Source organism: Salinicola lusitanus (genome assembly GCF_003206045.1).
In the GTDB taxonomy this organism is placed as follows: Bacteria; Pseudomonadota; Gammaproteobacteria; order Pseudomonadales; family Halomonadaceae; genus Salinicola; species Salinicola lusitanus.
On record NZ_PZJM01000004.1, the window covers coordinates 113,494 to 227,593 of the forward strand.

104 protein-coding genes and 6 tRNA genes (2 of these 110 running past the window's edge) are annotated in these 114,100 nt (G+C 63.3%); 79 read left to right on the forward strand and 31 right to left on the reverse strand.

The genetic code is table 11. From position 1 onward, the window contains the following. Together hda and dauA are read left to right on the forward strand one after the other, a co-directional pair. On the forward strand, window positions 1-436 hold the 3' portion of the coding sequence (gene hda, locus DOM45_RS07750) for a DnaA regulatory inactivator Hda (RefSeq protein WP_110599217.1). The gene continues 266 nt to the left of window position 1, outside the view; 436 of the gene's 702 nt are visible here — the last part of the coding sequence; the start codon falls outside the window, past its left edge; the stop codon is at window positions 434-436. Window positions 437-524: 88 nt separating this feature from the next. Next, window positions 525-2,300, forward strand: coding sequence for a C4-dicarboxylic acid transporter DauA (dauA, locus tag DOM45_RS07755; RefSeq protein WP_110599219.1), 1,776 nt, complete (start codon window positions 525-527; stop codon window positions 2,298-2,300). Here dauA and DOM45_RS07760 read toward each other — a convergent pair. After that, window positions 2,279-3,292, reverse strand: coding sequence for a LysR family transcriptional regulator (locus DOM45_RS07760; protein WP_110599221.1), 1,014 nt, complete (start codon window positions 3,290-3,292; stop codon window positions 2,279-2,281). The genes dauA and DOM45_RS07760 overlap by 22 nt on opposite strands. A gap of 177 nt (window positions 3,293-3,469) precedes the next feature. Here DOM45_RS07760 and DOM45_RS07765 point away from each other — a divergent pair, with 177 nt between their 5' ends. The 6 genes from DOM45_RS07765 (at window position 3,470) to DOM45_RS07790 (ending at window position 12,070) form a co-directional block, all read left to right on the forward strand. Beyond that, on the forward strand, window positions 3,470-4,705 hold the full coding sequence (locus tag DOM45_RS07765) for an aldose epimerase family protein (protein WP_110599223.1): 1,236 nt from the start codon (window positions 3,470-3,472) through the stop codon (window positions 4,703-4,705). Between the two features lie 316 nt (window positions 4,706-5,021). Continuing rightward, window positions 5,022-6,014 carry an arabinose ABC transporter substrate-binding protein gene (locus tag DOM45_RS07770; protein ID WP_110599225.1) on the forward strand — a complete coding sequence of 331 codons (993 nt, stop codon included), beginning with the start codon at window positions 5,022-5,024 and terminating at the stop codon, window positions 6,012-6,014. A gap of 42 nt (window positions 6,015-6,056) precedes the next feature. Beyond that, window positions 6,057-7,550 (forward strand): L-arabinose ABC transporter ATP-binding protein AraG, encoded by a 1,494-nt coding sequence (gene araG / locus DOM45_RS07775; RefSeq protein WP_110599227.1) that lies wholly within the window; start codon window positions 6,057-6,059, stop codon window positions 7,548-7,550. A gap of 52 nt (window positions 7,551-7,602) precedes the next feature. Beyond that, a complete protein-coding gene (gene araH / locus DOM45_RS07780; protein ID WP_110599229.1) occupies window positions 7,603-8,604 on the forward strand; it encodes an L-arabinose ABC transporter permease AraH in 1,002 nt (333 codons plus the stop codon). A gap of 221 nt (window positions 8,605-8,825) precedes the next feature. After that, on the forward strand, window positions 8,826-10,226 hold the full coding sequence (locus tag DOM45_RS07785) for a GntP family permease (protein WP_110599231.1): 1,401 nt from the start codon (window positions 8,826-8,828) through the stop codon (window positions 10,224-10,226). 80 nt (window positions 10,227-10,306) lie between these two features. Beyond that, window positions 10,307-12,070, forward strand: coding sequence for an IlvD/Edd family dehydratase (locus DOM45_RS07790; protein ID WP_110599233.1), 1,764 nt, complete (start codon window positions 10,307-10,309; stop codon window positions 12,068-12,070). A 98-nt stretch (window positions 12,071-12,168) separates the two neighbouring features. On the opposite strand, the gene DOM45_RS07795 is transcribed toward DOM45_RS07790, so the two are convergent. Further along, complete coding sequence (locus DOM45_RS07795; protein WP_110599235.1) at window positions 12,169-12,651, reverse strand: GNAT family N-acetyltransferase; 483 nt, start codon at window positions 12,649-12,651, stop codon at window positions 12,169-12,171. A 64-nt stretch (window positions 12,652-12,715) separates the two neighbouring features. Further along, window positions 12,716-13,135, reverse strand: coding sequence for a secondary thiamine-phosphate synthase enzyme YjbQ (locus tag DOM45_RS07800; RefSeq protein ID WP_110599238.1), 420 nt, complete (start codon window positions 13,133-13,135; stop codon window positions 12,716-12,718). 251 nt (window positions 13,136-13,386) lie between these two features. Between DOM45_RS07800 and attM the strand changes: the two genes are divergently transcribed. From attM to DOM45_RS07815, 3 genes are all read left to right on the forward strand, one after another. Continuing rightward, a complete protein-coding gene (gene attM / locus DOM45_RS07805; RefSeq protein ID WP_110599240.1) occupies window positions 13,387-14,172 on the forward strand; it encodes an AttM family quorum-quenching N-acyl homoserine lactonase in 786 nt (261 codons plus the stop codon). Between the two features lie 134 nt (window positions 14,173-14,306). Next, window positions 14,307-15,434, forward strand: a complete 1,128-nt coding sequence (locus DOM45_RS07810) for a zinc-dependent alcohol dehydrogenase family protein (RefSeq protein WP_110599242.1) — start codon at window positions 14,307-14,309, stop codon at window positions 15,432-15,434. A gap of 235 nt (window positions 15,435-15,669) precedes the next feature. Further along, window positions 15,670-17,049 carry a class II fumarate hydratase gene (locus tag DOM45_RS07815; protein WP_110599244.1) on the forward strand — a complete coding sequence of 460 codons (1,380 nt, stop codon included), beginning with the start codon at window positions 15,670-15,672 and terminating at the stop codon, window positions 17,047-17,049. Between the two features lie 131 nt (window positions 17,050-17,180). Here DOM45_RS07815 and DOM45_RS07820 read toward each other — a convergent pair whose 3' ends face one another. From DOM45_RS07820 to DOM45_RS07830, 3 genes are all read right to left on the reverse strand, one after another. Then, on the reverse strand, window positions 17,181-18,257 hold the full coding sequence (locus DOM45_RS07820) for an endonuclease/exonuclease/phosphatase family protein (protein WP_240612324.1): 1,077 nt from the start codon (window positions 18,255-18,257) through the stop codon (window positions 17,181-17,183). Between the two features lie 111 nt (window positions 18,258-18,368). Next, window positions 18,369-19,895: a glycerol-3-phosphate dehydrogenase gene (glpD, locus tag DOM45_RS07825; RefSeq protein ID WP_110599246.1), complete on the reverse strand. Its 1,527-nt coding sequence runs from the start codon at window positions 19,893-19,895 to the stop codon at window positions 18,369-18,371. A gap of 170 nt (window positions 19,896-20,065) precedes the next feature. Continuing rightward, the gene (locus tag DOM45_RS07830) at window positions 20,066-20,872 is read right to left on the reverse strand and encodes a DeoR/GlpR family transcriptional regulator (protein WP_110599248.1); all 807 of its coding nucleotides are present in this window, start codon (window positions 20,870-20,872) and stop codon (window positions 20,066-20,068) included. A gap of 270 nt (window positions 20,873-21,142) precedes the next feature. Here DOM45_RS07830 and DOM45_RS20395 point away from each other — a divergent pair, with 270 nt between their 5' ends. From DOM45_RS20395 to DOM45_RS07880, 10 genes are all read left to right on the forward strand, one after another. Beyond that, window positions 21,143-21,268: a hypothetical protein gene (locus DOM45_RS20395; RefSeq protein WP_280951662.1), complete on the forward strand. Its 126-nt coding sequence runs from the start codon at window positions 21,143-21,145 to the stop codon at window positions 21,266-21,268. Window positions 21,269-21,510: 242 nt separating this feature from the next. Beyond that, window positions 21,511-21,587 (forward strand) — tRNA-Val (locus tag DOM45_RS07840). Between the two features lie 31 nt (window positions 21,588-21,618). Further along, window positions 21,619-21,695 (forward strand) — tRNA-Val (locus tag DOM45_RS07845). Window positions 21,696-22,244: 549 nt separating this feature from the next. Then, window positions 22,245-23,354 (forward strand): ABC transporter ATP-binding protein, encoded by a 1,110-nt coding sequence (locus DOM45_RS07850; RefSeq protein WP_110599252.1) that lies wholly within the window; start codon window positions 22,245-22,247, stop codon window positions 23,352-23,354. Then, complete coding sequence (locus DOM45_RS07855) at window positions 23,355-24,467, forward strand: ABC transporter ATP-binding protein (protein ID WP_110599254.1); 1,113 nt, start codon at window positions 23,355-23,357, stop codon at window positions 24,465-24,467. After that, complete coding sequence (locus tag DOM45_RS07860; RefSeq protein WP_198655763.1) at window positions 24,451-25,317, forward strand: carbohydrate ABC transporter permease; 867 nt, start codon at window positions 24,451-24,453, stop codon at window positions 25,315-25,317. The genes DOM45_RS07855 and DOM45_RS07860 overlap by 17 nt, the downstream gene beginning before the upstream one ends. Before the next feature lie 7 nt (window positions 25,318-25,324). Beyond that, window positions 25,325-26,125, forward strand: a complete 801-nt coding sequence (locus DOM45_RS07865; RefSeq protein WP_110599257.1) for a carbohydrate ABC transporter permease — start codon at window positions 25,325-25,327, stop codon at window positions 26,123-26,125. A 30-nt stretch (window positions 26,126-26,155) separates the two neighbouring features. Continuing rightward, window positions 26,156-26,428, forward strand: a complete 273-nt coding sequence (locus tag DOM45_RS07870) for a DUF2160 domain-containing protein (protein WP_110599260.1) — start codon at window positions 26,156-26,158, stop codon at window positions 26,426-26,428. A 153-nt stretch (window positions 26,429-26,581) separates the two neighbouring features. Next, window positions 26,582-28,258 (forward strand): ABC transporter substrate-binding protein, encoded by a 1,677-nt coding sequence (locus tag DOM45_RS07875; RefSeq protein WP_198655764.1) that lies wholly within the window; start codon window positions 26,582-26,584, stop codon window positions 28,256-28,258. 174 nt (window positions 28,259-28,432) lie between these two features. After that, window positions 28,433-29,266: an HDOD domain-containing protein gene (locus DOM45_RS07880; protein WP_157958370.1), complete on the forward strand. Its 834-nt coding sequence runs from the start codon at window positions 28,433-28,435 to the stop codon at window positions 29,264-29,266. Window positions 29,267-29,305: 39 nt separating this feature from the next. On the opposite strand, the gene DOM45_RS07885 is transcribed toward DOM45_RS07880, so the two are convergent. The 4 genes from DOM45_RS07885 to DOM45_RS07900 all read right to left on the reverse strand — a co-directional run bounded on the left by DOM45_RS07885 (window position 29,306) and on the right by DOM45_RS07900 (window position 32,501). Then, complete coding sequence (locus DOM45_RS07885) at window positions 29,306-29,776, reverse strand: GAF domain-containing protein (protein WP_110599266.1); 471 nt, start codon at window positions 29,774-29,776, stop codon at window positions 29,306-29,308. A gap of 120 nt (window positions 29,777-29,896) precedes the next feature. After that, entirely contained in the window at window positions 29,897-30,697 is an 801-nt protein-coding gene (locus DOM45_RS07890; protein WP_110599268.1) for a MetQ/NlpA family ABC transporter substrate-binding protein, read from the reverse strand. Window positions 30,698-30,823: 126 nt separating this feature from the next. After that, complete coding sequence (locus DOM45_RS07895; protein ID WP_110599271.1) at window positions 30,824-31,477, reverse strand: methionine ABC transporter permease; 654 nt, start codon at window positions 31,475-31,477, stop codon at window positions 30,824-30,826. Next, window positions 31,458-32,501: a methionine ABC transporter ATP-binding protein gene (locus tag DOM45_RS07900; protein ID WP_110599273.1), complete on the reverse strand. Its 1,044-nt coding sequence runs from the start codon at window positions 32,499-32,501 to the stop codon at window positions 31,458-31,460. Before DOM45_RS07900 ends, DOM45_RS07895 begins: the two co-directional genes overlap by 20 nt. 359 nt (window positions 32,502-32,860) lie before the next feature. Here DOM45_RS07900 and DOM45_RS07905 point away from each other — a divergent pair, with 359 nt between their 5' ends. Then, on the forward strand, window positions 32,861-33,451 hold the full coding sequence (locus DOM45_RS07905; RefSeq protein WP_110599275.1) for a malonic semialdehyde reductase: 591 nt from the start codon (window positions 32,861-32,863) through the stop codon (window positions 33,449-33,451). A gap of 24 nt (window positions 33,452-33,475) precedes the next feature. On the opposite strand, the gene rutR is transcribed toward DOM45_RS07905, so the two are convergent. After that, on the reverse strand, window positions 33,476-34,132 hold the full coding sequence (gene rutR, locus DOM45_RS07910; protein ID WP_110599277.1) for an HTH-type transcriptional regulator RutR: 657 nt from the start codon (window positions 34,130-34,132) through the stop codon (window positions 33,476-33,478). Window positions 34,133-34,523: 391 nt separating this feature from the next. Between rutR and rutA the strand changes: the two genes are divergently transcribed. The 17 genes from rutA to DOM45_RS07995 all read left to right on the forward strand — a co-directional run bounded on the left by rutA (window position 34,524) and on the right by DOM45_RS07995 (window position 47,467). Next, window positions 34,524-35,627: a pyrimidine utilization protein A gene (gene rutA / locus DOM45_RS07915; protein ID WP_110599279.1), complete on the forward strand. Its 1,104-nt coding sequence runs from the start codon at window positions 34,524-34,526 to the stop codon at window positions 35,625-35,627. Continuing rightward, window positions 35,624-36,424: a pyrimidine utilization protein B gene (rutB, locus tag DOM45_RS07920; protein ID WP_110599281.1), complete on the forward strand. Its 801-nt coding sequence runs from the start codon at window positions 35,624-35,626 to the stop codon at window positions 36,422-36,424. The genes rutA and rutB overlap by 4 nt, the downstream gene beginning before the upstream one ends. Window positions 36,425-36,426: 2 nt before the next feature. Next, on the forward strand, window positions 36,427-36,813 hold the full coding sequence (gene rutC / locus DOM45_RS07925; RefSeq protein ID WP_110599283.1) for a pyrimidine utilization protein C: 387 nt from the start codon (window positions 36,427-36,429) through the stop codon (window positions 36,811-36,813). A 43-nt stretch (window positions 36,814-36,856) separates the two neighbouring features. Beyond that, on the forward strand, window positions 36,857-37,630 hold the full coding sequence (gene rutD / locus DOM45_RS07930) for a pyrimidine utilization protein D (protein ID WP_110599285.1): 774 nt from the start codon (window positions 36,857-36,859) through the stop codon (window positions 37,628-37,630). A 42-nt stretch (window positions 37,631-37,672) separates the two neighbouring features. Continuing rightward, the gene (locus DOM45_RS07935) at window positions 37,673-38,233 is read left to right on the forward strand and encodes a flavin reductase (protein ID WP_110599286.1); all 561 of its coding nucleotides are present in this window, start codon (window positions 37,673-37,675) and stop codon (window positions 38,231-38,233) included. Window positions 38,234-38,362: 129 nt separating this feature from the next. Continuing rightward, window positions 38,363-39,877 carry an NCS1 family nucleobase:cation symporter-1 gene (locus tag DOM45_RS07940; protein ID WP_110599288.1) on the forward strand — a complete coding sequence of 505 codons (1,515 nt, stop codon included), beginning with the start codon at window positions 38,363-38,365 and terminating at the stop codon, window positions 39,875-39,877. 284 nt (window positions 39,878-40,161) lie between these two features. Next, entirely contained in the window at window positions 40,162-40,770 is a 609-nt protein-coding gene (locus DOM45_RS07945; RefSeq protein WP_110599290.1) for a riboflavin synthase subunit alpha, read from the forward strand. A gap of 170 nt (window positions 40,771-40,940) precedes the next feature. Further along, window positions 40,941-41,492, forward strand: a complete 552-nt coding sequence (locus tag DOM45_RS07950; protein WP_110599292.1) for an adenine phosphoribosyltransferase — start codon at window positions 40,941-40,943, stop codon at window positions 41,490-41,492. Between the two features lie 74 nt (window positions 41,493-41,566). Further along, window positions 41,567-42,055, forward strand: coding sequence for a xanthine phosphoribosyltransferase (gene gpt / locus DOM45_RS07955; protein ID WP_110599294.1), 489 nt, complete (start codon window positions 41,567-41,569; stop codon window positions 42,053-42,055). Window positions 42,056-42,073: 18 nt separating this feature from the next. Next, window positions 42,074-42,763, forward strand: a complete 690-nt coding sequence (gene ung / locus DOM45_RS07960; RefSeq protein ID WP_110599296.1) for a uracil-DNA glycosylase — start codon at window positions 42,074-42,076, stop codon at window positions 42,761-42,763. 57 nt (window positions 42,764-42,820) lie between these two features. Continuing rightward, window positions 42,821-43,450 carry a uracil phosphoribosyltransferase gene (gene upp, locus DOM45_RS07965; RefSeq protein ID WP_110599299.1) on the forward strand — a complete coding sequence of 210 codons (630 nt, stop codon included), beginning with the start codon at window positions 42,821-42,823 and terminating at the stop codon, window positions 43,448-43,450. After that, window positions 43,447-44,067, forward strand: a complete 621-nt coding sequence (gene mobA / locus DOM45_RS07970; protein ID WP_205909422.1) for a molybdenum cofactor guanylyltransferase MobA — start codon at window positions 43,447-43,449, stop codon at window positions 44,065-44,067. The genes upp and mobA overlap by 4 nt, the downstream gene beginning before the upstream one ends. Next, on the forward strand, window positions 44,060-44,638 hold the full coding sequence (mobB, locus tag DOM45_RS07975) for a molybdopterin-guanine dinucleotide biosynthesis protein B (protein WP_110599301.1): 579 nt from the start codon (window positions 44,060-44,062) through the stop codon (window positions 44,636-44,638). Before mobA ends, mobB begins: the two co-directional genes overlap by 8 nt. 132 nt (window positions 44,639-44,770) lie before the next feature. Then, window positions 44,771-45,553, forward strand: coding sequence for a cyclic pyranopterin monophosphate synthase MoaC (moaC, locus tag DOM45_RS07980; RefSeq protein ID WP_110599303.1), 783 nt, complete (start codon window positions 44,771-44,773; stop codon window positions 45,551-45,553). Window positions 45,554-45,569: 16 nt separating this feature from the next. Continuing rightward, window positions 45,570-46,031, forward strand: a complete 462-nt coding sequence (gene moaE, locus DOM45_RS07985) for a molybdopterin synthase catalytic subunit MoaE (RefSeq protein WP_110599305.1) — start codon at window positions 45,570-45,572, stop codon at window positions 46,029-46,031. After that, window positions 46,028-47,017, forward strand: a complete 990-nt coding sequence (gene moaA, locus DOM45_RS07990; protein ID WP_110599307.1) for a GTP 3',8-cyclase MoaA — start codon at window positions 46,028-46,030, stop codon at window positions 47,015-47,017. The genes moaE and moaA overlap by 4 nt, the downstream gene beginning before the upstream one ends. 159 nt (window positions 47,018-47,176) lie before the next feature. Beyond that, window positions 47,177-47,467: an H-NS family histone-like protein gene (locus tag DOM45_RS07995; protein WP_110599309.1), complete on the forward strand. Its 291-nt coding sequence runs from the start codon at window positions 47,177-47,179 to the stop codon at window positions 47,465-47,467. A 196-nt stretch (window positions 47,468-47,663) separates the two neighbouring features. Here the strand turns inward: DOM45_RS07995 and DOM45_RS08000 are convergent, their stop codons facing one another. Then, window positions 47,664-49,346, reverse strand: coding sequence for a ribonuclease J (locus DOM45_RS08000; RefSeq protein WP_240612325.1), 1,683 nt, complete (start codon window positions 49,344-49,346; stop codon window positions 47,664-47,666). Between the two features lie 331 nt (window positions 49,347-49,677). Here DOM45_RS08000 and purU point away from each other — a divergent pair, with 331 nt between their 5' ends. Beyond that, window positions 49,678-50,526, forward strand: coding sequence for a formyltetrahydrofolate deformylase (purU, locus tag DOM45_RS08005; RefSeq protein WP_110599311.1), 849 nt, complete (start codon window positions 49,678-49,680; stop codon window positions 50,524-50,526). Between the two features lie 17 nt (window positions 50,527-50,543). Here purU and dinB read toward each other — a convergent pair whose 3' ends face one another. Both dinB and lexA read right to left on the reverse strand, forming a co-directional pair. Beyond that, window positions 50,544-51,611 (reverse strand): DNA polymerase IV, encoded by a 1,068-nt coding sequence (dinB, locus tag DOM45_RS08010; protein ID WP_110599313.1) that lies wholly within the window; start codon window positions 51,609-51,611, stop codon window positions 50,544-50,546. A 17-nt stretch (window positions 51,612-51,628) separates the two neighbouring features. Continuing rightward, entirely contained in the window at window positions 51,629-52,276 is a 648-nt protein-coding gene (gene lexA, locus DOM45_RS08015; RefSeq protein WP_110599315.1) for a transcriptional repressor LexA, read from the reverse strand. Between the two features lie 292 nt (window positions 52,277-52,568). Between lexA and DOM45_RS08020 the strand changes: the two genes are divergently transcribed. The 3 genes from DOM45_RS08020 (at window position 52,569) to DOM45_RS08030 (ending at window position 54,991) form a co-directional block, all read left to right on the forward strand. After that, window positions 52,569-53,237 (forward strand): TetR/AcrR family transcriptional regulator, encoded by a 669-nt coding sequence (locus DOM45_RS08020; RefSeq protein ID WP_110599317.1) that lies wholly within the window; start codon window positions 52,569-52,571, stop codon window positions 53,235-53,237. 86 nt (window positions 53,238-53,323) lie between these two features. Beyond that, the gene (gene nagZ / locus DOM45_RS08025; RefSeq protein WP_110599319.1) at window positions 53,324-54,340 is read left to right on the forward strand and encodes a beta-N-acetylhexosaminidase; all 1,017 of its coding nucleotides are present in this window, start codon (window positions 53,324-53,326) and stop codon (window positions 54,338-54,340) included. Between the two features lie 78 nt (window positions 54,341-54,418). Then, on the forward strand, window positions 54,419-54,991 hold the full coding sequence (locus tag DOM45_RS08030; protein ID WP_110599321.1) for a hypoxanthine-guanine phosphoribosyltransferase: 573 nt from the start codon (window positions 54,419-54,421) through the stop codon (window positions 54,989-54,991). Window positions 54,992-55,028: 37 nt separating this feature from the next. Here the strand turns inward: DOM45_RS08030 and ppsR are convergent, their stop codons facing one another. Next, window positions 55,029-55,862 carry a posphoenolpyruvate synthetase regulatory kinase/phosphorylase PpsR gene (gene ppsR / locus DOM45_RS08035; RefSeq protein WP_110600397.1) on the reverse strand — a complete coding sequence of 278 codons (834 nt, stop codon included), beginning with the start codon at window positions 55,860-55,862 and terminating at the stop codon, window positions 55,029-55,031. Between the two features lie 277 nt (window positions 55,863-56,139). Here ppsR and ppsA point away from each other — a divergent pair, with 277 nt between their 5' ends. Beyond that, window positions 56,140-58,512 carry a phosphoenolpyruvate synthase gene (ppsA, locus tag DOM45_RS08040; protein WP_110599323.1) on the forward strand — a complete coding sequence of 791 codons (2,373 nt, stop codon included), beginning with the start codon at window positions 56,140-56,142 and terminating at the stop codon, window positions 58,510-58,512. 102 nt (window positions 58,513-58,614) lie between these two features. Here ppsA and DOM45_RS08045 read toward each other — a convergent pair whose 3' ends face one another. The 3 genes from DOM45_RS08045 to acnB all read right to left on the reverse strand — a co-directional run bounded on the left by DOM45_RS08045 (window position 58,615) and on the right by acnB (window position 64,053). Beyond that, window positions 58,615-60,429: a glycerophosphodiester phosphodiesterase gene (locus tag DOM45_RS08045; protein ID WP_110599325.1), complete on the reverse strand. Its 1,815-nt coding sequence runs from the start codon at window positions 60,427-60,429 to the stop codon at window positions 58,615-58,617. A 172-nt stretch (window positions 60,430-60,601) separates the two neighbouring features. Further along, complete coding sequence (locus DOM45_RS08050; RefSeq protein ID WP_205909423.1) at window positions 60,602-61,192, reverse strand: outer membrane beta-barrel protein; 591 nt, start codon at window positions 61,190-61,192, stop codon at window positions 60,602-60,604. Between the two features lie 257 nt (window positions 61,193-61,449). After that, complete coding sequence (gene acnB / locus DOM45_RS08055) at window positions 61,450-64,053, reverse strand: bifunctional aconitate hydratase 2/2-methylisocitrate dehydratase (RefSeq protein WP_110600401.1); 2,604 nt, start codon at window positions 64,051-64,053, stop codon at window positions 61,450-61,452. 467 nt (window positions 64,054-64,520) lie between these two features. Between acnB and DOM45_RS08060 the strand changes: the two genes are divergently transcribed. Both DOM45_RS08060 and DOM45_RS08065 read left to right on the forward strand, forming a co-directional pair. Beyond that, window positions 64,521-65,183 (forward strand): MiaE family protein, encoded by a 663-nt coding sequence (locus DOM45_RS08060; protein ID WP_110599327.1) that lies wholly within the window; start codon window positions 64,521-64,523, stop codon window positions 65,181-65,183. A gap of 110 nt (window positions 65,184-65,293) precedes the next feature. Further along, window positions 65,294-69,196 carry an ATP-binding protein gene (locus DOM45_RS08065; protein ID WP_110599329.1) on the forward strand — a complete coding sequence of 1,301 codons (3,903 nt, stop codon included), beginning with the start codon at window positions 65,294-65,296 and terminating at the stop codon, window positions 69,194-69,196. A gap of 67 nt (window positions 69,197-69,263) precedes the next feature. Here the strand turns inward: DOM45_RS08065 and DOM45_RS08070 are convergent, their stop codons facing one another. Both DOM45_RS08070 and DOM45_RS08075 read right to left on the reverse strand, forming a co-directional pair. Further along, the gene (locus DOM45_RS08070) at window positions 69,264-69,986 is read right to left on the reverse strand and encodes a UDP-2,3-diacylglucosamine diphosphatase (RefSeq protein ID WP_110599331.1); all 723 of its coding nucleotides are present in this window, start codon (window positions 69,984-69,986) and stop codon (window positions 69,264-69,266) included. Between the two features lie 44 nt (window positions 69,987-70,030). Further along, on the reverse strand, window positions 70,031-70,525 hold the full coding sequence (locus DOM45_RS08075; protein ID WP_110599333.1) for a peptidylprolyl isomerase: 495 nt from the start codon (window positions 70,523-70,525) through the stop codon (window positions 70,031-70,033). Between the two features lie 183 nt (window positions 70,526-70,708). Here DOM45_RS08075 and DOM45_RS08080 point away from each other — a divergent pair, with 183 nt between their 5' ends. Beyond that, window positions 70,709-72,448: a glutamine--tRNA ligase/YqeY domain fusion protein gene (locus tag DOM45_RS08080; protein ID WP_110599335.1), complete on the forward strand. Its 1,740-nt coding sequence runs from the start codon at window positions 70,709-70,711 to the stop codon at window positions 72,446-72,448. A 21-nt stretch (window positions 72,449-72,469) separates the two neighbouring features. Then, window positions 72,470-73,861, forward strand: coding sequence for a cysteine--tRNA ligase (gene cysS / locus DOM45_RS08085; protein WP_205909435.1), 1,392 nt, complete (start codon window positions 72,470-72,472; stop codon window positions 73,859-73,861). A gap of 70 nt (window positions 73,862-73,931) precedes the next feature. On the opposite strand, the gene mtnN is transcribed toward cysS, so the two are convergent. Both mtnN and folD read right to left on the reverse strand, forming a co-directional pair. Beyond that, complete coding sequence (gene mtnN, locus DOM45_RS08090) at window positions 73,932-74,636, reverse strand: 5'-methylthioadenosine/S-adenosylhomocysteine nucleosidase (protein ID WP_110599339.1); 705 nt, start codon at window positions 74,634-74,636, stop codon at window positions 73,932-73,934. Between the two features lie 37 nt (window positions 74,637-74,673). Beyond that, window positions 74,674-75,531 carry a bifunctional methylenetetrahydrofolate dehydrogenase/methenyltetrahydrofolate cyclohydrolase FolD gene (folD, locus tag DOM45_RS08095; RefSeq protein WP_110599341.1) on the reverse strand — a complete coding sequence of 286 codons (858 nt, stop codon included), beginning with the start codon at window positions 75,529-75,531 and terminating at the stop codon, window positions 74,674-74,676. A 245-nt stretch (window positions 75,532-75,776) separates the two neighbouring features. On the opposite strand from folD, the gene DOM45_RS08100 reads away from it, so the two are divergent. The 10 genes from DOM45_RS08100 (at window position 75,777) to DOM45_RS08145 (ending at window position 84,983) form a co-directional block, all read left to right on the forward strand. Then, window positions 75,777-75,853, forward strand: a tRNA-Pro gene (locus DOM45_RS08100). A 47-nt stretch (window positions 75,854-75,900) separates the two neighbouring features. Further along, window positions 75,901-75,977 (forward strand) — tRNA-Arg (locus DOM45_RS08105). A 45-nt stretch (window positions 75,978-76,022) separates the two neighbouring features. After that, window positions 76,023-76,097: transfer RNA gene (locus tag DOM45_RS08110), tRNA-His, on the forward strand. Between the two features lie 24 nt (window positions 76,098-76,121). After that, window positions 76,122-76,196: transfer RNA gene (locus DOM45_RS08115), tRNA-His, on the forward strand. A 294-nt stretch (window positions 76,197-76,490) separates the two neighbouring features. Continuing rightward, on the forward strand, window positions 76,491-77,846 hold the full coding sequence (tig, locus tag DOM45_RS08120) for a trigger factor (RefSeq protein WP_110599343.1): 1,356 nt from the start codon (window positions 76,491-76,493) through the stop codon (window positions 77,844-77,846). Window positions 77,847-77,931: 85 nt separating this feature from the next. Further along, entirely contained in the window at window positions 77,932-78,552 is a 621-nt protein-coding gene (clpP, locus tag DOM45_RS08125) for an ATP-dependent Clp endopeptidase proteolytic subunit ClpP (RefSeq protein WP_110599345.1), read from the forward strand. 63 nt (window positions 78,553-78,615) lie between these two features. Next, a complete protein-coding gene (gene clpX, locus DOM45_RS08130; RefSeq protein WP_110599347.1) occupies window positions 78,616-79,899 on the forward strand; it encodes an ATP-dependent Clp protease ATP-binding subunit ClpX in 1,284 nt (427 codons plus the stop codon). Between the two features lie 172 nt (window positions 79,900-80,071). After that, on the forward strand, window positions 80,072-82,474 hold the full coding sequence (gene lon, locus DOM45_RS08135) for an endopeptidase La (RefSeq protein ID WP_110599349.1): 2,403 nt from the start codon (window positions 80,072-80,074) through the stop codon (window positions 82,472-82,474). A gap of 176 nt (window positions 82,475-82,650) precedes the next feature. After that, window positions 82,651-82,923 (forward strand): nucleoid-associated protein HU-beta, encoded by a 273-nt coding sequence (hupB, locus tag DOM45_RS08140; RefSeq protein ID WP_110599351.1) that lies wholly within the window; start codon window positions 82,651-82,653, stop codon window positions 82,921-82,923. Between the two features lie 236 nt (window positions 82,924-83,159). Next, window positions 83,160-84,983, forward strand: a complete 1,824-nt coding sequence (locus DOM45_RS08145; protein ID WP_110599353.1) for a SurA N-terminal domain-containing protein — start codon at window positions 83,160-83,162, stop codon at window positions 84,981-84,983. A 162-nt stretch (window positions 84,984-85,145) separates the two neighbouring features. On the opposite strand, the gene DOM45_RS08150 is transcribed toward DOM45_RS08145, so the two are convergent. From DOM45_RS08150 to DOM45_RS08180, 7 genes are all read right to left on the reverse strand, one after another. Continuing rightward, window positions 85,146-85,397 carry a YkgJ family cysteine cluster protein gene (locus DOM45_RS08150; RefSeq protein ID WP_110599355.1) on the reverse strand — a complete coding sequence of 84 codons (252 nt, stop codon included), beginning with the start codon at window positions 85,395-85,397 and terminating at the stop codon, window positions 85,146-85,148. Between the two features lie 6 nt (window positions 85,398-85,403). Further along, window positions 85,404-86,258 carry a 6-carboxytetrahydropterin synthase gene (locus DOM45_RS08155; RefSeq protein ID WP_110599357.1) on the reverse strand — a complete coding sequence of 285 codons (855 nt, stop codon included), beginning with the start codon at window positions 86,256-86,258 and terminating at the stop codon, window positions 85,404-85,406. After that, a complete protein-coding gene (gene queE / locus DOM45_RS08160) occupies window positions 86,258-86,911 on the reverse strand; it encodes a 7-carboxy-7-deazaguanine synthase (RefSeq protein WP_110599359.1) in 654 nt (217 codons plus the stop codon). The genes DOM45_RS08155 and queE overlap by 1 nt, the downstream gene beginning before the upstream one ends. 220 nt (window positions 86,912-87,131) lie before the next feature. Next, a complete protein-coding gene (gene queC, locus DOM45_RS08165) occupies window positions 87,132-87,830 on the reverse strand; it encodes a 7-cyano-7-deazaguanine synthase QueC (protein WP_110599361.1) in 699 nt (232 codons plus the stop codon). Between the two features lie 56 nt (window positions 87,831-87,886). Then, a complete protein-coding gene (locus DOM45_RS08170) occupies window positions 87,887-88,942 on the reverse strand; it encodes an asparaginase (protein WP_110599363.1) in 1,056 nt (351 codons plus the stop codon). A gap of 7 nt (window positions 88,943-88,949) precedes the next feature. Beyond that, window positions 88,950-89,573, reverse strand: coding sequence for a CBS domain-containing protein (locus DOM45_RS08175; RefSeq protein ID WP_110599365.1), 624 nt, complete (start codon window positions 89,571-89,573; stop codon window positions 88,950-88,952). A 68-nt stretch (window positions 89,574-89,641) separates the two neighbouring features. Further along, window positions 89,642-90,142, reverse strand: coding sequence for a hypothetical protein (locus DOM45_RS08180; RefSeq protein WP_110599367.1), 501 nt, complete (start codon window positions 90,140-90,142; stop codon window positions 89,642-89,644). 230 nt (window positions 90,143-90,372) lie between these two features. On the opposite strand from DOM45_RS08180, the gene fliD reads away from it, so the two are divergent. The 21 genes from fliD (at window position 90,373) to DOM45_RS08285 (ending at window position 112,286) form a co-directional block, all read left to right on the forward strand. Then, window positions 90,373-91,707 (forward strand): flagellar filament capping protein FliD, encoded by a 1,335-nt coding sequence (gene fliD, locus DOM45_RS08185; RefSeq protein WP_110599369.1) that lies wholly within the window; start codon window positions 90,373-90,375, stop codon window positions 91,705-91,707. A 15-nt stretch (window positions 91,708-91,722) separates the two neighbouring features. Beyond that, window positions 91,723-92,136, forward strand: coding sequence for a flagellar export chaperone FliS (fliS, locus tag DOM45_RS08190; RefSeq protein WP_110599371.1), 414 nt, complete (start codon window positions 91,723-91,725; stop codon window positions 92,134-92,136). A 4-nt stretch (window positions 92,137-92,140) separates the two neighbouring features. Further along, window positions 92,141-92,521 (forward strand): flagellar protein FliT, encoded by a 381-nt coding sequence (locus DOM45_RS08195; protein WP_110599373.1) that lies wholly within the window; start codon window positions 92,141-92,143, stop codon window positions 92,519-92,521. Beyond that, window positions 92,518-93,708, forward strand: a complete 1,191-nt coding sequence (locus tag DOM45_RS08200) for a flagellar hook-length control protein FliK (protein ID WP_110599375.1) — start codon at window positions 92,518-92,520, stop codon at window positions 93,706-93,708. Before DOM45_RS08195 ends, DOM45_RS08200 begins: the two co-directional genes overlap by 4 nt. After that, window positions 93,705-94,001: an EscU/YscU/HrcU family type III secretion system export apparatus switch protein gene (locus DOM45_RS08205; RefSeq protein WP_110599377.1), complete on the forward strand. Its 297-nt coding sequence runs from the start codon at window positions 93,705-93,707 to the stop codon at window positions 93,999-94,001. The genes DOM45_RS08200 and DOM45_RS08205 overlap by 4 nt, the downstream gene beginning before the upstream one ends. A gap of 319 nt (window positions 94,002-94,320) precedes the next feature. Then, on the forward strand, window positions 94,321-94,653 hold the full coding sequence (gene flhD / locus DOM45_RS08210) for a flagellar transcriptional regulator FlhD (RefSeq protein WP_110599379.1): 333 nt from the start codon (window positions 94,321-94,323) through the stop codon (window positions 94,651-94,653). A gap of 3 nt (window positions 94,654-94,656) precedes the next feature. After that, window positions 94,657-95,247, forward strand: coding sequence for a flagellar transcriptional regulator FlhC (gene flhC, locus DOM45_RS08215; RefSeq protein ID WP_110599381.1), 591 nt, complete (start codon window positions 94,657-94,659; stop codon window positions 95,245-95,247). A 186-nt stretch (window positions 95,248-95,433) separates the two neighbouring features. Further along, the gene (gene motA, locus DOM45_RS08220; protein ID WP_110599383.1) at window positions 95,434-96,321 is read left to right on the forward strand and encodes a flagellar motor stator protein MotA; all 888 of its coding nucleotides are present in this window, start codon (window positions 95,434-95,436) and stop codon (window positions 96,319-96,321) included. After that, complete coding sequence (motB, locus tag DOM45_RS08225) at window positions 96,318-97,238, forward strand: flagellar motor protein MotB (RefSeq protein ID WP_110599385.1); 921 nt, start codon at window positions 96,318-96,320, stop codon at window positions 97,236-97,238. The genes motA and motB overlap by 4 nt, the downstream gene beginning before the upstream one ends. Before the next feature lie 500 nt (window positions 97,239-97,738). Further along, window positions 97,739-99,871 carry a chemotaxis protein CheA gene (gene cheA, locus DOM45_RS08230; RefSeq protein ID WP_110599387.1) on the forward strand — a complete coding sequence of 711 codons (2,133 nt, stop codon included), beginning with the start codon at window positions 97,739-97,741 and terminating at the stop codon, window positions 99,869-99,871. After that, window positions 99,868-100,368 carry a chemotaxis protein CheW gene (locus DOM45_RS08235; RefSeq protein WP_110599389.1) on the forward strand — a complete coding sequence of 167 codons (501 nt, stop codon included), beginning with the start codon at window positions 99,868-99,870 and terminating at the stop codon, window positions 100,366-100,368. The genes cheA and DOM45_RS08235 overlap by 4 nt, the downstream gene beginning before the upstream one ends. Before the next feature lie 236 nt (window positions 100,369-100,604). After that, entirely contained in the window at window positions 100,605-102,215 is a 1,611-nt protein-coding gene (locus DOM45_RS08240; protein ID WP_162302608.1) for a methyl-accepting chemotaxis protein, read from the forward strand. Window positions 102,216-102,383: 168 nt separating this feature from the next. Further along, on the forward strand, window positions 102,384-104,516 hold the full coding sequence (locus DOM45_RS20400) for a methyl-accepting chemotaxis protein (protein ID WP_280951665.1): 2,133 nt from the start codon (window positions 102,384-102,386) through the stop codon (window positions 104,514-104,516). Window positions 104,517-104,530: 14 nt separating this feature from the next. Continuing rightward, entirely contained in the window at window positions 104,531-105,436 is a 906-nt protein-coding gene (locus DOM45_RS08250) for a CheR family methyltransferase (protein WP_110600403.1), read from the forward strand. Between the two features lie 5 nt (window positions 105,437-105,441). Then, complete coding sequence (locus DOM45_RS08255; RefSeq protein WP_110600405.1) at window positions 105,442-106,497, forward strand: protein-glutamate methylesterase/protein-glutamine glutaminase; 1,056 nt, start codon at window positions 105,442-105,444, stop codon at window positions 106,495-106,497. Window positions 106,498-106,561: 64 nt separating this feature from the next. After that, window positions 106,562-106,951: a chemotaxis response regulator CheY gene (gene cheY, locus DOM45_RS08260; protein ID WP_110599394.1), complete on the forward strand. Its 390-nt coding sequence runs from the start codon at window positions 106,562-106,564 to the stop codon at window positions 106,949-106,951. Window positions 106,952-106,970: 19 nt separating this feature from the next. Continuing rightward, window positions 106,971-107,639: a protein phosphatase CheZ gene (cheZ, locus tag DOM45_RS08265; RefSeq protein WP_110599396.1), complete on the forward strand. Its 669-nt coding sequence runs from the start codon at window positions 106,971-106,973 to the stop codon at window positions 107,637-107,639. 151 nt (window positions 107,640-107,790) lie between these two features. Beyond that, window positions 107,791-108,954, forward strand: a complete 1,164-nt coding sequence (flhB, locus tag DOM45_RS08270; protein WP_240612326.1) for a flagellar biosynthesis protein FlhB — start codon at window positions 107,791-107,793, stop codon at window positions 108,952-108,954. Next, entirely contained in the window at window positions 108,951-111,035 is a 2,085-nt protein-coding gene (gene flhA / locus DOM45_RS08275; RefSeq protein WP_110599400.1) for a flagellar biosynthesis protein FlhA, read from the forward strand. Before flhB ends, flhA begins: the two co-directional genes overlap by 4 nt. After that, complete coding sequence (locus tag DOM45_RS08280; RefSeq protein ID WP_110599402.1) at window positions 111,032-111,457, forward strand: flagellar protein FlhE; 426 nt, start codon at window positions 111,032-111,034, stop codon at window positions 111,455-111,457. The genes flhA and DOM45_RS08280 overlap by 4 nt, the downstream gene beginning before the upstream one ends. A gap of 130 nt (window positions 111,458-111,587) precedes the next feature. Further along, entirely contained in the window at window positions 111,588-112,286 is a 699-nt protein-coding gene (locus DOM45_RS08285) for an RNA polymerase sigma factor FliA (RefSeq protein ID WP_110599404.1), read from the forward strand. A gap of 140 nt (window positions 112,287-112,426) precedes the next feature. On the opposite strand, the gene DOM45_RS08290 is transcribed toward DOM45_RS08285, so the two are convergent. Together DOM45_RS08290 and pqiB are read right to left on the reverse strand one after the other, a co-directional pair. Next, window positions 112,427-113,047: a PqiC family protein gene (locus DOM45_RS08290; protein ID WP_240612327.1), complete on the reverse strand. Its 621-nt coding sequence runs from the start codon at window positions 113,045-113,047 to the stop codon at window positions 112,427-112,429. Beyond that, window positions 113,044-114,100, reverse strand: partial view of an intermembrane transport protein PqiB gene (gene pqiB / locus DOM45_RS08295; RefSeq protein ID WP_110599407.1) — the 3' portion only. 596 nt of this gene lie beyond the right edge of the window; 1,057 of the gene's 1,653 nt are visible here — the last part of the coding sequence; the start codon falls outside the window, past its right edge; it ends in the stop codon at window positions 113,044-113,046. Before pqiB ends, DOM45_RS08290 begins: the two co-directional genes overlap by 4 nt.

Consider the following 114,100-nt stretch of genomic DNA (forward strand, 5'->3'; position numbering starts at 1 on the left):
CATTCTCGAAGAGCCGGAACGGCTCGATCTGCTGGCCATCGATGACCTGCAACTGGTGGTGGGGCGCAAGCGCTGGGAAGAGGCGCTGTTCCACGGCTTCAACCGCTTGCGCGATGCCGGCAAGCGGCTGGTGATCGCTGCCGACCGCTCGCCGCGCCAACTCGAGGTCAAGCTGCCGGACCTGGCTTCCCGCCTGAGTTGGGGGATGGTGTTCCATGTCCAGCCGCTGGACGACGTCCAGCGGCTGGCCGCTCTCCAACTCCGGGCCCGGGTTCGCGGGATGGAACTGCCGGCGGAAGTGGGGCGGTATATCCTCCATCGCGGGCCGCGCCAGCTCGACCCGCTGTTCGAGATTCTCTCGCGGCTCGACCGCGCGTCGCTGTCTGCCAAGCGCAAGCTGACCATTCCTTTCGTCAAGCAGGCGCTGGAGTGGTGAGCCGGCCCGCGCGGCCGGCGTCCCGTAGCGCCCACCTCTGACACCAATACCGGGCCCCGGTAGCGGGTATTCGACTCAAGGATCCATCATGGCTCGTCGTCGTTTTGCGCTGGACCCACCCGGGATCGCCACCGCCATGCGCGCGGTCTGGCGTGAAGGCTACGGCATCGCCGACCTTCGCAAGGATGTGATGGCGGGAATCACTGTCGGCACGGTGGCCGTGCCATTGTCCATGGCGCTGGCGATCGCCACCGGCGTGGCTCCGCAGCACGGGCTCTACACGGCGATCGTCGCCGGTGCCGTCATTGCCCTGACCGGGGGCGCCCGTTTCAGCGTATCCGGACCCACCGCCGCTTTCGTCGCCATTCTGTTCCCGATCGTTCAGCAGCATGGCCTGGGCGGCCTGCTGATCGCCTCGATGATGGCGGGCATCATCCTGATGGTGCTGGGTGCGCTCCGCATGGGGCGGCTGATCGAATTCGTCCCCTATCCCGTGGTGCTGGGCTTCACGGCGGGCATCGCGGTGGTGATTGCGGTGTTGCAGATTCCCGACTTCCTGGGGCTCTCCGGTGCCGGGCTGGGTGAACATTTCCTCGAGAACGTGGGCAGAATTGCCCGCTCGATACCGAGTCTCGACCCGTTGGAGACAGGGATCGGCATCTTCACCCTGGCGGTCATGCTGCTGTGGCCACGCGCCAGGATCCCCGTTCCCGCGCCGTTGATCGGTCTCGTCGCCGGCGCGCTGGTGGCCTATTGCGCCAATCGTTGGGCGGGCGCCGACGTCGAGACCATCGCCTCACGCTTCAGCTGGTCAGCGAACGGCGCAAGCGGAAGCGGGATTCCGCCCATCGCGCCTTCGTTCGCGCTTCCCTGGCTGCTGCCGGGCGCCGATGGCGAACCCCTCGAACTGAGCTTCGACCTGATCCGCTCGCTGCTCGGACCGGCGCTCGCAATCGCCATGCTCGGCGCGATCGAGTCGCTGCTCTGCGCGGTGGTGGCGGATGGGCTGACCCGGAGCAAGCATGACCCCAATGCCGAGCTGATCGGGCAGGGGATGGGCAATATCGTGGCGCCGCTGTTCGGCGGAATCACGGCCACGGCCGCCATCGCGAGAACGGCCACCAACATCCGCAGCGGTGCGCGCTCCCCGATTGCCGCGCTGGTGCACGCCGGCGTGGTCCTGCTCGCGGTGATGGCACTGGCGGGGCTGCTCGGGCTGGTGCCGATGGCATCCCTGGCCGCGCTGCTGTTCGTCATCGCCTGGAACATGAGCGAGGCCCGACACGTCCTGCGGGTGCTGCGTTCGTCTCCCCCCGGCGACGTCGCCATCCTGATCACCTGTTTCGCGCTGACCGTCCTCTTCGACATGGTACTGGCGGTGGCGGTCGGCATCGGGCTGGCGGCGGCGCTGTTCATTCGCCGAATGGCGCTGCTGACGCATACCGATCGTGTCGATGTCGAGAACCATCCCGCGACCCTGGGGCTGCCGGCCGAGATCGCGGTCTATGACATCGATGGCCCGCTGTTCTTCGGGGTTGCCGAAAAGGCGCTGACCTCGTTGCATCGCGTCGATCCCAAGGTGCGCATCGTCATCATCGACATGGGGGGCGTTCCGAGCATGGATGGCACCGCCATCGTGGCATTTCAGGCTCTGGTCGAAGCGATGAGACGTCAGCAGGTCGCCATCATTCTGGTCGGCCTGCCTGCGCGCATCATCCTCAAGCTACGCCGCGCCGGCATCCGCAGAACCGGAACGTTGACGTACTGCCGGGATCTCCCGCGGGCCAGGAGCGTGGCGTTGCGCTGGCAACGACGGCTGACGGAGGCGAGTTCGGCCCCCGTTCAGAGCGTCACATCCCGGTAATGGGTCGGCGTCCTGGCCTGGCTCTCGCCATCAGCGGCCTTGCGCTCGCGGATCAACTGATGAAGCGTGCTCATCAGTTTCGCGGCACCGGGTGACATGCGTCGTTCGCGCAGGCTGATCAGGCCGAACGGCTGGACGCTGATGGCATCCGTCGACGGCAGGATTGCGAAACGGGGCTGAGTGCACAGCAGATCGGCGACCTCCCGGGTCGTGACGGTGACCGAATCCGACTTGTCGACCATGGCGAGCGCCATGTAGATATCCGGCGTATTGATGATTCGCTGGGGGGGAGCCACCTTGTGGTGCAGGAAGAGGTGCTCGACGCGCTGGCGCATCAGCGCCCCGGGGGGCTGGAGCACCCATGGATAGTCCAGCATCGACGCCAGATCGAAGGTCTCACGGGCGGTGAGCGGGTGATCCGCCCGGCACACGAAACACAGCGCTTCCTCCCCGATCTCCTCGAACACGAAGTCGCCGGCCGGCATTCCGCTGGGGATCCGGGCGATGGCGAAATCGAATTCGCCGTCGCGCAACCGCGGTACCAGGTTGCGGCTGACGTCGACATCGATATTGACCTCCAGGTGCGGGCTGTCGCGGTGGACGCGCTCCACCGCGCTGGCCAGCAGCGTCACGGCCGGCGCGAGAACCGTGCCGATGGAAACCGTCCCGGCGTTGCCGTCATTGAGCGCATTGATCTCTTCGCTGGCCTGGGCCAGCGAGGTCAACATGCCGCGGGCATGACGAATCAGGCTCTCCCCATACCAGTTGGGCGTCACCCCCCGTGAATGCCGGTCGAACAGCGAGACGCCGAGCAGGTGCTCGAGATCGCCCAGCAGCTTGGACGCCGCCGGTTGGCTCATGCCCAGCCGTTCGGCGGCACGATGCAGGTTGCGGCAGTCGTCGAGGGCGACGAACAGCTGGAGATGACGGAACTTGAGCCTGACGCGCAGGAACCAGTCCGGTGGCAGCAATTCGCTGGAGTGAGACTTCATGCCGCCATCCCGCGTATGGATTCGACGTTTTTATAAGGCATGTTGCGCTGTTCTCGCATAGTCAGATCGGGGCGCCCGGTCTAGGGTGTAAACGATCGTGTCGGCGGAAAGGAGCCGGCCGGAACGTCAGCAACGACAATCGGGACGTGAAGCTCAAATGGAAGACAGGAGTTCACTATGACTCGCCATCTCTCTGCTGTTCACCGATGTCTCGGCATCGGCCTGCTGGGCATGATGATCGGCCCGGCCTTTCTGCAAGCCCAGGCACAAACGGTGTCGACCACCTCGTCTTCGGCCATGCCGCCGGGGATCGAGCGCTCCTCGTTCGGCCAACTGCCGGATGGCCGCGAGGTCGACTGCTACCGCATCACCAACGACAACGGCATCGAGATGCGGGTCATCAACTACGGCGGCATCATCGTATCGCTGAAGACCCCCGACCGGGCCGGGCGGATGGATGACATCGTGCTGGGCTTCGATTCGATCGGTGATTATCTCTCCGACACCTATCGTCAGGCCAACCCCTACTTTGGTGCCTTGATCGGGCGCTACGGCAACCGCATCGCCAACGGTCGCTTCACGCTCGACGGGGAGACCTATCATCTGCCGACCAACGATGGACCGAATACGCTGCATGGCGGCGATGTCGGATTCAATCAGCGGCTGTGGCACGCCGAGCCTTTCTCTTCCGCCGAGGGGCGAGGCTTGGTGCTGACCTATACCAGCGCGGACGGCGAGCAGGGCTTTCCCGGACGGCTCTCGACGCGGGTCAGCTACACGTTGACCAACGACGACGAGCTGGCCATCGATTATCGCGCCAGGACGACACGCGCCACGCCGGTCAACCTGACCCAGCACAGCTATTTCAACCTGAAGGGCGAGGGCAGCCCCAGCATCCTGGACCACCAGCTGATGATCAACGCCAGCGCCTACACGCCGATCGATGAAACCCTGATCCCGACCGGCGAGATCGCCGACGTCAGCGGTACGCCCTTCGATTTTCGCGAGCCTACCGCCATCGGCGCACGTCTGGGTCAGAAGAATACCCAGTTGGCCTATGCCAAGGGTTACGATCACAACTTCGTGCTGAGCAAGAATCCCGGACAGGACGATCTGCCGACGCTGGCGGCCAGGGTCATCGAACCCCGCAGTGGCAGGGTGCTCGAAGTGGCCACCACCGAGCCTGGTCTCCAGTTCTACTCGGGCAATTTCCTCGACGGGAGCCTCACCGGCAAGAGTGGACGTCCCTACACCCACCGTTCCGGTCTGGCACTGGAGACGCAGCACTTTCCCGACTCCCCCAACCAGCCGAACTTTCCCTCGACGATCCTGAGACCCGACGAGACCTATCACTCCCAGACCATCTATCGCTTCTCGACGACTGCATCGGAAAACCGGCTCGCCACGGATTGAGTCCTGCCCGGAGAGTCGGCCGCGACTCTCCCATGGGTCCCGCCAGAGCCGCCGCCATGGCGGCTCTGTCGGACTAAAACGCCTGTTTTAACCAAAGTCGAAAAACGACTTTAGTCGGCCCGGCGGGTTCGTCCGCTGTGGTTCGCCCCGCCTGCCTGTTGTCCTCCCGGTTTGCTGATAGCAAATCATATATCGGTTTGCCGTTGGATCGTTATTAGCCGGTTATCGAACAACGGCTTAGTGTCACGACAGCCATGTCGTGGCAAACGTCATCCAACAACAAACCCGATGTCCCCCGAGGGGCTGGAGGCCGCCAATGATTCGCTTTCTAAAATCGTCACTCTTCGTACTCGGCGTGACCGGCCTGGGGGTCGCCTCCGCGCCGCTCCTGGCCCAGGACGAGGTCAAGATCGGGTTCATCGTCAAGAAGCCCGAACAGGCGTGGTTCATCAACGAGCAGGATGCGGCGACCAAGCTCGGCCAGGAGGAGGGCTTCGAGGTGGTGCGGCTGGCCGGCGAGGATGGCCAGCAGGTACTCAGTGCCATCGACAACCTGAACTCCCAGGGCGCGCAGGGGTTCGTGATCTGTCCGCCGGACGTGCGACTCGGGCCGGCGATCGTCAATCGCGCCAAGCAGTACGGCATGAAGGTAGTGACCGTCGACGACCAGTTCCTCGGCGCGGATGGCGAACCCATGGCTTCCGTCCCGCATCTGGGGATGTCGGGCTACAAGATCGGCCAGCAGGTCGGCGAGACGATCGCCAAGGAGATGAAGGCGCGGGGTTGGGATCCGCAAAGCGTGGCTGCCCTGCGCATCAGCAACAACGAGCTGCCCACTGCCAAGGAGCGCACCGACGGCGCCACCGACGCGCTGCTGGAAGCCGGCTTCGTCAAGGACAACATCTTCGACGCGCCGCAGCAGAACACCGATACCAGCAGTGCCTTCGCGGCGGCGTCTCCGGTGCTGTCGAAGAACGGCCGCTTCGAGCACTGGGTGATCTTTGCGCTCAACGAGGAGAGCGTGCTGGGTGGCGTCAGGGCGAGCGAGCAGTACGGCTTGTCTCCCGACCAGGTCATCGGCGTCGGCATCAACGGCTCCGGCGCGGCCTTCGCCGAGTTCTCCCGCGAGAAGCCGACCGGCTTCTACGGCACGATTGCCGTCAGCTCGACCATGCACGGTCGCCAGAGCGCCGAGAATCTCTATACCTGGATCACCGAAGACAAGGAGCCGCCGGCCAACACCGAGACCACGGGCACGCTGATGACGCGCGACAACTGGCAGCAGGTTCGCGAAGAGCTGGGCCTGTAGGCCCGTTCGCGAGACCGCGTTCCCATCGCTGAGGAGACTGGAATGGCGGAAGCTTATCTTCGCATCGACGGCATCACCGTCGAATTCCCCGGCGTCCGGGCGCTGGATGGTGTCAGCTTCGCCGCGCGGGGAGGGGAAGTCCACGCCTTGATGGGCGAGAACGGGGCCGGCAAGTCGACGCTGCTCAAGGTGTTGAGCGGCGTCAACCGGGTCACCAGCGGGCAGCTCTGGATCGATGGTGAGCCGATCGTTTTTGCCAACGCGCGGGAGGCGTTGCGCCGTGGTGTCTCGATCATCTACCAGGAGCTGACGCTGTCGCCCAATCTTTCGGTGGCGGAGAACCTGCTGCTGGGGCAACTGCCGGTCAAGCACGGCTTTCTCGACCGGCGTCGGCTGCGCGAACGGGCGATGACGATCCTGGAGGAGTTGGGCGAGGGGAATATTCACCCCTCGACCAAGGTGCGGGATCTCTCGATCGGCCAGCAGCAGATGATCGAGATCGGCAGGGCGCTGCTGCGCGATGCCCGCATCATCGCCTTCGACGAGCCGACCAGTTCGCTCTCGGTCCAGGAGATCCGGCATCTCAAGCGGATCGTCTCACGGCTGCGCGACGAGGGGCGCGTGGTGCTCTACGTGACCCACCGCATGGAAGAGGTGTTCGAGATGTGCGATGCGGTCACCGTGTTTCGCGATGGCCGCCATATCCGCACCCACGACACCCTCGAAGGTCTCGATCACGACACCCTGGTCAGCGAGATGGTGGGTCGCGAGATCGAGGATGTCTACGGCTACCGCCCGCGGGAACGCGGCGAGGTATTGATGCGCCTCGAGGGGATCGAGGGGCGAGGCGTGAGGGCGCCGGTCACTCTGGAGGTGCATCGCGGCGAGGTGCTGGGACTGTTCGGACTGGTCGGCGCGGGTCGCAGCGAGCTGATGCGGCTGGTTTGCGGGGTCGAGCGTGCCACGGCCGGCCAGGTCTCGTTCGACGGCACCAGCCGCCGGTTCGGCTCGGCCCGGCAGGCGATCCGCGCCGGCATCGCGATGTGCCCGGAGGACCGCAAGTCCCAGGGCATCTTTCCCGTGGCCAGCGTCTCCGACAATCTCAACATCAGCTGCCGGCGCTTCTTCAAGCGCTGGGGAGGCTTTCGCGACCCTGCGCGAGAGACCCGCAACACCCAGGACTACATCCGCCAGCTACGGATCAAGACGCCGGGCCCCAAGACCCCCATCGCCAATCTCTCCGGCGGCAACCAGCAGAAGGTGATCCTGGCGCGCTGGCTGGCGGAGGAGATCGACCTGTTCGTGATGGACGAGCCGACCCGCGGGATCGATGTCGGCGCGCGCCGGGACATCTACTCGCTGCTCTACGACCTTGCCGAGCGGGGCAAGGGCGTGCTGGTCATCTCCAGCGATCTGGCGGAGGTCAGCTCCATCTGCGATCGCATCGGGGTCATGCGGAACGGTGAACTCATCGACATCGTCCCGCGTGAAGAGGCGACGCCCGAGCGTCTGCTGGGCCTGGCGCTACCGGCCTGAGAGTGGCCACGGATTTCCACGAGAGTCTTGAATCGCAAGAGGATTCGACAACATGAACGACAAAGTTGCCGCCCAGTCGACGCTGCCCGTCGCAGGGCGCAGGGGACTTCCCAAACCGCTGCGAACGCTGCTGGACACGTCGGGGCTGATCGCCGTCTTCATCCTGCTGTTCATCGGCCTCTCGGTGCTGGTGCCGGACTTCCTGACCGGGCGCAACATCGTGGGCCTGCTGCTGTCGGTGACGCTGATCGGCACCATTGCCACCACCATGATGATGGTGCTGGCACTGGGGGAGGTGGACCTGTCCGTCGCCTCCATCGTCGCCTTTTCCGGCGTCGTGGCGGCGATGGTGACATCCACCAGCGGCAGTGTGGCGATCGGCGTGCTGGTGGGGATCGCGGCGGGCGCCGCCGTCGGTGCCTTCAACGGCTTCGTCGTCGCCCGCTTCGGCATCAACTCGCTGATCGCCACCCTTGCGGCGATGGAGTTCGTGCGCGGCCTGGCCTACATCACCTCCGGCGGCGATGCGGTAATGATCACCGTGCCGGGGTTCTTCGACCTGGGCAGTGCATCGTTTCTGGGGCTGACGCTGCCGGTGTGGACGATGATCGGCTGCTTCCTGGTCTTCGGTGTCGTTCTGAACATGACGGCATTCGGCCGCAACACACTGGCGACCGGGGGCAACTCGGAAGCGGCCAGCCTGGCGGGCGTCAACGTGCGGCGCCTGAAGATCATGGTATTTGCGCTCCAGGGGCTGGTGGCGGGTATCGCCGGCGTCCTGCTCACCTCGCGAATGGGGCTGGGCGATCCCAATACGTCGCAGGGTCTGGAACTGGCCGTCATCTCGGCCTGTGTACTGGGTGGCGTCTCGCTCTCCGGCGGCGTCGCCTCCATCACTGGCGTACTGGTCGGGGTGCTGATCATGGGCTGCGTGCAGAACGCCATGGGGCTGCTCAACGTCCCCACCTTCTATCAGTATCTGGTGCGCGGGGCGATTCTGCTGCTGGCGGTCATGTTCGACCGCTGGAAGCAGACGCGTCGCGCTGGTGGCTGACGGGGCGGTCGAGCGAAAACTGCAACTTTGGTCGGGTCGCCTGGACCGCCTTGCGTGATGAACCCGGGGCGCCACGCTCGAGACGTGCCTTTCGATAACCATATGCATATCGATATCGCAGAATTTTGGCATTTCCTGGTTATCGGATCTTAGCGCTAACGTAGCGGCACCCCACGGCGAGCGTGTCAGGCTGGAGCCGTGGCAGGAGTCAGGAGGACGCCATGCAAGACACGACACAAGCGGCGGCCGGTCTCCCCACCTTGGGTTTGCTGGGGATTGCCGTTGCCGCCATCACGATTCTGCTGATCTTGATCATCCGGGTGCGCCTGCATCCCTTCTTCGCCCTGGTCATCGTCAGTATCGGCACCGCGCTGGCGACCGGCATTTCGGTCGCCGACCTGCTGCCGACGCTGCTGGGAGGATTCGGCAAGACGCTCGGCAACGTGGCGTTGCTGATCGGGTTCGGGGCCGTACTGGGTCGTCTCGTCGCCGTGTCGGGCGGCGCGCGCGTTCTGGCCGACACGCTGATCCGTTTCTTCGGCAGCAGGCGGGCGCCCCTCGGGCTGTCGATCGCCTGTCTATTGTTCGGCTTTCCGATCTTTCTCGACGCGGCCTTCGTGGTAATGCTGCCGGTGATCTACTCGGTGGCCCGCGAACTGAAGGCGTCGCTGCTGCTCTATGGCCTTCCGGCCGCGGGGGCGTTTCTGGTCATGCACGCGTTGATGCCGCCGCATCCCGGCCCCGTTGCGGCTGCCGTGTTCCTGCACGCCGACATCGGCCAGGTGCTGTTCATCGCCCTGCTGGTGGGGCTGCCGACGTGGTACGTGATGGGCTACCGGCTGTCGCTGCTCCTGGCCAATCGCTCGCCGTTCCAGCCGGTGCCCAACCTGATGGGCGGGGAGAGCGAGGAGGTCCCGCCGGAGAAGCGCCCGGCCTTCGGCACCGTGCTGCTGGTACTGCTGCTGCCGCTGGCGCTGATCTTCCTCAACACCGGGCTGTCGACGCTGGGCCAGGGGGGCGTCATCGATGGCGACAACCCGTTGGTCGCCGCGCTGATGGTGATTGGCGAGACGCCGATCGCGCTGCTGATCAGCACCTGTATCGCGATGTGGCTGTTGGTCATTCGGTCCAGCGAGCGCGGCGCGATGGACTCGATCAACGAGATCGTCGAGCAGGCGTTGTCGCCGGTCTGCAGCATCATCCTGATCACCGGCGCCGGCGGCATGTTCGGCGGGGTGCTGACGGCGAGCGGTATCGGCGATGCGCTGGCGGATAGCCTGCAGGCGTTCGGCCTGCCGGTGATCCTCGCCGGCTACGTGATCGCCTCGGTGATTCGGATCGCCCAGGGTTCGGCAACGGTCGCGGGGACTACGGCAGCGGGAATCATGGCGCCGGTGGTACTGGGCGATCCGGGCCTGGCCGGGCTGCCCGCCGCCTGCATCACCGTGGCGATCGTCGCGGGCGCGATCGGCTATTCCCATGTCAACGACTCCGGGTTCTGGCTGGTCGGTCGCTTCCTCGGTGTCGACACCAAGACCATGCTCAAGACCTGGACGGTGATCTCCACCGGTATTTCGCTGATGTCGTTCGGGCTGGCATGGCTTGTGTTTTCCCTGCTGTGACGCTGCCCGACGACCGGTTGGCAACATCCTGGACGACTGCCGCGGCCGTCATCCACTGACTAGGGTTCGAGGAGAGAGAGATGAGCGATTCATCGGATAGACCCCACAACAAGCGCCGTCTGCGCTCGGCCCAGTGGTTCGGTACCGCCGACAAGAACGGTTTCATGTACCGCAGCTGGATGAAGAACCAGGGGATTCCGGACCACGAATTCCAGGGCAAGCCGATCATCGGCATCTGCAATACCTGGTCGGAGCTGACACCCTGCAACGCGCACTTCCGCAAGCTCGCCGAGCACGTCAAGAAGGGCGTGCTCGAAGCCGGCGGCTATCCGGTGGAGTTCCCGGTGTTCTCCAACGGCGAGTCCAACCTGCGCCCCACGGCGATGTTCACCCGCAACCTCGCCAGCATGGACGTCGAGGAGGCGATTCGCGGCAATCCCATCGATGGCGTGGTGCTGCTGGTGGGCTGCGACAAGACCACCCCGGCGCTGCTGATGGGCGCGGCGAGCTGCGACATTCCGACGATCGTGGTGACCGGCGGGCCGATGCTCAACGGCAAGCACGAGGGCAAGGACATCGGGTCGGGAACCGTGGTCTGGAGACTCTCCGAAGAGGTCAAGGCGGGCAAGATATCGATTCATGACTTCATGGCCGCCGAAGCCGGCATGTCGCGTTCGGCCGGTACCTGCAACACCATGGGCACGGCTTCGACCATGGCCTGCATGGCGGAGTCGCTGGGAGTCTCGCTGCCGCACAACGCTGCGATCCCGGCGGTGGATTCCCGGCGCTACGTGCTCGCCCATCTCTCCGGCAACCGCATCGTCGAGATGGTCGACGAGGACCTGAAACTGTCGAAGATACTGACCCGCGCTGCATTCGAGAACGCGATACGAACCAATGCCGCCATTGGCGGCTCGACCAATGCGGTGATCCACCTCAAGGCGATCGCCGGGCGTATCGGGGTCGACCTGCCACTGGACGACTGGACCCGAATCGGTCGTGGTACGCCGACCATCGTCGACCTGCAGCCCTCCGGGCGCTTCCTGATGGAGGAGTTCTATTACGCCGGCGGTCTGCCGGCCGTGCTGCGCCGGCTGGGCGAAGCCGACCGACTGCCCCACAAGGACGCGCTGACCGCCAACGGCAGGACGATCTGGGAAAACGTGCAGGACGCGCCGCACTACAACGACGAGGTGATTCGTCCGCTCGACAACCCGCTCCGCGACGATGGTGGCATCTGCATCCTGCGCGGCAACCTGGCGCCCAACGGCGCGGTGCTCAAGCCCTCCGCGGCCAGTCCCGAGCTGATGAAGCATCGCGGTCGCGCGGTGGTGTTCGAGAACTTCGACGACTACAAGGCGCGCATCAACGATCCCGAGCTCGAGGTCGAGGCCAACGACATTCTGGTCCTGAAGCACTGCGGCCCGCGGGGTTATCACGGCATGGCGGAAGTCGGCAACATGGGTCTGCCGCCCAAGATCCTCGAGCAGGGCATCACCGACATGGTGCGTATCTCGGACGCCCGCATGAGCGGTACCGCCTACGGCACTGTGGTCCTCCACGTGGCCCCGGAGGCGGCAGCGGGCGGACCGCTGGCGGCGGTCGAGAACGGCGACTGGATCAGCCTGGACTGCGACAACGGCAAGCTCGAGCTGGAGGTCGACGACGCCGAGATCGCGCGGCGCCTGGCTGCGGCCGACCCGACCGCGGCATCGAGCCAGATCGCCACCAGCGGCGGCTATCGCCAGCTCTATATCGAGCGGGTGCTGCAGGCCGACGAGGGCTGTGACTTCGACTTCCTGCGCGGCTGTCGCGGCGCCGAGGTGCCGCGGCATTCACACTGAATGCCGTGGGTAGGGAGAGTGACTGGATCTGGAGAACGCCGGAGTCGGAAGCCTTGACCTTTAGGGTTCAGCCTTTCGGCTCCGCCGGCCACGGGCGATCAGGCTGCCGCGAGATCCTGTAGCGCCTGGCCGGTCAGGCGATAACCGATCCACTCACTCTGCGGTTTGGCGCCGATCGATTCATAGAACTGGATGGCCGGTTCGTTCCAGTCCAGCACGTTCCATTCGAAGCGGCCGCAGTCACGCTCGACCGCGATCTGCGCCAGATGTTTGAGCAACGCCTTGCCGGCGCCGGTGCCGCGCGCCTCCGGGGTGACATAGAGGTCTTCCAGGAAGAGCCCGTTCTTCGCCAGCCAGGTGGAGTAGTTGTAGAAGTACACCGCGAATCCGATGGCCTGGCCGTCGCGCTCGCAGATCAGGGCGTGAGCCGTGGCCTGTGGGGCGAAGATCGAGCGTGCGATGCTCTCTTCGGTCGCCACGACTTCGTGCTCGGCCTGCTCGTAGATGGCGAGCTCGCGGACGAAGGCGAGAATCTGCGTCACATCCTCAGGGGTGGCGGGGCGAATATGAATGTTGGGCATGCATGGCTCCAGAGTGTGGCGGTGAGCGCTTTTCCGGGTGGATTCGCGGTCGAGGCTGTCGAGGTCACTCGCCCGTCAGGGTAGCGGTGATCCGGCGCGCGCCGCCGTGCTGGCGGTGCTCGCCGAGCCAGATGCCCTGCCAGGTGCCGGTGAGCAGGCGGCCGTTGTCCACGGCCAGGGTCAACTGGGTGCCGAACAGGCTGGCCAGCACGTGGGCGGGCATGTCATCGGGGCCCTCGAGGGTGTGGCGCAGGCCGTCGAGCCGCTCGGGGGCGATCCGGGCGGCGAACAGCGCCATGTCATGACGCACGTCGGGGTCGGCGTTCTCGTTCAGGGTCAGCGAGGCCGAGGTGTGCATCAGCTGCAGATGGAGCAGGCCGGTGCGGATCTCGACCAGCCGCGGCAGGGCCGCCAGGATCTCGTCGGTGACCAGATGAAAGCCGCGCGGGCGTGCGGTGAGCGTGAGTGAGTGACGGTGCCACATGGCTGGGACTCCTCGGTGAATGTGCTGAGAGCGGGCATGGCCGGACTGGACTGGTGTGCGGTGCCGATGCATCGCAGGGTTGCCTGGGACCAAAGTCCGCTGGTCACGCCATTCGGCCTTGTCCTACTCTGACACGTCCGGTCGTCCGGCTGCGAGCGTCGATGCCGCTCGCGGGTATCAAAATCTTTCGCCTTGCTTACACCGCGGCCAGCGGCAATGTCGTCTTCATTTGGTCAAACCAGGAGTGCGTCATGACTACCCCACGTCTTTACATGTTCCAGACCGGTACGCTCAAGTGCCGGGTGTGCAATATCAAGATGAATGCGGGGCTGGATGAGTACGAGATCCCCGTGCCCTGGTATCTGATTACGCACCCGGAGGGGAATGTGGTCATCGATGGTGGCTGTGCCGTCGAGTGCGCCAGCGATCCCGAAAAGCACTGGGGCGACATCACCGCGGTCTATTGGCCGGTGATGCGTGAAGAGGAGGGGTGTGTCCAGGCGCTGAAGGCCTTCGGCATCGAGCCCGAGGACGTTCGCTATGTCCTGCACAGCCATCTGCATCTGGATCACACCGGGGCGACCGGGCGCTTCCCCAACGCCACGCATATCGTGCGGCGATGCGAATACGAGTATGCGATGGCCCCGGACTGGTTCTCCGCCGGTGGCTATATCCGCGCCGATTTCGATCGCCCCGGTTTGAAGTGGCATCTGCTCGAGGATGGCGACGACGGTTACGACGTCTTCGGCGACGGCAGCATCCGCTTCGTCTTCACCCCGGGTCACGCCCCCGGCCACGCCAGCTTCCTGCTCCAGCTCCCCGAGACCGGCCCGGTGCTGCTGGCGGTGGATGCGGCCTACACCACCGATCACTGGGAGGAGAAGGCGCTGCCGGGCTTTCTCGCCTCGACCGTGGATACGGTGCGCTCCGTGCGCAAACTGCACGCCCTGGCCGAGAAGACCGGGGCGCTGGTGGTCACCGGGCACGACCCGGAAGCGTGGCCGACCTTCCGTCACGCGCCCGAGTACTACGCCTGAAACGCTGAGTATCGGGCCTGAAACGCTGAGTGCCGGGCCTGAAATACCGAGCACTGCGCCTGACACTCGAATGCCAATCGGATCCGATGCAATGAGGCGTGCCGGATCGATCCACTGTGAATAGGGAAGTCGCGATGAAAATGCATGCAGCCGTGATCCACGAGATGCAGAAGCCCCGCCCGTACCGGGAGTCGCAGCCGCTGTCGATCGAGGAGGTGGAGCTCGACCCGCCCGGGCGCGGCGAGGTGCTGGTACGAATGCGCGCCGCCGGGCTGTGCCACTCGGATCTCTCCACTATCAATGGCGATCGGCCGCGGCCAGTGCCGATGGTGCTGGGGCACGAGGCCGCCGGCGAGGTGGTCGAGGTCGGCGATGGCGTCGAGGATCTGGCGCCCGGCGATCACGTGGTGTTCTCGTTCGCGCCCAGCTGCGGTGCCTGCGCCTCGTGTCTCTCGGGGCGCGCGGCGCTGTGCGCGCCGGGGCAGGTGGCCAATGGCGCAGGGCACCTGCTGGGAGGCGGCATGCGCCTCCACAAGGGCGGGCAGAAGATCTATCACCATATCGGCGTCTCCGGCTTCGCCGAGTATGCGGTGGCCTCGCGGCGTTCGCTGACGCGGATCGACGCCGATCTGCCGTTCCATATCGCGGCGCTGTTCGGCTGCGCCGTGCTGACCGGGGTCGGCGCGGTGGTCCATACCGCCGGCCTGCGTCTGGGGCAGTCGGTGCTGGTGGTCGGGCTCGGCGGGGTCGGGCTGGCGGCGGTGATGGGGGCTGCCGGGGGTGGCGCTCGCCATGTGATCGCCGCCGACATCGCCCCCGACAAGCTGGAGACCGCCAAGGCGATGGGCGCCACCCATGTGGTCAACAGTGGCGATGCCGATGCCATCGAGCAGGTGCGCGAGATCAGCGGCGGCGGGGTGGATATCGCCGCCGAGTTCGCCGGTGTCTCCAAGGCGCTGGAGTTCGCCTACGAGTGCACCGCCCGCGGTGGCACCACGGTGACCTCGGGCCTACCGCATCCGGACGTGCGTTTCGCCATCAGCCCCACCCGAATGGTCGCCGAGGAGCGCACGCTCAAGGGCTCCTATCTGGGCGGGCACGTGCCGTCGCTGGACGTGCCGGAGTATATCGCGCTCTACCGCGCCGGCCGGCTGCCGGTAGAGAAGCTGCTGACCCACCGTCTGAAACTGGACGAGATCAACCTCGGTTTCGATCGTCTCGCCAGCGGGGAGGCGATTCGCCAGATCATCGACTTCGATTGACCCACGGCCAGACGCCCTCTGTTGGAACCTCTCACCGCCCGCGCCCACTCGGCGCGGGCGGTGTCGTCTCACGTGGGGGCTCGGGTCTCTGGCATCGGCCATGCGGGGGGCGGTGGTGGCAGCAACCCGCGCAGGGCCTGCTAGTCTTGAGTGAGTCCCTAGCAGCGCCGTCGCCGCGACGCGGTGGCGTTGCCACATTTCACCGGTGTTCATCCGCCATCGTCAGGAGGAAGTCATGACCCAACCGCGTATCGAACGTGACAGCATGGGCGAGCTCGAGGTGCCCGCCAGTGCGCGCTATGGCGCGCAGACCCAACGTGCCATCAACAATTTCCCGATCAGCGGCCAACCGCTGCCTCCGGCTTTCATCGCTGCGGTTGCCCATATCAAGCGCGCCGCGGCGGAGGTCAACCGGGAGTTGGGGTTGCTGGACGATGACCGAGCGAAGGCCATCGTGGCGGCGGCCAATGAGATCATCGACGGCAAGCACGTCGATCAGTTTCCGATCGATGTGTTCCAGACCGGCTCCGGCACCTCGACCAATATGAACGTCAACGAGGTGATCTCTCACCTGGCCAGCCGGGAAGGCCTCGAGGTCCGCCCCAACGATCACGTCAACATGGGCCAGTCGAGCAACGACGTGATCCCCACGGCCATTCATCTTGCCGCGGCGACCCAGGTTCGCGAGCGGCTGCTGCCGGCGCTCCACTACCTGCGGGCGATCATCGACGACAAGGCAAAGGAGGTCGACGACGTGGTCAAGACCGGACGCACCCACCTGATGGATGCGATGCCGGTTCGGCTGAGCCAGGAGCTGGGCGGCTGGTCGAGCCAGATCGGGCAGTCGGTGGAGCGCCTGCAGGACGGGCTCAAGCGGGTGACCCGCCTGGCTCTCGGTGGCACGGCCGTCGGTACCGGCGTCAATGCCCATCCCGATTTTGCCGAGAAAGTGGCAGCGCGGCTTGCCAGCGATACCCACCTCGAGTTTCGGCCCAACGACAGCTTCTTTGCCAGTCTGGCTTCCCAGGATACGGCGGTGGAACTCTCTGGCCATCTCAAGGCCTATGCCGTCGCGGTGATGAAGATTTCCAACGACCTGCGCTGGATGAATTCCGGGCCCCTGGGCGGGCTGGGCGAGATCGAGCTGGAGGCGCTGCAGCCGGGCAGTTCGATCATGCCGGGCAAGGTCAATCCGGTGATCCCGGAGTCGGCGGCCCAGGTTGCCGCTCAGGTCATCGGCAACGATGCAGCCATCACCGTGGCGGGCCAGAGCGGCAACTTCCAGCTCAACGTGATGCTGCCGCTGATCGCCCACAACCTGCTCGGTTCGATCAAGCTGCTGACCAACGTGAGCCGGCTGCTGGCGGACCGCGCCATCGCCACGTTCAATGTGCGTCGCGACAACATCGAGCGCCCGCTGTCGAAGAACCCGATTCTGGTCACCGCACTCAACTCGGTGATCGGTTATGACGCGGCAGCAGCTGTCGCCAAGAAGGCCTATCAGGCCGGGCGGCCGATCATCGACGTGGCCGAAGAGGAGACCGATCTCTCGCGCCAGGAACTGGAGCGCCTGCTCGATCCGGCCAAGCTGACCGAGGGAGGGATCCCCGAGTAGGGCACGCTCTCCCACCCGGTCGCCAGCTGGAGCCAGCTTCTGATCAACGGTTCCGGTCGGCGGCCGATACCACGACGCCACCCGATCGGGTGGCGTCGTGGTCAGGCGTGGACAGCTCCAGGCGAGCGGTTTCAGACCGGCTCCTCTCCATGCCGATCCTGCGCTTCCTCGATCGTCTCCTCCGCATCTTCCCGCTCGTCGCTATCGGCTTTCTCGGGCTCGTTCTCGGACGCCCGGGTCGGGTTATGGCGCAGCGTCACCAACATGGGGAAGTGATCGGATCCCACTTCCGGTAGCCGCTCCATGTGAACGAGGGTGAAGTGCTTGGTGACGAAGACGTGATCCAGCGGCCAGCGCAGGATCGGATACTTGGCATGAAAGGTGCTGTACTGGCCGCGGCCGCGGCGAAGATCGAGCATGCCGCTGACCTTGCAGAAAAGCTTCGTCGTCGGTGACCAGGCGACGTCGTTGAGGTCTCCGGCAACGACGGTGGGATCACTGCGCTCTGCAATGCCCTGGCCCACCAGCAGCAGTTCCGCGTCGCGCCACAGCGACTCCTCGCTCTCCGACGGGGCGGGTGGCCGCGGGTGCAGGGCGTGGAAACGAATACGACTGCCATCCCCCAGCCTCACCCAGGCATGAATCGAAGGGATATCGTCCTGGATCAGCCACTTGACCTCGACATCTTCCAGCGGCAGACGGGAGTAGAGATGCATCCCGTAGAGATTGTCGAGGGGGATACGCACCGCTTCCGGCATCGACTCGCCGATGGCCGCGTCCAGTTGATCCCCCCACCACTGATCGGACTCCAGCGTCAGCAGGATGTCGGGGTCATGCTCGTGGACCAGATCGATCAACTTCGATGCCTGACGATTGGGCGTCAGTACGTTGGAGACCAGCAGCGTGATCTCACGGCTGGCATCGCGCTGGCGTGATTTGACCACCGTACAGCGTGCCAACGGGGTCCATGGATAGATGCGCGCCCACTGGATGACCGCCGCAGTCACGCTGGCGGCGACGCCGGCCCAATGCCACCAGAGCTCGGGTTCGAACGCGAGTTGAACCAGTGCCAGCGCGGTGGCGATGATGGCAATCTGGAGAAGCGGGAAATCGAAACTGCGCACGCTCCAGTGGCGAATCCGCATGTAAGGCGCCAGAGTGATCAGCAGCACGAGGCAGCCGAGACAGCTAAACAGGAGTTGCAGCAAAGGAGGTTTCCTTGTGTCGGGGTAGGACGCCGTGCTGGGTCAAGCGTAGCAGAAACACGGTTGGTACCCCCGGCAGTATGGCTCCCCGGCGAGCTGGCGGCAGCTACTTCCCTATGAGACTTTGGATAGTGGGCCTGACTGACCGGCGACTGGATGCTGGTCGAGGTAGCGCGTCAGCGCCTGCTGCTCTTCGCTGGACAGGCGAAGCCCCAGCTTGCTGCGACGCCACAGGATGTCGTCGCTGGTGCGTGCCCACTCGTGCTCGATCAGATAGTCGACTTCGGCGCGGGTGAGGCCGCCGCCGAAATGCTGGCCGAGATCCTCCTGGCGCCGCATGCCATTGAGGAAACCGAGACACAGCGAGCCATAGCTGGAAGCGAATCGTTCGGCTCGCTCTCGACCGAGAAATGGGTATTCATCCACGAGTCGATCGGTCAATGTCTGGCGTGACTCGATGTCACCGCCGGGCAGCCGGGCATCGGCTGTCCACGGCTGGCCCATGGCGGGCAGCAATGGCTCGAGTTTACGCATGGCCGCCTCGGCGAGCTTGCGATAGGTGGTGATCTTGCCACCGAAGATCGACAGCATTGGCGCGCCGTGCCTGTCGAGGTCGAGGGTATAGTCCCGGGTCATTGCCGAGGGGTTCTCCGATTCGTCGTCGCACAGCGGGCGCACGCCGGCATAGGTCGCGACCACATCCTCGCGACCGAGCTGCCTGACGAAGTGCCCGTTGAGCACGTCGAGCAGGTAATCGATCTCCTCGTCATTGATGGTGACCTGGGCGGGGTCGCCCTGATAGCGGCGATCGGTGGTGCCGATCAGGCTGTAGTGCTGCTGGTAGGGCAGCACGAAGACGATACGGCCGTCGCGATTCTGCAGAATGTAGGCGCGGTCGTCATCGTTGAGGCGCGGCACTACCAGGTGGCTGCCCTGGATCATGCGGATGCCGTAGCGCGAGTCGCGCTTGGCATTGCCCTTGACGAAAGACTCCACCCAGGGGCCGGCGGCGTTGACCAGCACCTTGCTCCGCTGTTCCTGGCGCTGCCCGCTGCCCAGGTCTTCAAGAATCACCACCCACTCTCCCTGCTCCTCGCGAGCCTCGACGCAACGGGTCCGAACCCGGATGTCGGCGCCTTTTTCCCGTGCCTGGATCGCGTTGAGCACCACCAGTCGGGCATCATCCACCCAGCAGTCGGAGTACTCGAATCCGCGCTTGATCGTCGGTACCAGCGGGCTTTCCGAACCGAATCGCAGGCGCCTGGCGTTGGGCAGGCTGTCGCGGTGGCTGAGGTGATCGTAGAGAAAGAGCCCTGCGCGAATCATCCAGCCGGGCCGCAGGTGCGGCTGATGCGGCAGGATGAAGCGCAATGGCCAGACGATGTGCGGCGCCTTGCGCAGCATCACTTCTCGTTCCTTCAGCGCTTCGCGCACCAGCCGAAACTCGCGGTGCTCGAGATAGCGCAACCCTCCGTGGATCAACTTGCTGCTGGCGGAGGAGGTGGCGCTGGCCAGATCCGCTTGTTCGCACAGCAACACGGACAGCCCCCGGCCGGCGGCGTCGTTGGCGATGCCGGTGCCATTGATGCCGCCACCGACGACGATGAGGTCATGGACGTGACGCTGTGTCGTTGAGGCCATACCGCTCTCCGGAAGGTGATGATTAGTCTATGTNNACATAGACTAATCATTTCCGAACATCAATGGCCGTGGTGGAGTTTCCTCGACCAAAAGGGGAGGCGAGGAGGCGGTCCGTGGTCGGGAGGGAGCGAAGCCGGCGCATGGCCGGCCGTTGCATGGGCTATCGGGCGTCAGCCCGCGTGGGCGGGCAGGGGCTCGATGTCCGCGGATATCGAAGGATCGGCGACGTAGAGCGCCACGTCGTGCTCCCGCATCAGCCGGCGCAGTCCATCGGGGGGCTGCCGGTCGGTGAAAAAGGCGTTGATCTGGCTGAGGTTGCCCTGGCGTACCACGGCATTGCGGTGAAATTTCGAATGATCCGCCGCCAGGAAGACCTGGCGGGAGTTGCGCAGGATGGCTTGTGCGACGCGAACTTCCTGATAGTCGAACTCCAGCAGCGAACCATCGCCATCGATGCCGCTGATACCGATGATGCCATAGTCGACCTTGAACTGATTGATGAAATCGATGGTGGCTTCACCGATGATTCCGCCGTCGCGCGAGCGAACCTGGCCGCCGGCGACGATGACGTTGAAGTCGGTCTTGTGCTGCAGAATGGCCGCCACGTTGAGGTTGTTGGTGATGACCTCCAGTCCGCTGTGCTGGCACAGCGCCTCGGCGATGAATTCATTGCTGGTGCCGATGTTGATGAACAGTGACGACGAGTCGGGAATATGGCTCGCCAGCATTTCGGCTATCCGGCGCTTGGCGTCCAGATTCAACGTCTTGCGGGTGTGATAGGCGGTGTTGACGGTACTCGATTCCAGGCCGGCGCCTCCATGGACGCGCTTGACGATGCCCTCTTCCGCCAGTTGATTGAGATCGCGGCGCACCGTCTGGGGCGTGACGTCGAAGTCCTTGGCGAGCTGCTCGATCGAGGCATAGCCTTGCCGCTTGACCAGCTCGACGATGGCTTCGTGACGTTCCTGCTGTGTCATGGTGGTTTCCTGCCGCGTTCCGTTGACGATTCTTTAACTGATTCGAGAGCCCAGTCTATCAAAGCTGGGTGCCTCGCCGTTGCCTCGGGAGGCGGTAACGGGCCGTTCATGACTACGACCATGGTCTAGGTGGCCGGGGCGGAACCTTCGGTTCGACGTCACCCTGCGACATTGCCGGTAGTCCGATGCTCCGCGACGATACTAGCCAGGTTCGGCGAATGGCATCGCCCGGATGGCGCCGGTTCTCTTCCAGCGGCCAAGAGGCCAGATATGCTGATCGGCACCGGCACCGGCACCGGCACCGGCACCGGCACCGGCATCGGCACCGGCATCGGCATGGAGGGCGAAGTGTCCCGTTTCGAACGTTGGCAATCAGCGACCTCGGCGGGGCCGTGATCGTGGCGAGTGGGAAGGGGGCGTCGGGGGCGGTGCCCTGAACGGCGATGAAATCGCCCCGTTATTGGATATGAGAGCGGATTTCACCTGACGGAAGACCCCGTGCCAGCGACAATCGCAGAGGAATTGTCTCGGCGCGACAGGCAGTTGGCGTGATTTTTTTAGGCGTAGAGGGTTGCATTCCGCGCCCGCCTGGGTAAAATTCGCATCCGTTGTCACGGCGAGCCCGCCGTCATCGATGCAGGACCGTAGCTCAGTTGGTTAGAGCGCCACGTTGACATCGTGGAGGTCAGCGGTTCAAATCCGCTCGGTCCTACCAGTCTGTTTCCAGCATCGTGCCAACGTCATCCAGGACCATAGCTCAGTTGGTTAGAGCGCCACGTTGACATCGTGGAGGTCAGCGGTTCAAATCCGCTTGGTCCTACCAGATTCGAAACCCGAGCCTCGGCTCGGGTTTTTTGTGGCCAGCCATCCCTGGCGGCCACCCTTCGGGCCGCCCGAGGCGTCCCAAACCGCTCCCGGCGGTTTGTTGTGGCCTGCCATCCCTGGCGGCCACCCTTCAGGCCGCCCGAGGCGTCCCAAACCGCTCCCGACGGTTTGTTGTGGCCAGCCATCCCTGGCGGCCACCCTTCGGGCCGCCCGAGTCGTCGCAGACCGCTCCCGGCGGTTTGTTGTTTCCGCGATATTGGGCGTGTTCCACCATCGGCATCCCCGTCTTCTCACCGCAAGCCATGTTGGTTTTCGAACAAACCCTGCCGAAAAAACGCCTTTTTTAGTCGCATTACCATCTCGAAACCTGTCCAGAGTGTTGGACATTAGTGGTTAAGACTAAGGTTCTAATATCAGAAATCATTTTAAAATCATGTGTTTGAGCATGCCTCTTTGACGGCGATACCGTCTGCTTTTTTCGTCGTATAGCTTTATGGAACGAGTGTTCTACGATGCTCGAAAGAGAAAAAAGGGAACGGTGCCACTCATGTCATTACAACTCGACAACGTGACACTGTCGGTGCGAGGCGAGACCTATATCAGCGATGCCAGCCTGACGTTGGAACCGGGGTCATTCAACGTGCTGCTGGGGCACACGCTGGCGGGCAAGACCACATTGATGCGGCTGATGGCCGGGCTGGACAGGCCCGACCACGGCAGGGTCTATCTCGACGGCCGTGACGTGACCCACTTGCCGGTTCGCCAGCGCAATGTCTCGATGGTCTATCAGCAGTTCATCAACTATCCGACGCTCACGGTGTTCGACAACATCGCCTCGCCACTCAAGCAGGCCAGGGTATCGCGGCAGGAGATTACCCGTCGGGTCGAGGAGACCGCGGCGATGCTGGGAATCCAGCAACTGCTGGGACGCTATCCGCAGGAACTCTCCGGCGGCCAGCAGCAGCGCACGGCGATGGCCAGGGCACTGGTCAAGGAAGCGGACCTGGTGCTGTTCGACGAGCCTCTGGTCAATCTCGACTACAAGCTGCGGGAGGCGCTGCGGGTGGAGATGCGCAAGCTGTTCGAATCCCGCAATACCATCGCGGTCTACGCCACCACCGAACCGGCCGAGGCGCTGGCGCTGGGAGGCACGACGACGCTGCTCCACCAGGGCCGGATCGTCCAGAGTGGCCCCGGCGACGAAGTCTATCGCCATCCCCGTAATCGTGAGGCGGCGACGCTGTTCGGCGAGCCTCCCATCAACCTGATGCCGATGACGATCCAGGCCGGTGAGTGCCGGATCGCCGATCAGCGCCAACCACTGCCCGAGGTCTGGAAGTCGCTATCCGAAGGTGATTACCAGATCGGCATCCGCCCCCATCACTGGTCGCTGGAGCCGCTCACGGAGCCGGCCTTGCGCTTGCCGACGATCTTGCGGGTGGCGGAGATCAGCGGCTCCGAAACCTTTCTGCACCTGTCGCACGAGCGAATCGATCTGGTTGCGCACCTGATCGGGATTCATGAATTCGGCGTGGATCAGGCGCTGGAGGTTCACGCCTCTTTTCGCCAGCTCTTCGTGTTCGAGCCGGGAGGCGACCTGGTGTTGTCACCTCCTTCACCGCGATCGACAGTGCCCGACGGGCGAGGAGACCGCTAGATGGCCGAGATCCGTCTGGAACAACTGGCCCACAGCTATCACGGCGCGCCCTCGAATCCGGCCGACTACGCACTCCGGCCGATGGACCACGTCTGGGAGCAGGGCGGCGCCTACGCGCTGCTGGGGCCCTCGGGGTGCGGCAAGAGTACGCTGCTCAACATCATATCCGGCCTGCTGGTGCCCTCGGAGGGGCGGGTGCTCTACGACGGCAAGTCGGTCAACGATCTCACCCCGCAGCAGCGCAATATCGCCCAGGTTTTTCAGTTTCCGGTGGTCTACGACACCATGACCGTTCACGACAATCTGGCGTTCCCGCTGCGTAACCAGGGACAGCCCCGGGAGCGCATCGATGCCCGGGTGAGAGAGGTGGCCGAGGCGCTGGAGATCGAGCCGCTATTGAATCGCAAGGCGCAGAATCTGACGGCGGACGAGAAGCAGAAGGTGTCGATGGGGCGCGGCCTGGTGCGCGACGACGTGGCGGCGATCCTGTTCGACGAGCCGTTGACGGTGATCGATCCGCAGCTCAAGTGGCGCCTGCGGCGCAAGCTCAAGGAGATCCATCAGCGCTTCAACGTGACGATGGTCTATGTCACCCATGACCAGTTGGAGGCGTCCACCTTCGCCGACAAGATCGCGGTGATGTACGAAGGCCAGATCGTGCAGTTCGGCACTCCGCGAGAGCTGTTCGAGAATCCGCAACACACCTTCGTCGGTTACTTCATCGGCAGCCCCGGCATGAACCTGCTCGATATCGCGCTGGGCACGTCGGGCGTGGAGTTCGAAGGCCGTGCGCTGGCGGTACCCGAGGCGGCCGTCGCCCGGCTTCGGCAGCGCCCGGAGGGGCGCCTGCAGTTGGGCATCCGGCCGGAGTTCGTGCAGCTCGTGGCGCCGGAGGACGCCGACCTGCACGGCTACGTCGACCTGATCCAGGATCAGGGCACCTTCAAGATCGTCGACGTGCGACTCGAGACGCCGTCGGCGCCGGTGATCAAGGTGCGGCTGGAGGAGGAGGCGGCCGTGCCGGATGGGCGTATCGGCCTCCATTTCCCCGAAGCCTGGCAGCGCTTCTATATCGATGATCATCTGGTGGAGGCGGCTGATGAAGACCTATAACAACAAGGCCTGGTGGCTGGTCCTGCCGGTATTCGTGCTGGTGGCCTTCAGCGCCATCATCCCGATGATGACGGTGGTCAACTACTCGGTGCAGGACATCTTCGACCCGAGCACGCGCTATTTCGTGGGCACCGAGTGGTATCGGGAGATCCTGGCGGATCCGAGATTGCACGACTCGCTGGTGCGACAGTTCATCTACTCCTTCTGCGTCCTGGCCATCGAGGTGCCGCTGGGCATCGTCGTGGCGCTATCGATGCCCCGGCGGGGGCTGGGCGTGCCGTTCAGTCTGATTCTGCTGTCACTGCCGTTGCTGGTGCCGTGGAATGTGGTGGGGACGATCTGGCAGATCATCGGACGGGAGGACATCGGGCTGTATGGCTGGATCCTCAACAGCCTGGGGCTCGACTACAACTACGCCTCCAACCCGCGGGACGCCTGGATCACCGTGCTGGTGATGGATGTCTGGCACTGGACGTCGCTGGTGGCGCTGCTGTGCTATTCCGGCCTGCGCTCGATCCCTGACGTCTACTACCAGGCGGCGAGGATCGACCGTGCCTCGCACTGGGCGGTGTTTCGATTCATTCAATTGCCCAAGCTCAAGAACGTGCTATTGATCGCGGTGATGCTGCGCTTCATGGACAGTTTCATGATCTATACCGAGCCGTTCGTGCTCACCGGTGGCGGGCCGGGCACCGCCACGACCTTCCTCAGCCAGACGCTGACCCAGATGGCACTGGGCCAGTTCGATCTGGGCCGGGCCGCGGCCTTCTCGCTGATCTACTTCCTGATCATTCTGCTGGTGACCTGGGTGTTCTACACCGCCATGACCCACAACGACGACAAGGGATGACGCCGCCATGAGATTGCGCAAGAGCCTGGTGATGCTGGTCTATCTGCTGTTCGTGCTGGTGCCGATCTACTGGCTGGTCAACATGTCGTTCAAGTCGAACCGGGAAATTCTCGGCGGGCTGTCGCTCTGGCCCACGGCGCCGACGCTGGACAACTACCGGGTCATCTTCACCGAGCCGACCTGGTACATGAGCTACCTGAACTCCCTCAGCTATGTCTCGATGAACATGCTGATTTCGCTGCTGGTGGCGTTGCCGGCGGCCTATGCGTTCTCGCGCTATCGCTTCCTGGGCGACAGGCACATGTTCTTCTGGCTGCTGACCAACCGGATGGCACCACCGGCGGTGTTCCTGCTGCCGTTCTTCCAGCTCTACTCGGCGGTGGGATTGTTCGACACGCCGATCGCGGTGGCGCTGGCCCACTGCCTGTTCAACGTGCCGCTGGCGGTCTGGATTCTCGAGGGCTTCATGTCGTCGGTGCCCAAGGAGATCGACGAGACCGCCTACATCGACGGTTACACCTTTCCCAAGTTCTTCATCCGGATCTTCCTGCCGATGATCCGGCCCGGCATCGGTGTCACGGCGTTCTTCTGCTTCATGTTCTCGTGGGTGGAACTGTTGCTGGCGCGGACGCTGACTTCGGTCGATGCCAAGCCGATCGTGGCGCAGATGACCCGCACGGTCTCGGCCTCGGGTATCGATTGGGGCGTGCTGGCGGCGGCCGGGGTGGTCGCGTTGTTGCCCGGTATCGCGGTGATCTACTTCGTGCGCAATCACGTGGCCAAGGGCTTCGCCCTGGGGCGCGTCTGATCCGTTAGTCCAGAGAGAGGGAGAGTCACCATGGGTTGGATGGCGTGGACACTACCGACGGCGCTGTTCTTCGCCGGAATCGCGGCGCTGCTGGTCGCGATGACGGTCTGGCAGACCGTGTCGCCCGGGCGGGATCGCAGGGGCTTCTTGCCGATCTCCACGTCCCGCGGCGATCGGCTGTTCATTGGTCTGCTGGCGGCGGCATATGGCCATTTGCTGGTTCTGGCATTGACCGATTGGCCGCTCTGGATCGCGACGGCGATCTGCGTGGCAGGCATGGCAATCATCATGAAATGGGGGTAACGCATCGACCAGGGATCATTGCTCTTCGGATAGCGCCAAGACAGCAAATGCAGCATAACAACGAGGGTTAACGCTATGTTCGATATCAAGCACGCCAGATCGCGACGCCGGACGCCACTGGGCATCGGCATCGGAGTCGGCCTTGCAGGGCTGATGGCCGTCTCGGGAACCGCGATCGCCGACCAGTATCAGGATGCCGCCAAACGCTGGCTGAGTGACGAGTTCAAGACCTCGACGCTCACGCCCGAGCAGCAGATGGCCGAGATGCAGTGGTACATCGACGCCGCCAAACCGTTCCGTGGCATGCAGATCAACGTCGTTTCGGAGACGCTCACCACCCACAAGTACGAATCCGAGGTCCTGGCCCGCGCCTTCAGCGAGATCACCGGCATCCAACTGAAGCACGACCTGATTCAGGAAGGGGACGTGATCGAGAAACTGCAGACCCAGATGCAGTCCGGCCGCAACATCTACGATGCATACGTCAACGATTCCGACCTGATCGGTACCCATTTCCGCTACGGCAAGGTGGTGCCGATTTCCGACATGATTGCCGGGGATGCCGCCGAGGTGACCTCGCCGACGCTGGATCTGGATGATTTCATCGGGCTCTCCTTCACCACCGGACCGGATGGCAAGGTCTATCAACTGCCCGACCAGCAGTTCGCCAATCTCTACTGGTTCCGCGCGGACTGGTTCGACGATCCCGACCTCAAGGCGCGATTCAAGGAAAAATACGGTTACGAACTGGGCGTGCCGGTGAACTGGTCGGCCTACGAGGATATCGCCGACTTCTTCACCAACGACGTCCACGACATCGACGGCCAGCGTGTCTATGGCCACATGGATTACGGCAAGAAGGATCCCTCGCTGGGCTGGCGCTTTACCGACGCCTGGTTCTCCATGGCCGGGGCCGGCGACAAGGGAATTCCCAACGGCCTGCCAGTGGACGAGTGGGGGATTCGGGTCGAGGATTGTCGGCCGGTGGGCTCGAATATCACCCGCGGCGGCGCCACCAATGGCCCGGCCGCAGTCTTCGCGACCCAGAAGTACATCGACTGGCTGCACGCCTATGCGCCACCGGAAGCCCAGGGCATGACGTTCTCGGAAGCGGGGCCGGTACCGGCGCAGGGCAATGTCGCCCAGCAGATCTTCTGGTACACGGCGTTTACCGCCGACATGACCCAGCCGGGTCTGCCGGTGGTCAACGAGGACGGCACGCCCAAGTGGCGGATGGCGCCGTCACCGGTGGGTCCGTACTGGGAGGATGGCATGAAGAAGGGCTACCAGGACGTGGGTTCCTGGACCTTCATGAATTCGACCCCTGAGAAGAATCGACTCGCCGCCTGGCTCTATGCCCAGTTCGTGACCTCGAAGACGGTCTCGCTGCAGAAGACGCTGGTGGGACTGACGCCGATCCGCGAGTCCGACATTCGCTCCCAGGCGATGACCGATGCCGCACCGAAACTGGGTGGCCTGGTCGAGTTCTACCGCAGCCCGGCGCGTCTGCAGTGGTCACCGACCGGCACCAACGTGCCGGACTATCCCAAGCTGGCCCAGCTGTGGTGGCAGTATATTTCCCAGGCGGTCAGTGGCGAGACCAGCGCGCAGCAAGCCCTGGATGGACTGGCGGATGCTCAGGACCGGATGATGGAGCGTCTCGAGCGGGCCAATGTCCAGCCAAAATGCGGGCCCAAGCTGAACGAGCCGCGCGATGCGCAGTACTGGCTGGATCAGCCCGGCGCGCCCAAGCCCAAGCTCGACAACGAAAAGCCGCAAGGCAAGACCGTACCCTACGACGAGATGGTGAAATCCTGGCAGAAGAGCTGAGGGTGGAGGCCGATATCTCGTAGTGATGATTGCTGTCGCCTGGGCGGCGACCTTCCCGCCGGTTCTCCGGCGGGATTTTTTTGTCGCTGCGAACTGTGGCAAGCCTATTCTGAGCCCGGCCTCACGACTTTTGGCCGGGCGATAGATAACATGGGGGGACAGCAGGAGTGGAACATGTCACTGAATTCGCTTTTCGAACACATCCATCAGTTACCTAGCGTACCCGCCGTGGTCGGCGAACTGATCGCCAGCCTTGATAACGACAGGATCAGCATTCATCGGGTGTCGGCCACCATCCACAAGGATCCCAGCCTGAGCCTCAAGCTGCTGCGCTCTGCCAACTCGGTGAGATACGGCGTGGGGCGCAATGTGGCGACGATCGACGACGCCTTGCTGTTGCTGGGTTTCGACCGTGTGCGCACGCTCGTCATCGCCTCTGGCATGGTCGGCATGCTCAAGGAAGTGCCCGGGCTCGATCGCAAGGCATTCTGGCGCGAGTCATTCATGGTCGCCAACCTCAGTCGCACGATCGTTCGTCATAGCCAGTTGGGCGATCTGGCACCGGAGACGGCATTTACCTGCGGCATCCTCCATCACGTGGGGTCCGCCTTGATGCATATCGCCCATCCGGATGTCATGCAGCGCATCGATGCGCTGGTTGCCCAGGGGGCCCCCCGCACCGAGCTGGAAGCCAATCGATTCGGTTACACGTTCAGTGAAGTGGGTGCCGAGCTGGGCCGCCGCTGGCGCTTCCCGGAGACCATCTGCAACGCGCTGACCTACCAGGACAAGCCGCTGGATGCCGTGCCTTTCTCGCCGTATGCCGCTGCCGTGCACCTGGCGATCGGACTCTACCAGAACATCGCCAGTGGGCGCCGGGAGGAGCACGCCCTGGGCGAGATGCCGCGAGAGGTTCGCCGGCCCTTGGCACTGGATCTGTTGGCGCTCTACGAGGATATCCTGCAGCTGGTGCGCTCGGACGACGAATTGGGCGTCTTTCTGGATTGAGACCGGCTCTCGTGCCAGCCACGAGGACGGCGAGCGATCTCAGGTAGCCGGGCTGTTCGCCAGGTCGCTGGCGGCGCCGAACACTCGACATAGGCGTTCGATGCCGGCCTGGTCCTCGCGGCTGAAGCGCGCGGGCAGTGGACTGTCGATATCCAGCACCCCCCAGAGGTGTTCGCCGACGACAATCGGCACCACCAGTTCGGAACGTGAGGCGGCGTCGCAGGCAATATGGTCCGGGACAGCGTGGACGTCGTCGACGCGCTGGGTCTGGCGCGAGCGTGCCGCGGCACCACAGACGCCTTTCGAGAACGGAATCGGGTTGCAGGCGGGCAGGCCCTGGAAGGGGCCGAGGATCAGCGTCTCGGGCTGACGCTGGAGATAGAAGCCGACCCAGTTCAGGTCGTCCAGCGCTTGCATCAGAAAGGCGCTGGTCTGGGCGGCATTGGTCAACCAGTCGCGGGTGTCCAGAAGCGCTGCCAGTTGACGTTCCAGGGAGGCGTAATCGGTCATCGTGGGTCTCCTGCGGGAAGGGGCGCGGCAAGGGTGGAGCGGAAACGAAAACCGGCGCCGAGGCGCTGGTTTTCGTGGTGGTCATGACCGGGTCTCGTCATGCGCGTGACAATGACGTGGTCATTTCCAGCCGGGAACGGCGCCACCCTGGAACAGTTCCTGGGCCTTGTCGGCGACGGCGTCGGATTGATAGGCCTTGACCAGATCCTGGATCGCCTCGCGATCCTGATCGCCACCGCGTACCACGATCAGGTTGACGTAGGGGGAGTCCGGTCCTTCCTTGATCAGCGCATCATCCAGCGTCAAACCGGCCGGCTGGGTGAAGGTGCTGTTGATGAAGGCCATGTCGACGTCCTGGAGTACCCGCGGCATCTGGGCGGCCTCGATCTCCTTGAACGAGTAGTCGTGCGGGTTTTCGGTGATGTCGATCGGCGTCGCTTCCAGATTCTCGGCATCGTCGAGCGTGATCAGTCCATGCTTGTCGAGCAGGATCAGCGACCGTCCTTCGTTGGTCGGATCGTTGGGTACGGCGATCGTCGCACCGTCGGGCAGGTCGTCGATGCTGTCGTACTTGGCGGAGTAGGCACCGATCGGGTAGACGAACGTCTTGCCGGCGATGGCGAAGTCGTAGCCGCGATCGTTGACCATCGACTGCATGTAGGGTTCGTGCTGGTAGGCGTTGGCATCGAGGCTGCCGTCGGCCAGCGCGGCGTTGGGCGTCACGTAGTCGGTGAACTCGACGATCTCGACGTCGAGGCCGTACTTCTCCTTGGCGACCTGTTTGGCCACTTGCATCACGTCGGTCTCGGGTCCGGCCATGGTACCGACCTTGATGGTGTCGGCGGCGGCGTGCGCAGCACCGGCGGCCAGTCCGAGACCGAGTGCGGCGACGCTCAGCGTACGTGTCAGTGAAATCGGCATTTGGCGAAATTCCCCCTGTTGAGTGAGACGTGGGCGCGGCTCCTGCGCCCGGTGATGCCGGAATATAACGGAATAAAGGCAATCACGGTAATTCATTCTGGTTATTAGAGTAGTGGGGCGCGACGATCACTTGTGATCGCTCTTGCGCACCAGATAATCCCCGAGGCTCTGAAACAGCTGGACCATGACCACCAGTACCACCACGGTGATCAGCATCACCGTCGGGTTGAAGCGGTTGTAGCCATAGCGAATGCCCAGGTCGCCCAGACCCCCGCCGCCCACGGCACCGGCCATGGCGGAGTAGCTGACCAGGGCCACGATGGTGATCGTCAGGCCGTTGATGATGCCGCCACGGGCCTCCGGCAACAGCACCTTCAGGATGATCTGCATCGGCGTGGCGCCCATCGACTGGGCCGCTTCGACCAGGCCGGGCGAAACCTCGTTCAGGGCACCCTCGACCAGGCGGGCGACGAACGGGATGGCGGCGATGGTCAGCGGCACGGCAGCGGCGTTGGTGCCGATGGAGCTGCCGACGATCATCCGGGTGAAGGGGATGATCGCCACCAGCAGGATGATGAACGGGACCGAGCGACCGACATTGGTGACCACCCCGAGCACCGTGTTGACCACCGGCTGCGCCAGGATCTGGCGCGGGCGCGTCACGTAGAGCAGCACGCCGAGCGGGACCCCGGCCAGTGCCGACAGAATGCCGGCGACGGCCACCATGTAAAGCGTCTCGAGCGTGGACTGCCAGACGAGATCAATCAGTGCGCTGGACATGGCCCAGTACCTCCACATGCAGATCAAAGGATTCCAGGGTCATCAGGGCCTCACGGGTCTGCACGTCGCTTCCCATCAGCTCGGCGATCATCAGACCCAGCGTGCGCCCCTGAATGGACTCGACCTTGGCCTGCAGAATGCTGACGTCGATGCCGTGTTCCCGCGCCAGCCGCGAGATCAGCGGGGTGGCGACGCTGTCGCCCGAGAACGTCAGCCGCACCACCGGGTGCGTGTTCGTTCCGGCTTCCGGCTCGAGACGCTCGATCAGGGCCTGCGGCGCTTCCAGCTTGAGAAAGTCGTTGAGGAACTCCCGTCCCAACTGGGTGGCGGGCGCGGTGAAGAAGTCGCCCACGTCGGCGTCCTCGACCAGACGTCCGTCGGAGATCAACCCCACGCGATGACAGATGGTCTTCACCACCTCCATCTCGTGGGTGATCAGCAGGATGGTCAGCCCAAGCTGCTGGTTGATCTCTTGCAGCAGCGAGAGGATCGATGCCGTCGTCTGCGGATCGAGCGCCGAGGTCGCCTCGTCGCACAGCAGCACCTTGGGCCGGCTGGCCAGGGCGCGGGCGATGGCCACGCGCTGTTTCTGGCCGCCGGAGAGCTGAGCGGGATACTGCTTTGCCTTGTCCGCCAGCCCTGTCATGTCCAGCAGCGGCAGCACGCGTTCGCGGATGGCCTGGCGCGACTGGCCCATCAGCTCCAGCGGCAGAGCCACATTGTCGTAGACGGTGCGATTGGTCAGCAGATTGAAATGCTGGAAGATCATGCCGCATTGGTGCCGTGCCTGGCGCAGCGCGGCGGCATCCATCGCCGTCAGCTCCTGCCCGTCGATGACGACGCGGCCGGCGGTCGGGCGCTCCAGCAGGTTGACGCAGCGGATCAGCGTCGACTTGCCGGCGCCCGAGAGGCCGATGACGCCGTGAATCGTGCCCTTGGGAACCTGCAGGTCGATCTCTTTCAGCGCCTGCACGGCCCCGGGTCCGCTGCCGTAGGTTTTGGAAACGTTGTCCAGTGTGATCATTGGGCGTGTCGAAAGCGTCTGTCGGGGTGTCGGGGCAGCGGGGCAGTTCGGCGCGACTGCAGTGCGCCATCGGCAACGGCCCCGCGTCGATGAGCGCGATAGTATACGGATCTCGCGGCGCCGGAGCGACCGCGGCCGTGGAGCGTACCTCATTGCGGCGGAGCCGATGGCAGCCGCCGTCATGCAAACCTGGCGACGGCCAGGGCGGGAGAGCGGACCGGCGTGACGCCCCGTGCAGTTAAAGGTTGCCATTCCGTCAGGGCATTGCTTGTATCGGTGGGGCGCGGCGCACTCGCGAGCGTCGCTCGCGCGAAGCTTCTATTGGCACCCCTTCATGCATGGCCACCGGGAGATGACAGATGATGCAGACATTGGACGATCAGGCACTGGATCAGTTGTTCAGGACAGCGCGCACGCACAGTGCGTGGCAGCCTCGCGACGTTACCGAGGAGACCCTGCGCAGGCTCTACGACATGGTCAGGATGGGGCCGACCTCGGCCAACTGCTGTCCGGCGCGGTTTGTCTTCGTACGCTCCACGGCGGGCAAGGACAAGCTGTTGCCGTGCGTTTCCGCCGGCAACGCCGACAAGACGGCGACGGCGCCCTGCACGGTCATCGTCGCCTACGACAAGCGCTTCTACGATCAGCTGCCGACGCTCTTCCCCCACACCGACGCCCGTAGCTGGTTCACCGGTAGCGAGGCGTTTGCCGAGCAGACGGCGCTGCGCAACAGTTCGCTGCAGGCCGGGTATCTGATCCTGGCGGCGCGGGCGATGGGGCTGGATACCGGGCCGATGTCGGGCTTCGATTCCGAGGCGGTGGACCAGGCGTTCTTCGCCGGCACCGACTGGACCGCCAACATGCTGGTCAACCTGGGCTACGGGGATGAGGCGGGTCTCAAGCCACGCTTGCCACGGCTGGCATTCGAGGAGGCGTGCCAACTGGCTTGAAGCCGCCCCCGGTCGGGCCGCGAGTCAGCCGTCGGCGTTCGTCCGGGGGAGTAGACCACCCAGCACGATGCGCGTGATGTTCTCCACCGTGGCCTCGAAGAAGGCCGGATCGGCGAGCGTTTTGCCGGAAATCGCCTCGATCTGGACGGCGAAGTCGGCATAGTGCTGGGTGGTTCCCCACAGCAGGTATATCAGGTGGTGTGGATCGACCGGCAGCAGGCTTCCCCGGGCGATCCAGCCCTCGATCACTCTCGATTTTTCCTCCACCAGCAGGCGCAGCTTGCTCTGCAGATCTTCCCGCAGCAGCGGCGCGCCCTGGATCATCTCCAGACAGAACAGCCGGGATGCCTGGACGTGATCCCGCGACAGTTCGACCTTGATTCGGATGTAGTCGCCGATGGCGGTCTCGGGAGACTGCTCGGCATCGATGGCGCGTATCGGCTCCAGCCAGGTGTCCAGGATCTGTTGAAGGACGGCGACGTAGAGCTTCTCCTTGGATGGAAAATAGTAGAGCAGGTTGGTCTTGGAGACGCCGGCCTGATCGGCAATGGCGTCCAGGCTCGCGCCGCGCAGGCCGAACTGCGAGAACAGCGCCAGGGCCGCATCCCGAATCCGTTGCTTGCGGGCTTCGCTGGCGGCGGCGCGATGGCCGGTCGGGGCTGCGGGGGTGATGGACGTCATGATCAACCTTCGTGAATCCCGCGACCGGCCATCGGGATTTCGCTGGCATGTCGCGGCTGCGTATGTGAGAGCGGTCGTAAGGGACCGGGATTTTATCACGCCCCAGGTCGCTAGCGTCATCTACCCGATGTTCCCGGTTCACGCGCGAAATGGCCTCCTCACACGCACTGAAACGGCGCGGGCGCCACGCGTCCCGCATCATGGTCGCGCATTCCGAGATCCTTTCCAGACCAATTGGTCCGGTGGCTTGTCGTCTGTGGCCGGCAAGCTCTTGAAAGCGGATGGATAAGCTCGGGTTGGCACGTCGGTTGTAAAGGATTGGTCAGGCGTCGGCAGCATCGCAGTGCCGCGATGGCCGACAACTCGCTCCGATACGACGACGAGGTGGCTCATGCAACTAGGCGTCTTCATTCCCATCGGCAACAACGGCTGGCTGATTTCCGAAAACGCGCCCCAGTACCTGCCGACCTTCGAGCTCAACAAGGCGGTGACGCAGAAGGCCGAGGGTTACGGCTTCGAGTTTGCGCTGTCGATGATCAAGCTGCGCGGTTTCGGCGGCAAGACCGAGTTCTGGGAGCATGCCCTGGAATCCTTCACCCTCATGGCGGGGCTCGCTGCGGTCACCTCGAAGATCGATCTCTACGCCACCGCGGCGACGCTGGTGATGCCTCCGGCCATCACCGCGCGGATGGCGGCGACCATCGACTCGATCGCGCCGGGGCGTTTCGGCATCAACCTGGTGACCGGCTGGCAGAAGCCGGAATACAGTCAGATGGGGCTATGGCCGGGCGATGACTATTTCGCCAAGCGCTACACCTATCTCGATGAGTACGCCACGGTACTGCGGGAGCTGCTGGAAACGGGGCACAGCGATCTCGACGGCGAGTTCTTCCAGATGGAGGACTGCCGGCTGAGCCCGCGTCCGGAGCAGGGGGTGAAGATGGTCTGCGCCGGGCAGTCGAGTGCCGGGATGGCGTTCACCGCCAAGCACGCCGACTACAGCTTCTGCTTCGGCAAGGGGCTGAATACCCCGACCGCGTTCGCGCCAACGGCCGAGCGTCTCGCGGCTGCCGGCAAAGAGACCGGTCGTCAGGTCGCCTGCTATGTGCTGTTCATGGTGATCGCCGACGAGACCGACGCCGCTGCCATGGCGCGCTGGGAGCACTACAAGGCCGGTGCCGATCGGGAGGCGCTGGACTGGATGGCCGACCAGGGCAGCCAGGACAAGAGCTCCGGCAAGGATACCAACGTGCGCCAGATGACCGATCCGACCTCGGCGGTCAATTTCAATATGGGCACGCTGGTCGGTTCCTACGAGAACGTGGCGCGCATGCTCGACGAGATCGACACGGTGGAGGGGGTCGGCGGCGTGATGTTGACGTTCGACGACTTCCTCCAGGGGCTCGATACATTTGGTGAGCGGGTGCAGCCGCTGATGAAGACGCGGGTGGGCGTGGCCGGTGCGTCGGCGCCGGTACCGGAGGCGCTGGCATGAGCGAACTCGAGTCTACCGTCGCTTCCCCGTCTGTCGTCCGGCGCGGCAGCGTGGCCGCCGCCGACGAGATCGTGCTGGCCGGCCGCCCCGAGGCGATCGCCATGCCCCGCGCCGAAACCGCGCTGATCGTCGTCGACATGCAGAACGCCTATGCCACGCCGGGCGGTTATCTCGATCTGGCCGGCTTCGACGTCTCGGCGACCGGGCCGGTGATCGAGCGTATCGCCAGCGCGATTCGCATCGCCCGGGCCGCGGGAATCACGGTGATCTTCTTCCAGAACGGCTGGGACGCGGCCTATGTCGAAGCGGGCGGGCCGGGCTCTCCCAACTGGCACAAGTCCAACGCGCTCAAGACCATGCGCCAGCGCCCGGAACTTCACGGCAAGCTGCTGGCCAAGGGGGGCTGGGATTATGCGCTGGTGGACGCACTGAAGCCCCAGGCCGGCGACATCGTGCTGCCCAAACCCCGCTACAGCGGCTTCTTCAACACGCCGCTGGACAGCATCCTGCGTTCGCGGGGCATTCACCATCTGCTGTTCACCGGCATCGCGACCAACGTCTGCGTCGAGTCGACGCTGCGGGATGGCTTCTTCCTCGAGTACTTCGGCACCGTGCTGGAGGACGCCACCTATCAGGCCGGCCCACCGGCGGCGCAGAGCGCCGCCATCTTCAACATCGAGACTTTCTTCGGGTGGGTTTCCTCCGTGGACGCCTTCGAAGCTGCTTGCGCCAACCATGCCTCGACGCAACCGATTGGCAAGACTCCCGCTCCCTCCCTTTCGACAACAGGATCGTAACCATGCCCAAGACCAGTGTGATTCCCGTCGGCTCCGGTGTACCGCTGGCGCCATTCGTGCCAGGCAGTCAGGCCGACAACATTCTGTACGTCTCCGGCACGCTGCCGTTCGACAAGGACAACAATGTAGTTCACGTCGGTGACGCCGGGGCCCAGACCCGTCACGTGCTGGAGCTGATCCGAAGCGTGGTCGAGACCGCCGGCGGCAGTATGGACGACATCACCTTCAACTCGATCTTCCTGCGCGACTGGGACGACTATGCGGCGATCAACGCGGTCTACGCGGAGTTCTTTCCCGGTGAAAAGCCGGCGCGCTACTGCATTCAGTGCGGTCTGGTGAAGCCGGACGCACTGATCGAGATCGCCTCGGTGGCCCATCTGCCCCGATGAAGCGAAGTCACTCTCCACTGCCGCGCTGACCATAGGCCTGACCATGCACCACGAAATTCTGGGACGCGATGATCCCGACGCGCCGACGATTCTGCTCTCCGCCGGACTGGGTGGCGCCGGCCGTTTCTGGGAGCCGCAGCTGGCCGCGCTCGAGGCCACCCACCGGGTGGTGATCTACGACCATCTGGGCACCGGCAACAGCGCCGCCGAGCTGCCGGCCGGCTACGCCATCGACGACATGGCGCGGGAGGCGCTGGCGCTGCTGGACGGTCTGGGTATCGAACGGGTCGATTTCATGGGGCACGCGCTGGGCGGCCTGGTGGGGCTCCAGATGGCCCTGCTGGCGCCCGCTCGTCTCCATCGGCTGATCGTGATCAATGGCTGGAGCCGAGTCGACGTGCAGAGCGAGCGCTGTTTCCGCGTGCGTATCGCGCTGCTCGAGAAGTGCGGCGTGCAACCTTATCTGCACGCGCAGCCGCTGTTTCTCTACCCGGCGGACTGGCTCTCGGCGAACCATGATCGACTGCTGGCGGAAGAGGCCCATGCGCTAAAGCATTTTCCGGGGGAGAACAACGTGCTGGCGCGTATCGGCGCGCTGTCGCGCTTCGATATCGACGCGCGACTGGGTGAAATCCAGGCGCCGACGCTGGTGATCGCCGCGCGGGACGATCTGCTGGTGCCGTACCTGCGCTCCGAACGTCTCGCTCGGGCGCTGCCTCATGCGCGTCTGGAGATGTTCGACTACGGCGGACACGGTCTGACGGTGACCGTCCCGGAAGCCTTCAATGCCGCCATGACGCGTTTTCTGGCGGCGTGACTCTGCCGCCACGGCGACAGGCGGCCCAGCGGAGATAGGCCCATGGCATTACGACAGCAACACGTATCGACCCACGCAACGGAAGCCGAGCGTCGCGATGTCGACTCGGAGAGTGCGCCGCCGGTCTCGGCGGCTGCGTTTCGCCAGGCGATGTCCCGCCTGCCCACCGCGGTCAACCTGGTCACCACGGACGGGCCGGGCGGTCGCGCCGGGTTCACGGCCTCGGCGGTGTGCAGCGTCACCGACGATCCACCGACACTGCTGGTCTGCATCAATCGTCGCGCCTCGGCCTACGCCGTCTTCGCCGACAATGCGCTGCTCTGCGTCAACGTGCTGGGTGCCGAGCATGAGGCGGTCTCCAGCGCCTTCGGCGGCAAGACACCGATGGCGGAGCGCTTTGCGCGGGCGGAGTGGACCACGCGAGCCACCGGCGCGCCGGTGCTGGTCGACGCGCTGGCTCACTTCGAGTGCCGGATCAGCCAGCGCGTGGCGGTCGGCACCCACGAGGTGCTGTTCTGCGAGATCGAGGCAATGGCGAGCTGCGCTGACCGTGAGTGCCTGCTCTACTTCGATCGCCAATATCATCGGCTGCCGACTCGGTAGCGCTACCGGGCCATCGCTCAGCGGCGTCGTCGAACACGGCGCTGCCGCCTCGACGGTCGCGACTCGGTCCCGGGCCGAGCGCAAGCGGTGAAAGCGGTGAAAGAGTCCAACGGAATCGGGAGAACAACAATGACGACATCCGTTTCTCGCATGGTCGAACGTGACGGCAAGGTCGAGCTCATGCTCGGCGACGACGTCCGCGACAGTGCCTGTTTCAATCATGATATCGCGCCGACGGCGGCGGGCGAGCGTACCTGGTCGAAGTGGAATATCGCGGCGCTCTGGGTCGGCCTCTCGATCTGCGTGCCGACCTATACGCTAGGCGGCGTGTTGACGGCTTACTTCGGCCTTGGCGTCGGCGAGGCGCTGGTCACCATTCTGCTCGCCAACGCGATCCTGTTGGTCCCGTTGACGCTCAATGCGTTTCCCGGCACGCGCTACGGCATTCCTTTTCCGGTACTCCTGCGCTCGTCATTCGGGATTCGCGGCTCCAACGTGCCGTGCCTGATTCGGGCCCTGGTGGGCTGCGGCTGGTTCGGCATCCAGACCCTGTTCGGCGGTCTGGCGATTCATCTGCTGCTGTCGACCGTCGTGCCACCGTGGCATGCGCTGGGCGGATGGGGCCAGGTCGTCGGCTTTTTCGTCTTCGGGGCGATGAATCTCTGGGTGGTGATCCGCGGGGCGGAGTCGATCAAGTGGCTGGAGACCCTGTCGGCGCCGCTGTTGCTGCTGGTCGCGGTGGGGTTGATGGTCTGGGCGCTGCCTCACGTCTCTCTCGGCGAGCTGATGGCGCAGCCGCCGTCACGGCCGGAGGGGGCGTCGGTCACGACCTATTTCCTGTCCGGCCTGACGGCGATGGTCGGGTTCTGGGCGACCCTGTCGCTGAACATCCCCGACTTCAGCCGTTTCGCCAGGAGCCAGAAGGATCAGATCGTCGGCCAGGTGATCGGGCTGCCGTTGACCATGTTCTTCTTCGCCGCGCTGGGCGTGGTGATGACCGCTGCCTCCACGACGCTGGTGGGGGAGACGGTTTCCGACCCGGTCACGCTGATCGGCCATATCGATAGTCCAGTGTGGGTTTCGATCGCGATGGTGCTGATCGTGATCGCCACGATCTCGACCAACACGGCGGGCAACATCGTCTCGCCGACCAACGATTTCCAGAACATCGCGCCCAAGCTGATCAATCGCACCGGCGGCGTGCTGCTGACGGGCCTGATCGGCACGCTGTTGATGGGTTACGACCTGCTGCAGAAGGCCGGGGTGATCACCTCGGAGGTGACGCTCGAAAGCCTCTACTCCAACTGGCTGCTGGGCTATTCGAGCCTGCTGGGGCCGATCGCCGGGATCATGGCGGTGGACTATTTTCTGATCAAGCGCCAGCGGTTGGACCTGATCAGTCTCTATCGTGATGGCGGTCGCTATCCCGCGATCAATATCGCCGGCTTCATCGCCTTCGGCATCCCCGTGACATTGACCCTGGTCTCGTTGACCACCGGCCTCTGGCAGTGGTTCTACGACTACGGCTGGTTTACCGGCTCGGCGCTGGGCGCGCTCGTCTATTACGTGGCGGGCAGGGCGTTGGACAGGACTCCCGACGTGGGATATGGGGCGCCGCCCGCGGATCGAGCCTCGCTGGGCTAGCGCGGCTGGGGGCTCCGGTCGAGAGGACCATGCGCCAAACCAGGCCACCCGTTCGGGTGGCCATCGACGCTGAACGTACCCTGTTGGTGATACTGCGCGACCACCGGCCCGTCTGCGGCCTGGAACCGATCGGTGCGATGCAGGTCGGGGTGACCCGGAGCCCGTTAGGGAGTGGTCAGTTTCATGGCTGGCCTGGACGGCGTGCTAGAATTCCCGATCTCTGTCGCCGAGGGTGAAGGCATCTGTCGCCGTCGGCGTGTCATCCGTTGAGGCCAGGAGGGGGCATGTTTACCGGGATCGTGCAGGATGTGGGAACCGTGGTGGCGATCGAGACGCGTGAGCAGCTGCACACGCACGTGGTGTCGATGTCGCCGGCGATGCGCGAGGGGCTGATGCTGGGTGCGTCGGTCTCCCACAACGGATGCTGTCTCAGCGTGACGGCGATCGAGGGCGACAATGTCAGTTTCGATCTGATGCGCGAGACGCTGCGCTTGACCAACCTGGGGGAGCTGGCTCCCGGGGATCGGGTCAATCTCGAGCGGGCGGCGCGTTTCGGCGACGAGATCGGGGGTCACTCCATGTCCGGTCACGTCATGGCGATGGCCCGGTTGGTGGAGATCGACGAGGCGCCGAACAATCGCCGGTTGTGGTTCGAGCTGTCGCCCGACCTGGCACGATTCGTGTTCGACAAGGGGTATATCGGGATCGACGGGATCAGCCTGACGGTCGGCGCGGTCGAGGCCGGGCGCTTCTGCGTCAATCTGATTCCGGAGACCCTGGCGAGGACCACGATCGGCGAGCGCTTGCCCGGGGACCGGGTCAATATCGAGATCGACCCCCAGACCCAGGCGATCGTGGAGACGGTGGAGCGAGTGCTGGCCAGCCGTCGTTGAATGGCCGGCCTGGCTGACGGCGACTCCCCCCGGCGCCGATGCCATCGCTGGCCCCGAGCAGGTCGCGCAGCGGCGTTGGCTTGGGTAACATGGGCGCCTTTGCGCCAGGATTTACCGTTCCGCGAGGGGCACCCTCGGGCGCGCCGTGTTCGGTCAATGGAGTTTCTTCGATGAGCAGCAGCATCTACGGCGACTATATCAAGTCGGTCATTCGCACCGTGCCCGACTGGCCACAGCCAGGCGTCAATTTTCGAGACATCACGCCACTGCTCCAGAACAGCGCGGCCTTCCGCAAGCTGATCGACAGTTTCGTGCACCGTTACCAGGAACTCGAGGTCGATGCGATCGCGGCGATCGACGCGCGAGGGTTCATCGTCGGTGCGCCGCTGGCCTACGAGCTGGGCTGCAGCTTCGTGCCGGTGCGCAAGAAGGGCAAGCTGCCATTCCGGACCATCAGCGAAACCTACACGCTGGAGTACGGCGAATCGACGGTCGAACTGCATGCCGATGCCTTTCGCGAGCAGGATCGTATCGTGCTGATCGATGACATCATCGCCACCGGCGGTACCATGCTGGCGGCCGCCTCGCTGATCCAGCGCAGCGGTGGCCATGTCGTCGAGACCGCGACCATTCTCGATCTGCCGGAGCTGGGTGGCTCTGCCAAGATTCGCGAAGCGGGCTACAGCGTCTTTGCGGTGTGCAGCTTCACCGAGGACGAATAGGCCGCTCGTCACCCAACGCGAGCCACGACGCCGTCATCGCCCGATGGCGGCCTGACCCATTGACTGGACCCGCCATGACCGCCAATCGTTACCAGCATCATTTCACCGTCTCCTGGGACCAGATCCACCGCGACGTCAGGGCGCTCTGCCATCGACTCGTCGAGCGCGACTTCGTGGGGATCGTCGCGATCACGCGCGGCGGTCTGATCCCGGCGGCGTTGATCGCCCGCGAGCTCAACATCCGCCTGATCGATACCGTCTGCATCAAGAGCTACGACGAGCAGTCGCAGGGGAAGCTGGATGTGATGAAGGGCGTCGAGCACGATGGCGACGGCTGGCTGCTGGTCGATGATCTGGTCGATACCGGCAAGACGGCGCGTGCCGTGCGCGACATGCTTCCGAAATCTCATTTCGTCACCGTCTACGCCAAGCCCGAGGGGCGACCGCTGGTCGATCAGTATCTGACCGAGGTGGCACAGGATTGCTGGATCCAGTTCCCTTGGGATCTGGGGCACGCCTACGTCGAGCCGCTGGTCGATCAGGTCCGTCCACCCAAAACCTGACCGCTGCGGAGAGTATCCATGGCCCAGTCGCCGTTACCCGATAGCTGGAACGCCCATCTTGGCGACGAATTTCGCGCCCCGTACATGCAGGCGCTGCGTGAGTTTCTCGCCCAGGAGAAGGCGGCCCACAAGGTCATCTATCCCCATTCATCCCACTGGTTTCGCGCCTTCGAGCTGACACCGCTGGAGCGGGTCAAGGTAGTGATCCTCGGTCAGGATCCGTACCACGGGCCCCGTCAGGCCCACGGGCTCTGTTTCTCGGTACGTCCCGGGGTGCCGACACCGCCGTCGTTGCAGAACATTTACAAGGAGCTGGCCACCGACGTTGGCACCACGCCGGTGAACCACGGGTTTCTCGAGAGCTGGGCGCAACAGGGTGTGATGCTGCTGAACAGTGTGCTGACGGTCGAGCAGGGCAATGCCGGCTCCCACCGCAATCGGGGCTGGGAGACGTTTACCGACCGGGCGATCCAGACCATCAACGAGCACTGCGATGGCGTGGTGTTTCTACTCTGGGGCAGCTACGCCCAGAAGAAGGCGAGCTTCGTCGATCGCGGCAAGCATCTCGTGCTTCACGCGCCGCACCCGTCGCCGCTCTCCGCCCATCGCGGCTTCTTCGGCACACGCCACTTCTCTCAGGCCAATGCCTTCCTCGCCGAGCGTGGCATCGCGCCCATCGACTGGCAGTTGCCCGCCAGCGTCGCCTGACCCCCGGCAGGTCGCGTACAATATCGCGGTTATCCCATTCTGACGAAGGCGCCGATCATGAGTGTGCACCCCATCTCCCACCCCCTGGTCAAACACAAGCTTGGACTGATGCGGGCGGCCGACATCAGCACCAAGAGCTTTCGCGAGCTGGCCTGCGAGGTGGCCAAGCTGCTGACCTACGAAGCGACCCAGAATCTGGAGATGGAGCCGGCGACGATCGAGGGCTGGAACGGTTCCCCGATCGAGGTCGAACAGATCAAGGGCAAGAAGGTCACCATCGTCCCCATCCTGCGCGCGGGGCTGGGAATGCTGGATGGCGTCACCGATCTGATCCCCAGCGCGCGCATCAGTGTCGTGGGTCTCTACCGCAACGAGGAGACACTGGAGCCGGTGCCCTATTTCGAGAAGTTCGTCAGTGCTCTGGACGAACGCCTGGCGATCGTGATCGATCCCATGCTGGCCACGGGCGGCTCGATGGTGGCCACACTGGACATGCTCAAGGAGCGGGGCTGCCAGCAGATCAAGGTCATCGTGCTGGTCGCGGCGCCGGAGGGCATCGAGCGGGTCGAGAAGGCGTATCCCGATATCGAGATCTATACGGCGTCCATCGATGAACGGCTCGACGAGAATGGCTACATCGTGCCGGGGCTGGGCGATGCCGGCGACAAGATCTTCGGTACCCGGTGATCGAACGCGCCGATGTCACGGGGGTGCTGCTGGCCGGTGGCCGCGGTCAGCGTATGGGTGGCGTGGACAAGGGGTGGGTAGACCTCGATGGCCGGCCGCTGGTCGCGCAGGCGGTGCAGCGGCTATCGCCTCAGGTCGATCGCATCGTCATCAGCGCCAATCGCCATCTCGATCGCTATCGCCGACTGGGTCACGCCGTCGTCACGGATACGCTCCCCGGCTATCCGGGGCCACTGGCCGGGGCGCTGGGCGCGCTGCGGGTGGTTTCCACGCCATGGATACTGCTGATCCCGGTGGATATGCCTTGGCTCCCCGTCGACACCCTGGCCAGGCTTGCCGACGGAATCGGCGAGGCGGATATCGCGGTCGCCCACGATGGCGGACGATTGCAGCCCCTGGTGGCACTGATACGCAGCTCCCTGGGCGCGGACCTGTCGGAGTGGCTGGCAGCCGGCGGCGGCCGGGTCGTCACCTGGTACGATCGGCACCGCTGGGTTCAGGTCGATTTCCCCGGTCTGGAAGCGCAGTTCGCCAACCTCAACACCCCCCACGAGGTGGCGCTGGCGGAGCGCGTCCAGGCCGGTCACGCCAGCTCGCCGGATAGCTGCCATGAATGAAACCGTCGACGCGCTCGCCTGCGACATTCCCCTGCTGGGCATTGCCGCCTGGAGCGGAACCGGCAAGACCACGCTGCTGGAGACCCTGTTGCCCCGGCTTCGAGCGCGGGGCTGGCCGGCAGCCGTGATCAAGCATGCCCATCACGACTTCGACATCGACAAACCCGGTAAGGACAGTCATCGCCTGCGCGCGGCGGGAGCGACCCCCATGGTGGTGGCCTCCGGTCGGCGTTTCGCGCTGATGATGGAAACGCCCGGGCAGCAGGAGCCGGACTTGCCGGCGCTGGTGGCGCAGGTCGCCGGCTTGAAGCCGAAGCTGATTCTGGTCGAAGGGTTCAAGACCTGGCCGATTCCGAAGCTGGAACTGTATCGCGGCGAATCCGGTCAAGCGTGGGCGGCTGAACAGGATCCCTGGATACAGGCCGTGGCTTACAAGCCGGGCCTGATCTCCTCCGAAACCCTCGCCCGCCTGCCGTCGAGGCTGCCCCGTCTGGATCTGGACGATCCGGAGGCGATTCTGGTTTGGATCATCGATTGGGCCGCTGCCTGGCAGCCCAGGGCACGACCCTGACCGACCGACGTCGTCACCGCGCTTATCGTTGCACCGCCGGTATCCGGTGTCGGCGTTGCGGCAGGCACCGTGGCGGCGATCACGCTACACTTGATATCCGATTCAATGATGGAAAAACGAGGCGAGTTCAGCATGACACTCACGCATCTCAATGCGCGTGGCGAAGCCCACATGGTCGATGTTGCCGACAAGCAGGAGACGCGGCGTGAGGCCCGAGCCCGAGGCGCGGTTCGCATGCAGGCTTCGACCCTGGCGCTGCTGGCCGACGGCGATCTGCCCAAGGGCGACGTGCTGGCCACGGCGAGAATCGCCGGCATTCAGGCGGCGAAGCGGACCCACGAGTTGATTCCGCTTTGCCACGCGTTGGCCCTGTCCAAAGTCAGCCTCGAGTTCACCCTGGACACTGAGGAAAACTGCGTGCATGTCGAGGCATTCTGCCGCCTCAATGGGCGCACCGGCGTGGAGATGGAGGCGCTGACGGCGGTTTCCGTGGCCTGCCTGACGCTCTATGACATGTGCAAGGCAGTCGACAGGGGGATGATCATCGATGGAGTCCGCCTCGAGCAGAAGCGCGGCGGCCGCTCGGGAGAGTGGTCGCGACAGGCTGCATCCGAAACGTCGCCGGCAGCGACCGGGGAGAAGGACGCCATCTCGCCAGCCAAAACATTGAAGGTGCAGTTCCTGGCAGAGCTCAGAGAGCGTTTCGAGACCGCCGAGTACACGTTGGCGTGGGAGCAGCTCCCCTCGGCCGATATCGCCGGCGTCAAGCTGGCGCTGATCGAGCGGGACGGCAAGTTCAAGGCCCTGCTGGGCCAGCGCGTTCTTTGCGCTCGCAACGAAGCCATGAGTCAGGACGGAACCGCCATCTCCCCGGGAGACGAGATCGCTTTCTTCCCGCCGGTCACCGGTGGCTGAGGCTGGAGAGTTCGCCATGAAGATTGCGATCAGCGTGCAGAAGGCGACATTCGACACCGAAGCGGAGCAGCGTCGGTTGACGGCGGGGCGTCTCGATATCGGTGCCGTCGTCAGTTTCACGGGTCGAGTCAGGGACACCAACGAGAGACCCGGCGTCACTGCCCTGACGCTGGAACACTTCCCTGGCATGACGGAAAATTCGCTCCATGAAATCGCACTCGAGGCCGGGGAGCGCTGGACGCTTCAGGCTGTCACCATCATTCATCGCGTCGGATGTCTCCAACCCGGGGACGCCATCGTGCTGGTCATGACGGCCAGTCCGCATCGTCGCGCCGCCTTCGAAGCGTGTGATTTCATCATGGATTATTTGAAAACTCGGGCCCCTTTCTGGAAAAAAGAGCACACCGACAGTGGCTCTTACTGGGTGTCCGAGCGGCAAAGCGATCACGAGGCCGCGGATCGCTGGGAGCTCTCATGACCGATTTGATCGACAAGTTTTCACGTCCCGTCCGTTATGTCCGAATCTCGGTAACGGATCGGTGCGATTTTCGATGCGTCTACTGCATGAGCGAAGAGATGACGTTCCTGCCCCGTGACCAAGTGCTGTCGCTGGAGGAGCTCTATCAGGTAGCGCGTGCCTTCACCGAACTCGGGGTGGAGAAGGTCCGGTTGACCGGGGGCGAACCGTTGGTGCGAAAAGGCATCGACGAGCTGGTAGCCCAGATCGGCAGCTTGCCGGGACTGAAGGATTTCGCCATGACGACCAACGGCGCCGGACTGCGCCGCCACGCCCAGGCACTTCATGGCGGGGGCATGACCCGCCTGAACGTCAGCCTGGATTCCCTCGATCCCGAAAGATTCAAGCGACTGACGCGAACCGGAGATCTGGAAAAGGTCATCGACGGGATTCACGCGGCTCAGGACGCCGGCTTCGACAAAATCAAGCTCAACGCGGTGGTGCTGCGTGGCCGTAACGACGACGAAGTCCTCGACTTGGTGGCGTTCGCCCGGGATGAAAAGCTGGATATCAGCTTTATCGAGGAGATGCCGTTAGGCGATGTGTCGGATCACTCGCGGGGAGAAACTTTCTATTCGAGCGATGAGGTTCAGGCGCGAATCGAATCCCGGTATTCCCTCATGCCATCACCCGAGACGACGCTGGGTCCTTCACGCTATTTCCGCATGGCCGACAGCGATTGTCGAGTCGGCTTCATATCGCCCCATAGCCACAACTTCTGCAGTACCTGTAACCGGGTTCGTGTCACCGTCGAAGGCCGATTGTTACTGTGTCTGGGAAACGAGCATTCCGTGGATCTACGCGAAACCCTGCGGCGCTATCCAGGTCAACTACAGCCGCTCAAGGAGCAGATTGTAGCGGCCATGGATTTGAAGCCGGAGCGGCATCATTTCTCCACGGATGGCGATGTACAGGTCGTTCGCTTCATGAATATGACGGGCGGTTAACACGCTTTCGCATCGGTCCTTGGGTCATTTGTGGGAATAAAGGCACGTAAATTATGCGTGCCTTTTTGATTTAATTTCTTGCCAACAAGGGGGGTGAGAATATACTTTCATCAAAACAACCGGTGTAATGCCGTATTGGAATCCAGCAAGGAGAGGACGATGTCCACCGAGTCATTGGAACGCATCGCTCGCAATAAGAATGTGGCTCGTGCCGCCGCGCGTCAGTTGAGCATGGAGCAACTGCACAAACTGTCGGAAGTCATCGGGGAAGTGATCGAGCAGAAGCAGCAGGAAGATCATGAGCGCCAGAAAGAGGAAGCCGACAAGCAGAAGAAGTTGGCCGAGATTCGAGAGGCGATGAACAACGCCGGACTGTCGATGGACGATCTGGTTGGCGAGCAGCCCCGCAAGCGTCGCGGTCGGCCGCCCAAGAACGCCAGCAAGAACTGAGACAAGGTCAAGGTCTCCGGACGGCTCTACCTGGATTCATTCCGCCCGGGTACTCCCTGAAAAGCGCGTCTGCCAAATGGCAGGACGCGCTTTTTCGTTTCTGGCTCCCTCGTCTTGTGCTTCGCGAAGCGTGTCGTGACTCGGGGAAATCGACGCATTTGCGACGCGTCTTTCTCCTCGACCGGCCGCCATTGCACTAGGGGGCCGTGCGCACTTCATACTCCGGCTGCGGATCGGCGGGCATCAGTTGTAGATGGATCTCCAGCGAGACAGGCAGGCGTTCGTGGAGCCACTCTCGCAATGGGCCGAAGAGTTGCTGGCGGAGCTGGAGCAGCGTCTCCGCCGTGATCGCGTCTATGCGCTCATCCAGCCAGTCGGCCAGCGCATCTTCATCCAGCGGAAGGGATATCTCGCTGTCCCATATCATCTGCCCGATGCGGGTCCATCCGGTGGCCGTCGGCAGGACATTCAACGCAATCGACAGTGACTTGTCATGGCGCCGGGCCGACACCGGATTGGTGCGCTCCCCGGGGCGCATTCTTGAGGCAATCAACCGAGGTCTGAGATGGTGGGTGCCGCTGGGGACCAGGGTCTCTGCATCCAGAGATAGCACGACACCATTCTTGGCCAGTTGAGGAACATGAATGTCCATGGTCGAAGCCAACTCGCGGTGCGCTTGTTGGTGGGAAGCCTCTCCATGGACCGGTAACAGCATTTTCGGTCTAAGCCACCGGTAGAGCTGGCGCAGCTCTTCACGAGCCGGATGCCCCGAGGCGTGAAGCGCGGGATCGGTGTGCTCGTCATGGACATTGACGCCAAGACGCTTGAAGCCGGCCTTGAGACGCGCGATGGGGCGCTCGTTACCGGGGATGGCGCGAGCCGAGAAGATGACATCGTCGTCGGCCAGCAGATCGAGAGCCGGGTGTCGTCCCTGGGACAGGCGAGACAGTGCGGAGCGAGGTTCGCCCTGGCTCCCGGTGGCGATGATGAGAACCTCCTCGGGATAAAGGTAACCCAGGTCATTCGCCGGGACCCGTGGTGGGAAATCGTCGAGATAGCCCAGTTGGGTGGCGATGGAAACCATGCGTTCCATCGAGCGTCCCAGCAGCGCCACGCGACGGTTGGTGCGCTCGGCAATCGCGCCCAGCGCCTTGATGCGAGCGATATTGCTGGCGAAACAGCTGACCACGACGCGTCCCCGGCACTCCCGGATGACCGACTCCAGCGCCTCGGCCGCTTCCGCTTCACTTCGGGAGTGCCCCTCGACGTCGGCATTGGTCGAGTCGGCCACGACGAGGTCCACCGGTGCCAGCGCCTGGAACTGGGCGGCGGAGAATGGCGCACCGATGAGCGGGCGTTCATCCAGTTTCCAGTCACCGGTATGCAGCACCTTGTGGCGCGGCGTGATGATGGAGAGGGCGCAGCTCTCCGGGATCGAGTGGGTCACTGGCAGGAAGGTCACGCCGAAAGGGCCGGCAGCCACCCGAGCGCCGGGCTGGATGGGCTTCAGTGCATCGACTCTCAGGCCCTGCTCCGAGAATTTGGCCCGCAACATCTCGATGGCCAGAGGCGTGGCGTAGACCGGGCAGTTCCAGCGAGGCCATATCCAGGCCAGGGCGCCGAGATGATCCTCATGACCATGGGTGATGAACACCGCGGAGGGGACCATCGCATTCGCCGCCAGATGGTCGACATCGGGAATCTGCAGGGGCTGATCGGGGAGGTCCTGGCGAATCGTCATGCCGCAATCCACGGCAATCCAGTGGCCGTCATAGCCATAGAGCGACAGATTCATGCCGATTTCACCGCATCCCCCCAGGGGATGGAATAGCAGCGGCGGATAAGTACGGGGGCGGATCTGTGCGCGCGGACGGAACATCGTCATCCTTGAAGGAGGAAATCTCGTTCCACTATAAGTCATGCGTCTCGACCCGCTCAAACGGGCACAGACGCTGGTCGACGCTGACGAGTAGGGTACAATGCGCCGTTCGTCGGGAAGCGGCGCCACCTGGCATCGGGGCTGGTGTTGCCGTCGGCGGCTCCTCGTGCGGGTCGCCAGGGCGGCGGGTCATCGATGTGTCGTTGCTGCAGAGGTGATGCCGCCGCGCCGGGTTCGGTTTTGCAACCGGGCCGAATGGTCGGTTTGAGCGCTTTTACACCCCGAGCTCTTTCCTAAAGCGCTTATGCGTTAACAGAGTGTCCTCAGAGTTATGTCGCACAACTATCGTCTCATCGTTTCCTGTCCCGACCGCGTCGGTATCGTCTCGCGGGTGTCGGGCTTCATCGCCTCCCAGGAAGGCTCGATCATCGAAGCCAACCAGCATTCCGACCTGGCTACCGGGCGCTTTTTCATGCGCTACGACATTCAGGCCAATGCGCTGAGCGCCCAGGAGTTTCGAATCGCCTTCGCGCCCATCGCCGAAGAGTTCGAGATGAGCTGGCGCCTCAGCGACTCCGACCGACGCCAGCGGCTGGTGATCATGGTTTCCAAGGAGTCGCACTGTCTGGCCGATCTGCTCTATCGCTGGTCGGCCGGAGAGCTCGAGTGCGACATCCCGTGCGTGATCTCCAACCATGATGATCTGCGCGCCATGGTCGCCTGGTACGGGATTCCGTTCCATCACGTTCCGGTGGAGCCCGGCGACAAGGCGTCGGCCTTTGCCCAGGCCGAGCGTCTGATAGCGGCGGCCGAAGCCGACAGCGTGGTACTGGCGCGATACATGCAGATTCTGCCACCCGATCTCTGCCAGCGGTACGCCGGGCGAGTCATCAATATCCACCACAGCTTCCTGCCGTCGTTCGCCGGGGCCAAGCCTTACCACCAAGCCTTCGAGCGTGGCGTCAAGCTGATCGGTGCCAGCTGCCACTACGTCACCGAGGAGCTCGACGCGGGGCCGATCATCGAACAGGACATCCAGCGCGTGTCGCATTGCCATACACCTCAGGACCTGGTGCGGCTGGGGCGCGATGTGGAAAAGGCCGTGCTCGCGCGTGGATTGCGCTGGCATCTACAGGATCGCGTGCTCATTCACGGCAACAAGACGGTGGTGTTCTCCTGATCCGCGCCACCTGATGTTCAAGGCGTCGCCGGTTGGTCGCCGTCGAACAGGCCCAGCTGGCGCTGCTCCTGCTCCGGCACCAGCCGCACGCCGACACCCAGCAGCCTGACCGGGCGCTCACCTCGTCGCCATGCGCTCTCCAGCAGCTCATGGAAGCGCGCGTCGATGATGCCGCGAGCCCCCGTTTCCTGCGTGGTGCTGGAGAAGTCGTCGAAGCGTACCTTGACGAACTGCTTGGCAATGGCGGGATCGCCATGGCGGGCGACGCGATCGTGGAGTTTCTCGATCAGGGGCTCGAGCGCCCCGTGACAGTCACTCAGGTGGGGCAGGTCGCGGTCATAGGTGGTCTCGACGCTGACGGATTTGCGTTCACGCGAGACATTGACCGGACGGTCGTCGATGCCGTGCGCCAATTCGTGCAGACGGCGTCCGAACTTGCCGAACTGATCCAGCAGCTTGTCCATCGACTGGGCCCGGAGATCGGCACAACTGGCGATCCCCAGGGTATCGAGCTTGGTTGCCGTCGCCGGCCCGACGCCATGGAGTTTCCTGACCGGCAAGTCGGTAATGAACGACTCCATCTCCGTCGGCGGGATCACAAACAGGCCGTCGGGTTTGTCCCAGTCGCTGGCGATCTTGGCAAGGAACTTGTTGGGGGCGACGCCGACCGAGATGACGATGCCCGTTCTCGCCAAGGCTTCGTCCTTGAGCCAGCGAGCCATCCAGGTGGCGCTGCCCCGGAATCGGGTGACTTCGGTCACGTCGAGGTAGGCTTCATCGAGAGAGAGTGGCTCGACCAACGGTGTCAGTTCGTGAAAGATCGCCTGGATCTGCTGCGATACTTCCCGATACTTGTTGAAGTCGGGCGGCAGCAGCTTCAACTCGGGACACAGACGCAGCGCTCGCGCCGTGGGCATGGCGGAGTGCACGCCGAATTGCCGCGCCGGGTAGTTGCAGGTAGCGATCACCCCCCGTCGCTCGGCACTTCCGCCGATCGCCAGCGGCGTATTCGCGAGCGACGGATCGTCGCGCATCTCCACGGCCGCGTAGAAGCAGTCGCAGTCGGCGTGCAGAATCTTGCGCATGGCGCCGGGCGATAGCCTCAGTGAAGGCCGGTGCCGTTGCCACCGCGAATGACGCCAACGCCGAGTCCCTCGATCTCCAGGTGCTGATGCTTCAGATCGATCATGATGGGCTCGAAGTCCGCATTCTCGGCGATGAGCGTGACCCGGCTACCCTGGCGCTGGAAGCGCTTGACGGTGACGTCGTCTTCCAGCCTTGCCACGACGATCTGGCCGTTGCGAATCTCCTGGGTGCGGTGAACGGCGAGCAGGTCGCCGTCGAAGATTCCGGCGTCCTTCATCGACAGTCCGCGAACCCGGAGCAGGTAGTCGGCGCTGGGCGTAAAATAGTCGGCCGGGAGGGGGCAGTATCGGTCGATGTGTTCGGTGGCCAGAATCGGGCTGCCCGCAGCGACACTGCCGATCACCGGCAAGCCCTCGACAGCGGCTTCGGCGGGCTCGGCTTCCTGCCCACTGGTGGGCAGTCGGATCCCGCGGGAGGTGCCGGGTATCATGCGGATGACGCCCTTGCGGTCCAGCGCGCGCAGGTGCTCCTCGGCGGCGTTGGGGGAGCGGAACCCCAGCGCGCGGGCGATTTCGGCTCGTGTCGGCGGGTAGCCGAATTCGCCCATCGTCTTGACGATGAAATCATAGACGTTCTGCTGTCGTGCGGTGAGCGGTCGCGCCATCGGTCTCTCCCGGGCCTTGAGGGTCAATCAGGCGATTTGGGGCCTGCTTGGATCGCCAGGCGTTATCCAGCTGGACATGGATCGGATTGGGTGGCGTCCGATCCGCAGCCAGGCGTGTTCATGCATACAGGCTGGAATTGTATCCAGTTGTTGGCGATGAGGGAAGTCTTTCACGCCCGGACTGGGAGACCCGGAACTCCAGGTCCGACGAAATGCTCGATTGTGTGGCTTGTGTGGGAATGATTAGAATCATAATCGTTCTAAGTCGTTGTTCTCAGGCACGAGGTATGACATGGCCCGACCCGACACCGTTACTCGTATTCTCGATACGGCGGAGGTCCTTTTTGCCGAAAAGGGGTTCGCTGAAACCTCGCTGCGCAACATCACGACCCGGGCCAAGGTCAATCTGGCGGCGGTGAATTATCATTTTGGGTCGAAGAAAGCGTTGATCCAGGCCGTGTTTGCCCGCTATCTCGATCCCTTCTCGGAGCGGCTGAATCTGGCACTGGATGGGCTGGAGGCTCGCTACCGGAACGGGGGCGTGCCACTCGAGGTACTGCTGGAGCAGCTTGCCACCAGCGTTCTGGAGGTGCCCGCCGAACGCAACAGCCTCAAGGTCTTCATGAAGCTGCTGGGGTTGGCCTATACGCAGGCCCAGGGACATCTGCGGCGCTACATCCAGGAGCATTACGGGGAGACGTTCCATCGTTTCGTCCGCTGCCTGCGACTGGCGACGCCGGACCTGCCGGATGCCGAGCGATTCTGGCGGCTCCATTTCATGCTGGGCACCGTGATCTTCACCCTTTCCGGACTGGATGCGCTGAGGGATATCGCCGACAGCGAGTATCAGGAGCACATGTCGGTCAGGGAGCTGATCCGCCACCTTCGTCCGGTCGTGGTGGCCGGCATGCAGGCGCCGCTGCCTGCGTCCCTCGAGAAGGTCGGTTCGGCTGTCGAGTGAGAGGATGACTCCTGGCACCCTCGGCCTCTGTCATGGGAACCCACTGTCGTCTAGAATCGGGCGCTCAATGGTCTCAGGTGTTAGCTATGACTCAACCTCTCGGCCCGGTCATGCTGGATGTCGAAGGCACCCGGTTACGTGACGAAGAGCGCCAGTTGATCTCGCGAGCGGAGGTCGGTGGTGTCTTGCTGTTTGCCAGGAACACCCCGGACGTCGCCACGACCCAGGCGTTGATCGGCCAGATTCGCGAGTGTCGCCCCGATATCCTGGTTGCGATCGACCAGGAAGGTGGTCGGGTGCAGCGCTTGAAGGAGGGCGTGACGCAGATACCGCCCATGGCGGTACTGGGTCACCACTTCGCGGAGTCCCCCGAGTCGGCATTGACCCTGACCCAGGACGCCGGCTGGCTGCTGGGCATGGAGATGGCCGCCTGCGGGTTCGATCTGAGTTTCGCGCCTGTGCTCGATCTCGACGACGACCAGTCGCCCGCCATCGGGTCGCGAAGTTTCTCGCCGGATCCGGAGGTGGTCGCCGTGCTGGCGGGCGCCTTCATCGAGGGGCTTCACGAAGCGGGCATGGTCGCTGTCGGCAAGCACTTTCCCGGCCACGGGGGAGCGCGGCAGGACTCTCATTTCGGGGTTGCCGAGGATCCGCGCTCCCTGGCGGAGCTGCGCGAGCATGACCTGGTGCCTTTCGCCAGGCTCGCCAGCAAGCTGGATGGCATCATGCCGGCTCACGTCATCTACTCCGCGTTCGACGATCGGCCCGCCGGGTTCTCTCCCAGCTGGCTCGGGATGCTGCGCGAGGAGCTCGGTTTCAAGGGCGCCATCTTCTCGGATGATCTGACCATGGCGGCGGCGCACGCCGCCGGGTCACCCAGCGAGCGGGCCGAAGCGGCCTGGGGGGCCGGTTGCGACATGGCCGTCATCTGCAATGCTCCCGCAGCAGCACGCGAGATCGTCGCGGCCTGTGAGGGGCGCCAGGCCCAGCGTGTCGCCAAACTGCGTTACGCCCGTGCCCGCCCCACGCTGGCGTCGCTCGCCGCGATCTCCCGCTGGCGGCGCACCCACGTCCGTCTCGAATCGCTCAACGAGTCCGAATGACGGGTAGAGACCCTCTGTTTTCCCGCGACGGCCGGTGATGACCCTGGCCGTCGCTCTTTCCATGGTGAACCGTAGACGATGAATCAACCCCCCTCGATCGACGCCCTGAGCTCGATGCAGGAAGTGATGGACAACGCCGATTGCCTGATCGACCAGGCGCAGGTGGAACAGGCGCTGGACCGCATGGCGGCCGATATCACGAACCAGCTGGGCGACAAGCTGCCGGTCTTCTATTGCGTCATGAACGGCGGCCTGATCACCACCGGACATCTGCTGACGCGGCTCGGTTTTCCCCTGGAAGTCGACTATCTGCACGCCACCCGCTATCGCGGTGGTATCCGCGGCGGTGAGCTGTTCTGGCGAGTGTCGCCGGAGATTCCCATGGCCGGTCGCCATGTCGTGATCGTCGACGACATTCTCGACGAGGGCGCCACGCTGGCGGCCATTCTCGATTACTGCCGCCAGGCTGGCGCGGCAAGCATCTCGACGGCGGTGCTGGTCGACAAGCGACACGATCGCAAGTCGTCGCCGGATCTGAAGGCCGACTACTGCGGCCTGGAGGTCGTCGATCGCTACGTGTTCGGCTTCGGCATGGATTACAAGGGGTACTGGCGTAACGCGCCGGGTATCTTCGCGCCCAAGGGGTTGTGAGCCGACCGCTGATGCTCCGAGTCTCGTTTCAGCCCGCCTAGCGCGGGCTGAAACGTCTCTGCAGGCCGGTTTCGTTCATCATGCGCGTCGAGATCTCTTCGATCGAGAAGCGCGTGGTGTCGATGAACGGAATGTTGTGGCGGCGATAGAGCGCTTCCGCCTGGCCGATCTCCTGCATGCACTGGTCCATCGAGCAGTAACGGCTGTCTGGCCGACGCTCGGTGCGGATGGCCGACAGCCGGCGGGCATCGATGGTCAAGCCGAACAGCTTGTGGCGATGGTTGGCCAGTGACGGCGGGAGGTTGAGAATGCCGTTCTCGTCCAGGTCGTCCTCGGTCAGCGGATAGTTGGCGGCACGGATGCCGAACTGCAGTGCCAGATAGAGCGAGGTGGGCGTCTTGCCGCAGCGGGAGACGCCGATCAGGATGATGTCTGCCTCCTGATACTGATGCGTTCGCGCGCCGTCATCGTTGTCGAGGGCGAAATTGACCGCCTCGATACGATGCATGTAGACATCGTCGCGGCCGATCGCGTGGGTGCGGCCGACGGTATACGTCGAGTGGGTCTCCAGCTCTTCTTCCAGCGGGGCGAGGAAGGTGGAGAAGATGTCGACCTTGAAGGCCGGCGCCTCGGCGACGATGCTGCGGATCGCCTGGTCGACGATGGTGTCGATGACGATGGGACGGATCCCGTCGCGCTCGGCGGTGGACTCGATGATGCCGACCAGCGAACGGGCCTTGTCGAGGGTGTCGATGTAGGGCTTGGTGACCTGGATGAAATCCGTGTTCTCGAACTGTGAGAGCAGGCTGCGACCGAGGGTCTCCGCGGTGATGCCGGTGCCATCGGAGATGAAGAACGCGGTGCGGGGCATGGCATTGATCCGTTGATGTCGATCGCCCATTGTCGGCCGAAATCCGCGGCCGGGGCAACTCGTCGTCGGTGGAGAAGTCGCCTCGCCTCGCGGGACTACAGGAATGCGCGAAATGGGCGAATTCCTGTAGAAATACTCCAAACTCTACGCCCTTAAACTTCTGGCTAAGCCGAAAGTCGCCTGTTAGCTTCTGGCCCCATCGAGGCGCAGCGGAGCGCGCCGTTTCATGTGCCACGGTTCATCAGCGGTGGCCGGCCGGGACGATCAGGAGACGACTTTGGAACCATTCATTATCACTTTCGAGCAGTTGGGGATGTCCGATGTCGAGCGCGTCGGTGGCAAGAACGCCTCGCTGGGGGAGATGATCTCCAATCTGGCGGACGCCGGGGTCACCGTGCCCGGCGGTTTCGCCACCACCTCCCATGCCTATCGCGAGTTCCTGGCCCATGACGGCTTGAACGACCGCATCAATGCCGAGCTCTCCAAGCTGGACGTCGACGATACCGAGATGCTGGCCAAGGTGGGCGAGAGGATCCGCCAGTGGGTGATCGATACGCCCTTGCCCCCCGCCTTCGAGGATGCGCTGGGTGATGCCTATCAGACGTTGCAGGCCCGCCATCCCAACCTCAAGGTGGCGGTGCGTTCATCGGCTACCGCGGAGGACCTTCCCGATGCCTCCTTCGCCGGGCAGCAGGAGACCTTTCTCAACATCGACGGCTTCGACAACGTCAAGCGTGCCGTCCACGAGGTCTTCGCCTCGCTGTTCAACGATCGCGCCATCTCCTACCGCGTGCATCGCGGCTACCCGCATGAGAACGTGGCGCTCTCCGCAGGCGTCCAGAAGATGGTGCGCTCCGAGACGGCGGCGGCTGGGGTGATGTTCACGCTGGACACCGAGTCCGGCTATCGCGACGCGGTGTTCGTGACCGGCGCCTGGGGCCTGGGCGAGACCGTGGTGCAGGGGGCGGTCAATCCTGACGAGTTCTACGTTCACAAGCCGACGCTGGCTGCCGGCCGGCCCGCCGTGCTGCGACGGACGCTGGGCTCCAAGCGGATCAAGATGGTCTATACCGATGACGCCGCTGCCGGGCGTTCGGTCAAGACGGTCGATGTCGCGCATGCCGACCGTCAGCGCTTCTGTCTGAGCGACGACGATGTGATGGAGCTGGCACGCCAGGCCGTGACCATCGAGAAACATTACGGCCGTCCGATGGACATCGAATGGGCCCGCGACGGCGACGATGGCAAGCTCTACATCGTCCAGGCCCGGCCGGAGACGGTGGTGTCGAACCAGGAGGGCGGCACTCTGGAGCGTTTCACGCTCAAGAACAAGAGCCGCGTGCTGGTCGACGGTCGCGCCATCGGCCAGCGGATCGGCCAGGGCAAGGTCAAGCTGGTGGCATCGCCGGAGGAGATGCACAAGGTACAGTCCGGCGACGTGCTGGTGACCGACATGACCGATCCCGACTGGGAGCCGATCATGAAGCGTGCGTCCGCCATTGTCACCAATCGCGGGGGGCGTACCTGCCATGCGGCGATCATCGCCCGCGAACTGGGGATTCCCGCCGTGGTTGGCTGTGGCGACGCCACCGAGCTGCTCCAGGATGACGTCGAGGTGACGGTCTCCTGCGCCGAGGGCGACACCGGGCACGTCTACCAGGGCAAGCTAGAGTTCGACTGCCAGACCACCAGCGTCGACGCCATGCCGGAGATCCCGTTCAAGATCATGATGAACGTGGGCAACCCGGATCGCGCCTTCGCTTTTGCCGGGCTGCCCAACGAAGGCATCGGCCTGGCGCGCCTGGAGTTCATCATCAACCGCATGATCGGCGTGCATCCGCGGGCGCTAATGGATTACGACAAGCTCTCCAGCGACCTGCAGCAGACCATCGACCTGCGCACCGCCGGCTACGACGACCCGGTCAGCTTCTACGTCGATCGCCTGGTCGAGGGCATCTCCACCCTGGCGGCGGCGTTCTATCCCAAGCGCGTGATCGTGCGGCTGTCGGACTTCAAGTCCAACGAATACGAGAACCTGATCGGCGGCAAGCTCTACGAGCCGGGCGAAGAGAATCCGATGCTCGGCTTCCGCGGCGCCTCGCGCTACATCTCCGACGACTTCCGCGCCTGCTTCGAGCTGGAGTGCCGGGCGCTCAAGCGCGTTCGCGACGAGATGGGGCTCAACAACGTCGAGATCATGGTGCCGTTCGTGCGCACGCCGGCCGAGGGCAAGGCGGTGGTCGACCTGCTCGAGGCCAACGGCCTCAAACGCGGCGACAACGGGCTCAAGATCATCATGATGTGCGAGCTCCCCTCCAACGCGCTGCTGGCCGACGAGTTCCTGGAGCATTTCGATGGGTTCTCCATCGGTTCCAACGACCTGACCCAGTTGACGCTGGGTCTGGATCGCGACTCCGCGATCATCGCCCACCTGTTCGACGAGCGGGACCCGGCGGTCAAGAAGCTGCTGTCGATGGCGATCCAGGCCTGCAAGGCCCAAGGGAAGTACGTGGGCATCTGCGGCCAGGGACCTTCCGACCATCCGGAGCTTGCCAAGTGGCTGATGGAACAGGGGATCGATTCGGTCTCGCTGAATCCGGACGCCGTGCTCGAGACCTGGTTCATGCTGGCGGGTGAAACGCTGGGCTGATCGTCATTGAGCAGCCCAAGGGTCGGCGCGATACCCTCGCGCCGGCTTTTTTGGTTTTGACGTGATGACAAGACGTCGGCAACCGTGCTGTCGCCGGAGGGGTCACGAACGCAGCCAGTTGCGCAGCTTCACCAGCAGCAGTTCGCCGTCCGACATGGCCCGTCTTTCCTGCAGGATATTGGCGAGGGCATCGGGCCGATCGGTGATGATATTGTCGACCCCCATGTCGAGATAGCGCGACATGTCGCCGATACCATTGACGGTCCATACCGCCACCCCTCGGCCGGTATCGTGAATGGTCCTCAGCAGGCTCGGCGTGGCCTGGGTGTGGCGCAGACCGATGATGTCGGCGTCGGTGGTATGCAGCGCGCCGGGCAGGACGAACTGCAGAAACAGGGTGGTCCGCAGCTCTCCGTCCAGGCCCTTGACCACCTCGATGACATCGGGTGACAGCGAGGCAATCACGGCGTGGTCCGTCATCTGGCTGGCCTTCAACTGAGCGATGACCTTCTGGGCCAGCTCCTCGGCGGTGCCTGGCGCCGGCTTGAGCTCGACGTAGAGCCCGATGCGATCCCGCGCGTTGTCCAGGACCTGCTGGAACGTGGGAATGCGCTCGCCGACGAAGGCATCGCCGAAGTAGGAGCCGACATCGACCTGTTCGATCTCCGCCAGTGTCATGTCGCTGATGTTACGGTCGACCCCGGTCAATCGGCTCAGATTGTTGTCGTGGGAGACGACGACCTGCCCGTCGCCGCTCAGGCGCACGTCCAGTTCCATGTAGTCGGCACCGTCGGCGATGGCCTGGTTCATCGAGGCCATGGTGTTCTCGGGTGCCACCAGAGAACTGCCGCGATGGGCGGTGATAGTGACGTGGTCGTTGATCTCGAACCCATGCAGTATCCAGCCCGCCTGGCCCAGGGCAAAGACCAGCAGCAGGATCTCTGCCCCCCAGGCGATCACCCCGGAGCGCTGCGGCGTCGCGGCGGGGCGAAACACTGGCGCCCGCCCGATGGCACGGTGGTATAGCGTGATCACCACCAGGCTGTTGGCTGCGATGCCCAGGAAAGTGAGGGCGATCGTGGTGACGATATACAGCGCCAGATAGGTCAGCATCGCCGGAATCAGCACGCTGTTGCGCTCCGGCAGATACCCGAGCAACGTCCCGCCCAGGGTGTTGAAGGCCAGGGTGAAGACAACCGGGATGGCCGCCACCAGCAGCGCCATGCCGACGACGGCCAGGGCCATCCGCAGGCGACGCCCCTGGGTCAGTTCGCGGCTGCGTTTCAACGCGGCGATCGGCTTCAGCCCGTCGAGCATCATCGCCGGCAGTGCCAGGAACCAGCGGAAATAGAGGGCGGCGCTGAGTAGGACCAGCACCACAACGATCGGCGTCGCCACGGCGAGAAACTCCCACAGCTCGGGAGGCTTCAAGTGGATCAGAATATAGGGCTCGATATCGCCGAGCATGGCGCTGTAGAGGTGGGAGAGGCCGATGGCGAACGGGGCGGCCAGGAGAAGGTGGCTTCCGACCTGGAGCAGGGTGAGGGTCATCAAGGCCGGAAAACGGCGTAGCACGTGCCACAGCGAACCCATGGCCACCCGATAACGATTCCCGGCCTGGCTCGAGACGACGAGCATCATTCCCGCCTGCTGGAGGAAGATCACCAGGAAGCTGAGTCCGATCGCCACCAGCAGCCAGAGCAGCCCCCAGGGCGAGAAGGCGACATCCAGAATCTGTCCGTTGCTGAGCACGGGGCGGCCGATGCGACGGAGGAGTCCAGACAGCGTGTTGGCCGACAGCGGCACCCATACCGCCGAGGCGAGTAACGTGAAGAACAGGTGGAAGGCGATCAGCGAACGCAGGTGGGCGCGGATCTGCCGGGCGATGTCTTGTATCAGTGATCTGGGTGCTAGCATGGAGTGGTCGGCGGTGCCCCTTCCTGGGCCAAAGTGGTCTCAATGACGAATGGTCGCGACAAGGTGTGCCATTCAGTGTTGTCGTCAAACGGTCATCTTTGCAAGTTCGTCCGGCCATGAACGAAAAAGGCCGCTCGGAGGCGGCCTGGACACGGTATCGTCAACCGCGGGTCTAGAACTGCCAGCCCACGGAGGCGGTGTAGGTATCGACCTTGAAATTGCTGTCGAAATCGTAGCGCTCGTATTCGGTGCGCAGCAGAAGGTGCTGATAGCGGTACTGCACGCCGGCACCATAGACCGGGTCGATCCCGTCATTGTCATCGAGATCCGACGTGGCGCTGAGCTCGCCCCTGGCCTCCGTTTCCCAACGTGCCATACCCGCCTTGGCGAACAGCTCGAAGCCAGCGCCGACCGGCAGCTTGCCGACCAGACTCAAGCCGTAGGCCTTGCTCTTGAGATCGACGACATTGCCACCCCGGATCAGGTTGGGCTTGCCCAGATCGGCGTAGAAGGCCTCGGTGGCGAAGTAGGGGTTGTATTCGTAGCCGACGAATGCCTTGTAGACGCTGTCATCATCGTCGACGTGATAGCTTTCGCCGCTGGCCCCGGCAAACTTGCCGATCTCGCTGTCGCTGCTCGCCACCTCACCGTAGCCACCGCCGATGCCAAGATAGAGCCCGTCGGCGTTGGCCGCCTGCGCCGTCGGCGCCAACAGCAGCGGAGAAATCGTCATCGGAATGACGAGCCAGATCTTCTTCTTCATCGTGAATCTCCCTTGAATGCGTCCGGACAGGCATTCCGTGGCCTCATCGGCGAATTGCCATGCGGATGACGAATGGCTACCGGCGTGTACGGATCGTCGACGCTGGTGAACAGCGTTTCATGACTCGGTCAGACTTTATGATTAGCCCCGGTCAGACGCAAGCGATCTCTCATCGAGGTCAGGCATAAAAAAACGCCCCGCGTTGGCGGGGCGTTTCGGTGACCTCTTCATGAAGCGCGAGCATCGGAAGAGACGTGTCAGGCTTCCTGGGCGACCGGAATGACGCTCGAGGCCGCTTTCTGGAAATCCTCTATCTCATGGAAGTTCAGGTAGCGGTAGATCTCACCCGCCATGGCATTGAACTCACCCATGGTAGCCTTGTACTCCTCCACCGTGGGCAGGCGGCCTTCGACCGCGGCGATGGCCGCGAGCTCTGCCGATGCCAAATAGACATCGGCGCCGTCGCCCAGACGGTTGGGGAAGTTACGGGTTGAGGTGGATACCACGGTCGACTTCGGCGCGACGCGTGCCTGGTTGCCCATGCACAGCGAGCAGCCGGGCATCTCCATGCGAGCGCCAGCTTTGCCGTAGATGCCGTAGTAGCCCTCCTCGGTCAGTTGATGTTGGTCCATCTTGGTCGGCGGTGCAAGCCACAGGCGCGTTTTCAGGCTGCCGGCCGGCTGCTTCTCGAGCAATTTGCCGGCGGCGCGGAAGTGGCCGATGTTGGTCATGCACGAGCCGATGAAGACTTCATCGATCTTCTGGCCGGCAACCTCGGAGAGCAGACGCGCATCGTCGGGATCGTTGGGCGCACAGAGCACCGGCTGGTCGATCTCGGCCAGGTCGATCTCGATCAACGCAGCGTACTCGGCGTCGGCGTCGGCGCGCATCAGGCTGGGGTTGGCCAGCCACGCTTCCATGGCTTCGATACGGCGCTCCAGCGTGCGGCGGTCGCCATAGCCGGCGCTGATCATCCACTTCAGCAGGGTGACGTTGGAGTTCAGGTACTCGGTAACGCGCTCTTCGCCCAGCGTGATGGTGCAACCCGCAGCGCTGCGCTCCGCGGAGGCGTCGGAGAGCTCGAACGCCTGCTCGGCGGTGAGATCCTCGAGACCTTCGATCTCCAGAATGCGGCCGGAGAAGATGTTCTTCTTGCCGGACTTGGCCACGGTCAGATGACCCTGTTGAATCGCGTAGTAGGGGATCGCGTGGACCAGGTCGCGCAGGGTGATGCCCGGCTGACGCTCACCCTTGAACCGCACCAGCACCGATTCCGGCATGTCCAGCGGCATCACGCCGGTGGCCGCCGCGAAGGCCACCAGCCCGGAGCCTGCCGGGAACGAGATCCCCATCGGGAAACGGGTGTGCGAGTCACCACCGGTACCGACGGTGTCCGGCAGCAGCATGCGGTTGAGCCAGGAGTGGATGATGCCATCGCCCGGTCGCAGCGAGACGCCGCCACGGTTCATGATGAAGTCGGGCAGGGTGTGATGGGTCTCGACGTCGACCGGCTTGGGATAGGCGGCGGTGTGGCAGAAGGACTGCATCACCAGGTCGGCCTGGAAGCCGAGGCACGCCAGATCCTTGAGCTCGTCGCGAGTCATCGGGCCGGTGGTGTCCTGGGAGCCGACCGTGGTCATCTTCGGCTCGCAGTACATGCCCGGGCGGACGCCGTCCATGTCGCAGGCCTTGCCGACCATCTTCTGGGCCAGGGTGAAGCCCTTGCCGGTGTCGACCGGCTGTTCCGGCTTGCGGAAGATATCCGAGCCCGGCAGGCCGAGTTCGTTGCGCGCCTTCTCGGTCAAACCGCGGCCGATGATCAGGGGGATACGGCCACCGGCGCGCACTTCGTCGAGGATCACCTGGGTCTTGAGCTCGAAGGTGGAAACGACTTCGTCGCTGTCGTGACGGGTGACCTTGCCTTCATACGGATAGACGTCGATGACGTCGCCCATCTCGAGCTTGTCGACATCCATCTCGATCGGCAGGGCGCCGGCGTCTTCCATGGTGTTGAAGAAGATCGGTGCGATCTTGCCGCCGAAGCAGAACCCGCCGGCCCGCTTGTTGGGGACGTGGGGGATGTCGTCGCCGAAGAACCACAGCACCGAGTTGGTCGCCGACTTGCGCGAGGAGCCGGTGCCTACCACGTCGCCGACGTAGGCGACCGGGAAGCCCTTGGCCTTGACCGCCTCGATCTGCGCCAGCGGGCCCTTGCTGCCCGCGACTTCCGGCTCGATGCCGTCGCGCGGGTTCTTGAGCATGGCGTTGGCGTGGAGTGGGATGTCGGGGCGCGACCAGGCATCCGGCGCCGGCGACAGGTCGTCGGTGTTGGTCTCGCCGGGTACCTTGAACACGGCGATGCTGATCTTGTCGGCCAGCGCCGGCTTGGCCAGGAACCACTCGGCCTCGGCCCACGACTCGAGCACGCCCTGGGCCACGGCGTTGCCGCTCTTGGCCCGCTCGGCGACATCGTGGAAGGCGTCGAACATCAGTAGGGTGTGCTTGAGCTGCTCGCCCACTTCCTGGGCCAGCTCACTATCGTCCAGCAGCTCGACCAGGGTGGCGATGTTGTAGCCGCCCTGCATGGTCCCCAGCAGCTTGACCGCGTGGATCTTGTCGATCAGCGGCGAGGTCGCCTCGCCCTTAGCGATGGCGGTGAGGAAGCCGGCCTTGACGTAGGCGGCCTCGTCGACACCGGGCGGCACGCGATCGGTGATCAGTTCGAGGAGAAATGCCTCTTCACCGGCGGGCGGCTGCTTGAGCAGCTCGACCAGTTGGGCGGTCATTTCGGCGGTCAACGGTTTCGGTGGCACGCCTTCCTGGGCGCGCTCCTCGACATGTTGGCGGTAAGCTTCAAGCACGGTGGAGACCCTCATCTAGAGTTAGAGCCCGCATGAGCGAGACGGAATCCGGGCCAGGACGCGGCAGGTACGGAACGTCTCGTCGTTCGGCAAGCCAGGATCGTCTGGCGGCCATTGACATGGCTGTCACGAGATCGGCTGCGGTGGGCGCTGCGAAGTCTACGTGAAACTGTCGACAATGTTAAGGAGGCCACGTCGGCACCGGTCTTCCGCCACTTCCGGTCTTCCGCCACTTCCGGTCTGCCGTCAATGTCACCATGGTCGTGGAAATGGCTATCGAAGTCTCGTCGGGCAGGCGCTACCATGAGCCCACTGGATTCGAATCCACTCTGATTCAACGTATCGAGTGGCCGAAATCCTCGAGAGGTTCTCCGGGTCGGGAAATATGACATGTCTCGTCACGGCCCGATGTCTTCCATCCGCAAAACGGGGCTGGCAGTTGCCTGCCAAGCGCCCGAAGAACGTCAATGACTACTCAACGAATGACCGATGACATCGATGTCGACATCGACCGCTTGCTGCCGGTCGAGCTGCTCGAATTCCTACCTTGTGCCACGCCTCGGCGCTGGATCGAGGCCGCATTGGAAAACCCGGCGCTGTTGTTGATCGACCATGCGCAGTGTGAAAAGAAGGCCGCCTCTACCGCGATGAGCCTGATGTTCCGGTATGTCGATCGCCCCGAGCTTCTGACCAAGATGTCTCAGCTGGCGCGTGAGGAGCTTCTCCATTTCGAGCAGGTGGTCGGTTTGATGCAGGAGCGGGGAGTCGACTACTCCCACATTCAGGCGTCGCGCTACGCGGAGGGGCTGCGTGAACACGTAGCACGAGAAGAGCCGGATCGATTGATCGATATTCTGATCGTGGGCGCGTTCATCGAAGCGCGCTCGTGTGAGCGTTTCGCACGGCTGATTCCTCATCTCGATGAGCCGCTTGCCAAGTTCTATCGCTCCCTGGTGCGTTCGGAAGGGCGTCATTTCGAGGATTACCTCGGGCTCGCCGAACGCTATGGCGGCAAGGCCGCCGTGGCCGAACGCGTGACTCGCTTCGCCGCTCACGAAAAAGCGTTGATCGAAGGCGAAGACGCCATGTTCCGCTTTCACAGCGGCGTGCCGAGAGCGACCTCGCCGTGAGTCGTCGCAACCTCGGCGATCATGCTGGCCTAGGTCGACCAGGGGCGCGTGTCAACCGGCTTGGCGATGATCTGCGTGTGGTCGCTTCTTCTATCGGATAATGGACAACGATGAATTCAGGTCGAGCAACAACAACAATCGCGCTCTTCGGACATTTCGGGTATCGGCAGGGTGATCAGGCGCTGACGCACTTCAGCTACGACAAGGTGAAGGCGCTGCTGATCTACCTGCTGATGCAGGAGGCGCCGGCGAGCCGTGCCGCGCTGGCCGAAATGCTATGGCCGGACCAGGGCGTCAAGTCGGGGAGGACGAACCTTCGCCATGCCCTTCACTGCCTCCGGCACAGCCTCGGCGATCTCGCCGAGTCGTCCCTGACCGTCACTCGGCAGACCATCTCCTTCGATCTGCCGCCCAGTGTTCACTGGGATCTTCGCGAGGTGGACGGCCTGCTGCGAGAACCGCCTTCCATCGATGTCCTCGAGCGGCTGCTCGACTACTATCGCGGCGACCTGCTGTCCGAACTGCATCTGGGTCAGTGCGTCGCTTTCCAGCAGTGGCTGGTACGCACCCGGGGCGAGTGGCGACAGCGCTTGACCGAATACGCGGAACGAGTGCTGGAGGCGTGCTCGGCGCTGCCCGAGGGGCTGCTGCGAACCCTGATCCACCGAATCCCGGACTTTGGTCCTTTCCACGAGCGATTGGTGCGACAGCTTGCCGAGCACGGGCAGTTCGCCGCCGCCCGGGAACAGTTCAACGCCTTTCTGCAACACCTGGCGCTATCCGGCCAGCAGCCCGAGCCCGGCTTTCTGCAACTGGCGAGATTCTGGTCGGAGGGGCCGGAACCGGGACAGATACATCTCGATTGGTCGAACGGCGTCGGCGCCGACGCGCCCCAGGGGCGGCGGGAGGTGCCGGGGTACTCGGCGGAAGATATCGACTATCGCCAGGTCACGGTCATGGCGATTGCGCTCCGACCGGCGGACGCCGGAAACGACCTCGGTCGGGCGCTGGCTTGCCTGAAAGCTCAGGACCAGCTGTTCCGGTGGCTGGAGACCCAGTGTCGCCATCTTGGCGGTTTCTGGCAGGCCGCAGTAGGGAGTGGCGTGGGGCTCGCCTGCTTCGGCACCCACGGCCCAACCCATCAGCTGGCCGAACTGGTGGCGCTGTTCGAGCATTGTCGCCAAGGGCTCACCCACGAGCTCGATAATCTGTGGCAGGGCGAGGAGGCGCCGCCCCGGTTCACGCTGACGGCCGGCCTGGATAGCGGTCGCGTGATCTGGCTTCCGGAGCGGCACTCGATCGATCCGTTCGGCGACGTGACGCAGGTGGCGCTGGCCATGATGGTGGCGGCCAAGAGCAGCGAGCTGGTCATCTCGCTCAACGCCAGCCAGCACCTGCCGCCGGCTTTCGACCTGCAATCCCGCCTGACTCCCCGTCTGATCAGCAGCGATGGTCGGGTTCAGCGGCGGGGGCTGGTGCTGGGCGTGGAGTCTTCCTGTCGCGAGACCCTGCCGCCGAGCCTTACCGGACGCGAGACCGAACTCCGCCAGTTGCGCGATGCGCTGGCTCGGGTCTCCCTCGGGCTGCGGCAGAGCCTGCTGGTACTGGGCGACACGGGTATCGGCAAGTCCGCCTTGATGATCCACTTCCGGGAATATCTGCAACAAGAGGACGCGGCGGTTTTCTGGCGGCCCACGACTCGCTTGTCGAGTCAGACCTCCTACGGGCTGGTCCAGGCGCTGCTGGGGTGGTATCTCGAAGCGGAGCCGGATGACGCCGCGATCAGGGGACTGGTCGACCGGATTCCCGCGATGGAGCGAGTCGGCGTCGAGCGCCGGCAGCTGCTGGTCGACGTGCTCGGGCGGGCGTCGCTGGCCAGGGAGGACGCCGACGAGGCGGTGGAGCTGGTCACCCAACTGACCCAGGCACTGATTCTCGAGACCACTCGCTCTCGCCGTCCGCTGGTGATCATCGTCGACGATCTGCAGTGGCTGGACGAGCCGTCACTGAAAGTCCTGCAGAACCTCCAGGCCCGGCTGCCGATTCACACGGCCTTGTTACTGGTTGCCTCCCATCAGAACCGGGAGGTTCCCTCGGTCAGGTTGAACTGGGATCAGCAGGTGGTGCTGGGGCGCCTCGATGCGGAGCAGTCCGCTGACATGCTGGACTACCTGGCCCGCCGCCATCGCCTCAAGCTGAACCTGCGACTGCGCGAACAGTTGATCGAGCGGTGCGAGGGGGTTCCTCTCTACTTGCAGGAGATCTGCCGCCGGCTCGAGATCGACCGGCGCGAGGGCAGGCGCCTGGACGCCGACAGCCTGCCGAGCGGGTTGCTGGGGTTGCTCGCCAGCCGTATCGACCAACTGCAGGGGTATCGCCATGTCGCGCACATGGCGGCAACGCTTGGCCGACAGTTCGAAGCCGGCATGCTGCGCGCCGGTCTGGCGATCGGTGACGATCTCTTCAAGGCGGCACTGGAGCAGATGCGAAGGCTCGAGATCATCGAGCCCTGCGACATGCCGCCCTACGATTTCCAGTTCAGCCACCCGCTGCTGCAGGAAGCGGCCTATCTCTCGTGCCCGCAGGATGTGCGGATCGTGCTGCATCAGCAGGTCGTGAAACTGATCGAATCCAGTTACCCCGCGTGGATCAGCCGTCATCCCGGGGATTTCGCCGAGCATCTGCGCCGGAGCGGCGATCCGGCCCGGGCCGCACGCTACTTCGAAATGGCGGCAAGGAGTGCGCTCAAGGTCAGCGCCAACCGCACGGCGTTGAAAATGGCCGAGTCCGGTCTTGCCAGCCTGACAGTGGCTTCCGGCGGTGGTGCCGAGCGTGAAATCAGTCTGCTGACGGTGAAAGGGCAGGCTTGCTACGCGCTGGAAGGGCATGGCTCTCCGGCGGCGCAGGAGAGTTTTCTCCGGGCGCAGAGTCTGTGGCAAGGTTCGATACCGGATGACGATGAAGCCGACGATCAGGCGTTTCTGGTGACCTGGGGGCTCTGGGTGGGCGCCAGCCAGCGCCACGCCACGCAAGAGGCGGAGTCGCTGGCCCTGCAGTTGCGCGATCTGGCGCGACGCATCGACGATCCGCGCTACCAGCGTCTGGCGCTCTATGCCCGCGCCCATGGCGAATACTGGAGTGGCCGGATTTCGCTGGCCTACGAGCACCTCGATCAGGTCGATCCGCTGAGTTGGCCCATGGTGCTGGAGTGGTTGCCTTACTCCGATCATCCGCAGGTAGCCGCGGCCTGCTATCAGAGCTGGACCCTCTGCCTGCGGGGTGACTATCGACGCGCGGAGCAGCAGATGGAAGCCGCCATTCGCCTGGCGGAGTCCGTTCGTCATCCGGGGTCGTTGGCCATGGCGCTGATATTCGCCGCGTCCCTCTACCGGCAACTGGGACATATCCATCTGGCGACCGAACGTGGCCGTCGCGCCCACGAGATGACGCGTACCGCGGATCTCCAGCGCTGGCACTGGGAGGCGGAGTGCGTGCTCGGCTGGAGTCAGTCGCTGGCCGGAGAGGCGCGGGGCCTGCAGAGAATCGAGTCCAGCGTGGCCCGGTTGAGCGAGTTGACGGGCAGGGAGCCCTGGCAGCGGCCGTTCCTGTGGTACGGCGACGCCTGCCTGGCGCTCAACGATGTGGGGCGCGCCGCGGCGTATCTCGAGCCCTGTCTCGACCATGCGCTGACACGGCGCTCCCTGATGATGCCCCAAATCGGCTTGCAGATGGCCCGGGTCAAGCATCGCCGGGGCGACGACATGGCGAGCGTGGCGTCCCTCATCGAAGCGTCGAGAAGCTGGGCCGTCGAAGCCGGCAGCCCCCACATGGAGTTGAAAAGCCTCGAGATGTGGCTCTCCCTGGTCGATCCCGGCGACCGGGAAAAGCAGCGGGCGCTGCGTTATCGGCTGGGGGAGGTGGCGCTGTCCGATGCGCCGGTTCTGACCCGCTGGCGAACGCTGCTGGATAACGTCAGCGCCGCTTCGTCCCATCCGGCCGACTTCCAGCTCTAGGCTTGGTGCGGGGAGGTCGGTGAGTCACCGGTAAGGGGTAAGCCCCTCGGTGACTCGCCGGGCACGATCAGATCGGGAACGATTTCAATGTCAATCCGTCGTCGTCCACTCTCAGCTGCCAGCCCGTGCCAGGGCGCCAGTCGCCGATCACATAACGTTTCCCCGGCTCCCCACCGACGTTCAGTTCGTGCACGGCCGGTCGGTGAGTGTGACCATGGATCATGACGCTCACGTCATGGGCCTGCATCGTCTCGATGACGGCTTCGGGGGTGACATCCATGATGTCCTCGGCCTTGTTGGTGTTGGCTTCGCCGGACTGTTCCCGAAGTTTCCTGGCCAGCGCCTTGCGCTCATCCACCGGCATCGCCAGGATCTGTGCCTGCCAGGCGGGGTCGCGAGCCTGGCGTCGGAAAGCCATGTAAGCCTCGTCGCGAGTACACAGGCTATCGCCGTGCATCAGCAGGACCCGCTGTCCGCCCAGTTCCACCACCGTGGGGTCGTCGAGCAGGGCGCAGCCGCTATCGGCGGCAAACGCCTCGCCGATCAGAAAGTCCCGGTTGCCGTGCATGAAAGCCAGCCGGGTACCGGCTTCGGCGCATGCCTTCAACTCGGCGATGATCCGCTGCTCGAACTCGCCCCGGTAGTCGTCGCCGATCCAGGCCTCGAACAGGTCGCCCAGAATGGTCAGCGACGAGGCCTGTCGGACCGGCCCGCGCAGGTAGTCGATGAAACCCTTGGCGATGTCCGGCTGCGAGGGTTGAAGATGGAGATCGGCGATCAGCAGTTGCATGCGGGGAGTGGTTCCTGTCGGTGGTCGGCCCGTGAGGGGGAAGGTCAATCCGTGACTTCGGCACGTTCGATGATGACATCCTCGACGGGGACATCGCTGTGCATGCCACGCCGTCCGGTTGCTACCTGGCGGATCTGGTCGACTACCTCCATGCCGTCGACCACGCGCCCGAATACGCAGTAGCCCCAGCCCTGCACGCTCTTGTCGCGGTGGTTGAGGAAGTCGTTGTCGGAGACGTTGACGAAGAACTGGGCGCTGGCGGAGTGGGGGTCCTGGGTGCGCGCCATGGCGACGGTGCCTTTCTGGTTGGTGAGACCATTGTCGGCTTCGTTCTCGATCGTGGTGCGCGTCGGCTTCTGCTCGAAATCGGTGTCGAAGCCGCCGCCCTGGACCATGAACCCATCGATCACGCGGTGAAAAAGGGTGCCGTCGTAATGGCCGTCGCGAACGTACTGCTCGAAATTGGCAGCGGTTTTCGGGGCTTTCTCGAAGTCGAGTTCGAGCTTGATGGCGCCGTGATTGGTGTGCAAAACGATCATCGGAAATCCTGGCTGATTCTGGCTGTCGTGAGACGGCAGGCGGCTTGGCGCCGGCCGCGGGCGTCGCGCTATAATAGCGGCTTTGGGTCGCCGGGAGAAACCGCTGTCCGCGCGTGTTAACCTGCGGTCATCAGGGCCGCATCGTCGGCCGATCATCCGAATCATAGAGGTTGCCTGCATTCCATGAGCGTCGAAAGCAACACGAGCGCCGAAAGTCCCAACGATCGTTCCGAAGCCCAGTCCGGTGCCGAGACCCAGCAAGGGGCGCCGAATTTCCTGCGTAACCAGATTCGCGACGAGCTCGAGTCGGGGCAGGCGACGACGATCGTGACCCGCTTTCCGCCGGAGCCGAATGGGTTCCTGCACATCGGCCATGCCAAGTCGATCTGGGTCAACTTTGGCCTGGCGGAGCAGTTCGGTGGGCGCTGCCATCTTCGCTTCGACGATACCAACCCGGCCAAGGAAGAGCAGGCCTACATCGACGCGATCCAGGAAGACATCCGCTGGCTCGGCTACGAATGGAGCGGCTCGGTGCGCTTCGCCTCCGACTATTTCGACCAGCTCTATGCCTGGGCACAGCATCTGGTCCGTGAGGGCAAGGCCTACGTCGACGACCTCTCCCCGGAGGAGATTCGCGAATACCGGGGAACGCTGACCGAGCCGGGCCGACCGAGCCCCTATCGGGAGCGCGGTGTCGAGGAAAATCTGGATCTGCTGGAGCGCATGCGGCTGGGCGAGTTCGCCGAGGGCAGCAAGGTGCTGCGGGCCAGGATCGACATGGCCGCGCCGAATATCAATCTGCGCGACCCGATCCTCTACCGCATCCGTCATGCAACACACCACCAGACCGGCGATGCCTGGAAGATCTACCCTTCCTACGATTTCGCCCATGGCCAGTCCGATGCCATCGAAGGCATCACTCACTCGCTGTGCACGCTGGAGTTCGAGGATCACCGCCCGCTCTACGAGTGGTTCCTGGCGCAGTTGCCGGTGCCGTCGCAGCCGCGCCAGACCGAGTTCGCGCGGATGAACGTCAATTACACGGTCACCTCCAAGCGCAAGCTCAAGCTGCTGGTCGACCGGGACGTGGTCGATGGCTGGGACGACCCGCGCATGCCGACGATCTCCGGACTTCGCCGTCGCGGTTACACGCCGGCGTCGCTGCGCAAGTTCTGCGACATGACCGGGGTCAGCCGAGCCGCCAACGTGGTCGATATCGCGATGCTCCATTTCGCCATCCGCTCGGATCTCGAGGACAACGCGCCGCGGGCGATGTGCGTGCTCGATCCGCTCAAGGTGGTGCTGACCAACCTTCCCGCGGACCACGGCGAGGTGTTCGAGGTGCCGGGGCACCCGGCGCGGGAGGACATGGGCACCCGCCAGCTGCCGCTGACCCGCGAGATCTGGATCGATCGCGAAGACTTCATGGAGGAGCCGCCGAAGAAGTTCTTCCGTCTGGCACCAGGGAAGGAGGTTCGCCTGCGCAATGGCTACGTCATTCGTTGCGACGAGGTGATCAAGAACGACGAGGGCGAGATCGTCGCGCTCCACTGCAGTGTCGACTTCGACACGCTGGGCAAGAATCCGGAAGGGCGCAAGGTCAAGGGCGTCATCCACTGGGTCAGCGCCGAGCATGGCGTACCGGTGGAGGTCAGGCTCTACGACAACCTGTTCCTCGACGAGGCGCCGGATCGGGACAAGGATGCCGATTTCCTCGATCACCTGAACCCGGAGTCGCTGGTCACGGTGCAGGGCATCGCCGAGCCCTCGCTGGCGAATGCCGAACCGGAAGCGCGCTACCAGTTCGAGCGGGTCGGTTACTTCTGCGCCGATCGTCACGCCTGTCGCGATGGCAAGCTGGTATTCAATCGCACCGTGGGGCTCAAGGACAGCTGGGCCAAGATTCAGAAGAAGCAGGGCTGAAGGAACGAGAACATGAGCGGGCTGGAGATCTACAACACGCTGACGCGCCGCAAGGCGAAACTCGATCCCATCGAGCCCGGCAAGGTGCGGATGTACGTCTGCGGGATGACGGTCTACGACTACTGCCACCTGGGTCATGCCCGGGTCATGGTGGCGTTCGACGTGATCACGCGCTGGCTGCGCCAGACCGGCCTGGACGTGACCTACGTTCGCAACATCACCGACATCGACGACAAGATTCTCCGGCGCGCGGAGGAGAACGGCGAGTCGATTTCGGCGCTGACCGAGCGCATGATCGCGGCCATGCACGAGGACGAGGCGCGGCTGGGAGTTCTGCGGCCGGATGCGGAGCCTCGCGCCACCGGACATATCCCGGAGATCGTGGCGATGATCGAGCGCCTGATCGAAGGCGGCTATGCCTACGCGGCCGCCAACGGCGACGTCTACTACCGTGTTCGCCGCTTTGCCGACTATGGCAAGCTCAACAACCGCAATCTCGACGACATGCGCGCGGGTGCCCGGGTCGACGTCGACGAACACAAGGAGGATCCGCTCGACTTCGTGCTCTGGAAGGCGGCCAAGCCGGGCGAGGCCAGCTGGTCTTCGCCCTGGGGCGAAGGTCGGCCAGGCTGGCATATCGAGTGCTCGGCGATGTCGACCTGCTGCCTGGGCGAGACCTTCGATATCCATGGCGGCGGGCCGGATCTGACCTTCCCGCATCACGAGAACGAGATCGCCCAGAGCGAGGCGGCCACCGGCAAGCCCTACGTCAATGTGTGGATGCATGCCGGCGCGGTACGGGTCAACCAGGAGAAGATGTCCAAGTCGCTGGGCAACTTCTTCACGATCCGCGAGGTGCTGGAAGTTCACGATCCGGAAGTGGTGCGCTACCTGCTGGTGGCGAGCCACTATCGCAGTCCGATCAACTATGCGCCGGAGTCCCTGAGCGATGCCCGCAAGTCGCTCGAGCGTTTCTACCATGCCCTGGACGGCGTCGAGCCGGCTCACGGCGACGTCAAGGGCATCTATGCCGAGCGCTTCTCGGCGGCGATGAGCGACGATTTCAATACGCCTGAAGCCCTGTCGGTACTGTTCGACCTGGCGCGGGAGATCAATCGGCTAAGAGATGCCGAGCCGGCTCACGCCAGCGCGCTCGGCCAGGAGCTCAAGCGGCTGGCGAATCTGCTGGGCTTGCTCGAGCGGTCGCCCGCCGAGTTCTTCAAGGCTGGTGCTGCCGAGCTGCCGCTGAGCGAGGCCGAGATCGAGTCCCGAATCGAGGCGCGGGCGACGGCCAAGAGCCAGCGGGATTTCGCCGAAGCCGATCGAATTCGCGACGAACTGGCCGCGCTGGGTATCGTGCTGAAGGACTCCCGCGAGGGAACGCGCTGGAGTTTCGAAGCGCCGCCGGCCTGAGCCGACGCTGTCCTGAAACGACGAACCCCGCCAATTGGCGGGGTTCGTCGTCATGGCGATCGGCTCGGTCTCAGACGCCGGCCAGGCGGGCGATGATCGCCTCGACCATTTCGGCGGAGTGAGTCGCGGCTTGTTCCAGGAAGGCGTCGAACGAGAGGCTGGACTCCTTGCCGGCGATATCCGATAGCGCCCTGATGACCACGAACGGACAGCCGAACAGGTGGCACGTCTGGGCAATGGCGGCGGCTTCCATCTCCACGGCCAGCATCTGGGGGAAGTGCTCGCGCACGGCATCGACGCGCGCCGGGTCGGCCATGAAGCTGTCGCCGGTGCAGATCAACCCCTCGTGGACGCGCAGGGCCCCGAGTGTCTCGATGCAGGCGCGGGCAGTGTCGATCAATCCCGGGTCGGCGCTGAAGCCGGCGGGCATCCCGGGGACCTGGCCCATCTCGTAGCCGAATGCCGTGACGTCGACGTCATGGTGGCGCACCTCGCTGGAGATGACCACGTCGCCGACTTCCATCGCCGCACCGAAGCCGCCCGCGGAGCCGGTATTGATGATGGCGTCCGGGCGGTAGTGGGTCATCAGTTGGGTTGCGCCTACCGTGGCGTTGACCTTGCCGATCCCGGACTGGAGCAGCACGATCCGAAGGCCGTGACGCTCGCCGCAATGGAAGATGCCGCCAGGGTGATGTTCGGTGCGGGGGTTGTCCAGGCGGGAGGCGAGCAGGGCGACTTCCTGCTCCATGGCGCCGATGATACCGAGAGTCTGCATGGGATGATCCATTGTCCTGATGGGAGCGGTCGATGATTCACTGTGCATCATGGAGTTCGGCGGCCTGCAGGGTGTTCTGCAGCAGCGTGGCGACGGTCATTGGGCCGACGCCGCCGGGTACCGGCGTGATCCAGCTGGCGCGTTCGGCGGCGGTATCGAAATCGACGTCGCCGATCAGCGTGCCATCCTGCTGGCGGTTGATGCCCACGTCGATGACGATCGCCCCCGGTTTGATCCAGTTGCCATCGATCAGGCCGGGCTTGCCGGTGGCGACCACCAGCAGGTCGGCTTGTCTGACCTTCTCCTCGAGTCCTTGGGTGAAGCGATGGCAGATCGTGGTGGTGCAGCCGGCGAGCAGTAGTTCGAGCGCCATGGGCCGACCGACGATGTTGGAGGCGCCGACGATGGTGGCGTCCAGTCCTCGCAGCGGGATTCGGTTATGCTCCAGCAGGGTGATGATGCCCTTGGGGGTGCAGGGGCGCAGCAACGGAAGTCGCTGTGCCAGGCGCCCGAGGTTGTAAGGGTGGAACCCGTCGACATCCTTGTCCGGACGAATGCGCTCGAGCAGGGGGTTGGCGTCGAGATGGGCTGGCAGTGGCAGTTGCAGCAGAATGCCATCGACGGTCGGGTCGGCGTTCAGCCGGTCGATCAGCGCTTCCAGCTCCTTTTGGGTCGTGGTGGTCTCGAGCCGATGGCTGAAGGAGAGGATGCCGGCGTTCTCGCAGGCCCGGTGCTTGTGGCTGACGTAGACCTCCGATGCCGGGTCGTGACCGATCAGAATGACGGCCAGCCCCGGGCGGCGCAGCCCTTGTTGGGTACGATGTTCCACGTCGGCTTTTACCTGACTGCGAATTGCGCCGGCAATGGCTTTGCCATCGATCAACTGAGCGGTCATCGACTTTCCTTTCTGAGTCCTGAAGGCCGGCGGGTCGCCGGAGGAGGTGGGCAATTTTCGCACGCCCAGCGATGCAGTCAACGCACGGTGACGGGGAAGTGGGATTCGGGTCCGACGGTGACTTCCTCGCTGCCTGACGAATCGGGCCTGAGTGCACGTAAAGGCTTGACCCCGCTGAAAGGATCCGTAGAATACGCAGCGCATCGAAGGGCTCGTAGAGTCATCGGCCACGAAAAACGCGGCATCGGGGTATAGCGCAGTCTGGTAGCGCGCCTGCTTTGGGAGCAGGATGTCGGGGGTTCAAATCCCTCTACCCCGACCAAAGCTGTCGTCTTCGCGTGTCGATGGAAATGCAGCCGGTATTGGAATGCGCCTATAGCTCAACCGGATAGAGCAACGGCCTTCTAAGCCGTAGGTTGCAGGTTCGAGTCCTGCTGGGCGCGCCACTCAACACGGCGTGACGCGTTCCCGGTCGATGCAGAGTCGGTATGGTGGGTGTAGCTCAGTGGTAGAGCCCCGGATTGTGGCTCCGGTGGTCGTGGGTTCGATCCCCATCATCCACCCCATTACCGACCAAGCTTCTAGAAATGGTGGGTGTAGCTCAGTGGTAGAGCCCCGGATTGTGGCTCCGGTGGTCGTGGGTTCGATCCCCATCATCCACCCCATTTCTTCCCTTCGTTAGTCTATTTCCTCTCATGGCTTTTCTCTCCGGCTGTCGGCTTCACTATGCGGCCAGGCGTCGTCGATCGATGGCTCGAGTGCATCGAGAATCCTCCTAAAGTCGATTTTTGCCGCATCAGGCTTGTATTTTGCCCCGATCGGTACCATTTACCGCGCTAGTCAGCTTGCCAGTAGGCATGGGGGTTCTTAAAATCGCCCCCTTGCTTTGAAATGACAGTTTTGAAGTCACAGTCTTTGAGTTGCATTCACAGAACGCCCCCGTCGGTAGAGGATCATCTATGCAAGTTTCCGTTGAGACGACATCCCAGATCGAACGTCGCATCACTGTTCAGGTTCCCGCAGCCGAGGTCGATGAAGCGGTTGCGACTCGCCTGCAAGACACCGCCAAGCGCGTTCGTCTGAATGGCTTTCGTCAAGGGAAGATCCCGATGGCGGTCGTGCGCCAGCGTTACGGCAAGGATGTCCGCAATGAAGTCGTCAGTGAGCTGATGCGTCAGCACTACGTGCGGGCAATCACCGAGCAGAGCCTGAACCCGGCCGGCTACCCCTCGATCGAGCCGAAGGTCGATCAGACGGGCAAGGATCTGGAGTTCGTCGCCACGCTCGAAGTCTATCCGGAAATCGAGCTCAGCGGCATCGATGGCACCCCCATCGAGCGCCCGCAGGCGGAGATCGCCGATGCCGATATCGACACGATGATCGAGACCCTGCGCGGACAGCGGGCCGAGTTCCAGCCGGTCGAACGCGCAGCGGAAGAGGGTGACAAGGTCAAGATCGACTTCCAGGGCTTCCTCGGCGATGAGCCGTTCGAGGGCGGTTCCGCCGAAGGGCACGAGCTCGAGCTGGGGTCCAATCGCTTCATTCCGGGCTTCGAGGAGCAGTTGGTCGGCGCCAAGGCCGGTGACGAGAAGAGCATTAACGTGACCTTCCCGGAGGACTACCAGGCCGAGCACCTGGCGGGTCAGGAGGCGACCTTCAAGGTCAAGGTTCATGAAGTCTCTGCCAGGGCGCTGCCGGAAGTCGATGCCGACTTCATCAAGGAGTTCGGCGTGGAAGACGGCGATGCCGACAAGTTCCGGGCCGAGGTCAAGGGCAACATGGAGCGCGAAGTCCGCCAGGCGGCCCGTAACCGGGTCAAGCAGCAGGCTCTCGATGCGCTGCAGAAAGCCAACGACGTCACGGTCCCGCAGTCGCTGATCCAGCAGGAGACCGACGGGCTCAAGCGTCAAGCCGCCCAGCAGTTCGGCCTCGGTGAAGACTTCGACGTCAGCCAGTTGCCGAACGAGCTGTTCGCCGAGCAGGCTCGCACCCGCGTCAAGATCGGCCTGCTGCTGGCGGAAGTCATCAAGCAGCACGAGCTCGATGCCAGCGATGACGAAATCCGCGCCCGTGCCGAGGAGCTGGCAACCCAGTACCAGCAGCCGGAGCAGGTCGTCGACCAGTACATGCAGAACGACGAGCTCAAGGGCCAGGTCAAGTCGGCCGTGCTGGAAGACAAGGCCGTTGACAAGCTTCTCGAGCAGGCTCAGGTTAACGACGTCAGCATGAGCTACGAGCAAGTGCTGCAGGCCGCCCAGCAGTCCGAGGAAGCGGCCGAAGAGGACGAAGCCGAGGAAAGCGATTCCAAAGCATGACGGGTGCTTGGTAAGCGAGACGACCCGGTTCCGGCCGGGTCGCTAGTCGATGGGCCTGACAATCACCAGATGTAAGGAAATCGCGATGCGTAACGAGTTCGACATCAGTAATGCCGGTGGCCTGGTCCCGATGGTGGTGGAGCAGAGTGCGCGCGGCGAGCGGTCATACGATATCTATTCTCGTCTGCTCAAAGAGCGTGTCATCTTCCTGGTTGGCCAGGTCGAGGACTACATGGCCAACCTGGTCGTGGCGCAACTGCTGTTCCTGGAGTCCGAGAATCCGGACAAGGACATCCACCTTTATATCAACTCGCCGGGCGGCTCGGTGACCGCAGGCATGTCCATCTACGACACCATGCAGTTCATCAAGCCCGACGTCTCCACGGTCTGTATCGGCCAGGCGGCGAGCATGGGTGCGCTGCTGCTTGCCGGCGGTGCGAAATCCAAGCGCTTCTGTCTGCCGCATTCGCGGATGATGATTCACCAGCCGCTTGGGGGATATCAGGGCCAGGCTGCGGATATCGAGATCCACACCCGGGAAATCCTGACCATTCGCCAGAAGCTGAACCGCATTCTGGCCGAGCACACCGGGCAGGATATCGACAAGATTGCTCAGGACACCGATCGGGACAACTTCATGGATGGCGAACAGGCCGTTGAATATGGCCTGATCGATGCCATGCTGGATAAGCGTCCGGTATCCTGATAGCGTTTGAGTCAAGGTTTCACACGGCGGCGCGCTGCGTCGCCGTCCTGACGAGGTACACGAATGGCCGACGGTAAAGGCAAAGACGACAACGGCAAGCTGCTCTACTGCTCGTTCTGCGGCAAGAACCAGAACGAGGTTCGCAAGCTAATCGCCGGGCCGTCCGTCTATATCTGTGACGAGTGTGTCGATCTCTGCAACGACATCATTCGCGAAGAGGTTCTGGAAGCCGACGCCGAGAGCGATGAAGACCGTCTTCCCGTACCTCGAGAGATCCGCAACACGCTCGACGACTATGTGATTGGCCAGGATCGCGCCAAGATGGTGCTGTCGGTGGCTGTCTACAACCATTACAAGCGCCTGCGCAGTACTGGTGGCAAGAGCGACAGCATCGAGCTGGGCAAGTCCAATATCCTGCTGATCGGCCCGACCGGTAGCGGCAAGACGCTGCTGGCGGAGACGTTGGCGCGCCTGCTCAACGTGCCGTTCACCATTGCGGACGCCACCACGCTGACGGAAGCCGGCTATGTCGGTGAGGATGTCGAGAACATCATCCAGAAGCTGTTGCAGAAGTGCGACTACGACGTCGAGAAGGCTCAGCGCGGTATCGTCTACATCGACGAGATCGACAAGATCTCCCGCAAGTCGGATAACCCGTCGATCACTCGCGACGTCTCCGGCGAAGGCGTCCAGCAGGCCTTGCTCAAGCTGATCGAGGGCACGACGGCCTCCGTGCCGCCGCAAGGGGGGCGCAAGCATCCCCAGCAGGAGTTTCTGCAGGTCGACACTGGCAATATCCTGTTCATCGTCGGCGGTGCCTTCGCCGGCCTGGACAAGGTGATCCGCGACCGCGCCGAGAAGGGCGGGATCGGCTTCAACGCCTCCGTCAAGAGCAAGGAAAGCAACAAGGGGGTTGGCGATATTCTCGCCGACGTCGAACCGGAAGATCTCGTCAAGTTCGGCTTGATCCCGGAGTTCGTCGGGCGCCTGCCGGTCATCGCGACGTTGACGGAGCTGACCGAGGACGCGCTGGTCCAGATCCTGATCGAGCCCAAGAACTCGTTGGTCAAGCAGTACGCCCACCTGTTCGAAATGGAAGGTGTCGAGCTGGACTTTCGAGAGGATGCGTTGCGAGCGGTGGCCCACAAGGCCATGGAGCGCAAGACGGGCGCGCGCGGTCTGCGCTCGATCCTCGAGTCGGTGCTGCTGGAGACCATGTACGACGTGCCGTCACTCGATGGCGTGACCAAGGTCGTGATCGACGGTTCCGTCATTTCCGGCGACAGCGAGCCGTTGCTGATCTACTCGAAGCAGGAAGAGAGCCGCGTCGCCAACAAGGACGGGTGATCGAACCCGCGCTGTTACCTGCCTAGACGAGGGGGCCTGACAGGCCCCCTCGCTTTTATGGCTATCGCCCGCGTCGATCACTCTTGCATCCGAGCGGTGGTGCCCCCACGTATCTTCCCTATTGCCGCTCTGGTGGCTCACCCATCCGAAAGTTTGTCGAGGAAATGCTGTAATGGCGCAGAGCTCTGACCAGACACTCAAGCTTCCGCTCTTGCCGCTGCGTGACGTGGTGGTCTATCCGCAGATGGTCATCCCATTGTTCGTGGGGCGTGAAAAGTCCATCCGCGCGCTGGAGACGGCGATGGAGCACGACAAGCGCGTTTTGCTCGTCGCGCAGCGCGAGGCCGCCCACGACGATCCCGGCGTCGAGGATCTGTTCGGGATCGGCACGGTCGCCGACATCATGCAGTTGCTGAAGCTGCCCGATGGTACCGTCAAGGTTCTCATCGAAGGCAGTTTTCGAGCCGATATCCAGGAGATCCTGGAGGATGAGGATGGCTTCATCAGCGCACAGGCGGTTGCGCGGGACAGTGAACCGCTGAGCGAACGCGAGCAGGAGTCGCTGGTTCGCGTACTGCTCAATCAGTTCGAGCAGTACGTCAAGCTGTCCAAGAAAGTGCCGAGCGAAGTCCTGTCCTCGCTGCAGGAGATCGAGGATCCCAGCCGACTGGTCGACACCATCTGCGCGCATCTGTCGTTGAAGATCGACGACAAGCAGGAACTGCTCGAAATGGATCGCGTGCGTGATCGGGTCGAACACCTGATGGCGCTGATCGAGTCGGAGATCGATCTGCTCCAGGTCGAGAAGCGCATCCGCTCGCGGGTCAAGGACCAGATGGAGAAATCCCAGCGCGAGTACTATCTCAACGAGCAGATGAAGGCCATCCAGAAAGAGATGGGCGAGCTCGAGAACGTTCCCAACGAAGCGGAGAAGTACGAACAGCGCATCCAGGAAGCCGGCATGCCGCAGGAGGCCGTCGACAAGGCTACGCAGGAACTCGGCAAGCTCAAGATGATGTCGCCGACGTCGGCGGAGGCGACCGTCGTGCGCTCCTATCTGGACTGGGTGCTGTCCGTGCCCTGGAAGAAACGCACACGCGTCAAGCACGACCTGGCTCACGCGGTCAAAGTCCTGGACGAAGATCACCACGGGCTGGAAGAGGTCAAAGAGCGAATTCTGGAATATCTCGCCGTGCAGAAGCGGGTCAAGAAGCTCAAGGGGCCGGTGCTCTGTCTGGTCGGGCCGCCTGGCGTAGGCAAGACCTCGCTGGGACAGTCCATCGCGCGCGCCACCAACCGGCGTTACGTCCGGCTGGCCCTTGGCGGCGTGCGTGACGAATCCGAGATTCGCGGCCACCGCCGGACCTACATCGGCTCGCTACCGGGCAAGCTGATACAGCGGATGAGCAAGGCTGGGGTGCGAAACCCGCTGTTTCTGCTCGACGAGGTCGACAAGATCGGCATGGATCACCGAGGAGATCCCTCCTCGGCACTGCTCGAAGTCCTCGATCCCGAGCAGAACGACAAGTTCAGCGATCACTATCTCGAACTCGACTACGACCTGTCGGACGTAATGTTCATCTGTACCGCCAATTCGATGAACATCCCCGGGCCGCTGCTCGACCGCATGGAAGTGATTCGGCTGCCGGGCTATACCGAGGACGAGAAGCTGGCCATCGCCAAGCGTTACCTGGTGCCGAAGCAGCTCAAGGCCAACGGCCTCAAGGAGGAAGAGCTGACGTTCAGTGATGAGTCTATCCTCGAGCTGGTGCGCTATTACTCCCGCGAGGCCGGGGTGCGCGAACTCGAGCGTCAGATAGCCAAGGTCAGCCGCAAGGTTCTGCGTGAGCGCCTCGAGGCCGGCAAGGGGCAGGGGGCTCAGGCGGGGCTGGTGCTGTCGGCGGACGATGTCGAGCGTTACGCTGGCGTGCGTCGATACAGCTATGGTCTGGCCGATCAGGAGCATCAGATCGGGCGGGTCACCGGCCTGGCGTGGACTTCGGTCGGTGGCGAGCTGCTGTACATCGAGTCCGTGGTCACGCCGGGCAAGGGTCGCGTCAACAAGACCGGTTCGCTGGGCGACGTCATGAAGGAGTCGGTCAGCGCGGCGCACACCGTGGTCCGAGCCAGGGCCAGCCAGTTCGGTATCGATCCGGAGCGTTTCGAGAAAGAGGACCTGCACATCCACGTCCCCGAGGGAGCGACGCCCAAGGATGGCCCCAGTGCCGGTATCGGCATGGTGACCGCCATGGTCTCCGCCTACACCGGGCGCCCGGTACGATGTGACGTTGCCATGACAGGCGAGGTCAACCTGCGTGGCGAGGTCATGCCGATCGGCGGATTAAAGGAGAAATTGCTGGCTGCCCGGCGCGGTGGTATAAAGATCGTACTCATACCGGAGGATAATCGTCGGGACCTGAAAGAGGTGCCCGAGAATATCAAGAATGCATTGGACATTCGCTCGGTGAAGTGGATTGATGACGTGTTGTCAACGGCATTGACGAACCATGTCGACGATGATGAAAAACTTGTCGAAGATGTAACTTCTTCGCAAACCAATGTCAGCACACATTGATCTTGTCGATAAGCAAATTTCGTGCGCCAAGCCCGATATGACGCGGTTTTCTAAGGATCTCGATTGACAGGGTAATCTTGGCATTGCTATAAAATGCCCACTTGTTGTGATCGTGACCGCGTCTCTGATTGCGCATCGATGTCCTGTTAATTTCGTATACAGTCAAGGGGTGAAGTGTGAATAAATCCGAGCTGATTGAAGCCATTGCTGCGTCTGCCGATATTCCCAAGGCCGCTGCTACTCGTGCACTCGACGCGATGATCGAGTCCGTATCAGACAGCCTGAAGAAAGGCGACTCCGTAGCACTGGTTGGGTTCGGGACTTTTGCGGTCAAGGAACGTGCTGCGCGTACTGGCCGTAACCCGCAGACTGGCAAGCCGATCAACATCAGCGCTGCCAAGGTGCCGAGCTTCAAGGCTGGCAAGGCACTGAAAGACGCGGTGAACTGAGTTTCGCTCTGTCGCGGGCTGGCGTCTCGCTAAACGCCAGAAGGCCAAGGCGGTTCGGCCGATGAAAGCCCGTCGCACATAAGCGCATCGCCTCAGCGGTGCGCTTTTTTATTGCCTGTTGCAATGAATAGGCTGCCGCAGGCGCCGTCGCCAATGATCCGTTCCCGGGTGCGCCTCGGTGGCATGGCGGTGTACGATACGGGCGCAACTTTGGGTCAACGACATGCGAGGACAGCATGCTGCAACGAATTCGTGAGGGTTCTCAGGGGTGGGTGGCGAAAGTCATCGTGGGAGCCATCATCGTCACTTTCGCGCTTTTCGGCGCGGAGTCTCTGGTCAGTTACTTTTCTGCCGGGAGCAACGATGCGGCGACTGTGAACGGTGAGTCCATCAGCCGTCAGGCCGTCGAAACGCAGGTTCAGCGAGGCATCCGTTCGGGCCAGGTTCCAGCCAGCCAGGAGCGCCAGTTCCGAAGCCAGGTGCTCGATCAGCTGATTCGGCAACGCACCCTGGATCAGTACGCCAGCGAGGGCGGGCTGCACATCTCCGACAGTCAACTGGATCAGCTGATCGTGTCGCTACCTGAGTTCCAGGATCAGAACGGTCGCTTCTCTGACGAGCTGTTTACCAACCGTCTGGCCCAGGCCGGCTACACGCCTTCGTCCTTCCGTCGCGAGCTCCGAGCCGATACTCTGCGGCGCCAGGTCCAGCAGGGACTTGCGGCTTCCACTTTCCTGCTGCCGTCCGAGAAGACGCGTCTGGCGTCGCTGCAGCATCAGCAGCGGACATTCCGCTATGCGCAGTTGTCAGCGGCGGACCTCGCGCAACCCGTGGCCCCCAGCGACGCCGATCTTCAGCAGTATTACGACCAGCATCAGCAGGACTATCGCCGCCCCGAGCAGGTCAAAGTCAACTATATCGTTCTGAATCAGGAGGATGTGGCCAAGGACATCGAGGTCAGCGACGACCAGTTGCGTCAGGCCTACGAGCAGGCGCGAGCCGAAGCTCCGCGCGAGGTATCTCACATCCTGGTGACGTTCGGTGACGATCGCACGGAAGCGCAGGCGCGGGAGCGGCTGGCCGAGGTCCAGTCCAAGCTGGCGCAGGGCGCAAATTTTGCCGATCTCGCGCGGGAGTATTCCGATGACTCTTCCTCGGCCAATAACGGCGGGGATCTCGGGGCGATTCAGAAAGGGTTCTTCGGCGAGAGTTTCGATGACGCCGCGTTCTCACTGGATCCGGGGCAGGTGTCGCAGATCGTCCAGACGCAGTACGGCCTGCACCTTATCAAGGTGACAGGGATCGATATCCCTTCATTCGAGGATGATCGCGAAGCCCTCGTTCAGCAGGTCAAGCTCGAACAGTCCCAGTCGCTCTTCAATGAGCGGGCGCAGAAGATGACCGATGATGTCTATCAGGCGGAAGATCTCTCCAGCGTCGCCGACGAGCTTGGACTGAAGGTGATGACCAGCGACTGGTTCTCTCGGGACGCGGGTGGCGAAGGGGTGCTCTCCAATCCGGATGTCGCCGCAGCGGCGTTCTCCCCGGATGTGCTGGAGGACGGCTACAACAGCGATGTGATCGAGACCGACAACCAGCAGCGGGTTGCGCTTCGTGTCGTCGATCACCGTGAAGCCAGCACGTTGCCGCTCGACGACGTTCGGGCCCAGGTGGAAAGCGCGGTCAAGGCGCAGCAGACTCGGCAGCGGTTGCAGGAGCTCGCGACCGCAACCCTGGCGTCGCTGCGCAGCGGCCAGGCGGCAGCGGATATCGATTGGCAGCAGGCCGATAGTGTCACCCGGGATGCCGACGGCTTGCCGGAAGCCGTGCTTCAGGAGGCCTTCCGTCTTCCCCATCCCGAGGATGGCAAGACGGTCTGGGGACACGCCGATAGCCAGGATGGCGTTGCCATCGTCGGGGTCGAGTCAGTGCAGCCGGGCGATGCGGACTCCGGTGACGCAGACTTTGCGACACGCTTGGCGCAACGTCTGCAGGCTCAAATCGTCATTCAGGGGCTGACCCAGACGCTGCAGGACGAGGCGGACATCGAGCGTAACTGATCCTCTCGCCGGCCAGGCGTGCCGCTTCGCCTGATTCTCGCCGAACCCTCTCTGGCCTGACGGTGCTTCACCGTCAGCCGGGAGGGTTTTATCGTCAGAGAGGGTGGTTGATGAGGAGCCGGTCGCTCCGAGCGGCTGCGGTGGTCACCAAGGGCGTGCGACTTAGCGAGTGGCATGCTCCCACTCCGTGAGAATGCGTAGCGCCTGTTCGCGGTTATCGCTGCACAGCTCGCGATCGTACTCGAAGCGCCGGCAGACGGCGGGGCGGCTTGCGTCCCCGAATAGCCGACATAGATTGTCGTCGTCGAGTTGCACGCAGCGAATGCCGGCGGGCTTACCCTCCGGCATGCCGGGAATGGGGGTGGTGATCGATGGTGCGATGCAGCAAGCACCGCAGCCGGCTCTGCAACTCATGCCTTGCTAGCCCGTCATACTGGTGCCGCGGCTCTCGGCGAGCGCACCCTTGTCGATTCCCTCGAATGCCTGCACCCGGATGTGAGCGCCGGTGGACGATGCAATCTGTTCGGCTAACCAGGCCGCGATGTTTTCGACGGTGGTGGGTGCGGGCAGTGTGTGGCAGCGCTCTTTCGGCAGGTGCAACTGAAACTTCCCCTGGTCCGATCGATAGCGGACTCGCATGATGTCATCACCGCGGCGGGGCTCGATGATATCGGCATCGTCGACGAGATAGCCGTTATCCAGGCGCTGTGCCCAATGCATCTCTAGTTCTGAGTCGCGTCGGCCATCCCGCCAGATTCGCAGATGCGAACGATGGCCGTGAGCGATGCGCTGGCAGTTGCCCTTATGGTGCTTGAGGCCGTGGCTGTAACGATAGATCGCGCCGTCGGCCAGCTCTTCGCGAAGACGAATTCGGATCGCTTCGACTCTAGGTGGCGGTCGTTTGCTGAGTTCGGTGCTGAGATGCGCGCCCAGGCGCTCCGAGGTGATCTCTCCCCACGGGAATAGGGTGAAGCCTTGGCGAGGCGCCCGGAGCTCCAGAGGGAAGGGGAGTTCGGCCGCCAGGTGGAGACCCTCGCTACACTCCTCGATCTTGACGCCGGCTGCCTGGGTCGGCACGAGTAACGTGTGATCCAGGCCCGCATCGAGGCGCGACTTGATCCACGGTTTGACCTCGCCGAAGTCGAACAGCATGCCGTCCTCCCCCAGCTCGCCGTCGAGTTCCACATCGACGTGCCAGCTGGCGCCGCTCAGTCCGCGTTGGGGGGACCAGATCGATGCGTCGATATTGGTCAGGTTGTTCACGAACAGGGTCATCAATCGATTCCTGCGATCTTGTGGGTCTGCAGCGATAGACGCCATTGCGGGTGCTGAAGGCAATACTCGACGGTTGCCGCCATCGGGTCGCCATCGCTGATGATGGCACCTGGCGTGAGATCCATCGGCTGCAGGAAAAAATGGGTGAAATCGAGTCCGGCGAAAGTCGCCGGATCGACGCCCACCTGGGGATAGACGAGCTTGAGCTCGTGGCCCCGGGTCAGGCTCAGCGTCGTATCGCTTTTCGGGCTGACGCAGATCCAGTCGATACCCGCGGGCGCCGACAGGGTGCCGTTGGTCTCGACGGCGACCTCGAATCCCTGCGCATGCATGGCATCGATCAGCGCCTCGTCCAGCTGCAGCAGAGGTTCGCCACCGGTGAAGACCACGTAGCGGGAGACGTTGGCCTGATCGGGTGCCTCCCAGAGTGCCGTCAGATGGGCAGCCAGAGCGGCGGCGTCGAGAAACTGGCCGCCATTCTGACCATCGGTTCCAACGAAGTCGGTATCGCAGAAGGTGCACCGACTTCTCGCGCGGTCACGCTCTCGGCCGGACCAGAGATTGCAGCCGGTGAAGCGACAGAAAACGCTGGCGCGACCGGCTTGGGCGCCTTCTCCCTGCAAGGTATAGAAGGCTTCTTTGACGCTGTACATGCAAACTTCCGTGCTAGGTTCATGCGGGCTGGCCGTCGGGCCGGTTTCGCCTGGGCTTGGCGGGTCGGTACGTGCTGCGACGACGGTAGACTGCTTGGATTTTGTACCGCAAGCCAGCGGGCGAGGGCAGAATAGAGCAAAACGGCGAAAACGCGGAGTTCACGCGGTGTGAATGGACCCTTTGTGCCGGCTTCGAGCGCCAGCGGTTCCCATGCCACTCCTATTGCCGGTCGGGCAGCACGTAGGGGATCGGATCCTCCATCCCGACACGGGCAAAGGCGTCGAGTCGCTCGCGGCAACTGCCGCACTCGCCACAGGCGATCTCTCCGCCCAGGTAACAGGTCCAGGTCCGAGCGTAGTCGAGTCCCATCTCGATCCCGTCGCTGAGAATGCTTGCCTTGTCGCTATGTAGATACGGCGCTTCGATTCTGACCGATTCGAAGTTGGCGATGGCGGCGACGTCGTTCATGCGGTCGACGAACGCCGGTCGGCAGTCAGGGTACAGGACATGATCACCACCATGTGCGCCATAGAAACAGACGGCGGCTTCGATATTGACCGCATATCCGATCGCCAGTGATAGCAGGATCATGTTGCGGTTGGGTACCACGGTATCGGCCAGGTTGTCCTCGGCGTAGTCCGCCTTGGGCAGCGCGCGACTGCTATCCGTCAGCGCCGAATTACCGATCAACTGATGGATGGCGCGGATGTCGACGACCCGATGAGACACTCCCAGGTCCTCGCATACGTGGCGGGCCACGTCGAGTTCACGGGCATGGCGCTGGCCGTAGTCGAACGACAGGGCATGGACCGTGTACCCGTCGCGGATGGCGCGGTGCAGGACGGTGTAGGAGTCCATCCCACCGGAGTATATGACCACGGCCGGCTCGGATGGGGAGTGAGAAGTCGAGGGTGTCATGCTGTCAACCTGTGGCAGGGCAATCGGTCTGGTATGGGAGTTGGCGCTATCCGAGGCTATGTCGCGAAGGCGCCTCGTTCGCCGACGAGGGGAGTCAGGAAACGCTGCTTGCGTTCCTCCGGTGACAACGCCTGGGCCAGCAGATGGGCGAGTTTACTGTGAGCGGCTTCCGGCGTCATGTCATCGCCGGACAAGATGCCGATCTCCGTCAGTGTCCGACCCGTGGCATAGACGTCGAGGTTCACCCCTCCGACCGGGCATTGGCTGATGGCGACCATGGTCTTGCCCGCCGAGGCGGCGCGTGCCAGGACGCCGAGCAGCTCGGCGTCTTCCGGTAGATTGCCACTCCCCCAGCACTCGATGACAACACCCTTGATCTGGTCGTCGTCCAGCCACCGAGCCACGTCCCTGGCGCGGATGCCCGGCCAGAGGGGCAGGCGCACGACGTCGGGAAGTGGCGCGGCGGCTAGCTCGAATTGCGGTGCTCCCCGGCTTTGCCAGCAGCGTGAAGGGTAGAGGACAGGGGCGTGATCCACCATCTCGCCGAGCAGCGGCCAGTTCGGCGTCTCGAATCCGAGGCTGGACTCAGTGTACCATTTCCGTGCACGGCATCCCCTCATCAGACGACCGCCGAAGCTGACACAGACTTCTCTCAACGTGCTCTCCGCGGCAAACCGCAGCGCCGCCTCGAGGTTGTCGAGGGCGTCGCTATCGGCGGTTTCCAGCGGTTTTTGCGCCCCCGTCACGATGACCGGCTTGGACAGGCCCTGGAGTCGAAAAGCCAGGCTGGTCGCGCACCAGGCGAGGGTGTCGGTTCCATGCAGCACCACGAACCCCGCGAACTCCCGGTAGCGCTCGGCGATCATGCTTGCCAGAGCCACCCAGTCGGCGGGCGTGGCGCTGCTGGAGTCGATCGGGCTGGCCGCTTCCCATAGCACATGGCGCGGCAGCCTTCGCTGCCTGTCGGGCGGCAACGTCGACAGCGCCGCCGCCATACGGGATTCGAAGTCGCCCGCGGCCACCAGGCCCCGGGCGCTTTCCCGCATGCCGATGGTTCCACCGGTGTAGATGACCAGGATCGGAAGGGCATGGTTGTCGGTCACGGAATTCATGAGGCGGCTAGAGGTCGTGGCCGAGGATGACGTGGCAGATCGCGGAAAAGGTGCGAGCTTCCGGCGGATGGTTGAAATCGACTCCCAGCGCCCGGCTGATATTGGATGCGGAGATGATGCCGCGAATTCTCGACGCGCCGCTGCCATCCGGTTCGGTGATCAGTACGTGCTGGTCACCCGATGTCTTCAGCGTCTCCACCAGATCGCCCACGCTGGCGTGGGAAATCCGGGAGTAGGAGAGCGAATGCAGTTCGCTGCGCGGCGTCTGGATCATCTCGGCAGTCACTTCATCTCGCCCGATCTGGTGCTTCTGCATCGCCAGCGTGATACGGCGGCCTCCGATCAACTCCCGGGCATTGATCACGCCGGTGAAGTTGCCGCTGGCGTTGATCAGCATCAGCAGTCGGACGCCGGCCTGCTTCATCGTTTCCAGCGCCTGGGAGATGGAGCTCCCGGTCGGCAGGGTATAGGGATGACTGACGCTGAAATCCGTGACCAGCATGGCGGCGGAGCTTTCCAGCGTCACCGACTGGGTCTGGGTCACAGGCTGGACGATACCGCTGACGCCATCCAGGTTTTCCAGCGGCAGTGCGGAAAAATGGACTTTTGAAGGGTGGAGAGGATTGGCCATGGAGAGTTCTCCCTAGGTCGATTGAGGCTCATTGTCGATCAAGCTCGGGTCGAGCCTGACGGAAACCGTTACAGGTACTGGTGCAGATCGCCGCGCACGCTATCGAGGAACGTGATGAAGCGCGTATCTCTCTCGTCGTCGTGACGGTCGGTGCGGCAACCCAGTTTCATGCTTTTCTGGACCAGGAGCTCATCGTAGATATCCAGCGTGATCTTTATCGGACTCTCCGCGGAGGGCGTGATATCCCCCTCTTCCAGCGTGAACGTCTCGAACAGCGTGGCCCGGATGCGGGTGGTCCCGCCTTCCGCCAATACACGACGCACGAACAGCCAGCCTTCGCAGGCGAGATTCTCGCCGCTGTCACGCCGGCGCTGGAACAGGGCTCGATAGCTGGCGCCTTCCTTGGCGGCGCGGTCCGCCATGCTGCGATAGGCTTCGGTGACCCGTGACGCCATGGCGCCGGTGTCCGCCAGCTTGCGCAGGGCGGCCTGGTGCTCGCGCCCCAGCTGTTCCTGGCGCTGAAAGCGCTGCCACAATCGATAATCGGCATGCAGGGAGTTCGCGTCCATGTCTTCTCCAGAGAGTGGCAAATTGTCGGTGGCCTATGATCGCCTATCCAGTGGTCGTCTGGCCACCCAGGTGTGCTGCCTTCCCGAACGGGAAGAAAAAGACGATCAGGCGACGCTAAAGTTCCCCCGCCCGCAGCCGATGAGCAAATTGACGCGTGAAAGTGCGCCTAATCGGCGTCTGCCGTTGCGATCGGCGTGTTACAAATGGCGTCAAGGCTTAGAGAGGTTACATGGCTACCATATCGTCACTGGGGATCGGTTCCGGGCTGGACCTGAGCGGGCTGCTCGATGACCTGAGAAAGGCGGAAAACGAGAAGCTTACGCCGATCGTCACCCAGCAGAAAAGCTACAAGACCAAACTGTCGGCTTTCGGAGCGCTCGAGAGTTCGCTCACGGCACTGCGCGACGCCGTCGGCAAGTTGAATGATCCGAAAACCTTCACCGCGGTCACCAGCTCGATGACCGGCGATGGCGTGACCGCCAATATTACCGGCGATGCCGTTTCGGGTCGTTACCAGGTCAAGGTCTCGCAACTGGCCCAGGCCCAATCCCTGGCGTCTGGCGGCTTGACCACCGACAAGACCGAAGCGCTCGGCAAGTCCGGTACGCTGGGAATCAGTGTCGGCGAAAACGATTCGGTCGACATCTCCATCGGTAGCGACGACTCGCTGGAAGATATCCGGGACGCGATCAACAAGGCCGATACCGGTGCCACTGCAGCGATCGTGTTCAACGGTTCCCAGTATCAGTTGACGCTCACGTCCTCGGAGACGGGTACCCAGTCAGCGATCCAGGTGACCGACGACGACGACCTCTTCGGGTTCAGCGAGACGGTCCCGGCGCAGGATGCCAAACTCGACGTCAACGGGATCTCGATCACTAGCCAATCCAATACCGTCGAAGGGGCCCTCGAAGGCGTCACTTTCAACCTGACATCGACGACGGAAAGCGCGCAGACGCTCAGCGTGTCCAAGGACACCGAGTCGATGACGAAGGCGGTGAACGACTTCGTCGATGCCTACAATAGCTTCCAGAACACCGCAGATACTCTCACCTCCTACGATTCGGACTCCGACACGGCCGGCGTGCTGCTGGGCAATTCGACCATGCGCAGCATCGAGTCGCGCCTTCGTGGCGTTGTCAGCTTCGGCGGGGGCGGGGGCGAATTCTCGATGCTGTCGGATCTCGGGATCGAACGTCAGTTGGATGGCACGCTAAAGGTCGATGACGACAAGCTCGCCGATGCCATGTCGAACAACAGCGAGGCGGTCAGCCAGTTCTTCGCTGGTGTCGATGGCGAGGGCGGCTTCGCCGCCAGCATCGACGACACCATGGGGACGATTCTGGATGACGATGGGTTGCTGAAGATCGCCACCGACGGCATCGACACCTCGCTCGAGCGCTTGAGCGATCGGTATACGCGGATGCAGACGTCCATCGATGCAACGGTCGCTCGTTATCGTTCCCAGTTTGCTGGCCTCGATTCGCTGGTGTCCCAGATGAATTCCACCAGTGATTACCTGACCCAGCAGTTCAACGCCCTGAACGCCCAGCTCAAACAGTAATAGGTCGCAACGATGATGAATTCCCGACAGGGTGCCGGCGCTTACGCCAGAGTTGGCGTCGAATCGGCGGTGATGTCCGCAGATCCCCATCAACTGATCGTCATGCTGTTCGATGGGGCGCAGGCAGCCATCAACAGTGCCCGGCTGCATATGCAGGACGGCAACCGCTCGGCCAAGGGGCTGGCCATCTCCAAGGCGATCGATATCGTCAACAACGGTTTGGCAGCCGCTCTGGATCACGAGCGTGGCGGCGAGATCGCCGCGAACCTCGCGCAACTGTACGATTATGTCGCTCGGCAACTGGTGCAGGCCAATTTGCGTGACGACGTGACCCAACTGGACCGCGCGGCATCGCTGCTCGACAATATTGGATCCGGCTGGCGCGAGCTTCGGCATTCGCCCGCCACACCGTCGTTGGCAGGAGTGTGATCGAATGAGATCAGCCGTGTCGGTCGTCGACCAGTACCGTCAGTTGCTCGAGACGTCGAATCGAATGCTTGGCCTGGCGCGGGAGCAGGACTGGGAGGCGCTGGTGCAGTGCGAGGCCGGTTACCTGGTGTCGCTGGAGCGCCTGCGCAGCGAGGACGGTGAATGGCCGTCGAGCGATGCGGAGCGCGAGGAGCAGATGGCGTTGCTCGCGCGCATCCTGGAGCAGGATGCCGAAACCCGGCGCGCGCTGGAAGCCAGGCGCGAAGAGTTGAGCCATCTCATTGGCAGTTCCCGGCGACAGCAGGCGCTGGGTGAGGTCTATCAGGCTGGACGGGGCAGCATCGCATCGCGACTGCGCTCGGTACCGCCAGATGAGCGGCCGTGAGCGGCATCACCCCCATACTCGACACCCTGCTGCATCAAGTCCTTGGCAAGCGTGTCGATACTCCGGTCATCAAGGACCAGCCCTTGCCGGTCTCGGCGGCCACCTCGTCCGATGCCATCCAGCCGGCGCGCAGCGACTCGAGGTTGCATCAGCAGACGGGTGCCAGAGAGAGCGTACCGCTCCCTGGCAACGCCGCCGGCAATGCGCCTGGCTCGCCCGCGGCGACCGGCAGAATCGATGCATCATCGACACAGCTGCACCTGAGTCACGCCGCGAATGAGATCGCAGATATCCTCGCGCGATTCCCCTCGACCCAGGCGCCATCGATCAGACCGCTCCTTTCGTTGCTGGTCCAACCCGGAGATAGTCCGCAGGCGCTGGCGGCGGCCCTGTCGCAGAGCGTCAGGGAAAGTGGCGTTTTCTACGAGTCTCACCTGCTGCGCTGGATGGCGGGCCAGTATCCTCGCGCCGCGCTGATGCGGGAGCCACAGGCTTGGCTGAGCCTGACATTCCGTCCTGCCTTCACTTCGTCATCGCCGTCCACACCGAGCCTCCACGACTGGAGCCTCGTGCCTCGAGGCGCAAGCCGGGGTGGCGCGCCCGGTATGCCGGGCGTCTTGAATGGTGGTGTCGCGGCATTGCCTGATGACGCGCCCGGCCAGGCGAGCGCCGCACGGCTGGCTGGTGCCACGCATGCGATGGCGATGTCCACGAAAGGCGACCCGGACGCGCCGGCCTCGGCGTCGATGACGCGGGCCCACCAGCTATCTCAGTCCCCTTCGGACATGCTTCAGTCGCTGGTTCGCCAGCAACTGGAGGTGATCGCCGCCCCCAGCCTCCGCTGGGAAGGGCAGCTTCTGCCGGGCGTTCCCATGGTGATGGTCTTGAGCGAGATTCCAACCAACACCGTGCGCGACGACGATCGGGAGGAGGCGCAGGGCCGCCGCGACCAAGAGGGCGAGGAGGGGGGCGCCAGCGCCTGGCGTGCCGAGGTTCAGGTTCGCTTACCCTCCCTGGGCGTTGTCGACCTCGTGTTTCGCACGCGTCACGACGCCTCTCTGCAGGTCGAGATCGCACCCGTCGAGGCGTCGGCCCGGGAAATCATGGAGGTCGAGCTTTCGCCCTTTCGGGAGCGATTGTCGTCGCTGGGCCTGGAGGTGGATCTGGCGCTGGGGAGTCGGGCATGAATGGTGATGGGGAGCATGACGCACGACGGCGAGCCGTGGCTTTGGCGTACAGCGGCGAGCGTACCGACGCACCGCGCGTCGTCGCCAAGGGGTACGGGAACCTCGCCGAGCGCGTCATCGAGCTCGCCAACCAGGAAGGGATCTTCGTGCATGACTCGCCGGAGTTGGTCGCGCTTCTGATGCAGGTGGATCTGGATGCCCGGATTCCTGAGTCTCTCTATCAGGTCATCGCGGAGCTCCTGGTCTGGATCGAGCAGATCGACCGGTCTCTGGGGTCGGAAACGTCGAATTAGCGTTTATTCGCGGTTACAAGATTCAACGATACGGCACTTCTTGTGTAACTGCGCGGTTCCAGAGACCGAATTCCAATTAGGATTTTCAACCATCCAACTGAAGATATTGAGATATAGATCAATCGCTTACTGGCTACGCTCATGGCGCCAGCCGAAGGTCAAGTTACCTATGGACATATTTTGTAACAATGCTTGCTTTTTTTCATCAAAAAGTAGCAAACTGGGTCCATCATAAAGAGCTGATGTACAGCGCTAACAATAGCAACCCGGAGCACCTGATCAACTGGTGCCAATAAAACCATACGCAGGGAATCTAGTGATGCACTCCAACAGTCTTCTCGACGACATTCAGGATCTCAATCTCTCCTACTTGCTGCTGGTTCAGCGTCTGCTCAACGAGGATCGAGAGTCCGCGATGTTTCGGCTCGACCTCAATGCCGACCTGGCCGACACCATCGGGCAGTTGTCGATCAAACAGCTGACGCAGCTGTCTCGCACCAACCAGCTGCTCTGTCATCTGCGCTTCACCGATGCCGACAAGCTGAACCTGCTGGTACACAATCCGCGGGCCCAGGGTCTCGAGCAGACCCACGCGGCGCTGTTGATGGCCGGCGCCGGCCGCGCTCCGTCCTCCGTGCAGCAGAGGAGCTGAGTCATGGCGGACAAGAGTCTTGTCGCGGAGATGTTCCAGGTTCAGCTGGCAATCGAGTTGATCGAACTGGGCGCACGTCTGCAGGTCCTCGAGACGGAGACCGACCTGAGTCGTGGGCGGCTGATCAAGCTCTACAAGGAGGTCAAGGGAATGTCGCCGCCGAAAGGCATGCTGCCGTTTTCGGCCGACTGGTTCGTGACCTGGCTCCCGAACATCCACTCCTCGCTCTTCTACAATATCTATCGTCGTCTCAACGGCGAGCTGGGATGCGAGCGGATGAGCGCCTTCGTCAAGGCATACCGGCTCTATCTGGAGCAAGTGTCACTGGACGGCGTGGAAGCGACGCTGGGGCTGACCCGTGCCTGGACGCTGGTCCGGTTCTTCGAAAGCGATCTCTTGCAGCTGTCCCGCTGCAAAGGCTGCCAAGGCCAGTTCGTCGCCCATGCCCATAGTCCCGCACACGATTACGTCTGTGGGATCTGCCAGCCGCCATCCCGGGCAGGAAAAACGCGCAAGACAAAGCGGGTCGCCAAGCCCTTGGACCAGACGTTCACCCCCGTCGAGATGCCGTTGGCGAAACGCCTGGCCATCTAGCGAAACGCGCTGCCGAAGCGGGCTTCATCGCCCGCTTTTTTTATGCCTGTCGTCATCTCGGGATTAGCCATTCGTCGTAAGCTTTCGGCGAATGACGTTTTTCTGATATTCCCACCCTCAAGCCCACCGGGTCCGCTGCCGATACAGTCATCAGGTTCGCCATGTACTGTATACGGGAGTCGCTCCGTGCTGATCTTAGTCGGCTACATCATCGTTTTAGGCAGCGTGTTCGGTGGCTACGTCGCGATCGGCGGTCATCTCGGCGCGCTGGTCCAACCCGCCGAGTTCGTCATGATCATTGGCGCGGCGCTCGGTGCCTTCGTCTGTGCCAACAACGGCAAGGCGATCAAGGCCACTCTGCGTTCATTCTCGAAACTCAAGCGCACCAAGCGCTACAACAAGATGATGTACATGGAGTTGATGGCGCTCCAGTACCGGCTCCTGACCAAGGCGCGTCGAGATGGCATGCTGGCGATCGAGCGCGATATCGACTCGCCGCAGGACAGCGCCATCTTTGCCGATTACCCGAAGATACTCTCCGACCCGATGATCATGGCGTTTCTGACCGATTACCTGCGCCTGATGGTCAGTGGCAACATGGATCCGTTCGAGATCGATGCGCTGATGGAGCACGAGATCGAGACGTTCCAGCATGAGGCGGAGATGCCGGCCCACTCGCTGTCGGCGGTCGGTGATGGCCTGCCGGCGTTCGGGATCGTCGCCGCCGTCATGGGGGTGGTGCATGCGCTGGGTTCCGCGGACCAGGGGGCCGGGGTGATGGGCCAGATGATCGCGCAGGCACTGGTCGGTACCTTTGCCGGGATCCTGCTGGCGTACGGCTTCGTCACCCCGGTGGCGCACCACATCAACCTTCAGGTAGGCGAAGCGACCAAGATGCTGCAATGCATCCGCGTCACGCTGATGGCGAGCCTCAACGGCCTGGCGCCGCAGTTGGCCGTCGAGTTCGGTCGCAAGGCGCTGTTCACCGCCCTGAGGCCTTCCTTCAGTGAGCTCGAGGAGCACGTACGTTCCAGCGGTCAGACCTTGCGCGGCACGGGGACGGATGGCTCATGAGCGGTAGCGGTGAGCGGCGCCCACTGATCATCAAGCGCAAGCGAGTTCAGGCGGCAGCCCACCATGGTGGCTCCTGGAAAATCGCCTATGCGGATTTCATGACGGCGCTGATGGCCCTGTTCCTGGTGCTCTGGATTCTCTCGACCGCCAGCCCCAGCCAGCTGGAACACATTGCCGAGTATTTCCGCACGCCTCTCGCTGTGGCGTTGACGGGTGGCGACAAGACCACGGCCAGTACCAGCGCCATCCCCGGCGGCGGCGACAACCCCACCAAGACCGACGGTGAAGTGCGTCGGGCCAACGTTCGCGAACAGACGCGTTCGAGCGACGAGCAGCGCAATCTGCGCTACCTGCGCGACCGTCTGCAGAGCGTGATCCAGAGTGATCCCCAGCTCAAGGAACTGCGGTCACAGTTGCGCATGGACTTCTCGCCGGAGGGGTTGCGTGTCCAGATCGTGGATAGCGACAAGCGGCCCATGTTCGAACTCGGCAGCGACCGGCTGGAGCCCTACATGCAGAAGATTCTTCGTCGAATCGCGCCGGTTCTCAACGAGATGCCCAACCCGATCAGTATCAGCGGCCACACCGATGCTCTTCCCTATGCCGGGGGCGAAAAAGGGTATAGCAACTGGGAGCTGTCCGCCGATCGTGCCAACGCCTCCCGAAGAGAGCTGATCGCGGCCGGCCTCTCCCCCGACAAGCTGCTGAGGGTGGCTGGCATGGGGTCCCGGGTCTCCCTGCCGAATACGCAGCCCAGTGACGATGTCAATCGCCGTATCAGCATAGTGGTACTGGACAACCGCGCAGCCCGAGCCATCGAGCAGCAGGAGCGGGCACCCTTCCCGGAGGAGGCTCTGCCCCCAGCGATTGATGACGACGGCCCCATGGCGATGGCCGGGCAGGGTTCATCGAATTGATGCAAGGTCGTCGCGCCCTGTGGGCGGAGCCGTTGCGTGGCAACGCCTCCCGGGTTCGCGCATGGAACTGAAATGGCGGTGGCATCCGGGCAGTTCGTTGCTTCGCCCTCTTTGCTCATGGGCCATCCCGGCTTCGTGCTCTGCCGCCTGGGCTCTGGGCAAGGGTATCGTTGAAGTGGGCCTGATACGGATGTCGCTGCGCCTGCTCGAGCACTCGTTGGACCTCGCGAGACAGGCACCGAGGCAGCGCTGGCTCGGCCCGCCCGGGGCGGCGGTGGGGTTGCCGTCGTCGAGGCGGATGCGGGCGGGGCTCGAGTGCATGGTGGCACGCATCGCCAGGCCACGAATTGATTAAAGAGGTCGAGAGACGCTGCCGATAGTGAGGACATCGTAAGCAGCGATCAGGTACGAACTCAGGCCAGCTCGAGTGCGGGTGTGAGGGAGCATTCTGAAGCAGGCTTTTCAAGTCCATATATATCAATGGTATAGGCACGCCGCACATGGACATTTCCGATTTTTACGACACGTTCTTTGAAGAAGCCGAAGAGCTGCTGGCGGATATGGAACGCCTGCTGCTGGATCTCGATGTCGACGATCCGGATGTCGAAGACCTCAACGCGATCTTTCGCGCCGCGCACTCCATCAAGGGAGGGGCAGGTACCTTCGGTTTCACCGTTCTGCAGGAAACGACCCACCTGCTGGAGAACCTGCTGGACCATACGCGGCGAGGCGAACTCAAACTGCGGCGCGATATCGTCGACACGTTCCTGGAAACCAAAGATATGTTGCATGACCAACTGGATGCCTATCGCAATGGCGGCGAGCCCGATGCGGAAGCGTTCGAGCGCATCTCCCGCGTGCTGCAGCAGATGGCGCTTGATGAGTTGGGGCAGGGCGAGGCGGCGGTGAAGGGGGAGGCGAAACCGGATCCGGTACCGGCGCCGACACCGCCGCCAGAGACCAGCAAAGCGGCCGAGGCCGAGATCGATCGCGCTGACACGGGCGAGACCGCTGGACGACAGCTCTCGATCACCCTGAGCGGCGTCAGCGACAAGGACCGGGAACTGCTGGTGGAGGAGCTTCAGCACTTCGGGACGATCGCCTCCCAGTCCGGTGATGTCGCCCGCTATCGAGTCGTGCTCGATAGCACCGAATCCCAGGACGATATCGAAGCCGTGCTCTGTTTCATCATCGAGCCGGAGCAGTTGTCGATAGAAGTGGAAGCTCCGACAGCGGCGGCGGATCAGGCGGGGCCGCAGGCGCCGGCAGCCTCCGAGGCGATGCCCGACACTGAACCGGCCCCTGCGGTGACGCCCGACGAACTTCCCGAGCCGGACAAAGTCGAGCCGAAGGGTGGCGCGACGTCACCGCGCGCCCCCGGCAAGTCCGGCGGGAAAAGTGCCAAGGGCAGCGAGTCCAGTACCATTCGGGTACCGGTCGACAAGGTGGATCAGATCATCAACCTGGTCGGCGAGTTGATCATCACCCAATCGATGCTGGAGCAGACCGCCAGCGATCTGGATATCGTCTCTCACGGGCCGCTCGTCAACGGCATGAATCTCCTGCAGCGCAACGCCCGCGATCTCCAGGAGTCGGTCATGTCGATTCGCATGATGCCCATGGACTACGTGTTCAGCCGCTTCCCCCGCCTGGTGCGAGACCTGGCGGCCAAGCTGGGCAAGGACGTCGAACTGGTGACCGAGGGCAAGTCCACCGAACTCGACAAGAGCCTGATCGAACGCATCATCGATCCGCTGACCCACCTGGTGAGGAACAGCCTGGACCATGGCCTGGAGTCTCCGGAAAAGCGCGAAGCCGCCGGTAAGTCGCCGACCGGGCGTCTGACCCTGTCAGCCCAGCATCAGGGCGGCAACATCCTGATCGAGGTGATCGACGATGGCGCCGGACTCAATCGCGAGAGAATCCTGGCCAAGGCGAAATCCAGTGGTCTGGCCGTCACCGACTCCATGAGCGATGACGATGTGTGGCAACTGATTTTCGCGCCGGGTTTCTCTACCGCCGAACAGGTCAGCGATGTTTCCGGGCGGGGCGTGGGCATGGACGTCGTCAAGCGCAACATCCAGGAGATGGGCGGTCACGTCGAGATTCTGAGCAAGCCGGGCCAGGGGACCACGACCCGGATCGTGCTGCCGCTGACGCTCGCGATTCTGGATGGCATGTCGATCCGGTGCGGCAACGAAACCTTCCTGTTGCCGTTGAACGCGGTGCTGGAGTCTCTGCAGCCGCAATCCGAGGACCTCTACTCGATGGCCGGCGACGACCAACTGCTCAAGGTGCGCGACGAGTATCTTCCCATCATCGCCCTGCATCATGCGTTGGACGTGACCGGCGCCAAGACCGAGTTGACCGAGGCCATCGCGGTCATCGTCCAGGGCGAGGGACGTCGCTATGCCCTGCTGGTGGACGACCTTGTCGGCCAGCAGCAGGTCGTGGTCAAGAATCTCGAAACCAACTATCGCAGAGTGCCGGGAATCTCCGCCGCCACCATCCTCGGTGATGGCAGCGTGGCCTTGATTCTCGACATTGCCGATCTACATCGTCTCGATCGACGCAAGTCGCAGCAGCGTTACGAGGCGAAACATCAACACCTGCAAGAGGTATCGCTAGCATGAGCGCACAAGCGAACACGAACGCCCTCGCCAATGACGCAGCGAGCAGTGAATATCTGGTCTTCTCTTTGGGCGACGAGGAGTACGCCGTCGATATCCTCAAGGTGCAGGAGATCCGGGGTTACGAGAATGTCACCCGAATTGCCAACGTGCCCGACTTCATCAAGGGGGTCACCAATCTTCGTGGCGTCATCGTCCCGATCATCGACCTGCGCCTGAAGTTCCACCTCGACAAGGTCGAGTACGGCGGACAGACGGTGGTGATCGTGGTCAACGTCGATGATCGCATCGTCGGCGTCGTCGTCGACGGCGTCTCCGACGTGATGAGCCTGGCACCGGACCAGATCAAGCCGGCGCCGGAGTTCGGCGTGACGCTCTCCTCGGATTATCTGAGCGGAATCGGCAGTCTAGAGGATCGCATGCTGGTACTGGTCGACATCGAGAAGCTGCTGACCCACGAAGAGATGCAGTTGGTGGAACGAACGGCCGAAAGTGCCTGATTCCAATCCCTGGCTCAGGCGAAAACCGCAGCTTCGGCTGCGGTTTTTTTATGCGCCGTGAAGGTTCGGTGATGCGTGGGACTTTGGTCTGACGACGATAAAGGAAGCTTCCTGAAGGCCGATAAAGTAGCTGTCGCGCTGACTATCGGCTTCAGGAAGAGCGGGCGTGGCATCCATCAAGCAATTTTTCGAGCAACCCGGGTAAGAATGCCATGCTGAATTTTCGAGAGTGGACGATGCGTCGCAAGTTATGGGCGACATTGGGATTGATGTGGGTCGGCCTGATCCTGGTGGCGGGTTGGTCGCTTTACTCCATGCGAGAAAACCTGATGGAGCAGCGAATCCAGAGCCTGCAGTACTTCATCGGCAGCGCCAAGCAACTGGTCGACAGCTACGTCAGTCAAGCCGAGAGTGGAGAGCTGAGCGAAGCGGACGCCAAGCAGCAGGCGCGCAATGCGCTCTCGCATCTTGGTTTCGGCGCCGACGGCTATGTCTTCGTCTTCGACTCCAACCTCGATATCGTCGAGCATCCGAGGCGCGCGACGGGGGATAGCATGCGGGATTACCAGGATCCCAACGGCGTCTATCTCTATCGCGAGATGTTGGCCGCCGCGCAGAAGCCCGACGGTGGTCTCGTGCCTTACGCCTCCCGTCGCAGCGATGGCGACCAGATGTACGAGAAGCTCAGTTACGTGATGCGCGTACCGCAGTGGGACTGGCAGATCGCCACGGGAGTCTACGTCGACGATATCGATGCCGTGCTGGCCGATGGCGCCGCGGTCTACCTGGCGCTGATCGCCGCTATCGGTGGCTTGCTGTCGCTGATCGTGGCCTGGGTCATTCGCAATGTGCTCGGGCGTCTGGGTGGCGATCCGGGGCATGCGCGCAACAGCATCCAGAAAATCGCCGAAGGCGACTTCTCCCAGGCGTTGCAGCTCAAGTCCAAGGACACCGACAGTCTTCTCTTCGCGATAGAAAGCATGCGCCAGCGCCTGTCGAAGACCTTCTCCGATATCCGAGCCAGCGCCGAGTGGGTCAACGTCGGCGCCGGGCAGATTGCCAGCGGTAATCAGGATCTGGCGGTGCGAACGGATCAGCAGTCTGCCGCCATCGTCGAGACCGCGTCCAGCATGGAGCAGCTGACCCAGACCGTTCGCCACAACGCCGACAATGCCGATACCGCCACCCAGGCCGCGATGCAGACTCGCCAGCGGGCCCAGCAGGGGGGCGAGATGATGCGCGACATCGAGACCACCATGTCGAAGATCCAGGAGGGATCGCGGCAGATGGCCGAGATCGTCGACATGATCGACAACATCGCCTTCCAGACCAATATTCTCGCTCTGAACGCCTCCGTCGAGGCCGCACGTGCCGGCTCCGCCGGGCGAGGATTCGCCGTCGTGGCCGAGGAAGTGCGCAACCTGGCAAGCCGCAGCGCAGAGGCATCCAGAGAGATCCGGACATTGATCACCGGCTCCGGAGAGCAGGTCAATAGCGGTGCCACCCTGATCGAGCAGGCGGGCCGGGCGATGGAGGAGATCGTGTCTTCCGTGGCCAGCGTGAGCGGCCTGATGGAAGAGATCGCCAACGCGTCGCGGGAACAGCGCAGCGGCATCGAGCAGGTCAATCAGGCGATCACCGAACTCGACCAGGTCACCAGCCAGAACGCCGCGCTGGTACAGCAGACCGCCAATGCTTCCCAGTCGCTGGTGGGGCAGGCGCGAAAGCTCGAATCGACGCTGGAGCACTATCGCGTGGCACCCGCCGACAGCGACGACAACCCGGGGCTGACGCATTGGCGACCGGGCCGCGAGCGGGAACACCAGGACCTGGAACAGCTCGCCTGATCGGGTGTCGTCCAGAGAGAAGCCTCAAGAGCGTGGTCGATCGGCCGATAACAGTTCGCAATGATCACATTTGGTTCGCCGGGTGCCCTCCGGCGGATCCTGACTGGGCATAACAAAACCAGGGATGCTGCGATGCGAAACAATCAACCTGTGACTGATCGGGAATTCGTGATCGACGATTCCATGTACCTGATCTCGCGAACCGATCTCAAAGGCCGGATCACCTATGCCAATCCGGCGTTCGTGGAGGTCAGCGGTTTCAGTCGTGAAGAACTGATCGGTGCGCCCCATAACATCGTCCGCCATCCCGACATGCCCGCTGCGGCATTCGCGGACCTCTGGGAGACCCTTCAGAAGGGCGAAAACTGGTCGGGGGTGATCAAGAACCGCCGCAAGGATGGGTCTCATTACTGGGTCCAGTCCACGGTCACCCCCATTATCGAGGACGGCAAGATTGCCGGCTACACCTCCGTTCGCACCAAGGTGGCCGACCAGCGGCGCCGTCTCGCCGAGCAGCATTACCCGATGCTGCTGGCCGGTCGCAAGCGGGGCGTCCGACTCGACCGGGGAGAACTGAAACCGCGGGGAGTCATTCCCGTCCTCCGGCGTCTCAGCCTGCGCTCGCTGAAAGGGCGGCTGATCTCGATGATCGCACTGGCGCTGATCGCGCTGGCCGTCAGTGGCGGTGTGTCGGTCTATGCCCTGCATGAAAACGGCCAACGGCTGCAGGCGCTGACCAACAACGGACTCGAGGACCTGGCTCGACTGCAGAAGATCGACCAGTTGATGTCGAGAGGTCGAGATCTGGTCTCCAAGCCGGTCAGTAATCCGATGGCCGCCGACTTGGCGCCAATCAACGTGCAAGTCGATGCGCTCATCAGCGAATTGAACGATACCTGGGACGCCTATTATGAGAACCGGCCCATCAATCAGACGGCCGCGGCGGACACCTTTGCCGCCGATCTCGAGAATTATCGGGACGACGGGCTGAAGGGGGTCATGGCGGCGCTCAACAATGGCGACTTCTACCAATCCTACGTGGCCTACAACGATGTGCTGCAGGCCAACAGCGACAAGGCCAGCACCGATCTCAACGCGCTGGTCGAGGCGAAACGCCAGAGTGGTGCGGAGCTGGCGGTCGACGCCGCCAGCTCCCAGCGCATGACGATGATCATCCTGCTCTCGCTGCTGGCAGCAGGTGCCATCATGCTGCTGATCGTCGGCATAACCACGATCCGGGCGACGCTCAAACCGGTGCGCGAGGCGCTGGACTTCACGCTGCAGATCGCCTCGGGCAACCTGGGCGCGACGCTGCGGCAGCGCGGCAACGATGAAGTCGGGCGCCTGATCGGGGCGCTCAACAACATGCGCCAGAGCCTGGGAACGATCGCCGGCGACGTGAACTCGAACGTCGCCGTGGTGGTGCCGGCGACCCGGGATATCGCCAGTGGCAACGAGGATCTCTCCTCGCGTACCGAGCAGCAGGCGGCATCGCTGGCGGAGACGGCCTCCAGCATGGAGCAGATGACGGCGACGGTGAAACAGAACGCCGACAACGCTCGCCAGGCCAGCCAACTCGCCAATGGCGCCACCGATACCGTGCGCCGCAGCGGCCAGGTCATGGGCGAGGTCGTCGGGACCATGGGGCGAATCACCGAAAGCTCGCGCAAGGTTGCCGATATCGTCGGGGTCATCGACTCGATCGCGTTCCAGACCAATATTCTGGCGTTGAATGCCTCCGTCGAAGCGGCAAGGGCGGGGGAGCAGGGCAGAGGCTTCGCGGTCGTGGCCAACGAAGTGCGCAACCTGGCCAGCCGCAGTGCCAACGCGGCCAAGGAGATTCGCAACCTGATCGACAGCTCCAGCCAGGAAGTGGGACATGGCGCCGATCTGGTACGGCAGGCGGAGGGATCGATCGAGGAAGTCGTCAACGCGGTGACCCGCGTCAACGACATCATCAGCGAGATTTCCGCGGCTTCGGAAGAGCAGACCAGCGGCATCCAGCAGATCAGTCAGGCTGTCGCGCAGATGGACGAAGTGACCCAGCAGAACGCCGAGCGGGTGCAGACGACTGCCTCCTCCGCCGCTGAGCTGCGCGCCAGCGTCGAGCACCTCTCTCTCTCGATCGCGGTCTTCCGGCTGGCGGGTAGCGGCGAGGAGCGTGTGACGCAGCCCGGCGATCCCCGACTTGGCAAGCACCCTGAGCGGCCGTTGGCGAAACCCTCCCCGGTGACTGCCAAGTTGCCGGGTGCCGATCGGCATAACGTGAAGGATGACAACGAGGAGTGGGAGGCATTTTGAAAACCGAGGCGGTCATGTTCTCAGCACCCGGCAAGGGCGATGGTGGCGACGACGGTGCCGTGCGTTTCACGCGAGATCTCGACTTTACCCCACGTGACTTCGAGCGGGTCCGAGACTTGATCTATCGTCGTGCCGGTATCGTCATGGCGGAAAACAAGCGTGAAATGGTCTACAGCCGACTGGCAAAGCGCCTGCGCCTGCATGGCATGACTCGCTTCGGCGACTATCTCGACAGGCTCGAAGCCCGTTCGGATTCCGAGGAGTGGGAGGCCTTTACCAACGCGCTGACCACGAACCTGACGGCCTTTTTTCGCGAGGCGCATCATTTCCCGACGCTAGCCGAAGAGGTACGTCGTCGCGGCACCGGCATCAAGATCTGGTGTGCTGGCGCCTCGACCGGGGAGGAACCCTATTCGCTGGCGATGACGGTGAAGGAGACGCTGGGCGCGGCTGCCTCCCAGGTGAAAATCCTGGCGACCGACATCGATACCGAGGCGTTGAACACGGCGCGAGCCGGCGTGTATTCGCTTGAGACGGTGGAGAAACTCGGCGAGGCTCGCTGTCGCCAATTCTTCCAGCGTGGCAGCGGTGCCCGGGCCGGCAAGGCCAGGGTGCGTCCGGAGCTCGCCGCGATGATCGATTTTCGACCGCTCAACCTGGTCACCGGGTCCTGGTCGATCAACGGGCCCTTCGACATCATCTTCTGTCGTAACGTCATGATCTATTTCGACAAGGAGACTCAGGCCGAGATCCTGCGCCGCTTCGCCGCCCAGTTGAAGCCCGATGGATTGCTGTTCGCCGGTCACTCGGAGAACTTCTCCTTCCTGAGTCAGGCTTTCCGCTTGCGAGGGCAGACCGTCTACACGTTGGCATCGCCGTCACCGCGAACCGTGTCTGATGCGGCAAGGAGTGAACGGTGAAACCGATGATCAAAGTGCTATGTGTCGATGATTCGGCACTCATCCGGGACCTGATGACCAGAATCATCGATGATCAACCGGACATGACCGTGGTTGCCACGGCGCCCGACCCCCTTGTCGCACGCGATCTGATCAAACGGCACAACCCCGACGTGTTGACCCTGGATGTCGAGATGCCGCGCATGGACGGGTTGGATTTCCTGGAGCGATTGATGCGGCTGCGGCCCATGCCGGTGCTGATGGTCTCCTCCCTGACGAAACGCGGTTCCGAAATCACCCTCAAGGCACTGGAACTGGGCGCGGTCGACTTCGTGGCCAAGCCCGAAGTCGGCATCCGCGAGGGGATGATGGAATATGCAGGGATGATCGCCGACAAGATCCGGGCTGCCGCCCAGGCGCGTCCGCGGCAACAGGGGAGGATGGTGGAGTCCGGTGCGCCCCGGGAAGTCTTGAAGGCGCCGATGCTCTCGAGCGAGAAGATCATCATCATCGGCGCGTCGACCGGTGGCACCGAAGCGATTCGTCAGGTCATCGAGCCGCTCCCGGCCAATAGTCCGGCGGTGCTGATCACCCAGCACATGCCGGGTGGCTTTACCCGCTCCTTCGCGGAACGGCTCGATCGACTCTGCCGAGTGACGGTGAAGGAAGCCGAAGCCGGCGAGCGGGTCCTGCCGGGACATGTCTACATCGCTCCGGGAGACTGGCATATGCGCCTGACTCGCTCGGGGGCGAATTACGTGATCGCGCTCGACGACGGGCCGCCCGTCAATCGGCATCGCCCTTCGGTCGATGTGCTGTTCGACTCCGCGGCGACCTGCGCCGGTCGGAATGCGCTGGGCGTCATTCTCACCGGGATGGGGCGTGACGGGGCAGCGGGCCTGTTGAAGATGCGCGAGGCGGGTGCCCACACGGTGGCCCAGGACGAGGCGAGCTGCGTGGTCTTCGGCATGCCGAAGGAGGCCATTGCGCTGGGCGGCGCGACCGAGACCATCGGGCTGCAGGACATCGCGGGTCATCTGGTCCAGCAGATGCACATAGCGGGGCGCGCGCAGCGCGTTTAAAGCGAGCGGGTCCGCTGCCGATAACTCTCAGCAGGCCCGCCAAACGATTCGATGAGGACAGACGATGGCTGACAAGAACATGAGCATTCTGGTGGTGGACGATTTCCCGACCATGCGTCGGATCGTCCGCAGTCTGCTCAAGGAACTCGGATTCGAGAACGTGGACGAAGCCGAGGATGGTCAGGAAGCCCTGACCAAGCTCAGGGCCGGCGGCTTCGAGTTCGTGGTCTCCGACTGGAACATGCCCAATCTCGACGGCCTGGAGATGCTCAAGGAAATTCGCCAGGATCCGAAACTCTCCTCGTTGCCGGTGTTGATGGTGACGGCCGAGGCCAAGAAAGAGAACATCATCGCGGCTGCCCAGGCGGGTGCCAATGGTTATGTCGTGAAGCCATTCACCGCCGCGACGCTCGAAGAAAAACTCAATAAAATTTTCGAAAAGTTGGGCAAATAACGCCTCGGGAGGGGAGACCATGAGTAGTGCCAATCCTCAAGCCAGAGTTGCCGAAAGCGTAGCGCCCGACGACCTGATCCACAGAATTGGTCACCTGACCCGCATGCTGCGCGAGAACATGCGCGAGCTGGGTCTCGACAAGGAAGTGGAAAAAGCGGCCCAGGCCATTCCCGATGCCCGCGACCGGCTCAGCTATGTCGCGTCGATGACCGAGCAGGCCGCGGAGCGCGCACTCAACGCCATCGATCATGCTCAGCCCATCCAGAACACGCTGGAGAGCGAAGCGATCGCACTCGACAAGCGCTGGGATGCCTGGTTCGCCGAACCCAAGGCGCTCGACGAAGCCAAGATGCTGGTCAAGGACACGCGTTCCTACCTGCAGACCGTGCCGAAGCAGACCAGCGCCACCAATGCGCAGTTGCTCGAGATCATGATGGCGCAGGACTTCCAGGACCTCACCGGTCAGGTCATCAAGAGAATGATGGAGGTGATCCACGAGATCGAGCAGCAGTTGCTCCAGGTCCTGATCGACAACGCTCCCGAGGGATCCGAGCGCCGGGAACAGGCCACGCAGTCATCGTCGCAGTCAAGCTCTCTGCTGAACGGGCCGCAGATCAACCCCCAAGCCGCCGATGTGGTCAGCAGTCAGGACCAGGTGGACGACTTGCTCGACAGCCTGGGATTCTGACGGCAACCACGCGCGTTATCGGGCGTTTCATCCTTCCCGCATCCTCTCCCCCCGAAATAGCAGGGCGAACGCGCTGCTATTTCGCCCTTTGAACTGTCCTCCCTCCCAGCAGAATAGCGTCCATCCAATCATTCCCGGGCGGGACGCGCGCTTGGCCGAACAGAACGACAGCGATCAGGAAAAGACGGAACCAGCGACTCCCCGCCGCATCGAGAAAGCGCGCGAGGAGGGGCAGGTGGCGCGCTCTCGCGAGCTCGCCACCTTCCTGTTGCTGGTCAGTGGCGTGCTCGGACTCTGGATCATGGGCAACAACCTCTATGACGAGCTGAGCATCGTCATGGAGCAGGCCTTTCTTTTCGACCACGGGTTGGCGTTCGACACGGCCCGCATGCTGAGCCATGTCTGGTCGATGGGCGAACATACCCTGATCGCCTTGCTGCCGCTTTTCCTGCTGTTCACGGTGGCGGCGATTCTCGGCCCGACGATGTTGGGCGGCTGGCTGGTGTCGGCCAAATCCCTCAAGCCTCAATTGAGCAAGCTCAACCCGTTCAAGGGGCTGAAGAGGATGTTCTCGACCCAGGCGCTGGCAGAACTGGCCAAGGCAATCGCCAAGTCGGTCCTGGTCGGTGGCGTGGGAGTGACCTATTTATGGACACAGCGCGACACCTTGCTCGGCCTGATGGAGATGCCGATCCAGCAGGCGCTGGCGACGGCCATGAGGATGGCGGCAGTGGGGTGCGCGCTCATTGTGACCTCACTGCTGCTGGTCATCCTGATCGACGTTCCTTATCAGATGTGGAGCCACAGCAAGAAGTTGCGGATGAGCCGCGAGGACATCCGCCAGGAGCACAAGGAGACGGAGGGGGATCCCCACGTCAAGGGGCGTATCCGCTCGCAGCAGCAGGCCATGGCGAGACGGCGGATGATGAGCAAGGTGCCCACGGCTGACGTGATCGTGACCAACCCCACCCATTACGCGGTCGCACTGAGCTATCAGCAGGATGCGATGGCCGCCCCGGTCGTCATCGCCAAGGGCGCCGATCAGGTAGCCGCCAGGATCCGCGAACTCGGCGACGAGAATCGCATACCGCGCCTGGAAGCCCCGCCGCTGGCTCGCGCGCTCTATCATCATGTCGATCTCGACCAGGAAATCCCTGGCGATCTCTATACCGCGGTAGCCGAAGTCCTGGCCTGGGCGTTCCGCCTCAAGCAGGTCGAAAGCGATGGCGGAGAGGTGCCGACGGCCCCCCGTGACTTACCCGTGCCAGCAGCGCTCGATGACGCGGCACCGGATTCATCCAAGGAGAGTGAATGAACGCGCTCAGCCAGTGGTTCGGTCAGCGCAAGTGGCCGGCAGACACGCAGTACAAGGTGCTCGCGGGCCCGGTACTGATCATCATGATATTGAGCATGATGATCCTGCCGTTGCCGCCATTCGCGCTCGATCTGTTCTTCACCTTCAACATCGCGCTGTCGATCATGGTGCTGCTGGTCAGCATGTTCACCGAGAAGCCGCTGGATTTCGCGGCTTTCCCGGCAGTGCTGCTGTTCTCGACGCTGCTGCGGCTGTCATTGAACGTGGCCTCGACCCGAGTGGTCCTGATGGAAGGGCACCAGGGCGGCGATGCCGCCGGCAAGGTGATCGAGGCCTTCGGCGAGTTCCTGATCGGGGGCAATTTTGCCGTCGGTCTGGTGGTGTTCCTGATTCTCGTCGTCATCAACTTCATGGTCATCACCAAGGGCGCCGGGCGTATCGCCGAAGTCGGGGCTCGCTTCACGCTGGATTCCATGCCAGGCAAGCAGATGGCGATCGATGCCGATCTCAACGCCGGTCTCATCGGTGAGGAAGAGGCGCGCAGGCGCCGCACCGAGATCAACCAGGAGTCGGAGTTCTACGGTTCCATGGATGGTGCGAGCAAGTTCGTCCGCGGTGATGCCATGGCCGGGCTTCTGATCATGGTCATCAACCTGATCGGCGGACTGATGATCGGCGTCGCCCAGCACGGCCTGCCCTTCGGCGAAGCCGTGAAGACCTACACCCTGCTGACCGTTGGCGACGGACTGGTTGCCCAGATTCCGGCGCTGGTGATCTCGACCGCGGCGGGTGTGACGGTGTCACGGGTCAATACCGACCAGGATGTCGGCCAGCAGTTGCTGAGCCAGTTGTTCAACAATCCGCGAGTGATGTTTCTCGCCGCCGGCGTGATGGGGCTGCTCGGCATGATCCCCGGCATGCCTAACGTCGTGTTCCTGCTGTTTGCCGTCGTGCTGGCGGCACTGGGGTGGTGGATCCTGCGGCGTGAACAGGTCCAGGCGGTCCGCTCGGTGGAGGAGAGAGCGCCACCCGCGGTACAGGAGACGCCCGAGGCGAGCTGGGACGACGTGCAACTGGTCGACACCCTGGGGCTGGAGGTGGGGCATCGTCTGATCCCGCTGGTGGACCAGCGCCAGAAGGGAGAACTGCTCGGGCGAATCAAAAGCGTGCGCAAGAAGTTCGCCCAGGACGTCGGCTTTCTGCCGTCGGTGGTGCATATCCGCGACAATCTGGAACTAAACCCCAATGCGTACGTGATCACCCTGAAGGGGGTGGAAGTCGGGCGGGCGGAGGCGTTTCCGGGCAAGTGGCTAGCCATCGACCCGGGCCAGGTTTCCGGTGCCATCGAGGGCAGTCGTACCCAGGATCCGGCATTCGGGCTGACGGCTTACTGGATCGAGACGGCCCAGCGCGAGCGTGCCCAGATCTACGGCTATACCGTCGTCGATGCCAGTACGGTGATCGCGACGCATCTCAATCACCTGCTGCACGAAAACGCCGGCGATATGCTGGGCCGGGCCGAGGTCCAGCAACTGCTGGACAAGGTTGCCGAGCATCAGAAATCGCTGGTGGAAGACGTGGTACCCAAACTGCTGCCGCTGACGTCGCTCCAGCGCATTCTGCAGAACCTGCTGGCCGAGGATGTCCCGATTCGCGACATGCACACGATTCTCGACGTGCTGGCGGAGTACGCCCCGCAGCAGTCGGATGCCAACGAACTGACCGCCCTGGTGCGGGTCGCGCTGGGTCGAGCGATCACCCAGCAGTGGTTCCCGGGGCGCGAATCGATGCATGTCATGAGTCTCGAACCCCGGCTGGAGCAGGTTCTCACCCAGGCGCTCAACAACGGCGGTGCGCTCGAGCCGGGGCTGGCCGATACCCTGATGCAGCAGACGGCCGCCGCGGTCGAGCGCCAGCAGAGCCGGGACGAACCGACCGTGCTGGTGGTACAGCATGGATTGCGCGCGTTGCTGTCACGCTTCCTGCGCCGCCAGATCAAGTCGCTGGTGGTGCTCTCGCAAGCCGAAATTCCGGACGATCGCAATCTGCGGGTCACCACCACCATTGGTGCGCCGCCATGAATCTTCGCCGCACGCTAGCGTCGTGGCGCATCGTGCTGGGTACTGTCGTCGCATGGCCCATCGCGTTGGCCTGGGCTGCCCAGGGAACCTGGGTGGCCCCACTGCCGGGTCAGACCGTGGTGATGTCGGAGCGTCCGCTGGCAGGCGTCGAGATCCAGCCGCCGCCCTCCCTCGGGGAGGCGAGGATCGATCGCGTTCGCTGGACGTTCCGTACCGATGCGCCTGCCCCGGCGCTGAAGGCCTGGCTATGCCAGCAGACGTTCTGCCTGCCGCTGGCCGGACGTCAGGGGGAAACGCAGCACTTCTCGGGACGTTCCGCCGCCAGCCCGTTCCGGCTGCGGTTCCAGCTGCCGGTCAATGATCACGACGTCGACAGGGTGAGGGTCTCGGCCGGCCAATTGATCATCGATTATCGCGGGTGACGCCGACAAACAACCGAAATAGCCGCCGGATAACGGGCAGTTTGCCGTCTTGGCTAGGCGTGCGGGCGGCATAATGATGTCATTGGGTCATGCGTTTCGGTGACCGTGGGTTTTTGGACGAGGCCATTCGATGTATACCGCACAAGGCAAAATCGATCAGCACGCAGTGATTGAGCAGTACTTGCCGATGGTGAGACGCCACGCGCTCTCCCTTCAAGTGCGCCTGCCCGCCAGCGTGGAGCTCGACGATCTCATCCAGGCCGGAATGCTGGGCCTGCTGGATGCCATGGGCCGTTACGACAATGCGCACGGCGCCAGCTTCTCGACCTATGCCAATCAGCGAATTCGCGGCGCGATGATCGATGAACTTCGCAGTCGTGACTGGATGCCACGGAGCGTGCGGCGCAGTGCCCGAGCCCTGGACCAGGCGGTGAGAAGGCTGGAGCAGCAACTCGGCCGCGCCCCGGAAGAGCGGGAGATAGCTCGCGAGATGGGAATATCCCGCGACGAATACCATCAACTGCTGACGGATGCCAACAACGGCTTTCTGCTGGCGTACGACGAGAGCGATAGCGAGAACGGCGTAACGGCGGTTTCCGAGGGGGGGCCGCCATCGCCGCTGGAGGCGCTCCTCGACGCGGATAACCGGGCCAACGTCATGGCGGCGATCGATGCGCTGCCGGAACGCGAGAAACTGCTGCTGGGGCTCTATTATCAGGAGGAGCTCAACCTGAAAGAGATCGGTGCCGTGCTCGGCGTCAGTGAGTCCCGGGTCTGCCAACTGCACAGCCAGGCGGTTGCCCGGCTGAGAAGTCGGCTCAATCACTGATCGGATCCCGGTCGGCCGAGAAGCCGGGATAACTCTGCGCCGCCGGCGCTGACAGACTCATCGACCCGGGGACGGTCACCGTGACCGCTCCCGGGTCGACGCCACTCAATGTCCGAACGGGCCCCTCGAACTGGCGCCCGTCAATCCGCGGATGGCGCCGCGCGAACCGACGCCGCGACCTGCCGCGCCACCTCCTTCCACACCGCACCCAACGCGCGCACCAGCGCCGGATAGCCGTCATTCTCCAGTGGCCGGGTCACGTCGAAATGGCGTTGCATCACCAGCCGGTTACCGTCGTGGAGTTGCCACTCCCCGGAGGCCACGGCGCGACCGTCGTAGCGTCCCTGGAACTGATCGACGCTCAGCGATAGCCGCTGCGCCCCGGCGCCGCCCTGAGCCGAGCTGACGACCGTCACGCCCGGCAGCTCGGCAGACAGCGACTGGCGCAACTGGCGTGTCAACTGGTGGCCCAGCTCTTCGGCCCACAGATTCTGATTGGCGGCATTGAGCTCGATATCGCTGGTCTGCATCACGATGCCTTCCTGATCGAGATAGCTGGCCACCTCGACCGGGCTGACGCTGAGTTGCCGATTCCCGGAGATCGACGACGTTGGCGACGACGGCGGACTCTCGACCTCCGGCAGGGTATAGCGATTGGTTGGTGTCGATTGCGCGGCACAACCCGCCAGGGCCGCGGTCGCGATCATCAGCAGGGTCATGGCGCCGAACTGGCGCCAGCGGAACATGAGTGAGGCCATCATTGGGGAGCTCTCGGCACAGGGTCGGTTTGGACTTCGCGATCGAAGATCAGCGCATTGGGCTGCTCGCGAAGAGTCTTGGCCACCGGCTGCAGATCGCGCATCAATATTTCCAGCTGCTTGAGGGTGTCATTCAACTGACGGTACCCCGAGGAGCCGGCAGAGAAGCCGTTCAGCGTATTCTGCAATTCCTGGAGCGTGTCGTTGAGACTGCCCGGTAGCTGTTGCGTCGCGGGGTCGGAGACGATGGCATTGACCGATTCGGCGATCTGACGCACCTGCTCCAGCGTCTGCTGAGAGGTCTGCATTGTCTGATCCAGGCGGTCGAGAATCGGCTCGACTTGCAGATTGTTGAGCTTGTCCAGCAGGTTCGAGATCTTCTGTTCGATCTGCGCGAAACCACCGGAAACGGTCGGGAACACGGGCTTGCCGTCGAACGTCAGCGGCTTGTAGGGATCGGCGTCCTGGCTGAAGTTGAGATCGACGAACAGTGCACCGGTCAGCAGGTTGCCGGCCTTGAGCGTGGCGCGCAGCCCGAGGTCCTTGAACATCTTCTCGAAGCGCTGACGCACTTCTTGATCGTCGATATTCTTGTTGATGTCCTCGCCGCTCTCCAGTCGCTGAGGTTCGATCCGGATCAGCACCGGAATCGCGAACTGGTTGAGACCGTCCGGTTGCGGGGCGGTGAAGTGCCACGGAACCGCGACGACGGTACCGACGCGCACGCCGCGATACTCCACCGGCGCGCCGCGACTGAGCCCTCTAACGGTGTCATCGACCAGCAGGACATATTCGATGTACTGGTCATAGGTTCCCTCGCGCGCACTCTCCTCGCTGTTGTAGAGGGTGTAGGTCGCGTCCTGCTTGGCCGGACCGCCCCGGGTCACGTCCTCCGGCACGCCGAAGGTGACGCCGCCGCTGATCAACGTCTCGAACGAGTCCAGGTTGACGTTCACCCCCTCCGAATCCAACTGCACGTCGATGCCGGAAGAGCTCCAGAAACGCGTGGTATCGGTCACCAGACTGTCGTAGGGAGACTGGATGAAGATGCGGTGG

What these genes read in the sequence shown, in the direction of transcription:
- dauA (WP_110599219.1), top strand. Translation starts at nt 525, where the DNA reads ATGGCTCGTCGTCGTTTTGCGCTGGACCCACCCGGGATCGCCACCGCC.
- DOM45_RS07760 (WP_110599221.1), bottom strand. Translation starts at nt 3,292, where the DNA reads ATGAAGTCTCACTCCAGCGAATTGCTGCCACCGGACTGGTTCCTGCGC.
- DOM45_RS07765 (WP_110599223.1), top strand. Translation starts at nt 3,470, where the DNA reads ATGACTCGCCATCTCTCTGCTGTTCACCGATGTCTCGGCATCGGCCTG.
- DOM45_RS07770 (WP_110599225.1), top strand. Translation starts at nt 5,022, where the DNA reads ATGATTCGCTTTCTAAAATCGTCACTCTTCGTACTCGGCGTGACCGGC.
- araG (WP_110599227.1), top strand. Translation starts at nt 6,057, where the DNA reads ATGGCGGAAGCTTATCTTCGCATCGACGGCATCACCGTCGAATTCCCC.
- araH (WP_110599229.1), top strand. Translation starts at nt 7,603, where the DNA reads ATGAACGACAAAGTTGCCGCCCAGTCGACGCTGCCCGTCGCAGGGCGC.
- DOM45_RS07785 (WP_110599231.1), top strand. Translation starts at nt 8,826, where the DNA reads ATGCAAGACACGACACAAGCGGCGGCCGGTCTCCCCACCTTGGGTTTG.
- DOM45_RS07790 (WP_110599233.1), top strand. Translation starts at nt 10,307, where the DNA reads ATGAGCGATTCATCGGATAGACCCCACAACAAGCGCCGTCTGCGCTCG.
- DOM45_RS07795 (WP_110599235.1), bottom strand. Translation starts at nt 12,651, where the DNA reads ATGCCCAACATTCATATTCGCCCCGCCACCCCTGAGGATGTGACGCAG.
- DOM45_RS07800 (WP_110599238.1), bottom strand. Translation starts at nt 13,135, where the DNA reads ATGTGGCACCGTCACTCACTCACGCTCACCGCACGCCCGCGCGGCTTT.
- attM (WP_110599240.1), top strand. Translation starts at nt 13,387, where the DNA reads ATGACTACCCCACGTCTTTACATGTTCCAGACCGGTACGCTCAAGTGC.
- DOM45_RS07810 (WP_110599242.1), top strand. Translation starts at nt 14,307, where the DNA reads ATGAAAATGCATGCAGCCGTGATCCACGAGATGCAGAAGCCCCGCCCG.
- DOM45_RS07815 (WP_110599244.1), top strand. Translation starts at nt 15,670, where the DNA reads ATGACCCAACCGCGTATCGAACGTGACAGCATGGGCGAGCTCGAGGTG.
- glpD (WP_110599246.1), bottom strand. Translation starts at nt 19,895, where the DNA reads ATGGCCTCAACGACACAGCGTCACGTCCATGACCTCATCGTCGTCGGT.
- DOM45_RS07830 (WP_110599248.1), bottom strand. Translation starts at nt 20,872, where the DNA reads ATGACACAGCAGGAACGTCACGAAGCCATCGTCGAGCTGGTCAAGCGG.
- DOM45_RS20395 (WP_280951662.1), top strand. Translation starts at nt 21,143, where the DNA reads ATGCTGATCGGCACCGGCACCGGCACCGGCACCGGCACCGGCACCGGC.
- DOM45_RS07850 (WP_110599252.1), top strand. Translation starts at nt 22,245, where the DNA reads ATGTCATTACAACTCGACAACGTGACACTGTCGGTGCGAGGCGAGACC.
- DOM45_RS07855 (WP_110599254.1), top strand. Translation starts at nt 23,355, where the DNA reads ATGGCCGAGATCCGTCTGGAACAACTGGCCCACAGCTATCACGGCGCG.
- DOM45_RS07865 (WP_110599257.1), top strand. Translation starts at nt 25,325, where the DNA reads ATGAGATTGCGCAAGAGCCTGGTGATGCTGGTCTATCTGCTGTTCGTG.
- DOM45_RS07870 (WP_110599260.1), top strand. Translation starts at nt 26,156, where the DNA reads ATGGGTTGGATGGCGTGGACACTACCGACGGCGCTGTTCTTCGCCGGA.
- DOM45_RS07875 (WP_198655764.1), top strand. Translation starts at nt 26,582, where the DNA reads ATGGCCGTCTCGGGAACCGCGATCGCCGACCAGTATCAGGATGCCGCC.
- DOM45_RS07880 (WP_157958370.1), top strand. Translation starts at nt 28,433, where the DNA reads ATGTCACTGAATTCGCTTTTCGAACACATCCATCAGTTACCTAGCGTA.
- DOM45_RS07885 (WP_110599266.1), bottom strand. Translation starts at nt 29,776, where the DNA reads ATGACCGATTACGCCTCCCTGGAACGTCAACTGGCAGCGCTTCTGGAC.
- DOM45_RS07890 (WP_110599268.1), bottom strand. Translation starts at nt 30,697, where the DNA reads ATGCCGATTTCACTGACACGTACGCTGAGCGTCGCCGCACTCGGTCTC.
- DOM45_RS07895 (WP_110599271.1), bottom strand. Translation starts at nt 31,477, where the DNA reads ATGTCCAGCGCACTGATTGATCTCGTCTGGCAGTCCACGCTCGAGACG.
- DOM45_RS07900 (WP_110599273.1), bottom strand. Translation starts at nt 32,501, where the DNA reads ATGATCACACTGGACAACGTTTCCAAAACCTACGGCAGCGGACCCGGG.
- DOM45_RS07905 (WP_110599275.1), top strand. Translation starts at nt 32,861, where the DNA reads ATGATGCAGACATTGGACGATCAGGCACTGGATCAGTTGTTCAGGACA.
- rutR (WP_110599277.1), bottom strand. Translation starts at nt 34,132, where the DNA reads ATGACGTCCATCACCCCCGCAGCCCCGACCGGCCATCGCGCCGCCGCC.
- rutA (WP_110599279.1), top strand. Translation starts at nt 34,524, where the DNA reads ATGCAACTAGGCGTCTTCATTCCCATCGGCAACAACGGCTGGCTGATT.
- rutB (WP_110599281.1), top strand. Translation starts at nt 35,624, where the DNA reads ATGAGCGAACTCGAGTCTACCGTCGCTTCCCCGTCTGTCGTCCGGCGC.
- rutC (WP_110599283.1), top strand. Translation starts at nt 36,427, where the DNA reads ATGCCCAAGACCAGTGTGATTCCCGTCGGCTCCGGTGTACCGCTGGCG.
- rutD (WP_110599285.1), top strand. Translation starts at nt 36,857, where the DNA reads ATGCACCACGAAATTCTGGGACGCGATGATCCCGACGCGCCGACGATT.
- DOM45_RS07935 (WP_110599286.1), top strand. Translation starts at nt 37,673, where the DNA reads ATGGCATTACGACAGCAACACGTATCGACCCACGCAACGGAAGCCGAG.
- DOM45_RS07940 (WP_110599288.1), top strand. Translation starts at nt 38,363, where the DNA reads ATGACGACATCCGTTTCTCGCATGGTCGAACGTGACGGCAAGGTCGAG.
- DOM45_RS07945 (WP_110599290.1), top strand. Translation starts at nt 40,162, where the DNA reads ATGTTTACCGGGATCGTGCAGGATGTGGGAACCGTGGTGGCGATCGAG.
- DOM45_RS07950 (WP_110599292.1), top strand. Translation starts at nt 40,941, where the DNA reads ATGAGCAGCAGCATCTACGGCGACTATATCAAGTCGGTCATTCGCACC.
- gpt (WP_110599294.1), top strand. Translation starts at nt 41,567, where the DNA reads ATGACCGCCAATCGTTACCAGCATCATTTCACCGTCTCCTGGGACCAG.
- ung (WP_110599296.1), top strand. Translation starts at nt 42,074, where the DNA reads ATGGCCCAGTCGCCGTTACCCGATAGCTGGAACGCCCATCTTGGCGAC.
- upp (WP_110599299.1), top strand. Translation starts at nt 42,821, where the DNA reads ATGAGTGTGCACCCCATCTCCCACCCCCTGGTCAAACACAAGCTTGGA.
- mobB (WP_110599301.1), top strand. Translation starts at nt 44,060, where the DNA reads ATGAATGAAACCGTCGACGCGCTCGCCTGCGACATTCCCCTGCTGGGC.
- moaC (WP_110599303.1), top strand. Translation starts at nt 44,771, where the DNA reads ATGACACTCACGCATCTCAATGCGCGTGGCGAAGCCCACATGGTCGAT.
- moaE (WP_110599305.1), top strand. Translation starts at nt 45,570, where the DNA reads ATGAAGATTGCGATCAGCGTGCAGAAGGCGACATTCGACACCGAAGCG.
- moaA (WP_110599307.1), top strand. Translation starts at nt 46,028, where the DNA reads ATGACCGATTTGATCGACAAGTTTTCACGTCCCGTCCGTTATGTCCGA.
- DOM45_RS07995 (WP_110599309.1), top strand. Translation starts at nt 47,177, where the DNA reads ATGTCCACCGAGTCATTGGAACGCATCGCTCGCAATAAGAATGTGGCT.
- DOM45_RS08000 (WP_240612325.1), bottom strand. Translation starts at nt 49,346, where the DNA reads ATGTTCCGTCCGCGCGCACAGATCCGCCCCCGTACTTATCCGCCGCTG.
- purU (WP_110599311.1), top strand. Translation starts at nt 49,678, where the DNA reads ATGTCGCACAACTATCGTCTCATCGTTTCCTGTCCCGACCGCGTCGGT.
- dinB (WP_110599313.1), bottom strand. Translation starts at nt 51,611, where the DNA reads ATGCGCAAGATTCTGCACGCCGACTGCGACTGCTTCTACGCGGCCGTG.
- lexA (WP_110599315.1), bottom strand. Translation starts at nt 52,276, where the DNA reads ATGGCGCGACCGCTCACCGCACGACAGCAGAACGTCTATGATTTCATC.
- DOM45_RS08020 (WP_110599317.1), top strand. Translation starts at nt 52,569, where the DNA reads ATGGCCCGACCCGACACCGTTACTCGTATTCTCGATACGGCGGAGGTC.
- nagZ (WP_110599319.1), top strand. Translation starts at nt 53,324, where the DNA reads ATGACTCAACCTCTCGGCCCGGTCATGCTGGATGTCGAAGGCACCCGG.
- DOM45_RS08030 (WP_110599321.1), top strand. Translation starts at nt 54,419, where the DNA reads ATGAATCAACCCCCCTCGATCGACGCCCTGAGCTCGATGCAGGAAGTG.
- ppsR (WP_110600397.1), bottom strand. Translation starts at nt 55,862, where the DNA reads ATGCCCCGCACCGCGTTCTTCATCTCCGATGGCACCGGCATCACCGCG.
- DOM45_RS08045 (WP_110599325.1), bottom strand. Translation starts at nt 60,429, where the DNA reads ATGCTAGCACCCAGATCACTGATACAAGACATCGCCCGGCAGATCCGC.
- DOM45_RS08050 (WP_205909423.1), bottom strand. Translation starts at nt 61,192, where the DNA reads ATGAAGAAGAAGATCTGGCTCGTCATTCCGATGACGATTTCTCCGCTG.
- DOM45_RS08060 (WP_110599327.1), top strand. Translation starts at nt 64,521, where the DNA reads ATGACTACTCAACGAATGACCGATGACATCGATGTCGACATCGACCGC.
- DOM45_RS08065 (WP_110599329.1), top strand. Translation starts at nt 65,294, where the DNA reads ATGAATTCAGGTCGAGCAACAACAACAATCGCGCTCTTCGGACATTTC.
- DOM45_RS08070 (WP_110599331.1), bottom strand. Translation starts at nt 69,986, where the DNA reads ATGCAACTGCTGATCGCCGATCTCCATCTTCAACCCTCGCAGCCGGAC.
- DOM45_RS08075 (WP_110599333.1), bottom strand. Translation starts at nt 70,525, where the DNA reads ATGATCGTTTTGCACACCAATCACGGCGCCATCAAGCTCGAACTCGAC.
- DOM45_RS08080 (WP_110599335.1), top strand. Translation starts at nt 70,709, where the DNA reads ATGAGCGTCGAAAGCAACACGAGCGCCGAAAGTCCCAACGATCGTTCC.
- mtnN (WP_110599339.1), bottom strand. Translation starts at nt 74,636, where the DNA reads ATGCAGACTCTCGGTATCATCGGCGCCATGGAGCAGGAAGTCGCCCTG.
- folD (WP_110599341.1), bottom strand. Translation starts at nt 75,531, where the DNA reads ATGACCGCTCAGTTGATCGATGGCAAAGCCATTGCCGGCGCAATTCGC.
- tig (WP_110599343.1), top strand. Translation starts at nt 76,491, where the DNA reads ATGCAAGTTTCCGTTGAGACGACATCCCAGATCGAACGTCGCATCACT.
- clpP (WP_110599345.1), top strand. Translation starts at nt 77,932, where the DNA reads ATGCGTAACGAGTTCGACATCAGTAATGCCGGTGGCCTGGTCCCGATG.
- clpX (WP_110599347.1), top strand. Translation starts at nt 78,616, where the DNA reads ATGGCCGACGGTAAAGGCAAAGACGACAACGGCAAGCTGCTCTACTGC.
- lon (WP_110599349.1), top strand. Translation starts at nt 80,072, where the DNA reads ATGGCGCAGAGCTCTGACCAGACACTCAAGCTTCCGCTCTTGCCGCTG.
- DOM45_RS08145 (WP_110599353.1), top strand. Translation starts at nt 83,160, where the DNA reads ATGCTGCAACGAATTCGTGAGGGTTCTCAGGGGTGGGTGGCGAAAGTC.
- DOM45_RS08150 (WP_110599355.1), bottom strand. Translation starts at nt 85,397, where the DNA reads ATGAGTTGCAGAGCCGGCTGCGGTGCTTGCTGCATCGCACCATCGATC.
- DOM45_RS08155 (WP_110599357.1), bottom strand. Translation starts at nt 86,258, where the DNA reads ATGACCCTGTTCGTGAACAACCTGACCAATATCGACGCATCGATCTGG.
- queE (WP_110599359.1), bottom strand. Translation starts at nt 86,911, where the DNA reads ATGTACAGCGTCAAAGAAGCCTTCTATACCTTGCAGGGAGAAGGCGCC.
- queC (WP_110599361.1), bottom strand. Translation starts at nt 87,830, where the DNA reads ATGACACCCTCGACTTCTCACTCCCCATCCGAGCCGGCCGTGGTCATA.
- DOM45_RS08170 (WP_110599363.1), bottom strand. Translation starts at nt 88,942, where the DNA reads ATGAATTCCGTGACCGACAACCATGCCCTTCCGATCCTGGTCATCTAC.
- DOM45_RS08175 (WP_110599365.1), bottom strand. Translation starts at nt 89,573, where the DNA reads ATGGCCAATCCTCTCCACCCTTCAAAAGTCCATTTTTCCGCACTGCCG.
- DOM45_RS08180 (WP_110599367.1), bottom strand. Translation starts at nt 90,142, where the DNA reads ATGGACGCGAACTCCCTGCATGCCGATTATCGATTGTGGCAGCGCTTT.
- fliD (WP_110599369.1), top strand. Translation starts at nt 90,373, where the DNA reads ATGGCTACCATATCGTCACTGGGGATCGGTTCCGGGCTGGACCTGAGC.
- fliS (WP_110599371.1), top strand. Translation starts at nt 91,723, where the DNA reads ATGAATTCCCGACAGGGTGCCGGCGCTTACGCCAGAGTTGGCGTCGAA.
- DOM45_RS08195 (WP_110599373.1), top strand. Translation starts at nt 92,141, where the DNA reads ATGAGATCAGCCGTGTCGGTCGTCGACCAGTACCGTCAGTTGCTCGAG.
- DOM45_RS08205 (WP_110599377.1), top strand. Translation starts at nt 93,705, where the DNA reads ATGAATGGTGATGGGGAGCATGACGCACGACGGCGAGCCGTGGCTTTG.
- flhD (WP_110599379.1), top strand. Translation starts at nt 94,321, where the DNA reads ATGCACTCCAACAGTCTTCTCGACGACATTCAGGATCTCAATCTCTCC.
- flhC (WP_110599381.1), top strand. Translation starts at nt 94,657, where the DNA reads ATGGCGGACAAGAGTCTTGTCGCGGAGATGTTCCAGGTTCAGCTGGCA.
- motB (WP_110599385.1), top strand. Translation starts at nt 96,318, where the DNA reads ATGAGCGGTAGCGGTGAGCGGCGCCCACTGATCATCAAGCGCAAGCGA.
- cheA (WP_110599387.1), top strand. Translation starts at nt 97,739, where the DNA reads ATGGACATTTCCGATTTTTACGACACGTTCTTTGAAGAAGCCGAAGAG.
- DOM45_RS08235 (WP_110599389.1), top strand. Translation starts at nt 99,868, where the DNA reads ATGAGCGCACAAGCGAACACGAACGCCCTCGCCAATGACGCAGCGAGC.
- DOM45_RS08240 (WP_162302608.1), top strand. Translation starts at nt 100,605, where the DNA reads ATGCGTCGCAAGTTATGGGCGACATTGGGATTGATGTGGGTCGGCCTG.
- DOM45_RS08250 (WP_110600403.1), top strand. Translation starts at nt 104,531, where the DNA reads ATGTTCTCAGCACCCGGCAAGGGCGATGGTGGCGACGACGGTGCCGTG.
- DOM45_RS08255 (WP_110600405.1), top strand. Translation starts at nt 105,442, where the DNA reads ATGATCAAAGTGCTATGTGTCGATGATTCGGCACTCATCCGGGACCTG.
- cheY (WP_110599394.1), top strand. Translation starts at nt 106,562, where the DNA reads ATGGCTGACAAGAACATGAGCATTCTGGTGGTGGACGATTTCCCGACC.
- cheZ (WP_110599396.1), top strand. Translation starts at nt 106,971, where the DNA reads ATGAGTAGTGCCAATCCTCAAGCCAGAGTTGCCGAAAGCGTAGCGCCC.
- flhA (WP_110599400.1), top strand. Translation starts at nt 108,951, where the DNA reads ATGAACGCGCTCAGCCAGTGGTTCGGTCAGCGCAAGTGGCCGGCAGAC.
- DOM45_RS08280 (WP_110599402.1), top strand. Translation starts at nt 111,032, where the DNA reads ATGAATCTTCGCCGCACGCTAGCGTCGTGGCGCATCGTGCTGGGTACT.
- DOM45_RS08285 (WP_110599404.1), top strand. Translation starts at nt 111,588, where the DNA reads ATGTATACCGCACAAGGCAAAATCGATCAGCACGCAGTGATTGAGCAG.
- DOM45_RS08290 (WP_240612327.1), bottom strand. Translation starts at nt 113,047, where the DNA reads ATGATGGCCTCACTCATGTTCCGCTGGCGCCAGTTCGGCGCCATGACC.